The 115,343-nt window shown below is 54.5% G+C and carries 109 protein-coding genes, 6 tRNA genes, 3 pseudogenes and 1 other annotated feature (2 of these 119 only partly in view); of the genes and pseudogenes, 32 read left to right on the forward strand and 86 right to left on the reverse strand.

All coding sequences use genetic code 11. The annotated features are described in order from the left end of the window. On the forward strand, window positions 1–582 hold the 3' portion of the coding sequence (locus KI236_RS05990) for a flavodoxin family protein (RefSeq protein WP_212820188.1). Its footprint begins 36 nt before the window's first position; 582 of the gene's 618 nt are visible here — the last part of the coding sequence; the start codon falls outside the window, past its left edge; the stop codon is at window positions 580–582. Between the two features lie 98 nt (window positions 583–680). On the opposite strand, the gene KI236_RS05995 is transcribed toward KI236_RS05990, so the two are convergent. Next, complete coding sequence (locus tag KI236_RS05995) at window positions 681–1,535, reverse strand: GH25 family lysozyme (protein WP_212820190.1); 855 nt, start codon at window positions 1,533–1,535, stop codon at window positions 681–683. Further along, complete coding sequence (locus KI236_RS12130) at window positions 1,510–1,674, reverse strand: hypothetical protein (protein ID WP_228738094.1); 165 nt, start codon at window positions 1,672–1,674, stop codon at window positions 1,510–1,512. The genes KI236_RS05995 and KI236_RS12130 overlap by 26 nt, the downstream gene beginning before the upstream one ends. A 469-nt stretch (window positions 1,675–2,143) precedes the next feature. Here KI236_RS12130 and KI236_RS06005 point away from each other — a divergent pair, with 469 nt between their 5' ends. Then, window positions 2,144–3,064, forward strand: coding sequence for an AAA family ATPase (locus tag KI236_RS06005; protein WP_212820192.1), 921 nt, complete (start codon window positions 2,144–2,146; stop codon window positions 3,062–3,064). 2 nt (window positions 3,065–3,066) lie between these two features. Next, on the forward strand, window positions 3,067–4,785 hold the full coding sequence (locus KI236_RS06010; protein WP_212820193.1) for a vWA domain-containing protein: 1,719 nt from the start codon (window positions 3,067–3,069) through the stop codon (window positions 4,783–4,785). Window positions 4,786–4,900: 115 nt separating this feature from the next. Here the strand turns inward: KI236_RS06010 and KI236_RS06015 are convergent, their stop codons facing one another. The 19 genes from KI236_RS06015 to KI236_RS06105 form a co-directional block, all read right to left on the reverse strand. Then, entirely contained in the window at window positions 4,901–6,349 is a 1,449-nt protein-coding gene (locus KI236_RS06015) for a tryptophanase (RefSeq protein WP_212820195.1), read from the reverse strand. Window positions 6,350–6,430: 81 nt separating this feature from the next. Beyond that, window positions 6,431–6,670, reverse strand: a binding site (T-box leader). Window positions 6,671–6,903: 233 nt separating this feature from the next. Continuing rightward, the gene (locus tag KI236_RS06020; protein ID WP_212820197.1) at window positions 6,904–7,464 is read right to left on the reverse strand and encodes a phosphatase PAP2 family protein; all 561 of its coding nucleotides are present in this window, start codon (window positions 7,462–7,464) and stop codon (window positions 6,904–6,906) included. A 12-nt stretch (window positions 7,465–7,476) separates the two neighbouring features. Next, on the reverse strand, window positions 7,477–9,210 hold the full coding sequence (locus tag KI236_RS06025) for a CvpA family protein (protein WP_228738095.1): 1,734 nt from the start codon (window positions 9,208–9,210) through the stop codon (window positions 7,477–7,479). Between the two features lie 160 nt (window positions 9,211–9,370). After that, on the reverse strand, window positions 9,371–10,282 hold the full coding sequence (locus KI236_RS06030; protein ID WP_212820200.1) for a DMT family transporter: 912 nt from the start codon (window positions 10,280–10,282) through the stop codon (window positions 9,371–9,373). An 86-nt stretch (window positions 10,283–10,368) separates the two neighbouring features. Continuing rightward, window positions 10,369–11,895, reverse strand: coding sequence for an LCP family protein (locus KI236_RS06035; RefSeq protein WP_212820202.1), 1,527 nt, complete (start codon window positions 11,893–11,895; stop codon window positions 10,369–10,371). A gap of 146 nt (window positions 11,896–12,041) precedes the next feature. Next, window positions 12,042–13,418 carry a lipopolysaccharide biosynthesis protein gene (locus KI236_RS06040; protein ID WP_212820204.1) on the reverse strand — a complete coding sequence of 459 codons (1,377 nt, stop codon included), beginning with the start codon at window positions 13,416–13,418 and terminating at the stop codon, window positions 12,042–12,044. Beyond that, on the reverse strand, window positions 13,405–14,739 hold the full coding sequence (locus KI236_RS06045) for a hypothetical protein (protein WP_212820206.1): 1,335 nt from the start codon (window positions 14,737–14,739) through the stop codon (window positions 13,405–13,407). Before KI236_RS06045 ends, KI236_RS06040 begins: the two co-directional genes overlap by 14 nt. Next, complete coding sequence (locus KI236_RS06050) at window positions 14,736–15,899, reverse strand: glycosyltransferase (protein ID WP_212820208.1); 1,164 nt, start codon at window positions 15,897–15,899, stop codon at window positions 14,736–14,738. The genes KI236_RS06045 and KI236_RS06050 overlap by 4 nt, the downstream gene beginning before the upstream one ends. Before the next feature lie 32 nt (window positions 15,900–15,931). Next, the gene (locus tag KI236_RS06055; RefSeq protein WP_212820210.1) at window positions 15,932–17,251 is read right to left on the reverse strand and encodes a hypothetical protein; all 1,320 of its coding nucleotides are present in this window, start codon (window positions 17,249–17,251) and stop codon (window positions 15,932–15,934) included. Between the two features lie 39 nt (window positions 17,252–17,290). Then, window positions 17,291–18,370, reverse strand: a complete 1,080-nt coding sequence (locus tag KI236_RS06060) for a Gfo/Idh/MocA family protein (RefSeq protein ID WP_212820212.1) — start codon at window positions 18,368–18,370, stop codon at window positions 17,291–17,293. Between the two features lie 17 nt (window positions 18,371–18,387). After that, entirely contained in the window at window positions 18,388–19,506 is a 1,119-nt protein-coding gene (locus tag KI236_RS06065; RefSeq protein ID WP_212820214.1) for a glycosyltransferase, read from the reverse strand. Between the two features lie 61 nt (window positions 19,507–19,567). Beyond that, window positions 19,568–20,896, reverse strand: a complete 1,329-nt coding sequence (locus KI236_RS06070) for a nucleotide sugar dehydrogenase (RefSeq protein ID WP_212820216.1) — start codon at window positions 20,894–20,896, stop codon at window positions 19,568–19,570. A gap of 1 nt (window position 20,897) precedes the next feature. Next, window positions 20,898–21,479 carry an acyltransferase gene (locus KI236_RS06075; protein ID WP_212820218.1) on the reverse strand — a complete coding sequence of 194 codons (582 nt, stop codon included), beginning with the start codon at window positions 21,477–21,479 and terminating at the stop codon, window positions 20,898–20,900. Then, complete coding sequence (locus KI236_RS06080) at window positions 21,479–22,606, reverse strand: DegT/DnrJ/EryC1/StrS family aminotransferase (protein WP_212820220.1); 1,128 nt, start codon at window positions 22,604–22,606, stop codon at window positions 21,479–21,481. Before KI236_RS06080 ends, KI236_RS06075 begins: the two co-directional genes overlap by 1 nt. A 4-nt stretch (window positions 22,607–22,610) precedes the next feature. Further along, window positions 22,611–23,537 (reverse strand): UDP-3-O-(3-hydroxymyristoyl)glucosamine N-acyltransferase, encoded by a 927-nt coding sequence (locus KI236_RS06085; RefSeq protein WP_212820222.1) that lies wholly within the window; start codon window positions 23,535–23,537, stop codon window positions 22,611–22,613. A 45-nt stretch (window positions 23,538–23,582) separates the two neighbouring features. Next, window positions 23,583–24,818, reverse strand: a complete 1,236-nt coding sequence (locus KI236_RS06090) for a glycosyltransferase family 4 protein (RefSeq protein WP_212820224.1) — start codon at window positions 24,816–24,818, stop codon at window positions 23,583–23,585. 11 nt (window positions 24,819–24,829) lie between these two features. Beyond that, a complete protein-coding gene (locus tag KI236_RS06095) occupies window positions 24,830–25,420 on the reverse strand; it encodes a sugar transferase (protein WP_212820678.1) in 591 nt (196 codons plus the stop codon). Window positions 25,421–25,505: 85 nt separating this feature from the next. Further along, on the reverse strand, window positions 25,506–26,708 hold the full coding sequence (locus KI236_RS06100; protein ID WP_212820226.1) for a DegT/DnrJ/EryC1/StrS family aminotransferase: 1,203 nt from the start codon (window positions 26,706–26,708) through the stop codon (window positions 25,506–25,508). A 61-nt stretch (window positions 26,709–26,769) separates the two neighbouring features. After that, the gene (locus tag KI236_RS06105) at window positions 26,770–27,957 is read right to left on the reverse strand and encodes a DegT/DnrJ/EryC1/StrS family aminotransferase (RefSeq protein WP_408059057.1); all 1,188 of its coding nucleotides are present in this window, start codon (window positions 27,955–27,957) and stop codon (window positions 26,770–26,772) included. Window positions 27,958–28,265: 308 nt separating this feature from the next. Here KI236_RS06105 and KI236_RS06110 point away from each other — a divergent pair, with 308 nt between their 5' ends. Both KI236_RS06110 and KI236_RS06115 read left to right on the forward strand, forming a co-directional pair. After that, window positions 28,266–29,099 carry an undecaprenyl-diphosphate phosphatase gene (locus KI236_RS06110; RefSeq protein WP_212820228.1) on the forward strand — a complete coding sequence of 278 codons (834 nt, stop codon included), beginning with the start codon at window positions 28,266–28,268 and terminating at the stop codon, window positions 29,097–29,099. A 54-nt stretch (window positions 29,100–29,153) separates the two neighbouring features. After that, a complete protein-coding gene (locus KI236_RS06115; protein ID WP_212820229.1) occupies window positions 29,154–31,664 on the forward strand; it encodes a DNA translocase FtsK in 2,511 nt (836 codons plus the stop codon). Between the two features lie 344 nt (window positions 31,665–32,008). Here KI236_RS06115 and KI236_RS06120 read toward each other — a convergent pair whose 3' ends face one another. Further along, window positions 32,009–32,866, reverse strand: coding sequence for a DegV family protein (locus KI236_RS06120; RefSeq protein WP_212820232.1), 858 nt, complete (start codon window positions 32,864–32,866; stop codon window positions 32,009–32,011). Window positions 32,867–32,880: 14 nt separating this feature from the next. Continuing rightward, window positions 32,881–33,561, reverse strand: a complete 681-nt coding sequence (locus KI236_RS06125; protein WP_212820234.1) for an SGNH/GDSL hydrolase family protein — start codon at window positions 33,559–33,561, stop codon at window positions 32,881–32,883. A 171-nt stretch (window positions 33,562–33,732) separates the two neighbouring features. On the opposite strand from KI236_RS06125, the gene KI236_RS06130 reads away from it, so the two are divergent. After that, window positions 33,733–34,362, forward strand: coding sequence for a DUF1836 domain-containing protein (locus KI236_RS06130; RefSeq protein ID WP_212820236.1), 630 nt, complete (start codon window positions 33,733–33,735; stop codon window positions 34,360–34,362). Window positions 34,363–34,416: 54 nt separating this feature from the next. Here KI236_RS06130 and KI236_RS06135 read toward each other — a convergent pair whose 3' ends face one another. Further along, a complete protein-coding gene (locus KI236_RS06135; protein WP_212820238.1) occupies window positions 34,417–34,881 on the reverse strand; it encodes a pyridoxamine 5'-phosphate oxidase family protein in 465 nt (154 codons plus the stop codon). Between the two features lie 139 nt (window positions 34,882–35,020). On the opposite strand from KI236_RS06135, the gene KI236_RS06140 reads away from it, so the two are divergent. Continuing rightward, window positions 35,021–35,659: a superoxide dismutase gene (locus KI236_RS06140; RefSeq protein WP_212820240.1), complete on the forward strand. Its 639-nt coding sequence runs from the start codon at window positions 35,021–35,023 to the stop codon at window positions 35,657–35,659. A 385-nt stretch (window positions 35,660–36,044) separates the two neighbouring features. On the opposite strand, the gene KI236_RS06145 is transcribed toward KI236_RS06140, so the two are convergent. Together KI236_RS06145 and KI236_RS06150 are read right to left on the reverse strand one after the other, a co-directional pair. After that, complete coding sequence (locus tag KI236_RS06145; protein ID WP_212820242.1) at window positions 36,045–36,560, reverse strand: DUF6548 family protein; 516 nt, start codon at window positions 36,558–36,560, stop codon at window positions 36,045–36,047. Window positions 36,561–36,578: 18 nt separating this feature from the next. After that, window positions 36,579–37,808, reverse strand: coding sequence for a serine hydroxymethyltransferase (locus KI236_RS06150; protein ID WP_212820682.1), 1,230 nt, complete (start codon window positions 37,806–37,808; stop codon window positions 36,579–36,581). Between the two features lie 358 nt (window positions 37,809–38,166). Here KI236_RS06150 and KI236_RS12135 point away from each other — a divergent pair, with 358 nt between their 5' ends. Continuing rightward, a complete protein-coding gene (locus tag KI236_RS12135; protein ID WP_228738096.1) occupies window positions 38,167–38,271 on the forward strand; it encodes a small, acid-soluble spore protein, alpha/beta type in 105 nt (34 codons plus the stop codon). Window positions 38,272–38,393: 122 nt separating this feature from the next. Here KI236_RS12135 and KI236_RS06160 read toward each other — a convergent pair whose 3' ends face one another. Both KI236_RS06160 and KI236_RS06165 read right to left on the reverse strand, forming a co-directional pair. Then, window positions 38,394–40,091, reverse strand: a complete 1,698-nt coding sequence (locus KI236_RS06160; RefSeq protein WP_212820244.1) for a recombinase family protein — start codon at window positions 40,089–40,091, stop codon at window positions 38,394–38,396. Between the two features lie 37 nt (window positions 40,092–40,128). Continuing rightward, on the reverse strand, window positions 40,129–40,287 hold the full coding sequence (locus KI236_RS06165) for a hypothetical protein (RefSeq protein WP_212820246.1): 159 nt from the start codon (window positions 40,285–40,287) through the stop codon (window positions 40,129–40,131). A gap of 865 nt (window positions 40,288–41,152) precedes the next feature. On the opposite strand from KI236_RS06165, the gene KI236_RS12355 reads away from it, so the two are divergent. Together KI236_RS12355 and KI236_RS06175 are read left to right on the forward strand one after the other, a co-directional pair. After that, entirely contained in the window at window positions 41,153–41,302 is a 150-nt protein-coding gene (locus tag KI236_RS12355) for an antitoxin VbhA family protein (RefSeq protein WP_408059058.1), read from the forward strand. A gap of 5 nt (window positions 41,303–41,307) precedes the next feature. Beyond that, window positions 41,308–41,931, forward strand: coding sequence for a Fic/DOC family protein (locus KI236_RS06175; RefSeq protein WP_212820250.1), 624 nt, complete (start codon window positions 41,308–41,310; stop codon window positions 41,929–41,931). A 171-nt stretch (window positions 41,932–42,102) separates the two neighbouring features. On the opposite strand, the gene KI236_RS06180 is transcribed toward KI236_RS06175, so the two are convergent. The 25 genes from KI236_RS06180 to KI236_RS06300 form a co-directional block, all read right to left on the reverse strand. Then, a complete protein-coding gene (locus KI236_RS06180) occupies window positions 42,103–42,471 on the reverse strand; it encodes a sporulation initiation factor Spo0A C-terminal domain-containing protein (protein WP_212820251.1) in 369 nt (122 codons plus the stop codon). 329 nt (window positions 42,472–42,800) lie between these two features. Further along, window positions 42,801–47,282 (reverse strand): bacterial Ig-like domain-containing protein, encoded by a 4,482-nt coding sequence (locus KI236_RS06185; protein ID WP_212820254.1) that lies wholly within the window; start codon window positions 47,280–47,282, stop codon window positions 42,801–42,803. 657 nt (window positions 47,283–47,939) lie between these two features. Further along, entirely contained in the window at window positions 47,940–48,953 is a 1,014-nt protein-coding gene (locus KI236_RS06190; protein ID WP_212820256.1) for an NlpC/P60 family protein, read from the reverse strand. After that, window positions 48,946–51,300 carry a VirB4-like conjugal transfer ATPase, CD1110 family gene (locus tag KI236_RS06195; protein WP_228738097.1) on the reverse strand — a complete coding sequence of 785 codons (2,355 nt, stop codon included), beginning with the start codon at window positions 51,298–51,300 and terminating at the stop codon, window positions 48,946–48,948. Before KI236_RS06195 ends, KI236_RS06190 begins: the two co-directional genes overlap by 8 nt. Next, window positions 51,297–51,632 carry a PrgI family protein gene (locus KI236_RS06200; RefSeq protein ID WP_212820258.1) on the reverse strand — a complete coding sequence of 112 codons (336 nt, stop codon included), beginning with the start codon at window positions 51,630–51,632 and terminating at the stop codon, window positions 51,297–51,299. Before KI236_RS06200 ends, KI236_RS06195 begins: the two co-directional genes overlap by 4 nt. A gap of 127 nt (window positions 51,633–51,759) precedes the next feature. Then, complete coding sequence (locus tag KI236_RS06205; protein ID WP_212820260.1) at window positions 51,760–52,455, reverse strand: hypothetical protein; 696 nt, start codon at window positions 52,453–52,455, stop codon at window positions 51,760–51,762. 92 nt (window positions 52,456–52,547) lie between these two features. Next, window positions 52,548–53,384: a hypothetical protein gene (locus KI236_RS06210; protein ID WP_212820261.1), complete on the reverse strand. Its 837-nt coding sequence runs from the start codon at window positions 53,382–53,384 to the stop codon at window positions 52,548–52,550. Between the two features lie 3 nt (window positions 53,385–53,387). Further along, window positions 53,388–53,696, reverse strand: a complete 309-nt coding sequence (locus KI236_RS06215; protein ID WP_212820263.1) for a glutamyl-tRNA amidotransferase — start codon at window positions 53,694–53,696, stop codon at window positions 53,388–53,390. Next, on the reverse strand, window positions 53,693–55,432 hold the full coding sequence (locus tag KI236_RS06220; RefSeq protein WP_212820265.1) for a VirD4-like conjugal transfer protein, CD1115 family: 1,740 nt from the start codon (window positions 55,430–55,432) through the stop codon (window positions 53,693–53,695). Before KI236_RS06220 ends, KI236_RS06215 begins: the two co-directional genes overlap by 4 nt. 11 nt (window positions 55,433–55,443) lie before the next feature. Beyond that, window positions 55,444–56,157 carry a class C sortase gene (locus KI236_RS06225; RefSeq protein WP_212820267.1) on the reverse strand — a complete coding sequence of 238 codons (714 nt, stop codon included), beginning with the start codon at window positions 56,155–56,157 and terminating at the stop codon, window positions 55,444–55,446. Further along, window positions 56,150–56,968 (reverse strand): class C sortase, encoded by an 819-nt coding sequence (locus KI236_RS06230; RefSeq protein ID WP_329958970.1) that lies wholly within the window; start codon window positions 56,966–56,968, stop codon window positions 56,150–56,152. Before KI236_RS06230 ends, KI236_RS06225 begins: the two co-directional genes overlap by 8 nt. Further along, window positions 56,965–58,791 carry a SpaH/EbpB family LPXTG-anchored major pilin gene (locus KI236_RS06235; protein ID WP_212820269.1) on the reverse strand — a complete coding sequence of 609 codons (1,827 nt, stop codon included), beginning with the start codon at window positions 58,789–58,791 and terminating at the stop codon, window positions 56,965–56,967. The genes KI236_RS06230 and KI236_RS06235 overlap by 4 nt, the downstream gene beginning before the upstream one ends. 3 nt (window positions 58,792–58,794) lie before the next feature. Then, window positions 58,795–60,234 carry a Cys-Gln thioester bond-forming surface protein gene (locus tag KI236_RS06240; protein ID WP_212820271.1) on the reverse strand — a complete coding sequence of 480 codons (1,440 nt, stop codon included), beginning with the start codon at window positions 60,232–60,234 and terminating at the stop codon, window positions 58,795–58,797. A gap of 261 nt (window positions 60,235–60,495) precedes the next feature. Next, window positions 60,496–61,185 (reverse strand): hypothetical protein, encoded by a 690-nt coding sequence (locus KI236_RS06245; protein WP_212820273.1) that lies wholly within the window; start codon window positions 61,183–61,185, stop codon window positions 60,496–60,498. Window positions 61,186–61,529: 344 nt separating this feature from the next. Then, window positions 61,530–62,393: a hypothetical protein gene (locus KI236_RS06250; RefSeq protein WP_212820276.1), complete on the reverse strand. Its 864-nt coding sequence runs from the start codon at window positions 62,391–62,393 to the stop codon at window positions 61,530–61,532. 13 nt (window positions 62,394–62,406) lie between these two features. After that, a complete protein-coding gene (locus KI236_RS06255) occupies window positions 62,407–62,985 on the reverse strand; it encodes a PcfB family protein (protein WP_212820278.1) in 579 nt (192 codons plus the stop codon). After that, window positions 62,960–64,258 (reverse strand): relaxase/mobilization nuclease domain-containing protein, encoded by a 1,299-nt coding sequence (locus KI236_RS06260; RefSeq protein ID WP_212820280.1) that lies wholly within the window; start codon window positions 64,256–64,258, stop codon window positions 62,960–62,962. The genes KI236_RS06255 and KI236_RS06260 overlap by 26 nt, the downstream gene beginning before the upstream one ends. Then, window positions 64,258–64,575 carry a MobC family plasmid mobilization relaxosome protein gene (locus tag KI236_RS06265; protein ID WP_408059046.1) on the reverse strand — a complete coding sequence of 106 codons (318 nt, stop codon included), beginning with the start codon at window positions 64,573–64,575 and terminating at the stop codon, window positions 64,258–64,260. Before KI236_RS06265 ends, KI236_RS06260 begins: the two co-directional genes overlap by 1 nt. Before the next feature lie 136 nt (window positions 64,576–64,711). After that, window positions 64,712–65,077 carry an LPD28 domain-containing protein gene (locus KI236_RS06270; protein ID WP_212820282.1) on the reverse strand — a complete coding sequence of 122 codons (366 nt, stop codon included), beginning with the start codon at window positions 65,075–65,077 and terminating at the stop codon, window positions 64,712–64,714. Window positions 65,078–65,082: 5 nt separating this feature from the next. Continuing rightward, window positions 65,083–65,481 carry a DUF3846 domain-containing protein gene (locus KI236_RS06275; RefSeq protein WP_212820284.1) on the reverse strand — a complete coding sequence of 133 codons (399 nt, stop codon included), beginning with the start codon at window positions 65,479–65,481 and terminating at the stop codon, window positions 65,083–65,085. A gap of 3 nt (window positions 65,482–65,484) precedes the next feature. Further along, a complete protein-coding gene (locus KI236_RS06280) occupies window positions 65,485–66,255 on the reverse strand; it encodes a hypothetical protein (RefSeq protein ID WP_212820286.1) in 771 nt (256 codons plus the stop codon). A 6-nt stretch (window positions 66,256–66,261) separates the two neighbouring features. Continuing rightward, window positions 66,262–67,626 (reverse strand): ParB/RepB/Spo0J family partition protein, encoded by a 1,365-nt coding sequence (locus KI236_RS06285; RefSeq protein WP_212820288.1) that lies wholly within the window; start codon window positions 67,624–67,626, stop codon window positions 66,262–66,264. A 213-nt stretch (window positions 67,627–67,839) separates the two neighbouring features. Beyond that, entirely contained in the window at window positions 67,840–68,739 is a 900-nt protein-coding gene (locus KI236_RS06290) for a replication initiator protein A (protein WP_212820290.1), read from the reverse strand. Window positions 68,740–68,814: 75 nt separating this feature from the next. Further along, a complete protein-coding gene (locus KI236_RS06295) occupies window positions 68,815–69,138 on the reverse strand; it encodes a type II toxin-antitoxin system RelE/ParE family toxin (RefSeq protein WP_212820292.1) in 324 nt (107 codons plus the stop codon). Further along, window positions 69,131–69,457: a type II toxin-antitoxin system RelB/DinJ family antitoxin gene (locus KI236_RS06300; protein WP_212820294.1), complete on the reverse strand. Its 327-nt coding sequence runs from the start codon at window positions 69,455–69,457 to the stop codon at window positions 69,131–69,133. Before KI236_RS06300 ends, KI236_RS06295 begins: the two co-directional genes overlap by 8 nt. 219 nt (window positions 69,458–69,676) lie before the next feature. Here KI236_RS06300 and KI236_RS06305 point away from each other — a divergent pair. Then, a pseudogene (locus KI236_RS06305) lies at window positions 69,677–69,796 on the forward strand (alpha/beta-type small acid-soluble spore protein); the annotation flags it as partial. Here KI236_RS06305 and KI236_RS06310 read toward each other — a convergent pair. Next, window positions 69,759–70,193 carry a hypothetical protein gene (locus KI236_RS06310; RefSeq protein WP_212820296.1) on the reverse strand — a complete coding sequence of 145 codons (435 nt, stop codon included), beginning with the start codon at window positions 70,191–70,193 and terminating at the stop codon, window positions 69,759–69,761. The pseudogene KI236_RS06305 and the gene KI236_RS06310 overlap by 38 nt on opposite strands. A gap of 426 nt (window positions 70,194–70,619) precedes the next feature. On the opposite strand from KI236_RS06310, the gene KI236_RS06315 reads away from it, so the two are divergent. Both KI236_RS06315 and KI236_RS06320 read left to right on the forward strand, forming a co-directional pair. Next, a complete protein-coding gene (locus KI236_RS06315) occupies window positions 70,620–71,567 on the forward strand; it encodes a hypothetical protein (protein ID WP_212820298.1) in 948 nt (315 codons plus the stop codon). Next, window positions 71,557–72,120: a DUF3592 domain-containing protein gene (locus tag KI236_RS06320; RefSeq protein WP_212820299.1), complete on the forward strand. Its 564-nt coding sequence runs from the start codon at window positions 71,557–71,559 to the stop codon at window positions 72,118–72,120. Before KI236_RS06315 ends, KI236_RS06320 begins: the two co-directional genes overlap by 11 nt. 237 nt (window positions 72,121–72,357) lie before the next feature. Here the strand turns inward: KI236_RS06320 and KI236_RS06325 are convergent, their stop codons facing one another. The 15 genes from KI236_RS06325 to KI236_RS06395 form a co-directional block, all read right to left on the reverse strand. Then, window positions 72,358–72,576, reverse strand: a complete 219-nt coding sequence (locus KI236_RS06325) for a helix-turn-helix domain-containing protein (protein WP_212820301.1) — start codon at window positions 72,574–72,576, stop codon at window positions 72,358–72,360. Window positions 72,577–72,653: 77 nt separating this feature from the next. Further along, entirely contained in the window at window positions 72,654–73,091 is a 438-nt protein-coding gene (locus KI236_RS06330; protein ID WP_212820303.1) for a PaaI family thioesterase, read from the reverse strand. Window positions 73,092–73,095: 4 nt separating this feature from the next. Continuing rightward, complete coding sequence (locus tag KI236_RS06335; protein ID WP_212820305.1) at window positions 73,096–74,571, reverse strand: 4-hydroxyphenylacetate 3-hydroxylase family protein; 1,476 nt, start codon at window positions 74,569–74,571, stop codon at window positions 73,096–73,098. Window positions 74,572–74,586: 15 nt separating this feature from the next. Next, the gene (locus KI236_RS06340; RefSeq protein WP_212820307.1) at window positions 74,587–75,363 is read right to left on the reverse strand and encodes an enoyl-CoA hydratase-related protein; all 777 of its coding nucleotides are present in this window, start codon (window positions 75,361–75,363) and stop codon (window positions 74,587–74,589) included. Window positions 75,364–75,468: 105 nt separating this feature from the next. Next, window positions 75,469–78,996 (reverse strand): pyruvate:ferredoxin (flavodoxin) oxidoreductase, encoded by a 3,528-nt coding sequence (nifJ, locus tag KI236_RS06345; RefSeq protein WP_212820309.1) that lies wholly within the window; start codon window positions 78,994–78,996, stop codon window positions 75,469–75,471. Window positions 78,997–79,013: 17 nt separating this feature from the next. Continuing rightward, the gene (locus tag KI236_RS06350) at window positions 79,014–79,817 is read right to left on the reverse strand and encodes an HpcH/HpaI aldolase family protein (RefSeq protein WP_212820311.1); all 804 of its coding nucleotides are present in this window, start codon (window positions 79,815–79,817) and stop codon (window positions 79,014–79,016) included. Further along, a complete protein-coding gene (locus KI236_RS06355; RefSeq protein ID WP_212820313.1) occupies window positions 79,801–81,360 on the reverse strand; it encodes an L-serine ammonia-lyase, iron-sulfur-dependent, subunit alpha in 1,560 nt (519 codons plus the stop codon). Before KI236_RS06355 ends, KI236_RS06350 begins: the two co-directional genes overlap by 17 nt. A gap of 116 nt (window positions 81,361–81,476) precedes the next feature. Then, window positions 81,477–83,030, reverse strand: coding sequence for an L-serine ammonia-lyase, iron-sulfur-dependent, subunit alpha (locus tag KI236_RS06360; protein ID WP_212820315.1), 1,554 nt, complete (start codon window positions 83,028–83,030; stop codon window positions 81,477–81,479). Between the two features lie 355 nt (window positions 83,031–83,385). Further along, entirely contained in the window at window positions 83,386–84,354 is a 969-nt protein-coding gene (locus KI236_RS06365) for an ABC transporter ATP-binding protein (protein WP_212820317.1), read from the reverse strand. 3 nt (window positions 84,355–84,357) lie between these two features. After that, window positions 84,358–85,347, reverse strand: coding sequence for an ABC transporter ATP-binding protein (locus KI236_RS06370; protein WP_212820318.1), 990 nt, complete (start codon window positions 85,345–85,347; stop codon window positions 84,358–84,360). Window positions 85,348–85,371: 24 nt separating this feature from the next. Then, the gene (locus KI236_RS06375; protein ID WP_212820320.1) at window positions 85,372–86,283 is read right to left on the reverse strand and encodes an ABC transporter permease; all 912 of its coding nucleotides are present in this window, start codon (window positions 86,281–86,283) and stop codon (window positions 85,372–85,374) included. Between the two features lie 5 nt (window positions 86,284–86,288). Then, window positions 86,289–87,227: an ABC transporter permease gene (locus tag KI236_RS06380; RefSeq protein WP_212820321.1), complete on the reverse strand. Its 939-nt coding sequence runs from the start codon at window positions 87,225–87,227 to the stop codon at window positions 86,289–86,291. 182 nt (window positions 87,228–87,409) lie between these two features. Continuing rightward, window positions 87,410–88,972 (reverse strand): ABC transporter substrate-binding protein, encoded by a 1,563-nt coding sequence (locus KI236_RS06385; RefSeq protein WP_212820322.1) that lies wholly within the window; start codon window positions 88,970–88,972, stop codon window positions 87,410–87,412. A 155-nt stretch (window positions 88,973–89,127) separates the two neighbouring features. Then, window positions 89,128–90,153, reverse strand: coding sequence for a sugar kinase (locus tag KI236_RS06390; protein WP_212820323.1), 1,026 nt, complete (start codon window positions 90,151–90,153; stop codon window positions 89,128–89,130). A 2-nt stretch (window positions 90,154–90,155) separates the two neighbouring features. Then, on the reverse strand, window positions 90,156–90,812 hold the full coding sequence (locus KI236_RS06395; RefSeq protein ID WP_212820324.1) for a bifunctional 4-hydroxy-2-oxoglutarate aldolase/2-dehydro-3-deoxy-phosphogluconate aldolase: 657 nt from the start codon (window positions 90,810–90,812) through the stop codon (window positions 90,156–90,158). A gap of 483 nt (window positions 90,813–91,295) precedes the next feature. Here KI236_RS06395 and KI236_RS06400 point away from each other — a divergent pair, with 483 nt between their 5' ends. The 8 genes and pseudogenes from KI236_RS06400 to KI236_RS06435 form a co-directional block, all read left to right on the forward strand. After that, entirely contained in the window at window positions 91,296–92,045 is a 750-nt protein-coding gene (locus KI236_RS06400; protein WP_212820325.1) for an IclR family transcriptional regulator, read from the forward strand. Window positions 92,046–92,220: 175 nt separating this feature from the next. Next, window positions 92,221–93,348 (forward strand): alanine dehydrogenase, encoded by a 1,128-nt coding sequence (locus KI236_RS06405; RefSeq protein ID WP_212820327.1) that lies wholly within the window; start codon window positions 92,221–92,223, stop codon window positions 93,346–93,348. Between the two features lie 106 nt (window positions 93,349–93,454). Further along, a complete protein-coding gene (locus tag KI236_RS06410) occupies window positions 93,455–94,366 on the forward strand; it encodes a DMT family transporter (protein WP_212820329.1) in 912 nt (303 codons plus the stop codon). Between the two features lie 93 nt (window positions 94,367–94,459). Continuing rightward, window positions 94,460–95,182: an aspartate/glutamate racemase family protein gene (locus KI236_RS06415; RefSeq protein ID WP_212820332.1), complete on the forward strand. Its 723-nt coding sequence runs from the start codon at window positions 94,460–94,462 to the stop codon at window positions 95,180–95,182. 151 nt (window positions 95,183–95,333) lie between these two features. After that, window positions 95,334–96,653 (forward strand): aconitase X, encoded by a 1,320-nt coding sequence (locus KI236_RS06420; RefSeq protein WP_212820334.1) that lies wholly within the window; start codon window positions 95,334–95,336, stop codon window positions 96,651–96,653. Next, window positions 96,646–97,080, forward strand: coding sequence for an aconitase X swivel domain-containing protein (locus tag KI236_RS06425; protein WP_212820336.1), 435 nt, complete (start codon window positions 96,646–96,648; stop codon window positions 97,078–97,080). The genes KI236_RS06420 and KI236_RS06425 overlap by 8 nt, the downstream gene beginning before the upstream one ends. A 23-nt stretch (window positions 97,081–97,103) precedes the next feature. After that, complete coding sequence (locus tag KI236_RS06430) at window positions 97,104–97,490, forward strand: RidA family protein (protein WP_212820338.1); 387 nt, start codon at window positions 97,104–97,106, stop codon at window positions 97,488–97,490. A gap of 128 nt (window positions 97,491–97,618) precedes the next feature. After that, window positions 97,619–97,732: pseudogene (locus KI236_RS06435) on the forward strand (alpha/beta-type small acid-soluble spore protein); the annotation flags it as partial. A gap of 135 nt (window positions 97,733–97,867) precedes the next feature. Here the strand turns inward: KI236_RS06435 and rarD are convergent. The 9 genes from rarD to KI236_RS06480 all read right to left on the reverse strand — a co-directional run bounded on the left by rarD (window position 97,868) and on the right by KI236_RS06480 (window position 101,039). Beyond that, the gene (rarD, locus tag KI236_RS06440) at window positions 97,868–98,737 is read right to left on the reverse strand and encodes an EamA family transporter RarD (protein ID WP_212820340.1); all 870 of its coding nucleotides are present in this window, start codon (window positions 98,735–98,737) and stop codon (window positions 97,868–97,870) included. 34 nt (window positions 98,738–98,771) lie between these two features. Next, window positions 98,772–99,185 carry an EamA family transporter gene (locus KI236_RS06445; protein WP_212820690.1) on the reverse strand — a complete coding sequence of 138 codons (414 nt, stop codon included), beginning with the start codon at window positions 99,183–99,185 and terminating at the stop codon, window positions 98,772–98,774. Window positions 99,186–99,393: 208 nt separating this feature from the next. Next, a tRNA-Lys gene (locus KI236_RS06450) sits at window positions 99,394–99,469 on the reverse strand. Window positions 99,470–99,505: 36 nt separating this feature from the next. Then, a tRNA-Gln gene (locus KI236_RS06455) sits at window positions 99,506–99,580 on the reverse strand. Window positions 99,581–99,631: 51 nt separating this feature from the next. Further along, window positions 99,632–99,708: transfer RNA gene (locus tag KI236_RS06460), tRNA-His, on the reverse strand. Window positions 99,709–99,751: 43 nt separating this feature from the next. Continuing rightward, window positions 99,752–99,828, reverse strand: a tRNA-Arg gene (locus tag KI236_RS06465). Between the two features lie 14 nt (window positions 99,829–99,842). Next, a tRNA-Gly gene (locus KI236_RS06470) sits at window positions 99,843–99,917 on the reverse strand. 180 nt (window positions 99,918–100,097) lie between these two features. After that, the gene (locus tag KI236_RS06475; RefSeq protein ID WP_212820342.1) at window positions 100,098–100,445 is read right to left on the reverse strand and encodes a Smr/MutS family protein; all 348 of its coding nucleotides are present in this window, start codon (window positions 100,443–100,445) and stop codon (window positions 100,098–100,100) included. A gap of 3 nt (window positions 100,446–100,448) precedes the next feature. Continuing rightward, window positions 100,449–101,039 (reverse strand): gamma-glutamyl-gamma-aminobutyrate hydrolase family protein, encoded by a 591-nt coding sequence (locus KI236_RS06480; RefSeq protein WP_212820344.1) that lies wholly within the window; start codon window positions 101,037–101,039, stop codon window positions 100,449–100,451. Between the two features lie 674 nt (window positions 101,040–101,713). On the opposite strand from KI236_RS06480, the gene KI236_RS06485 reads away from it, so the two are divergent. Beyond that, window positions 101,714–101,805 (forward strand) — tRNA-Ser (locus KI236_RS06485). 114 nt (window positions 101,806–101,919) lie between these two features. On the opposite strand, the gene KI236_RS06490 is transcribed toward KI236_RS06485, so the two are convergent. The 8 genes and pseudogenes from KI236_RS06490 to KI236_RS06525 form a co-directional block, all read right to left on the reverse strand. Continuing rightward, entirely contained in the window at window positions 101,920–103,131 is a 1,212-nt protein-coding gene (locus KI236_RS06490; protein WP_212820346.1) for a site-specific integrase, read from the reverse strand. Window positions 103,132–103,255: 124 nt separating this feature from the next. Continuing rightward, window positions 103,256–104,179, reverse strand: a complete 924-nt coding sequence (locus KI236_RS06495; RefSeq protein ID WP_212820348.1) for a ParB/RepB/Spo0J family partition protein — start codon at window positions 104,177–104,179, stop codon at window positions 103,256–103,258. A gap of 14 nt (window positions 104,180–104,193) precedes the next feature. Beyond that, window positions 104,194–104,532 (reverse strand): plasmid mobilization protein, encoded by a 339-nt coding sequence (locus tag KI236_RS06500; protein WP_408059047.1) that lies wholly within the window; start codon window positions 104,530–104,532, stop codon window positions 104,194–104,196. Between the two features lie 114 nt (window positions 104,533–104,646). After that, entirely contained in the window at window positions 104,647–104,907 is a 261-nt protein-coding gene (locus KI236_RS06505; protein ID WP_212820352.1) for a plasmid mobilization protein, read from the reverse strand. Further along, window positions 104,904–105,125: a hypothetical protein gene (locus KI236_RS06510; protein ID WP_212820354.1), complete on the reverse strand. Its 222-nt coding sequence runs from the start codon at window positions 105,123–105,125 to the stop codon at window positions 104,904–104,906. Before KI236_RS06510 ends, KI236_RS06505 begins: the two co-directional genes overlap by 4 nt. Before the next feature lie 64 nt (window positions 105,126–105,189). After that, on the reverse strand, window positions 105,190–106,206 hold the full coding sequence (locus KI236_RS06515) for an AAA family ATPase (protein WP_212820356.1): 1,017 nt from the start codon (window positions 106,204–106,206) through the stop codon (window positions 105,190–105,192). A gap of 126 nt (window positions 106,207–106,332) precedes the next feature. Continuing rightward, window positions 106,333–106,689 (reverse strand): annotated as a pseudogene (locus KI236_RS06520) (cysteine-rich VLP domain-containing protein). Next, window positions 106,682–106,915 (reverse strand): helix-turn-helix domain-containing protein, encoded by a 234-nt coding sequence (locus KI236_RS06525; RefSeq protein WP_176792201.1) that lies wholly within the window; start codon window positions 106,913–106,915, stop codon window positions 106,682–106,684. Before KI236_RS06525 ends, KI236_RS06520 begins: the two are co-directional and overlap by 8 nt. Before the next feature lie 951 nt (window positions 106,916–107,866). Here KI236_RS06525 and KI236_RS06530 point away from each other — a divergent pair. The 10 genes from KI236_RS06530 to KI236_RS06575 form a co-directional block, all read left to right on the forward strand. Further along, window positions 107,867–108,055, forward strand: a complete 189-nt coding sequence (locus KI236_RS06530; RefSeq protein ID WP_212820358.1) for a helix-turn-helix domain-containing protein — start codon at window positions 107,867–107,869, stop codon at window positions 108,053–108,055. A gap of 11 nt (window positions 108,056–108,066) precedes the next feature. Continuing rightward, complete coding sequence (locus KI236_RS06535) at window positions 108,067–108,291, forward strand: hypothetical protein (RefSeq protein WP_212820360.1); 225 nt, start codon at window positions 108,067–108,069, stop codon at window positions 108,289–108,291. 78 nt (window positions 108,292–108,369) lie between these two features. Next, the gene (locus tag KI236_RS06540; protein WP_212820362.1) at window positions 108,370–109,305 is read left to right on the forward strand and encodes a DNA cytosine methyltransferase; all 936 of its coding nucleotides are present in this window, start codon (window positions 108,370–108,372) and stop codon (window positions 109,303–109,305) included. Beyond that, window positions 109,302–110,234, forward strand: a complete 933-nt coding sequence (locus tag KI236_RS06545; protein ID WP_212820364.1) for a DNA cytosine methyltransferase — start codon at window positions 109,302–109,304, stop codon at window positions 110,232–110,234. Before KI236_RS06540 ends, KI236_RS06545 begins: the two co-directional genes overlap by 4 nt. Continuing rightward, window positions 110,235–111,485 (forward strand): AlwI family type II restriction endonuclease, encoded by a 1,251-nt coding sequence (locus tag KI236_RS06550; RefSeq protein WP_212820366.1) that lies wholly within the window; start codon window positions 110,235–110,237, stop codon window positions 111,483–111,485. 36 nt (window positions 111,486–111,521) lie between these two features. After that, a complete protein-coding gene (locus KI236_RS06555) occupies window positions 111,522–112,436 on the forward strand; it encodes an abortive infection family protein (RefSeq protein ID WP_212820368.1) in 915 nt (304 codons plus the stop codon). Between the two features lie 167 nt (window positions 112,437–112,603). Next, complete coding sequence (locus KI236_RS06560; protein ID WP_212820370.1) at window positions 112,604–113,170, forward strand: type 2 periplasmic-binding domain-containing protein; 567 nt, start codon at window positions 112,604–112,606, stop codon at window positions 113,168–113,170. A gap of 9 nt (window positions 113,171–113,179) precedes the next feature. Beyond that, on the forward strand, window positions 113,180–114,079 hold the full coding sequence (locus tag KI236_RS06565; RefSeq protein WP_212820373.1) for an AbiTii domain-containing protein: 900 nt from the start codon (window positions 113,180–113,182) through the stop codon (window positions 114,077–114,079). Window positions 114,080–114,146: 67 nt separating this feature from the next. Beyond that, a complete protein-coding gene (locus KI236_RS06570; RefSeq protein ID WP_212820375.1) occupies window positions 114,147–115,253 on the forward strand; it encodes an SAVED domain-containing protein in 1,107 nt (368 codons plus the stop codon). 14 nt (window positions 115,254–115,267) lie between these two features. Next, window positions 115,268–115,343: the start of a nucleotide-binding domain-containing protein gene (locus tag KI236_RS06575; protein ID WP_212820377.1), read on the forward strand. The gene runs 1,268 nt beyond the window's last position; the window shows 76 of its 1,344 coding nt (coding positions 1–76); the start codon lies at window positions 115,268–115,270; the stop codon falls past the right edge of the window.

Here is a 115,343-nt window from a genome sequence, read left to right on the forward strand (position 1 = left end):
CAGGGCAACACCGCCCTGGCCCTTGGGGAGCTGGAGCGTACCTTCGCCGACCTGGGCATCGAGTCCGAAACCGTTCAGGTGGGTCAGCAGGCCGTTCGCGGCTGCATTGCCTGTGGTCGCTGCGGGGAGCTGGGCCGCTGCGTTTTCGATGACGCCGTCAATGTCCTGGCCCCCAAATTTGAGGCGGCGGACGGCCTGGTGGTGGCCAGTCCCGTGTACTATGCCTCCGCCAATGCCACCCTCATTGCCGTTCTGGACCGCCTGTTTTACAGCACCCCCTTCGACAAGACCATGAAGGTGGGGGCCAGTGTGGTCTGCGCCCGCCGGGGTGGCTGCTCGGCCACCTTTGACGAGCTGAATAAGTATTTCACCATCAGCAATATGCCCATCGCCTCCAGCCAGTATTGGAACAGCATCCACGGCCGTGCCCCCGGCGAAGCGGCGGCGGATGAGGAGGGCAGGCAGACCATGCGTGTCCTGGCCCGGAATATGGCCTTCCTTATGCGCAGCATCGCCCTGGGCAAGGAGCGCTACGGTCTCCCCGAGACCGAGCCCCACGCCTGGACCCACTTCATCCGCTAAAGGCTGAGGATAAACAAAAGTAAAGGCGCAGGATACCCGAGAAAGGGTGTCCTGCGCCTTTGTCTCTATTTTTTTTACCTGCCCCGGCAGCGCCGCCGTCATCCGGCCTTCTCCGCCGCCTCAAACAGCAAATTCCGGTCCACCGCTCCGGAGATACCCGGCACGGTGCCCCCGTGGTCGTACTGCCACAGCTGCGTCTCGTAGTAAAAGGTAGGGTGCTGCCCCGGCTCACCGAGCCACCAGACCCAGTCCCGGACCTGCTCCAGGCCGTAGGTATGATAGCCCATTTGCAGGTTGAAGTAGACCCCGGCCCGGTAGCCGCCGTCCTGAATGGCCCGGCAAAAGGCTGCCGCGCAGGCGGTGACCGTCTCGCCGTCCAGTCCGTTGGCCCGGCCCTCCTCGGCCTCGACGGTCTCCCAGTCGTAAAATACCGGCAGCTCCAGAGGGCGACCGTTCAGCATTTCCAGCACATAGGCGGCCTCAGCCCGGGCCTCCTCCGGGGTTATGGCCTGGGAGAAGAAGTACACCCCTCGGCGCAGCCCCGCCTCGCCTGCCCCGGCATAGTTGGCCTCAAAGGAGGCGTCCTGCTCCAGATTTCCGCTGACATAGCGGCGAAAACCGCAGCGCAGCACGGCGAAATCGATGCCTCCTGCCGCCACCTCCTGCCACTGAATTTCCTTCTGCCACTCGGACACATCCACCCCCTGGCTGGCGGTGTAGGCCCCGCCGGTATAGGCCGTTCCGGCGTCGTCCTGTACAAAGTCGCTCTGGGCGAAGGAATTCACCGGAAGATCCGCAATGGGCGTAATCCAAATCGTCCCGGTGCCGTCATCCACAGCCACCCGTCTGTCCTGCCGGTCTCCGGACAGCAGCAGAAGGACCGTCAGTGCGGCCAAAAGCAGCCCCACAGCGATCCAAAGCCGCCCCTTATTCTTGCTGGCTGTTCCCGGCAACGCCCTGCACCTCCCCACCGTTTTTGTACTTCTCCGCCAGAGCCTTGATCCCCGTCCCCGTGAGCCCGTTCTCCGCGTAGCAGTCAAAGCATTTCTCCATTATGCCTTCCTTTTTCATCTGGTGCAGCGCACGGTTCATAAGGGCATCTCCTCTGGTCATGTAAGCAATTATTTAAGCAAAATATATCATATTTTTCGCCAAAAAGCAACGCACAATAGGGTAAACCCCCTCTAAGGCCCCTCTCCCGCCGCACGCCGCGCAAAAAAAGCGGAAGCGCCTCATTTCTTGGCGAAAACTTTACGCCTGTCAGGTGTATAATCGCCCTAGCAAAAAGCCCCACATAAAGGCGGCGCAGCGTGTCAAAAAAGCCTCGCAGAGTTTGCCGCCCGCAGGCGGCAAAAAATTGGGATCATTTTCTCTCGCGACCTGTGCGTGAGAGAAAATACCTCTCAGGCTGCCAGTGCATAATTTTGAGCCAAGGGCTCAAAATTATGTGCGCAGCAGACTGCAAGCCTTTTGTCGGAAAAACCCGGAGGGTTTTTCGACAGTCTCAGCCGCCTCTTTTTTCTTACATTTTATACCAATCCATCTCTCGGAGGTATCTACCATGAACATCTTTCAAGAACTGCAAGCCGAAGGCATCGATTCTGCTCTGCTGGATGAGATCCGCCATTTCCGTGACACCCATCCTGCGCCCTCCGAGGCGTCGGACCGTGTCCCCCACCCCCGCTATCTCTACTATGGCCAGGAGATCTGGGAGAGTGCCGCCGCGGCCCTCCTGTGCGGGGAGCATCTGCTCCTGGCCGGCCCCAAGGCCACGGGCAAAAATGTCCTGGCTGAAAATCTGGCGGCGGTCTTTGGACGCCCGGTGTGGGATGTGTCCATGTATGTGAATGTGGATGCCGCCGCCCTTATCGGCGCCGACACCCTCCAGGACGGCCGGGTGGCATTCCGGGAAGGCCCCGTCTGCAAATGTGCCCGCCTGGGCGGCTTCGGCGTGCTGGACGAGGTGAACATGGCCAAAAACGAGGCTCTGGCCGTTCTCCACGCCACACTGGACCACCGCCGGGTCATTGATGTCCCCGGCTACGAGCGCATCCACCTGGACGAGTCCACCCGGTTCATCGGCACCATGAACTACGGCTATGCCGGCACCCGGGAGCTCAACGAGGCCCTGGTCTCCCGCTTCGTGGTCCTGGATATGCCCATCATCTCCGATGAAAATCTGAAAAAGCTCCTGCGCCGCAGCTTCCCCACGCTGAAGGACCAGTGGGCCGAGCAGTTCGCCGCCCTCTTCCGTGACCTGCGGCAAAAGTGCGACAGCGGTGAAATTTCCACCAAGGCCCTGGACCTGCGGGGCCTCCTCTCCGCCCTGCACCTGATGGAAAAGGGCATCAGCGCCGGCCAGGCCCTGCGCCTGGGCGTTATCAACAAGGCCTTTGAGCCCTTTGAGCAGCAGCTGGCGGCGGACACGGTCTGGGCCCGCATCCCCGAAAAGACCGACCGCTCCCAGCTCTTTGGTGACTGAGTATGGATCGGGAAGAAGTACAAAGCCGTCGGGCCTATAACCAAATTTGGAACGGCGCCGGGCGCTACGACATCCGCCCGGAGCAGGCGGCCTTTGACACCGAGGGCGATGCCGACCTCTATATGAACACGGTCATGGGGCTGGCCTATGGGCAGTACGATTTTGCCCGCTTCCAGCCCATGCTCCACAGCTTTCAGCAGCAGATCAAGGGCGGCCTGTACACCGATGTATTTTGGCTGGGTCTGGAGCACGCCGTTTTTACCCGGGCCGAAAAGGATCGCCCGGCTCTCCCGGTCCTGCGCCGGGCCTATGCCCAGCGCATCCTGTCCCAGCCCCACCCCCAGGACCCCCGGGAGAGTGCCCAGGGCCTGCAGGCCGCCTGGGCTCAGCGTCTTATCACGGAAAAAGCCCCGGAGGACCCGTGGCTGTCCGGGCTCCTTACCGCCCTGGACTATGACCCGGAATGGAAGGAGCAGAGGGTCATCAATCGCACCGAGGAGCTTCTATTCAAATTTTACAACCGACCCCGCCGCAGTGTCACCGACCGCCAGTGGGCGGCCTTTGCCGGGCGTAATATCGTCGGCAAGGGCGGCGGCATCCGTCTCATCCGGCCCAACGCCCTCCGGGCTCTGGGCCGAACCGACCCCGGCGAGGGCACCGGTGGAGGGGGAGAGGGAAAGCCCCTGCGCCTTCTGAGCTTTCTTCAGGGCAGGACCCCGGAGCCCATCCTCCGCCGGTATGTGGAGAGCTGCTTCGGCGCATCCATGCTCACCCCCTCTGAACTCCACGCGGCAGAGCAGGAGCTGTGTACGGATGTTCACCGAAACTGCTACCTGCACTTCACCAAAGGTACACCGATTTCGCACCAAATGGCACCGGAAGCGGCCTGGGATGTGCAGAATTTTAAGCGTCAGCGAGAGAAAAATCGGGCCTATTATCAGGCAAACCTCACCCAAAACCGCCTGACCATTGCCCAGCTCACCCAAAAATTGCAGAATACGCTTTTGCTGACCCAGGACGAGGATCCCACCCCCAGCCGGGTGGGGCAATTGTGCGGAAAAGTGGCCTGGCGCGCGGTTTTGCTGGGAGATGGCCGGGTCTTTTCCCGCCGAAGCGATGCCCAGCCCGGAGAGCTCTCCGTGGACATTTTGCTGGACGGCTCCGCCTCCCAAAACCGCCAGCAGGAGAAGCTGGCCACCCAGGCCTACATCATTGTGGAAAGTCTCACCCGCTGCGCCATCCCCGTCCGGGTCATTTCCTTCTGCTCGGTCAGCGGCTGCACGGTTTTACAGATCCTCCGGGACTATGATAAGCCCGAGGAAAACCAACGGGTTTTTGACTATGTGTCCGCCGGGTGGAACCGGGACGGACTGGCTCTGCGGGCCACCTCCTGGCTTATGCGGCGGGAACGCAGCAGCCCCAACCGGCTGCTGCTGATCCTGTCCGATGCCAGCCCCAACGACGACCAGCGCATCCCCATAGGCGCCCTGCCCCTGGGGGGCTATAACTACAGCGGCAAGCGGGGCGTGGACGACACCGCCGCCGAGGCCGCCATCCTGCGCCGTCAGGGCATCCGCCCGGTGTGCATCTTCACCGGCAGCGACCGAGAGCTGCCCGCCGCCCGGAAGATTTACGGGCAGGCCATGGAGCGCATCCCCTCGGTGGGCTGGTTCGCCGATGCGGTAAGCCGTCTCCTTTGCCGCCAGCTCCGACAGCTATAATTTGACCGGAATGCCTCGCTGCCTTGGGCAGCAAGCGCCGGGATACCTCTAGAAACAATGTCCGCCGCAGACCCTGTGTGATGGGTCTGCGGCGGTGTTGTTTTTGAAAAGAGGATTACTGCTCGTCACCGAAGTCGGCCCGATAAGCGGCGGCCAGCTTCTCCGGCCAGTCTGAGGTGGGCTCCAGCACACCGGTGAAAAAGCGCAGAGTGGCCGGCTCGTGGACAAAGCGCAGGCCGCCCACCAGGTCCCGGTGGTCAAAGAGCCACTTCACCCGGTCGATAACATACTCTGTCTGAGACAGGGTGAATACACGCCGGGGGAAGGCCAGGCGCAGCAGCTCCATGGACGCAATGCGCTCGCTGCCGTCCCGCTCCCGCTCCTCGGAAAGGGTGCCGCGCTCCATGCCCCGGATGCCGCCGCAGATGTACAGGGCGCAGGCCAGGGCGCAGGCAGAGTACTCCGTCTGGGGCACATGGGGCAAAAATTCCTTTACATCAATATGCGCGCCCAGGCCGCCGCCGGGAGTAATGACGGGTATGCCGTACTCCGAAAGCCTGTCCACGCAGTAGTCGATAAACTGGGGGCCCTGGGAGATAACATCCATGTCCATGCTCTCCTCGAAGCCCACGGTCATGGCCTCCATCTCCTTCACGGACATACCGCCGTAGGTGAGGAAGCCCTCGAACATGGGCACCAGGTCCTCCATGGAATGAAACAGCGCCTCATCCCGCACCAGGATGGCTCCGCCCCGGGCAAAGCCGAATTTCCGGGCCGAGAAGTAAATGATGTCGAAAAGGTCCGCGATTTTCCTTGTGATCTCCCGAACGGACAGGCTCTGCATCTCCTTCTCCCGGGTCTTGATGAAGTACAGATTATCCTGCAGCAGGGACGCATCCAGCACCGTCAGCACGCCGTGGCGGCGGCAGATGTCCGTGGCGGCCTGCATATTGGCAAAGGAAATGGGCTGGCCGCCGATGAGGTTGGTGCCCGCCTCCAGGCGCACAAAGGGTACATTGGCCGGCGTCTCCCGGAGAATGCAGGTCTCCAGGGCCTCCAGGTCGATATTGCCCTTAAAGGGCAGGTCGCTCTTGCTCACCAGGCCCTCGGCCCGCACCAGCTCCTCCACCCGGCCTCCCAGGCGGGTGATGTGGGCCTTGGCGGTGGTGAAGTGGTAGTTCATTATGACACAGCTATCGGGCTTTACGAAGCGGGTAGCCAGAATATTCTCGCAGGCACGGCCCTGGTGGGCAGGCAGGCAGAAGGGCATACCGAACAGCTCCTCCAGCTTATCGCGCATACGGAAGAAGGTCTCGGAGCCTGCATAGGCATCGTCGGCCCGCAGCATGGCGGACTGCTGAAGATCGGACATGGCGTTGACACCGGAATCCGTGAGCATATCCAGGAAAATATCTCCGTTGTGGAGCTGGAAGGTGTTGAACCCCGCCCGCTGCATCTTCTCCAGCCGCCGGGCCGTGGGAAGCAGATGAAGCTGCTGCACGATCTTCACCTTGTGCATCTCCATAGGGATGGGTTCATGTTTGTAAAAAGTAATAGCAGGCATGGTAAGCTCCTCCTTCATATAGTTCAAATTTTACCGCTAAATGACACGGGCAACAAAAACGCCCTCCGTGTCCCAAAGGACACAGAGGACGAGAAAACCCGTGGTACCACCTCAGTTTGCCGCCGCAGCGGCCTCATGGGGCACTATCATGCCCGCAGCGCTGTATCGGGCGCACCCGGCGCTGCCTACCACCTCAGAGGGCTTCGGAGCGCTGCTCAGGACGGTAATTGGGATGCCGCTTCCTATCTGCCTTGCACCGACCGGCAGCTCTCTGCATAGGAACGCCGCAGCATCTTACTGGGAGTCCATCATCGCGTTGCAGTGTTATTAAAATTGTTATTGTTACTTTAGCACTTTTAATAGCTGATGTAAAGAAAGAAATTGCACAATATTTTACGGATATAGAGTCGATTTTTAAGAGGGTATCCATAAACAGGGGTCAAAGACTCGCTTCAGCCCGCCACAACCGGCTTCCCCTCCGGCGCAGGCCGGAGGGGAAGTGATGTTCTTGTCCCCTGCAGGCGGCAAGCTCTGCGGGACTTTTTAACAGGCGGTCAGCTTCTCTTTTTCGTATAAACGCGGCGGATTTTGTCCGGCAGCTTGCGGCTCAGGCCCACGGCGGCAAGCCCCAGTGCCGCGCCGATAAGGGCGCCGGATAAAATATCCGATGGGAAATGCACGAACAGATACAGCCGGGAAAAGGCCAGGGCTGCGGCCAGGGGGATGGCCCACCAGCCGAATTTACGGTTGGCGGCGGTGATGACCCAGGCCCCGGTCACGGCGGACCAGGTGTGGCCCGAGGGGAAGGAGTAATCCCTGGGATTCTTCACCAGCAGATCCACGGCCTCCTGCCAGCAGGGCCGGGGGCGGGCCACGATGTTTTTAAGGCCGATATTGCAGATCAGCAAGCCCGCCAGCAGCGCCAACAGCAGGCAAATGCCGTGCTTGCGGTACTTTTTGCTGGCCGTGAGGGCAAGGCCTGCCACGATCCAGACAGCGCCGCCCTCCCCCAGAAGGGTGAGCTTGGGCATAAGAAAGTCTAAGGCTCCGCAGTGCAGGTTCTCCCGGATCCAGTGCAGAATCGCCCAGTCCGCCGCTTGAATAAAGTCAGGCATAGCTTCCTCCTCTTACTGAGCCGCTGTGACGGTGTAAGCCGAGAGTATCTTCTCCTCCCCCTCAGCGAAGGTGATGGTAACCTGGTCGCCTACGGAGAGTATAACGGCGTTTTTATCGTCGGCGGCGGAGATGGCGTAATACACCGAGCCGTCCTGCAGACGCAGGTAGTACCAGGTGTTGCCCTCCACCACGGCGGAGCGGATCTCAGCGATGGCGCCGGTGACCTGGCTCTGTCCGGAGGGAGTGATCTCAGTATCGCTCTGGTCAATGAGACCGTTGCGGGCCAGCATAAGGCGATAGTTGCTCTCGCAGTCGGCCACGGTGGAGCCGGTGGCCACAATCTGGTACTGGCTCACATTGACCATGGCATACATTTTCACCAGACCCGCCGCATCCTTCAGGGCCATGAAATAGCTGGGCTGGTCGGCGATGTTCAGCAGCAGGGGGAAGGTGGCGGTGTAGTTCATCTGCTGCACCTGGCCCCGGGCAGAATCCATGGCGGAATACTCCTCGGCGCCGGCCACGGAGTAGAAGCGGGTCTCCTTGGTGCGCTGGTTGGAGAGGATGAAGCCGATGTTGGATTCATCGGACACCACGGAGGTGATGCCGGTATACATATACACATCATCGTTCAGAGCGATATAGTTATAGCCCGCTGTGGTGACGGTGACATCCCGCTGGCCGAAGAGGGAGTTGATGAAGCCGTTTATATAAGTGCCGTGATCGTCGTACTGGCTGATGATCAGGTCGGCGTTATACACATGATCCACCCAGGTGGGGATGTCCCCCACCTCATAGTAGCTCGTATCGCCGGTGACGGCATTCACCAGCACCGCCCCCAGCACATCCGTACCGCCGAAGAGACCGATGGTGTTGGTGATGCGGGGGCAGACCCAGTAGGGGTTGCCGTCCTCGTCGATCTCAAAGGCGGGGGTGTCAAAAATATAGGTGGGATAGTGGAAGCGCAGGTAGCGCTGAAGATTGCGGCCAAAATGCTCGGCGGTGGTGTAGCGGATGCCGTTATCCAGGCGCACCACCTCCACATTCTGGGTCACCATGTCGATGATGAGATAGGCAGGCAGGCCATCCGCACGGTTATTCAGCCACTTGATCCAGTCGCCATAGCGCAGGGCCGTGACACGAACGGGACGGCCCTTATAGTTTATTTGGGTGTAATCGTCGTCCACCTCGAACTGGGAGACCATGTCCGCCAGTTCACCCAGCTTGCGGTTGCCCAGCTTGGTGGCGGAGTCCCGGTCCAGCATGGGGATCTGGTCGAAGGAGATCTCCTGGACCTCGCTGGCAAAGTCACCGGTCTCTACGGTGAGCAGATCCCGGTAATCCGCGGCCCGGAACAGGCGCAAGCCGATAACGCTGCCCACCACGGCGGTGAGCACCAGGGCCAGGGCCAGGAAAAAGGGGATCTTGCACTGTTTTTTCACAAAGCCGAAGTACCCCTTGGGTCCCTCCCCCTGGAAGCCGGAGGTGAGAATGGCCATAACGCAGTACACCGCGCACAGCAGCAGGGCAAACACATAGAAGGACTGGCTGTGCAGGTTCAGCGCCGGCAGGCAAACATAGTAATACACCGCGCCCACCAGCAGCGTGACCGCCAGGTTCAGCACCGTGCGGCCTACCGGGGTGCCTACAGCCTTGCGGGGTTTTTTCTCCCGCTTAGGTCTCCCGACAAAGGGATTCTTGTGGGCAAAGCCCTGAAAATCGGGGTCGTTCCAGTTGGTATTCATAGAGCAGCTCCTCTCGTGATTTTTTAGAAAAGTAAAAACATTGTACCATACGGGCGGGGAAATGTCTATACGCCCGGGGCGCCTACCCCAAATTGTTCCGCCAAAGGGGTGGGAGTATACAAAAAGAGGAGAAGCTTTGCCTTCTCCCCTTTCGAATTTTTTATTCGCCGGTCTTTGCCGTCTGCTTATTGGCGAAAATCACGCCCAGGGTGATCAGTACGGCGCCGAGGATGCTCATGAGGGAAATTTTTTCGCCCAGCAGCAGCCAGCCTACCACCACGGTGACGAAGGGGGTGGCGTACAGATAGTTGTTGGTAATGACCACGCCCAGGTTCTTAAAAGCAATATTCCACAGAGCAAAGCACACGGCGTTGCCGAACACGCCCAAAAACAGCCAACTCAGCAGGATACCCGGCTGGGTAAACAGCGGGGTCAGGCTGGGCATACCGTCGGTGATGAGCATCAGCGGCACCGCCGTCAAAAATGCCCACAGGAACACCCGGCGGGTCACCAGGAAATTATCATACCGCTCGGTATACTTCTTAATGAGGATGGAGTATACCGCCCACATCAGGGCCGCCGCCAGGGCCAGCAGGTCTCCCAGAGGGCTCAAATGGAAGGTCAGTGTGCCGTTCAGCACCACCATGATAACGCCGGCGATGGCCACCACTGCGCCCATATACACCCATTTACCCAGCTTCTCCCCCCGCTGGGAGAAAAACTGCGCCAGGATCACCGTGATGATGGGGGACATGGACACGAGAATGCTCACATTGGCGGCAGAGGTATGGGCCGCAGCGGTATTTTGCAGGAAAAAGTAGACGCTGCCGCCGGTGATGCCGATGAGAATGAACATCAGCTCATCCTTCCAGGGGAGCTTCAGCGTCTTAGGACGCAGTGCCCACAAAGCCAGGTAGGCAAGACCCATACGCAGGGGGATGATCTGGATGGGGGTAAAGGCATTGAGCATCACCTTGGTCAGCACAAAGCAGCTGCCCCATACCAGGGTGGTAAACAGGGCAAACAGGTGCCCCGTGATCTTTTGGTTTCTGGTCGCTCCGATTTCCGACATAGTCGTTCTCTCTCTTCCTCATAGGGCGGCATTGCCCGCTTTTACCGCAGGCAATGCCGCTTTTATAGTATTATCTTTTGTTCGGTTTACTCCGCGGGCAGAACGATCTCCTCGCCGTTCATCACCTGGTCGATAACCTCACGAATACGGTTCACGGAGTCATAATCCGGCGGCATTACATACAGCAGCTCGCCGTAGGAGGAGTAGCAGGGCTGCATGGTATCGCCGGAGCCCTGGGTGGCGGACATGGTCTGGATGTTCCAGGATGCGCCGTCCTTCTGCATCATCTGCACCAGGGAGGAGATCTGGTCGTAGGAAATGTTGGTAATGAAGTTGTCGGACACCGCCTTCAGCAGATCCTGATATTTCGCCAAAACGCTGGGGGAAGTGGCCTTTTCGATAATGGCCTGGATGACCTTCATCTGGTTCTTACCCCGCTGGTTGTCACCGTCGGAGAAGGAGTAGCGCTCCCGGCTGAAGGTCAGGGCCTCGATGCCGTTCATGTGGTTCCAGCCTTCCGTGTAGCTATACTCCCGGTCTCCGTATCCTGCAACATCTCCTGCAGCCGTTGTAAACGAGTAGTCTGAATACACATCAATGCCGCCCAGGGCGTCCACGATGTCGATAAGGCCCCAGAAATTGATGCGACCATAATAGGAGGTCTTGGTTCCGTAGAGATTATCCAGCACAGCCATGCTCTCCTGCACGCCATACATACCGGCGTGGGTCAGCTTATCCAGCTCACCGTTGAAGGCCAAAGGCAGGTAGTAGTCCCGGGGGGTATTGATGAGAAGGATCTGACGGGTCTTGGGGTTCACCACCGCCAGAATATTCACATCGCTGCGGCTCTTGGCGTTGATGTCGGAGTCCCGCTCGTCGCTGCCGCTGCAATAGATCACAAAGGGCTGCTTGGTGATGGAGCCAGAGGGCTTGATGGAGGTGATCTCATGCTCCGTGACATACTCATAGATGATCTTGGTATGGCTGGAGAAGTCACTGTAATCCTCCTGCTCCGTCAGCAGGGAAATGTAGCCCTCGTTGAGAATCATAGCCTGGATTTCGTCATCGTACAGGGCATCTGCCATAGCGGCTGGTGTCTCGTATTCCCTCGTGTCGATCTGGCCCATGCTCTCCTGCATGGCACTGAGGAGCTTCCGGGTGTTCTCCTGGTCACGGTTGGCCAGGATACCGAATTTATAGCCTCGGGTATCTCCCAGATCTGTGGCGTCGTCCTCTTTCATGACGATCACCGCCGTCACCTGCTTTTCCACCATGATGCCGGAGATCTTATTTAGGGCGGACTGCACCGCCCCGGCGGCCACGGTGCCGTAGATCATCGCCACGGACAACACCACAGCCAAAGCGCCGCAGATCAGCTTGCCCAGCTTATTGCGCCGCAAGGGCAGCTGCACGAAAATGTGCAGCCCGTTCACCACCAGCAGCGCTACCATAATCAGCACCATATTGGTGGTTGTGAGCATTTTGGTGGCCATAAGCCGGGCAAAAATAGCCAGGCTACATACCAGCAGCACAAACATCATAATAATGCCAAACCAGTCGACCTTGGTGCGGCGGATGCGTCTGGCCCGGGAGCTTCCTCTTTGTTTGTCCATATTATATCTCCTTTGGTTTCACCTCTACAGGGTCAATCATCTGTTTTCCTGCTATCATGCACAGTGCACACTGTGCGGCATTTAATATAAATTATTTTACCATTGGCCGGCACAGATTACAATGCCGAGGCCGGCAGATATCGCTATCACACTATATAGGCGTGGAACAGCACACGAATACCCCACACAAGTGCCAGTGGGATGATGACATATCCAAGATTAAACAGCAAATATCTTCGTGTCGAAACGCCCGTGATCTTCAAGAAAATTCCCTGCAGCAGCATCACGCGTATGATATTCAAAATGGAGATGATCCAAACCCACACATATACATCAGGCAAATGCCAAAACATAAATCCGGCCAAGCCGGCATTATACAGCAGTGTAAACAGCGCATCCGCCAAATTCAACTGATTCCTATTTACAATGACAAAGCATCCTGACAAACAGCTTGCGCAAAAAGCAAAAAGCTGTGAAACGCCTAAAATTGCCGCATAGGTTCCCGCCTCTGTCCACTGTTCGCCCAAAAACAAAGCGAAAATCCACTCGCCGAAAACAATCAAAACAGCAATGGGAATCATGGCGATCTTGATATTCGCCTTGAGGATGTTAAAGGAAAATTCTCCTATATCCTCCCCGCGGTTATAGCGCTGGCTGGCCTCCTGAAAATACACGCGATTTACCGGCGTGGCCAGCAGCGTGGTGGGTAGAGACAAAACCTTTAACGCCATAGAATACATTCCCAGTGCGGTAGAGGAGTAAAAACGCTCCATCATCTGCACAGGAATCTGCGTTCCTAACGAGGATATCAAATTTGCAGGCATTTGGTATATGGGAAAGCGCCGATATTTGCGCAGCAGGGGTAGAGGACGGCAATCCGATTCCGAAACCCGCTTAAAAGCATTTCCGTGGAGCATCAAGTGCGCGATATTGACCACAAACGCTAATATGGAGGCTAGTGTGTAACCCAAAAATCCCCAATTCAATACGCCAAAAAGGATGCTGAGTACCACATTTGAGCCGGCATACAGTACTGGATTCCAAAAAAGAACGCGGTAAAGGCTTTGTCGGTTGGCATAGGCATAGCATATATTGCTGACAGTGTTGCAGACAATATAAAGCCACAATACACCCAAGGCAAGGGTATAAGGCGTTTCTTCCGTGGAGAAAATGCGCCAAAACGGAGCCACGAGCCAAAGACCCAGCGCCGCTACTGTTGTAATCAGGAGCGTAGCAAACAGCACAAGGCGGCTTAGCCCCCTGGCTTCCTCATCTCGCTCCGGCAGCAAGAATACCGTCATCATGCCCAGGCAGGCAAGCGAGCTGATTACACCGGCATTGGTTGTAATGACCGTATAATCGCCCATGGCTGCCGGTGTATAGACCCGGCCCACTATCGGCATCCCGAAAAAGTTGATAGCCTGCCCCACCACAGCGCCGGATGAGAGCGTAAGAACGCTTTTTAGAAAGCCGCTGGAACGGACGCGGTCAACCAGCTTCCGCAATGTTTCACGAAGTTTCAAGGATGTACTCCTTTCGCTTTATAGCTCCCTGATAAAAAAGCATGAAAATTACCAGAATCATCCACGGGCCAAGGATAAGGCTGTCGAAAAGGTGTCCGTCTGCCAATACAAATATGGGATATAGAAAAACTCCGACCGTCATTGCATACCCAGCCCGCAGTCGAAAACCATCTACCATACGCAAAAGCACGGCCAAAAGTTGAAGCAGCAGGAAAATGCCAATATAGCCAAAGCGCATATATCCCTCAGCCAAAAAGCCGGTATTGGAATTCATATTTGGACGGTTATAATAAATAGCAGAAATATCATATCCGTAGTCAACTCCCTGCAGTGGGTCAGGAATACTTACCAACCACTGGGGGAAGGCTCCATAGAGCCCCAGCTTAGGACGGGTGCTGAAGTAATCGTAGTATACAAATTTATTCTGTGCAGGAAGAAGCATACTGCGACGACACAGCAGGTCATAGGCCGCAGAAAGTACGGATTGTAAAACCGGTGAGATCCATCGTAAAAGGATCAGCATGGAAAAGCCTATGCAGAAGCAAGCAAAAAACTCATAATAGAAATTTTCTCGCTTACTCCATGGAACAAATACAATAAGTAGGGGAATAACAAAGAGAAATGTTTTTTGTCCGGTGTAAAGATAAATAAGAAGCAAAACACCGCACATAAGTAGTGCGCTGAACCAGCGATTTTTCAAAAGAGCTAAGGTGATAAGGATCGGTAAAAAAACATTTGTTGCCCAAGTCAGCAAATAATTTGCGTATTTGCTAAGATGAAATGCCCCCGAAGCGCGCATTTCATAGACCTTATAAATGTTCAGCGCAGTCAAGGATGGCAGTCCATTCTCCCGAATTAGGATTAGTAGCAGAAGTACTACTGCCGCCGCAAAGCAACTCACCATTATGCCCGAAAAAATACGATTGCGTCGGAAGCGAATAGTAGCCGGTGAACTGCGCACCATCATCTCGCACAGGAAAAAGGCGATGCACACGCTATGATAATATATATGACTGCCGCCTTCCAAGCTGTAAATCGTTGTAATGGGAATGATCTCCAGCAAATAAAGCATTGCCAGCAGAAATGTAGACGGTTTTTTTGCCGAATGGTCAATGCTCCAGAATAGAACCGTACACCACCCTAATCCCAAGGCATAGCGCAGAGGATCAAAATGGAAAGAAAAACGATATGCATACCCTGCACCTACCAGGAATTTATTAAAGCTGAAATCCAGTGCCAGCTTAAATAATAATGCGCAGGCAAACAATATTACCGGAGATCTTAACGCAATTTTCCGCTCAAATGTGGCCTGCTGCATCATAATATCTCCCTGTAAGCATTCATAAGTGTCTGTTTTTCCCGCTCCCAGCAGAGCTCTTCCTTGGCAACTTTCAAATGCTCCTTACACTCGGCATAAAATGCCCGGTCATCCCGCATACGCAGGATTGCATCAGCAATAGCCTTCGGATCTGTGGGGTCCACCTTCAGGCCAATCCCATACTGATCTACAATTTTGCCAATCGTGGGAAAATCGCTGACTATAACGGGGTTCATGCTTTGAATGTTCTCAAAGAATTTGTTGGGAAGCATCATGTAATAGCTCTGATAGGTCGCCAGCACGGTTACCAGGCCAACATCGGAAGCGCTGACATAATGACGCAGTTCCTCATAGGGAACAGCCTGATGAAACAGGACACGGTCTTCAATGTTCAGCTTTTTGCACAGGGTGTGCAACTGATCCGGGTAGGAGGTTTGGGCGTTTCCAAGAATAATCGCCGCGACATCCTGCGGCAACTGAGCTACAGCCTCTAACATTTGCTCGATGCCGCGATCTTCCATGACGCCGCCATGGTACATAACAAGAAAGGCAGAATCCGAAAGGCCCAGCTGCGAAAGAAATTCCTGACGCACCTGCGCTGTATGTGCAGTATCCAGCTGCCAATACTGGGGAATATTCCGTGCCACAATAGGGCGTTTTTTCAGGTGATGGATCCGCTGCACCTCATCGGCAATATCGTCATTGACCATAATGGAGAATGCGCATCTCTTCATTAAAAAACGCTCCAGATGGCAGATAAACCAGGTGGTCACTGCGCTGCGCTGTCTGGCGCGGCCCAGTTCAAACTCATGAGAATCATAGACCAGTTTGGCCTTGTTCCGCTTACCGATATTGGACAGCCAAGCGATGAAAAGGGCAATCAGATCATAGGCGGAAATCACATCAATATCATTCTGCTTGCGCATATAAGAGGCCCAAGTAAACAAGGAGACCACACGGTTGAGACCGTTGGGAACCTTTTCGCCCAAGGGTCGCGTGGAAATGCGAGTGACAGGAAACCCGTCTACGACTTCTTCTGTGCCTGTATGTTCTCCCTTGGCAAAAACCTCAACCTCTGCGCCCAATTCCTGACAGGCAGCTAACTCGCGCTTGTCTCGGCTGGCGTAAGCCCATGTATTGATACACAACTTTGCGATCTTCATATTTGTTTATCTCCATCTACCTCTTTTACCATTCAGAAAAAGAACGTACCATTTGCTTTTCGGGAAAAAGAATGCATCAGCGTATGTACTGCCTTCAGCCGCTCCATACGGGTCATACCGCGGCGTTCAGCTAACAGGATAAGGCCGTTCTTCTTTAGGCAGGCAAATGCCGCTGGGTCAGAAGCTACATTCATAATGACGGAAACGCTGTAGTCCCGGTCCTTCAGTGCAGCAACGAAATCGTCCAATTCCTCCGGCTGATCAGACAGCGAGGATATAATCGCGATCCCCGCGGAAGCGGAATCGCAGGCAGCGACCCGATCTGCCAGGTGCGCAGCAGCTGCATTCCGGTCTGCCCAAAGAGTTTCTCCCAAAATAGCGTCAGCCCATCGGTCTGATTTTCGTTTTGCCACTGCCAATGTGCCCCAATAGGGAGCACCGCCCATCGCCTCCAGCTGTCCGGCTGTTTCAATACGACCGGAAAACACAGCCTTTACAAGAATCCACAGACAGGCCAATATAATACCTACAGCAAACCCGAGAACTGCATATTTCACCCCGCTCTTTACAGGAGAGGGAGTCTCGTCATCATGAGGAAGTGCCAACTCCTGAGATTGCACCTTGGAGGTCAGTGTTGTCAGGCTTTCCTTTGCGGTGGTCAGTTCCTTGAAAATCTTGTCCTGTTTATCTGCGATTTCCGTATTCGTTTCACACAGCGTAGCAGAGGACAAAACCGCATTTACCGTAGGTGTTGAGCTATTTTCGCCGGAGAACTGCCGGTGCAGGCCCTGATAGAGCATATCTGCCAACTCCTCAGCCCGCTCCCGGGATGTCCCGTATGTACGAAGGCTCAATACTCCACCAGACAATGGCTTGGCGGAAAACAAATCCTGTAAATACAGATTCCCTATTTCGGCAAAGGAAGTATCCGCCGCTAACTTCTGTATATCGGTTCCCGCAAGCCACGCCGCACAGACTGCTCCGTCGGAGTATTCTTGGGAAGCGGAAGCCACCGGTGCATTCTCCGCAGGGGTCAATCCAATAAGCATCGTTGTGGTATACACACGGTACGGATCGATCTCCATCAGCGGTGCCTGAACAACATATTCCTGTAAGGATGCCACCTTTGCTTTAGTGGTAGTCAGCTGCTGCTTCAGGGCTGCAAGATCGGCATACTGCGATGCAATTTGTTCCTCAGCAGACACATCGCTTTCATCCGAATTGCTCCGGGATGTGCGGAAGGCCTGCATGCCACCCAGCAGCACCGCAAAAATCAGTGCGGTGAGCAAAACTGCACGGCAACGGCGAACCAGCAGTGCAAAGAGCTCCTTCATGTTCATAGTTTCCGCCATGTATTCTCTCCTTAACTCCTTGGATATTATTTCTATTCTTTACTTATCAAACCGACCGGTAAAGTCCGTGCTGGCCACATGAGAAAGGGGCAGCTTTACGGGCTTGCCGGTGGCGGCGGACTGATAGATGGCCAGGATCATCTCCAGGGCATTGCGTCCGGCCACGGCGTCCACATAGGGCTTGCGGTCGTGCTCGATGGCGTCCATCATGTCGGCAAAGAGGCTGGTATGGCCGTTGCCGTAGACATTGCTGGTGGCCTCCTGGAGGCCCTTATTCTTTTGGTCGTCCTCGGTCTCATCGGCAAAGTTCCACACATCAATGTTATTGGTGGAGGTGCCGCCGATCTTCACGGTGCCGGTCTCGCCGAAGAGGTAGAGAGTCTCCTCCAGGTTCTTGGGGTAGACATTGGTGGTGCCCTCGATGGTGCCCACGGCGCCGTTCTTGAACTTCACCACGGCCATGCCGATGTCCTCGCACTCCAGATAATCGTGGAACTGCTGCTTGGTAACGCCGTAGACTTCTTCCACCTCGTCACCCATCATCCAGCGCAGCAGGTCGATGCCGTGGATGCACTGATTCATCAGGCAGCCGCCGTCCTGGGCCCAGGTGCCGCGCCAGGAGGCCTGGTCATAGTAGCTGTGGTCCCGGTTCCAGCGGACATGGATGGAGCCGTGGGAAATCTTGCCGAAACGGCCAGCCTCCAGGGCCTTACGCATCTGCTGAATGGCCACATTGAAGCGGTTCTGGTGGCAGGCGGCCACCTTCACGCCCTTCTCCTCGCTGCGGCGGACGATCTCCTCGGCGTCGTCCATGTTCATAGCCATGGGCTTTTCGATGATGACATTGACACCGTGGTCGATGCAGTAGAGGGCGATCTCGGCGTGGATGCCGCTCTCGGTGGCGATGGACGCCAGGGTTATGTCGTTTTCCGCCAGCATCTGCTTATAGTCGGTGTAGCGCTTGATGGAGGTGTCGTTTTGCAGGTCGTATTTGGCCAGCAGCGCCTCCATTTTCTCCGGCAGAACATCGCACACGGCGACGATCTCCAGCTTGTTGTTGATGGCGGCCTTCATGTGGTTCACGGCAATGCGGCCGCAGCCGATGAGAGCGTATTTCATAATTGCAGCACTTCCTTTTATTTATCGTTCAAAATATCATTATATAGGGCAAGGAGCTTTTTCTCCTCCACCCCCCAATTGAATTGCTGTTCTACGGCACGGCGTCCGTTTTCGCCCATCTGACGGGCTTCGTCGGGATGGTCCAGCAAATAGCGGATGGCCTGGGCCAGCTCGTCAACATTATCCGGCTCTACACACAGGCCGAAGTGATACTGGTTCATCACCCGCTCATTATAAGCAGAGCGCGACAAAAGCACAGGAATGCCCAGCGACATGTACTCGTAGACCTTGGTGGCCAAATTATCATCCTGATTGTACTGGCCTATATTTAAGAGCGTAGCTGCGCCGACACAGCAGCGCTGCAGCAAGGCGACAACCTGCTCTCTGCCAAGCAGCCCTAAATACTGCACACAGGAATACCCGGGCAGGGCCTCAACGGTATGGCGATATTCCTCTGAATCGAACATACCGGCCAGATAAAGCGTACAGTCAGCTTTTGCAGCGGCGGTGATCAAATGCGTGATTCCCCGGGCATAGGATAGGCCGCCCACATATACCACGCTGCCTGCCTCTTTCTTCGCCGCAGGGTCGTAGCGATCATACAGCTCCCAAAGCATAGGCGTATTGTCGATGGTTGTGATATGCCGGCACTTTCCGGCAAATGGGTGGACGCCGTCCTTCAGACAGGTGTAGACCAATCCGTCAATGCGGCTGAGAACATGGCTTTCGTACTTTCCATAGGCATGAGAAAGCAGCCTTGCGAACCAGTGGGGAAGATATGGCTTCTCCCGAATCTGCTCTGTGTACATTTCGTGGCTGTCGAAAATGACTTTCTTGCCCGCCTTTTTCAGCTTCAGCCCATAAGGGAGAAGCTCCGGGTCGTGGAAATGGTAAATATCCGCGTCCAGGGCGCGGGCAGCCTGATAGACCATTTTCGCCCCCTCTGTCATACGCTTGAGACGGCTCGTGGGGATCTCGCCCACTCCCACAATGTGTACACCGTTTTTGTCATAGCTGTCTCCCCGCTCTACCAGATATACATCATATCCGGCCTCAGCCAGAGAAACACATTCCTTGCGGAAGATCCGGATATCCTCCTCCTCGTGGGCACTGGTCATATGACATACTTTTATCATGCGATAAACTCCTTATGCTTGCAGCTATCCTTGCCGTGTTTGCCGCAGGTGCCGCAGGGTATTACAGTCTCCAGAACCGAATGCCCGAGGCCTTCAGCTCGTCCATGCGATACAGGCTCTTTACATCGATGAGCACTTTTTCGCTGTCGGGCAGGTCCTTCTTGAACAGCTCCTTCAGCTGCATCATGGACAGAGAGCGGAACTCGTTGTGGCCCACAGCCACAATGACGCAGTCGGCCTTGGGAATCTTATCAAAATCCGTCAGAGTCACGCCGTACTCATGCTGGGCCACGGCAGCGTCGGCCCAGGGATCGGTGACCACAGGGTGGATGTCGTACTCCTTCAGGCGGTTGATGATGTCCACCACCTTGCTGTTGCGGGTGTCGGGGCAGTTCTCCTTGAAGGTGATGCCCAGGATGACCACAGTGGCCTTCTTGGGGGCCATACCCGCCTCGATCATCTGCTTGATGGCGGCGTCGGCTACGAACCCACCCATACTGTCGTTGACCTTGCGGCCGTTTAGAATGATCTGGCTGTGATAGCCCAGAGCCTCGGCGGCATTGGTCAGGTAGTAGGGGTCCACACCGATGCAGTGGCCGCCTACGAGACCGGGCTTGAAGCCCAGGGCGTTCCACTTGGTGTTCATGCCCGCCAGAACCTCGTCGGTGTCAATGCCCATACGGTCGCAGATCATAGCCACCTCGTTCATAAAGGCGATGTTGATATCCCGCTGGCTGTTCTCCACCACCTTCACGGCCTCGGCGGTCTTGATGGTGGACACGGGGAAGGTGCCGGCGGCGATGACGATGTCATATACTTTCTTGATCTCCCGGGCGGACTCCTCGTCCATGCCGGAGACGATCTTGCGGATGTTAGTGAGGGTGTGGACCCGGTCACCGGGGTTGATGCGCTCGGGGCTGTAGCCGATCTTCCAGTCCACACCGCACTTCAGGCCGGACTCCTTCTCAATAATGGGAATGCAGATGTCCTCGGTGACGCCGGGGTACACCGTGGACTCAAAGACCACGATGGTGCCGGGGGTCAGATTCTGGCCCACGGTGCGGGAGGCCCCCTCCACCGGGCGCAGGTCCGGGGTGGTGTCGGGGTTTACCGGCGTAGGCACGGCCACCACGATGAACTTAGCCTCCTTCAGCCGGGTGGGGTCGGAGGTGAAGTCCACGGTGGTGTTCTTGATGGCCTCACCCACCTCGTTGGTGGCGTCGATTCCATTGGCGTACTCCTGCACACGCTTTTCATTGATATCAAAGCCGATGACGGAGATGTGCTTGGCAAACTCCACGGCAATGGGCATACCCACATAGCCCAGGCCCACCAGGGCCAGCTTTTCCGTACCCTTGATAAGACCGTCGTAAATGGTATCGAATTTCATTTTATTTGCACTCCTCTACTTTATTTTCTACTTTCATCTCATAGCTTCTGCCGCAGTCGGCACAGGTAGCCTTGCCGCCATCAAAGTGCAGCAGTGCGCCGCACTCGCAGGCCCAGCCAATGATCCGGGCCGGCACGCCCAGCATCAGGGCATAGTCGGGTACATCATCCGTCACCACCGCGCCTGCGCCTATAAGGGCCCAGCGTCCGACGGTATGGCCGCAGACGATGGTGGCGTTGGCGCCGATGGATGCCCCTTCACGCAAATAGGTTTTTTTATACCCGGCGCTGCCCTTGGGGTACTTGGCCCGAGGGGTCAGGTCGTTGGTAAATACGCAGGAGGGGCCGCAGAACACATAGTCCTCCAGCTCCACACCCTCATACAGAGAGACATTGTTTTGCAGCTTGCAGCCGTCGCCTACCTTCACATGGTTGCTGACATTCACATTCTGCCCCAGGGAACAATGCTTTCCGATGCGGGCGCCCTTTTGAATGTGGCAGAAATACCAGATCTTGGTGCCCTCACCGATCTCTACATCGTCATCCACGAAGCTGGAGGGATGTACAAAATATTTCTCCTCCATCACAGCGCCTCCAAAACCGCGTCAATGACCTGCTGCTGCTCCGCCGCATCCATATACGGGTGCATGGGCAGCGACAGGGTCCGGGCGCAGTAGTCGTCGGCATTTGCATAGGTCTCGCCGTAGTGAGGCTCGGCCTTAAACACGGGCAGGGCGTGCTGGGGGGTGGGATAGTAAACCATATTGGGAATATTCTTTTCCTTCAGATGGGCGATAACCTTGTCCCGGGTCTGGGTATCCTTGGCCAGGATGGCATACTGGGCCCAGGCAGACACGCAGCCCTCTGCCACAAAGGGAGTGGTGAAATCCTTGCTGAACGCGGCGTTATACCGCCCGGCTACCTCCTGGCGGCGGTCAATTTCATAGTCTTTCAGTGCCTTCAGCTTGGGCAGCAGAATAGCCGCCTGGACGGTGTCCAGCCGGGAGTTCATGCCCACACGGATATTGTCGTACTTGCCGCCGGGGCCCTTGCCATGGACGCACAGGGAGCGGATGATGTCCGCCGCGGTATCGTCATCAGTGAAAATGGCACCGCCGTCGCCGTAACAGCCCAGGGGCTTGGCCGGGAAGAACGAGGTGGTGGCGATGTAACCGAAGGAGCAGCACTTGCGGCCCTTATTAGACGCGCCGAAGGCCTGGGCGGCGTCCTCGATGAGAATGAGGCCGTACTTCTCGCAGATGGGGGCGATGGTGTCGTAGTCGCAGGGGTTACCCAGAATATCCACGGCCACCACGGCCTTGGGCGTGAGCTTGCCTTCAGCCAGGACGGCCTTTATCTGCTTTTCCAGGCTCTCGGGGCAGAGGGTATAGGTATCCTTGGTAATGTCACAAAACACGGAGGTAGCACCGAACATCTTAGCCGGCTCCGTGGAGGAGATGAAGGTCATGTCCGGGCAGAACACGGCATCCCCCTCCCCTACGCCCGCCACCATGTAGGCAATCTGCAGGGCATCGGTGCCGTTGGCGCAGGTGATGCAGTGCTTGCGGCCTACAAAGTCCGCCAGCTCCTGCTCCAGCTCCTTTACCTGGGGCCCGCCGATGAACTGGGCAGAGTCCAGCACCGCCTGGATATTTGCATTGATCTCGTCCTTCAGGGCCGCATACTGGGCTTTCAGGTCAATAAATTGCATAGGATCACTCATTCCTTTCTTTCGTCGGCTTTGCCGCGCGTTTCAAATTCTCCATAAAAATGTCATGGTCAATGGCGAAGTTGCCGGTAACGGCTTGTCCGTCCGCCACATCCCGAGAAACAACGGCGCCCATATTCGCTCTGGCATTATTGCCGACATGCACGCCGTTGCGGATGATACAGCCATACCCGATCCAGCTATTCTCGCCGATCTCCGTGCGGCCACCGATTCCGGAAAGGCCCACGATCATAGTATCTCTGCCGACCTTAACGCCGTGAGAGACCTGCACCAGCATATCTATCTTGCAGCGATCACCGATAACCGTATTATCCCAAGGATAGAGAGCTTTATTAACGCAGGTATTGGGATGCAGCTCCACCTCCTCGCCCAGGATCACACCGCCGTAATGGGCCACGGTAAAGAGCTTTCCGTTCTCTTTTTTATATTCAAAGTCGTTAAATCCGATTTTTACGCCGGCATGGATCACGCAGTTGTCTCCGATGGTCACATTGTCCCGGATTACAGCGAATTCTTCGATAACCACATTGTCACCGATGATGACATTTTCCTTGGCTACCACAGCCAGGGGGCTGATGGAGCAGTTTTTCCCGATCCTGGTAGCATGACGGGCTCTGGCATACCCTCCATGTTGACCCAAGGCGTTGTGCAGCCGGAAAAACACGACCCGGGGCTGCTCCGTAATGCACACCCCCCGTCCCTGCTTCACCAGCTTCGGAGCGATCTCCGGCGTTGTGATGACCATGGTGATACCGTCGTGCAGGTCCTTCAGTGCGTGCTCTGTATCCACAAAGGTGCAGAAGGGTTCCTTAACTTCCGCCACCACCAGTCCCAGCGTGGAGAATTCCTGTTCATTTTCCAGCTTGAAATCATACTGCGGCAGCAGTTCGGGCAGCAATGTGCTCAGCTTCATCAAAATCGACCTCATTTCCTTATGCGTTTGATTTTTAGTGCAATCTTATTCTTTTTCCGGAATCGATTGAATCACTTCCAACAGCTCCGATGTCAGATTTTTGAAATCATATTTGTGGGCGGCAGCCCGGCTGTTTTCCTCGAACCGACGGCGCTCCTCCTCCGGCAAAGACGCCAGTTTGTCCACGGCCGCAGCAATATTGGCGGGGGACACATCATTCACCGTGATGCCGGCGCCGCACTGCACGGCCGGATTATACTGCGTTGGAAAGTCCGACAGGACGATCCTTCCGGCGGCAAAATATTCAAACATCTTATTGAAGCTGATGCCGTATCGGTCCACCGGTGTACTGATGCAGTGTGCAATATTCACATCTGCCCGGCTGACGATGGAGGGCACGAACTTCTTCTCCACCCGGCCCTTGAACACCACATTACCGATGTTTTCATCTTTTACGCGCTGCTCCAGCATGGGCCGCTCATCCCCGTCGCCCCAGATAAGAAAGCGCACCCGGGGATCCCGGACAGCCTTGGCCGCATCCAGCAGCAGACCCAATCCGTTTACCCTGCGGATAGACCCTGTATAGACCACCTTGAAAATTTCGGGGTCGTCCAGGTCCTTGTCCTCTACCCGGAAATGCTCCTTGTTATAATCAAACAGCTCCAGGTCTACACCATTATTTATATAAAATACTTTACTCCGGGGAACTTCCTTTTCCCAATGCTGCTCTTTGATGTAGTCGTAGGCGCCCTCTACGGTAAACACCACGGCGTCAGCCTTGGTATAGATCCACTTTTCCAGCCGCCGCAGCCACAGGACCGCCGGGTTATGGGGCCCGGCGATGCCATAGGCAATGATGCTCTCCGGCCAAAGGTCGGCGATCTCCGCGATGCCCCGACAGCCGTATTTCCGGGCCAGCTTGATGCCCGCCGCGCAGGACATGGGGGGCATGGAGGTGGCCACAATAGCATCGGGCCGGGGGTATTTGTCACACACACCCGGTAGTTTTCGGGCAAACTCCAGCATATTGAGAATGCGGGAAGCGCCGTTGCCGTGATAGCCCTTGCAGCGGATGAGCACATAGTGGACCCCGTCCACCACATCCTCCCGGTAAGGGGTGTCGTCCTCAATGAGGTTTTTATCGGAGTTATGCACCGTGCTGGCGGCAAAGATGGTCACTTCATGGCCCAGGCGCATAAGATTCTTCGCAAAATAATTCTGCCGGGCCAAAGGATAATACTGGGGCGGCACCGCATAATGGTTGATAAGCCAAATTCTCATAAAGCTCCTCTTTACTCCTTTATTACCACCGCAAAGGTTTGGAAAATCAGCTTGATATCATAGAAAACCGAAGCGTGGGGGATATACTCCAGATCCAGGTCGATCTTCCGGGGCATGATCTGCTCGACATAGGTGCGGTTGGGATCGTCGCTGGCGGTGAGCAGATCATTTTCATTGCGGAAACGGATAGACGCCAGCCCCGTGATGCCCGGGCGCACCAGCAGCACCTGCCGCTGGTAGGGGGTATACAGGTTCACATAGTCCGCCACCTCCGGCCGGGGACCCACGAAGCTCATGTCCCCCACCAGCACATTGATGAGCTGGGGCAGCTCGTCTATCTTACTCTTGCGCAAAAATCGGCCCACAGGGGTAATGCGGCTGTCATTGCCGGTGGTGATCTTCAGCCCCGCGTTATCCTTACGCATGGAGCGAAACTTGAAAATACGGAAGGGCCTTCCGTCCTTTCCGATGCGCTCCTGACGGAAAAATACCCCGCCGGGAGAGGTGACCGCCACCAACACCGACACCACCAGCAGCACCGGACTCAGCACCGCCAGTCCCAAAAAAGAGCATAGGATGTCAAAGGCCCGCTTGCAGGCCATGGTGGCCGCTGAGGGAGGGGTAACGATCCGGTATGGCTGTCGGGCGCCTGCTTGGTTATCCATAAATTTGCTGTCCTTTTCCTTTTTATCCGTCCTGCAGGCACATCTTCAGCGTCTGGCAGATGTACCGTACATCCTCCTCCGTGAGGGTGGAGTACAGGGGCAGGGTAATCTCGTTTTCAAACTGAGCCAGGGCGCAGGGATAGTCCGCAATGTCAAAGCCCAGGTCCTTATAGGCCGTCAGCAGCGGCAGGGGCTTATAGTGTACATTGGTAGCCACGCCCTGCTCCGCCATTTTCTCAATGATGGCGTTGCGCTGGGCCATGGTCTTGCCCGTAAGCCGGGTCAGATACAAATGGCAGCTGGAAACCTCGTCCTCCCGGAAATGGGGTGCATGCTCCACGCCGCAGCCAGCAAGCAGCTCATTATAAAGCCGCACCAGCTTATAGCGCTTTTCCAGCAGTCCCGGGTAGCGCCTGAGCTGGGCAAGGCCGATGCCCGCCATAATGTCCGTCATGTTGCATTTATAAAGCGGCGCCACGATGTCATATTCCCACGCGCCGGGCTTGGTCTTGGCCAGGGCGTCCTTGCTCTGGCCGTGGAGGCTCAGGAGCATATACTGCTTATAAATAGCCTCGTCATCCAGGGCCAGCGCCGGATTCCAGGTGGCGGCTCCGCCCTCGGCGGTGGTGAGATTCTTCACTGCGTGGAAGGAGAAGGTGGTAAAGTCCGCAAAGCAGCCGGAGCGCTTGCCGTGGCGCTGGGCGCCGAAGCTGTGGGCCCCGTCAGCCACCACCGCTACCCGGCCGATCTTCTTCTGCAGGTCATTGGCCGGAGTGAACAGCCCCTTCTTGCTCTCCACGATAGAATAAATGGTGTCGTAGTCTGCCAGGATGCCGGCAATGTCCACGGGGATCACCGCCTTGGTACGCTCCGTGATCGCCGCAGCCAGCTTCTCCGGGTCCATCTCGTAAGAGCCGGGAAGGGTGTCCACCAGCACCAGCTTGGCTCCCACATGGCACACGGGGCTGGCGGAAGCGGTGTAGGTATAGGCTGAGGTGATGACCTCGTCTCCGGGGCCGATGCCCAGGATGCGCAGGGTCATCTCCAGGCAGGCGGTGGCGGAGTTGAGGCACACGGCCCGGTCTGTTCCGCAGAAAGCGGCCACCTGCCGCTCAAATTCCTTGGTCTTGGGTCCGGTGGTGATCCAGCCGGAGCGCAGGGCCTGGCAAACCTCTTGAATTTCCTCCTCCGTAATGTCAGGAGGGCTGAATGGTATTTTACGCATAAAAACGACCTCTTTTTCAATATAAAAACATATATAATATTATTATGTGTGAAAAAACAAATCAGGCAAAGCAGGCCCGGACAATCTCCATAATCCGCTCCTGCCTGTCCGCCGTGAGCTTATTGTCGCTGGGCAGACACAGGCCCCTGCGGAAAATATCCGCTCCCACATCTTCGCCGGGCCCAGCAGAGACAAATGCCTTGTCCCTAAAAAACGGCTGCAGGTGCATGGGCTTCCAGATAGGCCGGGCCTCGGCGTTATACCGCGCCAGGGCCTCGATGATCTCCGTGGGGCAGCTTTTGCCGCTTTGACCTTCATAGCGGGCCTCCAGGTCTCCCCGCTCCTGGGGACACATGGCTTTCTCGTCAATAAGCAGGCAGGAGAGCCAGAAATTCGGCTCCGCCTTGGCCGCTTCGTAGGGATTCATGGTCACGGGCAAGCCGCGCAGGCCCTCTCGGTAGCGCTCATAAATAGCCCGCTTTTGGGCCATATGCTCCTCCAGATACGGCAGCTGGCCCCGGACCACCCCTGCTACCACATTACTCATGCGGTAGTTGTAGCCCAGCTCCTCGTGCTGGTACCAGGCGGCGTCCTCCCTTGCCTGGGTGGACCACTTGCGCGCCCGGTGGGCGGCCTCCTTACTATTGGTCAGCAGGGCGCCGCCGCAGGAGCCGGTGATGATCTTATTGCCGTTGAAGCTGATGGCGGCTATGTCGCCGAAGGTGCCGGTCTGGCGGCCCTCATAGGTGGCGCCCAGAGACTCCGCCGCGTCCTCAATGACCACTGCGCCGTGGCGGTGGGCAATCTCACACAGCTCCGTCATCTTGCCGGGGGTGCCGTAGAGGTTGGCGATGACCACAGTCTTCACCGCAGGGTACAGTTCAAAGGCTCTTTCCAGGGCCGCCGGGTCCATATTCCAGGTGTCCCTATCGGCATCGATGAATACCGGCTCTCCACCCTCGTACATGATGGCGTTGGCAGTGGCAGAAAAGGTCATGTCGCTGACAAACACCCTGTTGCCGCTCTTCACTCCCGCCAGCTTCACCGCCAGGTGCAGCGCTGCCGTACCGGAGCAAAGGGCCACCGCATAGCCGCAGCCGATCCTCTGGGTGATCAGACTCTCTACCACGCCTATATTCTCGCCCACGGTGCTCATCCAGTTACTCTCGAAGGCCTCCGTCATATATTGCAGCTCCGGGCCGTGCATGGTAGGCGAAGAAAGCCAGGCCCGTTTTTCCAGAGGCTTCAGTCCGTTTTGCTTGCGAAAAGCCACGAAATATTCCTCTTTCCCGACCACATACCTCAAATAGGCATAGTAAGGTATGTTATTAAATATACAAAATTATAGCACTCTCCCCTATTCAAATCAAGACCTTTTTGTGAACAACCATGCCCCCGGCCTCGGCGTGACATTTTTGTTCTGCGAGAGAAAGTGTGGTAATCTACGGTGAAATGTGATATAATGAATACCCGACGGAGAAAAATCGAATACGATTCGTAATATTTCGACGCGATTATACGAATTATTATCACATTTTTGATAGGAGATGCCTGCTTATGTCATTTTTTTCTTCCTTTTTGCTGGGCCTGATCCAGGGTCTTGCCGAGTTTTTGCCCATTTCCAGCAGCGGACATTTGGCCATTGCCCAGAACCTGCTGGGTATGCAGGATGCCGGTGTGGTGCCGGAGTTTTTCGATGTGCTGCTGCACCTGGGCACCCTGGTGGCCGTATTCGTGGCCTACTGGGGAGAGATCAAGGATATGCTCCGGGAGCTGGTCTGCGGCGTGCGGGACCTTGCCCATCACACCACCCCCACCCCGGTGCCCCCGGCTCGCCGGCTGATTTTGCTGATCATTGTGGCCACCCTGCCCCTGTTCGCGGTGCTGCCTGTGAAGGATAAGGTTCAGGGTCTCAGCAGCAACATGCTCTTTATTGGGGCAGCCCTCATCGTTACGGGCTTCTTGCTCTTTGCCAGTGACCGGGTGCCGAAGGGCCGCAAGACCGAGTCCAGCGCCAGTGTCCTCTCCGCCCTGATCGTGGGTGTGGGCCAGGCCATCGCCACCATGCCCGGTATTTCCCGCTCCGGCATGACCATTACCACCGGTTGCTTTGTGGGCTATGAGCGGCGGTTCGCCGTTCGCTTTTCCTTCCTGATGAGCATTCCCGCCATCCTGGGCGCCAATATCCTGTCCCTGAAGGACGCCATCGATGCAGGCATTGACCTTAGCCAGGTGCCGGTGTACCTGGTGGGCGTCGTCACCGCCGCCGTGGTTGGCTACCTGTGCATTCGCCTGCTGAAAATGATCGCCGCCAAGGGCAAGTTCGGCTTTTTCGCCTACTATTGCTGGGCGGTGGGCCTGCTGACTCTGATCCTGACCCTTATTAAATAAGAATCCGAATCCTTTACATCTGTGTGCCGCCGCGGCGGCAGAATGGGAGATACCATGGCTCAAACCACCAAAAAGAAAACCACACAACAAAGCGGCAGGCGCTCTGCCTCCCCGTCCGCCCCGACGCCCCAGGCCCCCAATCCGGCCGTGCGCACGGCGGGCGGTGTGCTGTGCCTGCTGCTGGCGCTATGCGTGGCCGTGAGCTATTTTAACGCCCAGGCGGTGCTGCTGGGCCTGCTGCGCAGCGCCCTCACGGGCCTGTTTGGCTATGGCTACTGGCTGTGGGCGGCGATGCTTCTGGTAAGCGGCCTGTTTCTGCTGCTGCACCGGGAGCGTAAGGCCACAGCTCCAGCCCTCTGCGCCCTGCTGACGCCGGCTCTGTGCGGCAGTCTGCTGCACCTCATTTTTGCCGCGCCGGTAAAATCCCTCACCCTTTCCGCCCTGTGGGCAGAGGGGCAGACCCTTCACGGCGGCGGCGTGATCTGCGGCGGCCTGGCAGAGCTGGGCAAGGCGTACATCAGTGAGGCCGTGTTTGCCATCCTAGCCGCAGTGGGACTGGTGGCATGCGTATTCGTGATGCTGCACACCACCCCGTCTCAGGTAGCGGAAAAAGCCCGCCAGCGGGCCGCCCAACGGGCGGAGGAGGCGGGGAGCGACTCCTCGGAGCCGGAGCAGCCCCCTCAGTCTGTGCAAAAAGCCCCCTCCCGCCGCCGTAAGGCGCAGATCGACATTCCCCTGGACGACCCCGCCGCCCCGGCAGAGGACAGGCCCCTCCAGCCCGGCAAGAAGTCCTTCTTTGCCGGTCGTCAGACTCCCACCCCAGACGAGGTGCTGAGCCCACCCCAGCCGGAGCCCGCCCCGGAGCCGGAGCAGCCCCCTCAGCCCACAGCCCCCGAGCCTGTCACGCCTCCCCAGCCTGCCGCACCAACGCCGAAGGCTGAGCCCGTGGACCTGGAAAAGGCGGCCCAGGAGGTGAGCCGTCAAATCGAGCAGGAGCTATCCGAGCCCGAGGAGCAGTACCAGTACCCCCCCATCACCCTGCTGGAGCAGGGCGGCCCCGGCAATTTTACCGCCGCTGGGGCGGAGATGCGCAGCAATTCCAAGCGCCTGGCGGACACTCTGCGCAGCTTTGGCGTGGATGCTCAGCCCGGCGAGGTGGTCCGGGGTCCCAGCGTCACCCGCTATGAGTTTGCCCAGCCCCAAGGGGTAAAGCTCTCCAAAATCACCAACCTGGCCGATGACATTGCCCTGGCCCTGGGTGTGAGCAGCGTCCGGGTGGCCCCGGTGCCGGGCAAGATTTCCGCGGTGGGCATTGAGGTGCCCAACCGGGCCGTGACCCCGGTGCGCATCCGGGAGGTCATCGAGTCCCGGGAGTTCACCGGCCACAAGTCCGCCGTGGCCTTCGCCGTGGGCAAGGACATCGGCGGCAACCGCATTATCGGTGACATCGCGAAGCTCCCCCATGTACTTATCGCCGGCACCACCGGCTCCGGTAAGTCCGTGTGTACCAACTCCCTCATTGTGAGTCTGCTCTATAAGTCCACCCCGGAGGAGGTCCGCTTCATCATGGTGGACCCAAAAATGGTGGAGCTGGCCCCTTATAACGGCATCCCGCACCTGCTCATCCCCGTGGTTACAGACCCTAAAAAGGCCGCCGGAGCCCTGCAATGGGCGGTGTTTGAAATGATGAAGCGCTATAAGCTCTTCTCGGAAAACGGCGTGAAGGATCTGACCTCTTACAACGCCCTGGCCGCTCAGTCCCAGCCGGACGAAGCCGGCGAGTCCCTGAAAAAGCTGCCCTCGGTGGTGGTGGTCATCGACGAGCTGGCCGACCTGATGCTGGTGGCGGCCAAGGAGGTGGAGGATTCCATCTGCCGGGTGGCCCAGATGGGCCGCGCCGCCGGGATGCACCTGGTCATTGCCACCCAGCGTCCCTCCGCCGATGTTATCACGGGCCTTATGAAGGCCAACATTCCCAGCCGCATTGCCTTTGCCGTGGCCTCCTCCATGGAGTCTCGGATCATACTGGATAACCCCGGCGCAGAGAAGCTGGTGGGTAAAGGCGATATGCTTTACGCCCCCTTGGGCGAGGGCAAGCCCCGGCGCGTCCAGGGCTGCTTCATCGCCCCCGAGGAGATCGAGCGGGTGGTGGACTTTGTGAAGGAAAAGGGGGAGACGGCCTACTCCGAGGATGTCATCCGCCAAATCGAGCAGGTGGTCCAGGAGAAGGACAAGAAGGGCGGCCCCGCCCCGGAGCCTGCCGATGCCGACGATGGCGACGAGCTGCTGCCCGCCGCCGTGGAGGTGGTGCTGGAAACAGGCCAGGCCAGCGTCTCCATGCTCCAGCGGCGGCTGAAGCTGGGCTATTCCCGGGCTGCCCGGCTGGTGGATCAGATGGAGGAGCGGGGTATCGTAGGCCCCTTCGAGGGCTCCAAGCCCCGGCAGCTGCTCATTGACAAGGCCAAGTGGCAGGAGATGCAGATGGGCAAAGCCGAGCCCCAGCCGGAGTTTGACCGGGCCGGCACCATCCGGGATGTATTCGAAAGCCACGACGCGCTTGAGTGATCCCATGGGTGATTCCTTTGGGTTTTCCCGACAGCCTCTGTTTTTATACCCCTGCACCGCAAAAAAGGACGAACCTTCCGGTCCGTCCTTTCAGCGTATCAAAAAAGCCTCGCAGAGTTTGCCGCCCGCAGGCGGCAAAGAAATAAAATCATTTTCTCTCGCGACCTGTGCGTGAGAGAAAATACTTCTCAGGCTGCCAGTGTGGAATTTTTGCGCACGGCGCAAAAATTATGCGCGCAGCAGACTGCAAGCCTGTTGTCGGAAAAACCCGAAGGGTTTTTCGACAGTCTAAAAGGACGGACCTTCCGGTCCGTCCTTTTTTCGTCCGCATTATTCTGTCTGCGTTATCTCCATTCCTCGCTGTAAAAGAAGAGGGCCACCGTCCCCGGCCCCACATGGGCACCGGTGACCGGCTCATAGCACACATGCATGATCTCGCCCTTGGCGCCCTTATCCCGCAGCAGGCTCTGCAAATGCAGTGCATCCGCCGGGGCATCGGCATGGGCAATGCCAATAGGGGCCTCCGGGTCATTCATAGTCTGGGCATAGATGTTCGCCAGGGCCTCCAGAGCCTTTTTCTTGCCCCGAACCTTTTCATACATCACGATCTTGCCCTCCTCGTCGCCCCGGAGGATGAGCTTTACCTGCAGCAGTGTACCGGCCAGCCGCGCGCCGCCGGAAATGCGACCGCCCTTGTGCAGATACTTCAGGTCGTCCACCACGAAGAACTGCTGCATCCGTGCGCAAAGGCCCCGGGCAAAGGTCTCCAGCTCCGGAAGGGACTTCCCCTCCTTGGCCAGCTTCGCCGTCTCAATGACCACCAGCCCCTCGCCCAAGGATGCGCCCCGGGTGTCCAGCACGCGCACGCGCTCGGCCCCGTATTTCTCCGCCAGCTCCTTGCACTGCAGGCCAACGCCCCAGCAGCTGCCGCTAATGCCGCCGGAAATGCCCATATACAGCACATCCTCGCCACTCTCCAGGCACTTTTCAATGGCCTGGGCCGCCGTCTGGGGGTTCACCATAGAGGTTTTTACCTCCGCACCCTTGCGCATGGCCTCGTAAAAGGCCGGGCCGTTAAAGTCGATGCTGTAATCCGGCTCCGCGCCGTCCACCTCATAGGTCAGCGGCACAGCCTTGATGTCCAGCTCCTCCAAAGTTTTCATGGGCAGATTGGCTGCCGTGTCTGTAAAAATTCGTACCATATTCATGCTCCTTATCACGCAATTGCTTGGCGAAGCCACCCGGCCAAGGTGTCAAACATCTTGGTGTAGCCCTCCATCGTCAGGTGAATGCCGTCCGGCGAAATCAGCCCCGGCAAATGCTTTTCACGCAAAAAACTCTCCCGCACCCGGATAATGGGTGTGCCGGTCTCATAAGCCACCTGGGCCACCGTGTCCGAATACAGCTCCTGGTGCCGGTAAATATGCTGAATGTCCCCCAGCCAGGCCATAATGCGCTCCTTGCTGCGCCCGGCCCGGCACAGGAAGTCCAAATACCGCTGCGCGTCAATGGGCGGCAGGGTCATCAGCACCGGCTGCACGCTCTGGTCCCGGAGCTTTTGCAGCATGGAAAACAGGGTGCTTCGAAACTCCGGCAGGGCCGTACGGGGAATGTGCTCCTCCTCCGGACGCTCCTGAATGGCATCCCAGTCGAAGTCGCTGTCGTTTCCGCCGTAGGCAATGAGGGCAAAATCCGCCTGGAGCCCCCGCTGCAGGTCATGGTCCAGCAGCGCCTGACCCTTGCGGATCGTTGCGCCCATTTTAGCCCGGCTCACCACCTCGGTCTGCCGTCCGCTGTACCGCTCCATCACCTCCGGCAGGTGGAAATGATAGTGAAACTGCTCATCCGGCACCGTGGCCTTCAGCAGTGAATCGCCATATACATACGCCCGGGGCATAAATTCCCCTCCTTTGCCGATTTTTACCGTCGGTCAGCAGAGGGCATAGGCCCCTTGCCAATCGTCAATAATAATATAGCATATTACATATGGCGTGTCAATGTTCTTTTTTCCTATTGTAACCCTCCGGAAAACCTGCTATAATAGTCTGTGCAAACAGGAGGTGGCTTTATGCCCTACGACAAACCCCTCATCGCTCACAAGCTGCAGCGGTGGGACCAATATATCACCGACTATCACCTGCCCCAGTGGGACTCTATCCCGGACTTTGGTCTGTATATGGACCAGGTAATTCTGCTTTTGGAGCGGTATCTCAGCTTCATTCCCCCGGTAAATGCGGAGAAGGAACGCATCGTCACCGCCTCCGCCATCAACAACTATGTTCGCCTGAAGCTGATGCCCGCCCCGGTGAAGCGGAAATACTACCGGGTCCACATCTGCTATCTCATCATGATCCTCACCCTGAAGCAGTCCATCGGCATCAGCCAGGTGCAGAAGATCATCCCCTGGGATTTGGCCGATGGGCAGGACGGCCCGGAGACCGTGCGCCATATCTACGAGGATTACAGCGGCAAATTCCGGGGTATCGCCCTGCTCTTTAACCACCAGATCCAGCAGAGCTGGCAAGAGCTGTGCGCCCCGGACGCCGGCACCGACGGCGTGGCCCGGTGCCTGGTGATGGAGTCGGCGCTGCTGGCGGGCTTTTCCAAAATTCTGGCAGAAAAGCTCCTGCGCCTGTGGGACGCAGACCCGGCCCAGGTCCTGGCCACCGAGCAGGCTCATGACTTCACCGACATATAAAATTTGAAAAATATTCCTCCGCACCCTTCTGATTCTCGGGAGGGTGCTTTTTTCTCAGTCGTTGCCCTCCTTGCCCGTGATCTCCTTCACAGACAGGCGCACCACGCAGGTCCGGGCTCCGGAGTTTTTCATGCACGAGACATACTTTTCCCCGGCCTCCGGGTCAAACTGCATACAGAGAATTTTTATGGCCCGCATCCGCTCTTTCTCGTCCGTGACGATCTCCAGCCGCCCCCGGGCCACCGCCGAGGCGTAGGCCACGGTGTATTCGTCCGGGATGATCTCCGCATGGGACACGGCGCTCATGGCCGCCTCACACCCGTCCTTGAAGATCTCGTACTTTTCTCCGGCCAAGGCACAGTGGAAGTAAATGGCCCCCACCTCCTCGTCCGCCGCCTGGGACACGGGCACGGCGTAGGGCCGCCCGGCCCCGTCCGCCAGGGAGAGCGTGGCGTAGGGAGCCTCCCGCATCACCTGCCAGGCAAAGTCTGCGTCCCTCTGCCTGTCTTTTCTACGCATGACGCTGCACCTCACTTTCGTAATTTATCAAATCTTTCTGTCAGGTGTTCTCCTATTCATTTTGACCCGGTGGGCATGATTTGTCAAGACGGTCATATAGTATAAAATGTAAACTTTTATCGGAAAGGATACGCTGCCTATGACCTATCCCTATGTTCTGCCCCGGTTGCCCTACGCCCCGGCTGCCCTGGAGCCGAATTTGAACCGGGCCACCATCATGACCCATCACGACCGCATTTTTGCCGGGCATATCGACGGCCTAAACCGGGCCCTGCAGCCCTATCCGGCTCTCCAGCGCCGTCCCCTCTCCCGACTCCTGCTGCACCCGGACTGTCTCCCTGCCCCGGCCCGACCGGACATCCTGCACCATGGCAGCGGGGTATACAGCCACGCCCTATACTTTTCCTCCCTGGCTCCGGCCCGGACCGGAAATCCCGACGCCGCCTTGGCGGAAGCTCTCCGCTGCAGCTTCGGCTCCATGGAGGATTTTCTCCGAGCCCTGCGCCAGGCCTCCCTGCAGGACACGCAGGAGGGCTGTACCTGGCTGCTCTGCGACCGCTGCGGAAGGCTGCGGCTGCTCTTTACGCCCGGCCTGCAAACGGCTCTGCCTCTTGTACCCATCCTGTGCCTTGACCTTCACCGCCACGCCTACCAGCTCACCTGCGGCGATGACCGCGAGGCCTATGTAAACGCCGCCCTCCCCCTGCTGAACTGGGAAATTCTCTCCCTGCGCTACGCCACTGTATCGGCCGGTCAGCCGCCGTTCCCGAATCCGTAAAACAAACTCTCCCGTAGGGGCCGATGCCCACATCGCCCCGCCTCACCGCATCCGCAATAATGCGTCCGTAAGGGGCGGCGTCCCCGACGCCCCGTTCACCGCACCCCTTGCAGCCCACCCGTAGGGGCGACCCTCGCGGTCGCCCGCAGGCGGGGCAAAGCCCCGCCCCTACGCACCACAACAAAACGCACCACACCCCATGCAAAAAGCTGTCATTGCGAGGTCAGTGCGCACACTGGCCGTGGCAATCCGCAACCCCCGTCCTCAAAGGCTCCCTTATGTAAGGGCAGCTGTAGCGGCTCTGCCGCGACTGAGGGTCGCCCCCCACCCAACGCACAAAAAGCAGGGAAGAAACCCCCACGGGCTTCTTCCCTGTTTTTAATTCTCATGTACGCGCAAAAAGCGCTATCAGCCCGGCAAAGGACGCCAAAAAGATGACCGCAAAAAGCAGAAACGCCAAAACTACCGTCCCCCACTTCCGCCGTGGCGCCTTTTCGATGCTTTCCCGCTTCCGAGGCTCCTGCGGCGGCTTCTTTTCCGCAGGCCGCACCGATTCCGGGCGCGATCTTTGCGCCTGTTCGGCCCGCTGCCGTTTCATTTCCTTTTCATACAGCGCCAGCGGGTCCGTTTGGTCCATAATGCGCCCGTAAAACTGGTCTATCCACGCCGCGTCCCCAGCCCCGCACATGTTCGCCTCCGTGCAGCCCGGCTCATGCGCAATCTGGTTCCTTATCCAGCGATACCGCTTGAGCATCTCCAGGTCGCTCCCCCACCCCGCTACATAATAAGCGCCGTGCGGCGTTGCCTTCATCTCATCGATATACGCCGTCACCGGCCTGTCGCAGCCCATCACATCACCGCACAGCTTTTCGAGCCGTTTGTATGAATCTATAAATCCCATTCTTTCTCTCCAAAAAAATCACATTTCCATGGGATGCCGGCCTGTCAGCTCCGCCACGGCCTCCAAAATAAACGCCCGATCCGCCGCCTCATTCCGGCAGGCCCGGTGAATGCACTGGGCGATAACCACCATATCGGCGGCATCAAATCCCCGGGTGGTGACGCAGGGCGTCCCCATCCGCACGCCGCTGGTGACGGCGGGCTTTTCCGGGTCGCCGGGGATGGCGTTTTTGTTCAGGGTGATGTGCAGCCCGTCCAGCCGCTCCTGCAGATCCCGGCCCGTGATGCCGTGGCTGCGCAGGTCCACCAGCATCAGGTGGTTGTCCGTGCCGCCGGATACCAGGTCAAATCCCTTTGCCAGCATAGCCTCTGCCAGGGCGGCGGCATTTTCCACCGTCCGCCGGGCATAGTCCCGGAATGCAGGCTCCATAGCCTCCCGGAAGCACACCGCCTTCCCGGCGATCACATGCAGCAGCGGTCCGCCCTGCATGCCGGGAAATACGGCGCTGTCTATTCTCCTGCCCCACTCCTCCTTGGCCAGGATCACGCCGCCCCGGGGCCCCCGGAGCGTCTTGTGGGTAGTGGTGGTCACCACATCGGCGTAGGGCATGGGGCTCTCATGCTGTCCTCCCGCCACCAGCCCGGCAATGTGGGCCATATCCACCAGCAGCAGCGCACCATGGCGGTGGGCAATGTCCGCAAAGGCCTTAAAATCCAGCGCTCTGGGATAGGCCGAGGCTCCAGCCACCAGCACCCTGGGCCGCGCCGCCCGCACAATGTCCTCCACCCGGTCATAGTCAATGCGCCCGGTTTTCTCATCCACTCCGTAGCTGACGGCCCGGTAAAGCTTTCCCGACTGGTTCACCGCCGCCCCATGGGTCAGATGTCCGCCCCCGGCCAGATCCATGCCCACCAGGGTGTCTCCCGGCTGCATAAGGGCCGCGTAGGCCGCCAGGTTGGCCTGGGCCCCGGAGTGCGGCTGCACATTGGCATACTCTGCGCCGAAAAGGGCCTTGGCCCGGTCAATAGCAAGGGTCTCTATTTCGTCCACAAACTCACATCCGCCGTAGTATCGCCGGCCGGGATACCCCTCGGCATATTTGTTGGTCAGGCAGCTGCCCACGGCGGCCATCACCGCCGGAGAGGTGATGTTCTCCGAGGCAATAAGCTCAATATTTTCCTGCTGCCGCCGATACTCCCGCCGCAGCCATGCGCCCACCTGCTCGTCCTCCCGAGCCAGATAGTCCATGCTTTCTTTCAAAAAATTTTCCAAGCCTTTTTCTCTCCTACAATCCGTTTTCCCGCCCGTTTTTATTTCGGGTCCTGCTCGCATTTATCGCTCCGCTTTTATTTTCCTCATTATAATATATCCTTCCCCCAAACGCAAGCAAACCATTTAGCATATCTCGGCTTCTCTCCGGGCCGAAACGCGCGGCGGTGCGTCGTTCCGTCCTCCGTCCCCGCGTCTCCTACTCAGGCAAAGCAGTAAAAAAGCGGGCATTTTTTACCAACAAATTTTGCGCATAAACCCGTCCCATCGGCTCAAACTATGCTTGCGATACCCAAACAGGCGAAAGCCGAGTACCCAAAGAAAGGAGATCGTGACTATGTCCAGCAAGAACACCAATAAGCTGAATGTGCCCCAGGCCCGTGCCGCTATGGATAAGTTCAAGATGGAAGCCGCCAACGAGGAGGATGTGTATCCACCTTAAAGAATTTTTGCAAACCCCGATTTTTGGCTTAAACACTGGAAAAATGACTTTTCGTAAAATGTCATTTTTTGAGGTAAAAACACCAAACCTGTAAAGGCTTTTTTCTTCAAGGTAAATATTTTTCACATCCCCGCAGCATGGGCGGCTTCTTCACGATCTCTATTTGCCTGCATCTCACGCAGGTTATCCCCCGAAACTTCCCCGATAAAGCGGTAGAAAATTCGGATGCTTTGCCGGTATGGGGTGCGCGGCCCGGCAATTTTTTTGCCCTCCGGCAATATCTTTTCACCGATCTCTATGCGGTCGATAAAGGCGTGCAGCATGTCCCGGTCCAGCTTTTCTACACAGGTGTACTTTTTGGCCAGGTCGAAGAACAGCCCATAGGCGCTGCGTATCTCCTTGGCCGTGGTCTCGCCCTCCACCAGCTTCTTGCGCCGGGCGGCCAGCTCCTCGATCTCCACGCCGAACTTCTTCACCATCTCCCCGTGGATGTCGTCACTGAGCATCCCGGCGATGTTGTCCCGGTAGGAGCGCTCGATCATCTTCTTCAGGCGCAGGGTCTGCTTGTCGATGTTCTCAATCTGCGTTGCCGGGTCGGCTCCGCCCAGGGAGGCGTTGGCCTGCTCAATGGCGCTCTCCGTGATGGCTCGAATCCCGTCATCGTCAAAAGACAGTAGTTTGTTGAGGTCACGGCGAACCACTTCCATCAGATCATCGTAGCGAATACGCGCCCCATGCGCGCACCGGTGCTGCGCCCGGGAGGTAAGATTGTTGCACACCAGATACCAGTATTTTTCCCGCTCCCCGTTGTAGACGGACCCGCCGGAGCACATGGCCGCGCCGCAGCAGGCGCAGTAGGCAATGCCGCCGAAGATGCTGTGGCGGAAGGCCGGGTTTGCGCCGTTGGCCTTGGTGTTCTCCCCCATGAAATGGGCCGCCAGATCAAACTGCTCCTGGGACACCAGCGCCTGATGGGTGTCCTTGGTGAACACCCATTCGTCCTCCGGCACAAGGATTTTCTTCTTGGACTTCACGCTGACCTTGCGGCTTTTGCCCAGCAGAGTGTGGCCCAGGTAGACCCGGTTGCGTAAAATGCGCTTGACCGTGGTGTAGTTCCACTCGTCGGAGGCCCGACGGGCACCCCGCTCGGTGAAGTTATCCCGACACTCCACCCGGTACTTCAGCGGCGGCATAACGCACGATTCGTTGAGCCGGATGGCAATGCTGCGGCAGGACTGGCCCGAGGCCGCCAGGTCGAAGATCATTTTCACCACTGGGGCGGTGTTCTCGTCCGGCACAAGCTGGTCCGTGGTGCGCTCCGCCTTGCGGTAGCCGTAGGGCGGACAGGCCACATATTTGCCGTTATTGCGCTTGGTGTTCAGCGTCTGCTTGACCTTGCGGGAGGTGTCCCGCAGGTAGACATCGTTCATGGCAAACTGAAACGGCGCCATGAGGTTGTCTTCCTCGGAGTCAAAGTTGCTGCCCGGTGCCAAATAGCGGATGCCGTGCTCGGGGAAATAGCGCTCCGCATAATGGCTGGATTCCGTCATGTCACGGCCCAGGCGGGACAGGTCCTTGGTGATGACCATGTTGGCCTTGCCGGTTTTGAGGTGCTCCAGCATGGTCTGGAAGCCGGGCCGCTCAAAGTTGCCGCCGGAAAATCCGTCGTCTACGAACTCCTCCACCAGGATGATGCCATGCTTTTCGCAGTACTCCCGGACGATGGTACGCTGGTTGGTAATACTGGCCGACTCGCCGTACTTCCGCTCTTCGTCGGAAAGGCGATAGTAGGCGTCTGCTAATTGAATGTGGTTCCTCATGTTTCCTCCTTCCCGGAACCACTCATTTACGGCTCCATTATACCATATCCGGGGCCTGTCCGTCAAAATTTGCGGCCTGCTTCCCGGTGAAAATGATTTCCTCCGTTACCACTTCCTGGATGGTTTTTGTGCCCGTGAATACCCGCTCCACCACATAGGTAGCCGCGCCGATCTGTTGCTCATTTTTGTTATCCAAGTTCTTCCACCTCCGCTATCATTATGAACGCTTCTTTTCCGCTTTAACCAAAAAGCCGCCGAGCATACAGGCAAAACATTTTGTCCGCAAGCTCCACGGCTCTGCATTTTGACTTGTTTTATCACGAGCAGAACAGGCGGCTGGTGGCTGCCAGCCTCACGGGAATCTCACCCCGGCCCATGCTGATGGGTGCGCCGCACGATGCTTTGAGGGCGTCCAATGCGGGAGTATCTTTAAGGGCGCCGGTGGTCGTGGCCCACAGAGTACCGCTCTGTTTTTGAAAAACGCCTGTGTCGCTCCCTCCTGCCCGGAGATCATGGCGGGTGTCCTTCCTCGGCTCGCACCGGCACGAATGTACCTGTCTGCTCTATGCAGCGCCGCCGCAGCAGCGCCCTTTTCAAGGTGCAGTCTCGGCTCTTTATCAGCCTGCACCGGCCACCAACCCCTTGATGGCCGATGCACGCGCATAAAGAAACCCTTGGCCGTTCGCCGTAAATTTGGCCCGTCTTTCTGTAATAATTTTACACGATTTTTGCCCATTTGTGCCCCCCGTTCGTTCTACAATGGCCGACGCAAACAGGGCAGGTGTTGTATAGTCTCGTCGATTTTTTAGGCCATACCCGCTTTTCAAACACGCCCTTATGGCAGTAAACGCCCCCTCGCCCTGCACTGATCAGAACGAGGGGAGCTTTTGTACTTTATAATCCGTCTCAAATTGAGGCAAAATTTTAGTCGGCATAGAAACGCACTGCTTCCTCTTATTTCAAAGCCATAGACTGTTCCTCGCAAGGACAAACTGTTGCAGATAACTGTTGTCTGTGCTATAATATAACTACTTTTAAGTTGAGGTGTTTTTATGAGTGAGATGGAATACTCTGCTTTACAGGACGCATTAGCCTCGGCAAGCATGGAAGGCTACCCGGTCACAAAACAAACGGAGCTAGACTGCGTCCGGCTGCTAAACGGCAGCACCAGTGTGGCTGCACTTGTTCAAGAAATTATAGCACGGGGGTAAATACGATGGCATACAGTATAGACCCGATAGAAAACAACTGCTACCCCGGCACTTCCGTGTTAGTGAACAAATTTGATATTCACGATGAAGCGAAATTGAACGAGGTAGAAACCGTACTGGTCTCTGCTCGCAGTGCAGAATGGACAGCCGAACCGATGGTGAAATCTTTTGACTTTGCCCACTATAAGGCTGTCCATCGTTTTTTGTTCGCTGATTTATACGATTGGGCTGGGCAGGTACGCACCGTCAATATCAGCAAGAAGGGAACAGATTTTTGTCCAGCAAAAGATGTTGAAAAACAAGCCGATTTGATTTTCAAACGGCTGCAAGATTGGAAGTATCTCAGAGGGTTATCCCATGATACATTTGTAGAAGAGATCACTGATTTTTACTGCTCCACTAATTATCTGCATCCTTTTCGTGAAGGAAATGGCCGCACACAGCGAACATTTCTAACGCAACTCATACGCAACGCTGGTTACGAACTTAATTGGTCGGAGGTAGATGGCGATTTACTGATGATTGCCACCATACAATCTGCACAAGGTGTAATGGATCTGCTACAGCAACTGCTTAACGAGGCAATAACCGAGCGTCGTCTTTCATCCCATAGCTCACCCCAAAATTGATCGCACAAAAAGCTCCCCTCGTCCTGCACAGGACGAGGGGAGCTTTTGCACATTGTAATCCGTCTCAAATTGAGACACATTACAGAATGGCGCTGTCACGCGCATAAAAACTGCGGCGGCGATGCGGAAAGGAAAAAAGTACATCACCGCTGCCGAAACAGGGGAAGCGTTTTAGGCACTGCTGCGGAGGTAGGCTGCCAGCATATCAATGAACTGCGTATTTGTCGGCGGCTGTGACAGCGGATGCCCCGCAATGCGTTCCAGCAAGCCGTGGTCTGGCTGCCGCCAGCAAGCCTGCACCAGGGTGCGCAGATTCCGCTCCACGCAGTCGCTTGAGGTGTGGAAGTGCTGCGCTGTCTGACGATACAGACGCTTTGTGATCAGCAAAATACACTCCGGCTTTTCCCGAACCTGCTCCAGCATGTATACTGCATAGTAAAACCCCGACAGTTTCCCGGATAAACCCAAAAGACGCAGCAATCGTTCAGCGTCCAAAGTTCCATTCTTTTCGAGGTCCGAAACATAATAAACTAACGGCACTGATACTCCTCCTGTCCTTGTGTATTTTGGCATCCAAAGAACTGTCCGCCACGGCGGCCCCCTTGCAGTCCGGCGCAGAGTTGCTTGGTCTTTCTGTAATGATTTTACACGATTTTTGGCCATTTGTGTCCTATGTTCGTTCTACAATGGCCGACGCAAATATGACGGGATTCGTATGAAATTGTCGATTTTCAGTTTAAGCAATATCGTCTCCTTTGCAAATGCGTCTTTATGCGGTCAAAAAAACTCCGACCCTTGGTTCCCCAAAGGGTCGGAGTTTTTTTCTATTGTTTTTTCAGCGGATGTTTCCGCCCTCTTTTACAGGGAGCTTACGCCTCCCGCTCCTTACGCTTGAGGACGAAGGCTGCGGCGAGGGCCGCCACAGGCAGGGCGATGACCCAAACCAGCACGCCGGTATCGCCGGTGGCGGGGGTGCCGTTGCCGCCGGTCTGAACGGTCACATCGCTCATGTCATAGAGCCGGGTCTGGGCGTTTACGAAGCGGTAGTAGGCCGCCAGGGCGTAGTAGCCCTGCTCGGTGGCCATGCCGTCCAGCTCGCCGTTAGCGGTGTGGCGGAAGCCGCCGCCGGTGACATAGAACCCGGCCAGGGCATCCAGGACGGTGAGATCGTTCTTCACAAAACGGCTGTCGGCGGTGGGGTCGATGCCCAGAGCGGTCAGCGCCACGATGACCTGAGCGCAGCTTTCGCTATTGACGCTGCCCCAGCTGGCGAAGCCGCCGTCAGGCCGCTGCATGGCGGAAAGGGCCTCCAGGGCCTTATCCACAGCGGCCTTGACCGTCTCGTTGGTCTTATAGTAGGGGGCCAAAGCCTGGATGGCCATAGCCGTCATATCCGGGTCGGCCTTGTCCGCGCTGAGGTCCCAGCCGCCGTCAGTGAGCTGGGCGGCCAGGATGACCTTAATCAGCTTCTCCCGGGTCACATCGCCCATGGTGGGATAGTTGTGGCTATCCAGGGCAATGAGCGTCCAAATGGGGCCGTTGATGCCCTGGGTCTGCACATAATCCATGTTATCCAGGCCCTTCAGCAGGTTATGGCCGCCCACATTGGTGACATCCTTGCCGATGGCGGTGAGGGCCAGGATCACCCGGGCGTTGTCCGTGACTTTTGCCCGGTGCAGGCGCTCATTGGCGTCAGCCTTTTCCTTTACATACTTGACCACATTGTCATAGTACCCAGCGGGCACAGTCCGCCCCGAACGGGCCAGGCCGATGGTCATCCACTCGCCGCCCACGGAGCCGAAACCGGGGGTGCCGAGCTTGCTCATATAGTCGCCGGTGGTCTTGTAGATTTCCTCCAGCTTCTTGCCCATCTCGGCCACCAGCTTAGCGTAGGCGGCCTCGGCGGCGGTGAGCTTGTCGTAGTTGGTGACCTGCTTCTTCTCCGCGTCGGTGAGCGCGTCGTAAGCGGTGCGGGCCTCGGAAATGGCGGTGCCCTTGCTCAGGCTCACGGCTCCGATGGCGTCAATCATCGCCACCACCTCAGCGGGGCTCTTGCGCCCGCCGTCCATGCCGCTCTCCCGGGTGTAGTCGTCGGTGTAGTGGAACACGATCACATCGCCGCCGTTCAGATACTGCTGCGCCACGCCCAGGTTGGGGTGTACGCCGTTGAGGGTATACATCCAGCCGGAGAGATTGCCGTTGGTAAACTCGCCCAGCTCCTTGCCGTCCTTGGGGGTGATGGACTGGATATAGTTCCCGCTCTCGTTCAAGATGGTGTACTTATCGCCCAAAGCGGCCTTCACAACATCCAGCACGGTGGCGTTGTTGCTGACGGTCACGCTCACGCTGTCGATCCACTTCTCCAGGTTGTCGTCCGCCAGGGTGTGGGGTCCGCTCTTGTCGTCATGCACGCTGTCGCCCAGCAGGGAGAAGGTCACGGTGATGTCCGCGCCCACGGGCAGCAGCACGGTGACGGTGATGGTGGTCTTGGCCGCGCCGTAGGTCAGCGTCAGCGTCTGCTGGCCCCGGGTGTTGGTGTCGAAGCCCGTAATAGTAATGTCCTTGACATCTACAATGGTATCTGCCTTGCCCATCGTCCAGTGTGCGATGATAACTGCGCCGCTAAGGTCAAGACTTTCGCCCACCGTGTAAGCGGTCTTGTAGTCGCCGGAGATGTCCAGCTTGTAGCACACAGGCGTAGAAGCATCCTTTACCGCCTTGGTCAGCTTGTCAGCATCCGCGCCCAGAGGATCATCGGTGCGGTTGTGGTTGGTTTTAGTCACACCATAAACATCGGGCAGGCTCTTAGAAGTGTCAAAATAAACCGTACCGCTTTTCGTTTCGTGGCTCTCACAACTGGTGTCCACATATTCCACAGCGCCGATGCCCTGCTTGGCACCGCAATCGGTCTGGTAGAAGTTTCCGGCGATATTATCGCACATATTCAGGCTTCGATAGTAACCGATAATGCCGCCCACATTCTTTGTGCCGCTGACTTTTCCTGTAAAGGTGTTACCTACGAGGGAGTAGTTGTTCCACGCCTGGTTCACCTTCATGTCGCCGCCGGTGATGCCGCCCACATTTTCATTGCCCTTGACAGTGCCGGACGCTGCACAGGCTTCAATGGTCGTTTTGATGCCGTTGGGTGCCGCCGCGCCGGTATACATCGTGCCTGCAATACCGCCAGCAAATTTGCCGGTGGCGATTACTGTGCCATCAAAGCTGCACTTGCTGACCGTGCATTGGCCCATAGCGTTGTCCCGGGAGCCAATGATACCGCCAACATAATCCACACCCTTGACGGTGGCGTGGCTGACGCAGTTTTCAATGATACCCTGGAATCGTCCGGCAAATGCGCCGATCTCGCTCTGAGTGCCGTCATAACCAATAACAACATTCTTTTCAATGGTGCAGTTGCGAATGGTCGTGATAAAGGCGGCGCTGGCTCCGGCAAAGCCGTTTACATCCATATCCACCTCTGCCCCGATCAAGCCGGATTTGAGGGTTTTGGTGCCGGATTTCAGTGCCACATTTTCAATGATGATAGCGAAAGTGTCCTCACTTGTAAAGCCAACGCCGTGGAGCCCATCCACCAGGCCGTAGCCGTTGATCTCCTCGCCGTAGATGTTCAGGTCTTTGACCGTGGCGTTCTTAACATAGGCCAACAGCGGCTTTCCACCCTTGGGAATGGTCAGCAGCTTGTTGTTGCCCAGGATGGTGCCGGAAAAAGCACGGAGGTTATCTTTTTCATTGGGATTCCGGGGGTCAAATTTATTGGTCCCATCCACCGTACAGCCGATAGGCGTCCAACCGTTCGGCAAGGTGATGTCGGAAACAAACTTGAAAAATACTCCCTCAAAAGAAAGGCCGGAATTTACAGAATCCCGCAGGTGCTCAAGATCTGCAACGGTAGCAATCTCGTAGGGGTTTGCAGCGGTTCCATCACCTTTCATGTCGGTTTTCCAAGGATTCGTAGTGACCTGCACACACTCTGTTGCTGTGGTCGGGCTTGTCTTGCCATCAAAAGCCTTGTAAACGACGCAATAATACCACATGGTGCCGACTGCATTTGTAGGCACTACAAAGCTATTCTTCGTCTCACCCTCAAGCAGTTTGCCGTTACTATTGTCGTTGACTGTATTGCTATACCACTGGTAATGGAACTTCACGCCTAATGCAGCATCTTTCAGTTCCACTTTCACAGGGCTTGCCTCTTTGCCGAAATCGCAGGTGATAGTCTGTGGCGTTATGCTAACCTTAGGCGCACTCAAAGTCTCTGCACTTATTTTGATATTGTATCTGTAAGATACCGAGTAGGAAAGGCCGTCTACAATATTGGTGACCTTGCAAGTATACAGAACCGCCCCGGCCACATTGTCGGTATTGACCGGGCAGGTCGCTTTCGTGCTTACTACGGCTTTTGTAGTTAGGAGAGTCCATTCATATTCCGTGTTCTCATTGATGCTCTCCGCATCAATGTATTCGCTTGAATCCAAATAAAAGTCTTTTGCACCCTGTGCCACCGTAAGTTTGATACCGGCAGCCGAAGGCTTTGTGCCGCCTATAAAGGTCGGGAAATGGTCTTTTTCTATGCACTTCACATTGAGAGTGTACTCCCTCGCTTCCACTCCCTCGGCCTTGCTGCTCACCTTGATACTAACGGATTTATCTCCGCTAAATGTTTTGGTAGCAGATGCACCTGCCCCATCTATTGCAGTTGTATCTACATTTTTGATTCCGCCGCCCGCCGTGATTTTCACGGAACTTTTTGCCACAACAGTCGTAGTGTATGTTCCGTCCTCCAACAGTTGCATAGGACGGGTATTTTTCGCGCCAGTCGTTTCCACAACGGTCAGCGTTGTTAAATCGCAAAACGGAACTACATCATACTCGACCGCCTCTCCATCGCAGGATAGCGTAATGGTTTTTGTCCATTTGAATTTATCTGCCGAAATATATCTAAAAAAGCTGTATTGCTCCGCATAGCTTCCTTTAATCGCCACGCTTCCATTTTCAGCTTCTTTGGATGTACGGTTTTCTTTTTCTTTTGCGTCTATGTCAAACTCACTGTACTCCGCTGAAAACTGCTTGCCATCATTTGACTTAATAATAAAATCAAGAACCGCAGTTTTGTTCATCAGAGATACTGGTATATAAACTGTGTTTTTACTGCCTACCTTTTTTGTTGTTAGGCTCACAGTTTGCTTTCCGCTCACAATGGAGAACGAAAACCCCGTAGGCGCATCGTCCTTCCCCCCGCTTCCCGCAGGGTCCGCCGCCAGCACGCTCATGGGCAGCAGCGAAACCGCCATGATAAGCGCCAGCAGCAATGAAATGATCTTTCTTTTCATTGTGTTTTCCTTTCTTTCTTTTTATTTATGTAAACGCCATAGCGATCACACACCATTCAAAGCCTCCCCTGCGCAAGGGGAGGTGGCGCGAAGCGCCGGAAGGGTCGCCCACCGCACTTCTTGCAACCTGTCATTGCGAGCCAGTGACCGATGTCACTGGTGTGGCAATCCGTTCTCCCCCCGTAGGGGCAACCCTCGCGGTCGCCCGCCCCACGCGACCCTATCTTTCCTCTTTCCACTTTCAACTTTCCTCTCTATGGTTTCCCTCCCCCGGGCCGTGTCCTTCACAGCACGGCCCAGGGCCCGGGAACAAGAAAGGATCGAAAAAGAGCAAAAATAATCCTGGAAAGCAGGGCGGGAAAGGTCTGCTGTCCTCCCCCGCCCCGTCGGCTTGAAAGTTTATCGGCAAAAAATCACCCGGCCGCCATAGGCAGCCGGGTGAAGCGTTCGCATAACAGCTTTGGCCCCGGTACTGGCAGCGACCCGGGAGCAGCGTATTGCGTTCCTGACTTAGCCGAATAAACCGGCATCACAGTGACCGTCTCGCGGGGCCTCTCACCCCATTCCGCCGCCGGGATAAACCCGGCTCACGCTGTCCCGTTATTTGGTTTTCTTTATTATACTACGCAATGCACAATATTTCAACAGGAAAAAACATCATTCCTCCCCATACCACCCCGGCCTGGCCGCCTGCGTGAAACCGTTGCTGCAAGAGAGCGTCACCCAGCCCACACCGGCGGCGCAATGCACCACCAGCAGCCGCCCCTGCCCGTCACGCCCTGCGGCAATGCCCACATGGTCATCCTCCGGGTAAAACACCAGGTCCCCCGGCTGCACTTCCTCCCACGGGATGTCCGCGCACTGGCCGTGCTGTGCCGCCGCACCGCCGCCCTGGCCGGGGATATAGCTGCCCCCGCTGGCATTGTAAAACGCCCAGTCCACGAAACCGGAGCAGTCCAGCCCGTAAGGCCGCTCCGTGCCGGTGGTGTCGTCGCCCTCCGCCGTGACCTCCATCATCTCGCCCCAGCGGTCGTCCCAGCCCAGCACCAGCGACTTGCCGCCCCAAAAGTAGTCCACCTTGTCCACCAGCGCCAGCGCGTATGTCACCACCATGCGCCGCTCCACGGAAAGGTCCTCGGGCAGCCGCTCCCACGCCTCCAAAGCCGCCCCGGTAGGCTCCACCGTGCGCCCGTCCGCCACGATCCCCGCCGGGGACAGGCTCACCACCGCAGCCAACAGTGGCAAAGCCAGCAGCAAAACCAGCACCACGCCGCCCCCTGCGGCGGCTATGCCCCCAAAACCTGAACGAACGGTTCTGCCCACCGCCTGGGCCACCCGCTCCAGCTCCTGCCCCGCCTTATGGGCAACGCTTTTCGTCCGCTGAAGCATCCGTCTTTGCGCCATGCGCTGTGTACGCCGCTTCGCGCCCCGCTGAGGTCCGGTCGAAGTGGTGGGCGGCATTTTCTGCGGTGCCCTATGAACGGAAACTGCCATCTGCGCCGCATCCGCCGCCCCCTGCTGCACCTGCTCTGTGGCGTACTCCTCCGGCTTCCGTTCCCGCTTCTCTTGGGCATAACGCCGCTGCAATATCCGCACCGCCGCCCGGGGCATGGCGTTTTGCTGCCGCGTTTTCGGCTGCTCCATGGCGGCACGGGTCTTGACATCACGCATTTTGCTCCCCCGGCTTCGTGGTCATAAGGCGGTATAGCTCCGTGTCCCTGGGCAGTTCATTGATGAAAGGCACCAGGCAGGAGCCCACCTTAATAAGCCCGTGTCCGGCTGGGGCGTCGCTGACATAGTCCATCTGCGCGTCACTGGCCCCCAGCAGCTTGGCCAGCTCCGCCCGGTCCGTGGGCGCCTGGTTCAGCAGCACCAAAAACTCGCTGTTGGCGAACATCAGCCGCGCCGTATCGGACAATAGACACTCCTCCACATTCTGCGTAATGCCCGTGAGGGTGGCGTAATACTTGCGGAACCGCTTCCAGCACTTATACAAAAACTCGCTGGAATAGTTGTTGATGCCGCTCCTGTTCGTGCCGGGGCTGGCAAAGAACAGGTAAATTTCGTCGATGTAAACATGGGTGTACCGTCCCCGCTGCCGGTTGCGGATGACGCGATTCAAGATACTGTCCAGCATCACCAGCAGACCGATGGGCTTCAGATTCTCGCCCAGGTCCTGGATGTCGTAGCAGGTAATGCGGCTGCCGGTGTCGATATTGGTCTGGTGGGCGAATATGTTGAGACTCCCGGTGGTGAACAGCTCCAGCGCCAGGGCGATCTCATGGGCGACAGGCTCCTTCTGCCGCATGAGGTCGTCGTAGAGGTCTTTCAGCGTGGGCGGGTCTCCCTCGTATTTGTGGATGTACTTGCGGTAGATGTTGGCAGTGCAGCGATCGATGATGGACTTCTCCTTTGCGCCCACCTCCTCCGCACCCATGAGCTGCTGACACAGGCTCATAATGAACTCGCTTTTCAGCACCAGCGGGTCCCGCCCGTCGCCGTACTCTGCGGAGATGTCCAGGGCATTGACATAGCTGCCATTGGAGGCAGAGATAGTGATGATCTCACCGCCCAGGGCTCGGATCAGCGGGCCATACTCCCGCTCAGGGTCTACCACAATAATATCGTGGTCGGTGTTCAGTGCCACAAAGCCGATCTCCTGCTTGGCCATCATGGACTTGCCGCTGCCGGACACGCCTAAATACAGACCGTGACCGTTCAGCAGGGCGTCCCGGTTACAGATAATAAGGTTCCGGGACACGGCGTTGACGCCGTAGTACAGGCCGCCGGTGTCCATGATCTCCTGGGTCTTAAAGGGCAGCAGCACAGCGGTACTCTCCGTGGTCAGCGTCCGCATAGCGTCGATACGCCGCAGGCCGTAGGGTAGCACCGTGTTCAGCGCGTCCTCCTGCTGGTGCTTCATAGTAGCAAACTGGCAGCCGTGGGAACGCCCGATGGCGGACAGCGCCTCCGTGTCCTGCTCCAACTGCTCCTCGCTGTCGGCAAGGTGAGTCAGCGTCACCAGCGCGTACATCATCCGTTGGTCGCGGGCGGTGAGGTCGTCTAAGAACTCCCGCGTCTCCTTCCGCATTTGCTCCAGATCATAGGGGATATTGGCGGAGAAATTGTTGTGGTGGTTCTGCCGCTGCTGCCAGCGGGTGATGTCGCTCTCCACCGCCATGATGCGCCGGTGCATCTCCGACACAGCCTCGTCTGTGGCCACCGGCACAATGTCGATGGACAGCATCATGTTCCGGGGATAGTCCATCAGCTCGGTGATCATGGTGTCCTTGATGAAGCTGGCATACTCCCGCAGGAACAGGGTGCGGCCCACACGCTCGTCCACGGCGTAGTGGTCATGGAAGAATTGCAGCGTCTCCGGTGCGATGGCGTCGCGGAAGTCGTGGCCGCGCCGCTGGGCGGTTTGCAGGTCGAAGGCGAAGGCCGATTCCTGCCCTACGCGGAAGAAATCGTGGAACAGCCGCAGGCGCTCATTGAGGGTGATTTCCCGTATACCGGAATCCATGCGACCGAGGCCAGCGGTCAGGTCAGTTCCCACGCGGGCGAAGAAGGTGCGGGCCTCCTCGATGCTGCGCTTGGCCACGGACACAGTGATGTACTTCTCCTGCACCAGATTGTTGCTGCCGCTGGCCTTGTCCAGCAGAATGCCGTTGTACTCGCGGCGCATATAGTCGCGGCTATCCTGCCGGTAGGCCATGAGCAGGTTCCGGCTGAACTCCTGCCGGTTCAGTTGCCGGTTTACCAGCGTCAGCTTAATACCCGCGTCGATGGGCAGGCTGTTGAGAACGCCGCAGTAGCTCAAAAACAGCTCCATTTGCTTTTCCGGCGAGGCCACGGCATAATTGACATCAAAAAAGCGCCAGGTCTTGGAAAACCTGCCGCTTACACGAAAGATACCGTCCTTATAAACGCGCTTGATGGGGATGGACTGCTGCACACTGCGGGGAATACGAAAGGCATCCCGTTCCGTGCTGCGGCCCTTGAATAGTTTTCTCACTTCTTGTCCTCCTTCTCCCAAAGGTCGTATAGGTAATTCTCGCTGTGCCACAGCCGTCGACCGGCCAGCAGGAAATTGGTCTTGCACCATGCCCACAGGAATTGCTCCAGCGTCAGGCCGTTGTAGTGGAAGAAGCCTGCTGCCGCCATGGGCGCAGCGCCCACGATGCACAGCCAGCCCAGCGTCTCGCGCCCCAGCACGCCCCGCAGGGCAAAGTACAGCCCCACCGCCGTACCCACCGCCAGCAGCGAACAAATAAGCTGCCGCGCTGTCAGGCCGAAGTAGACGGTTTCCTTATAGTTGCGTATCTCTTTGTTGATTTTGATTTCCATGTGTTTTCTCCTTTTGGGCAAAAGAAAAGCACCGGAAACCGGTGCTTTTCTTTTATGCGAAGGGATATTACCGAATAATTAGTCCTGAAATTCTTTGGTGGAAGGATATTTTTACACCTTGTCCTTATCAGGATGACAGCTTTCCATCAGCCATAAGTCTTTCCTTTATTTGGTCAATAAATGGTCTCATCCGGCGATATGCCTTTTTACTTAAATCCAATTCATAGGTAATTCCCTTTCTTTGCTCCGCAAGAATATGAATACCATTTCGATAAGAATAGATCTCTATTATTTCTGCGGGCAAATCGATTTCTTCCCCACTTTCATTCGCATATTTATGAATCAGTCCCAACTTTTCTGCCGTTCTACATTTTTCATCAAATCGGACTTTTGCTTTCTCTCTTTTCTTTTTTGCAATATAGTATGGGACAATCGTCTTGCCATCATGTGATAACGCCGATTGTAGTTCGCATTGTTTGTGTTCGGGGATATCTATCCTTATTGGCATCTCGTGATACATTAGCGATTCAAATTCCGGAGTATCTGAATAATATGTATCAATTACATTTTCTATCACAACTTCATAGATTGACGCATATGCAAGTATTTGATTGCGAACCTCAAACATCAAGTTTTCGCCTTCTGCCCCAATTCCCTCATAGAGTTTATATGCAAATCTAATAGACTTGAATTCTGCAATAATTCTCTTTTTCAAATTTGCATCTTGAATGACCGAAAACTCATTTTCATACCATAAATCTGGAGCCAAATGATTGTTACAATACTTTTCTATTTCACTCTTAAATTCTCTTGGTAACGGCATTTGATGATTTCCTCCTTTTAGTCGTTAATGCGCGCAATCTATGATGTAATGTTTTTATTTTTGCATACTCGGCGTTTGATGTCAACACCGTTTTACATCCCAACCATCTCTCTCACTACCCGGTCGGCTCCCTTCACCAGCCCCACCAGCACCAGCATATTGAAGATGACCTCCCCCAGGTAGCCCCATACCTGCGTGACTACCGAGCCGCCGCCCAGGGCCGTGGTGCCGCTGGAGGCAAAGGCCGAGAACACGATACAGGCCAGCACGATCACCGCGCCCTCCAGGCACACGCCCACATAGCTTTTGAGAAAGGCACGGCCCATCTGCGAGGTTCCCTCACCCGCAAAGGACGCCAGGGCCACCGGCGACAGCGCGGCGTATAAGTAGAGCTTGAAAAACCGTGCGTACACCGTGAGGATCATCAAAAAGGCCAGCACCGTGATCAGCAGACACCCCAGCAGCGTCACCAGCCAAAGGGGGATGCTGGCAAGAAAGCCCACCCCCTCAATGGCCGTGACGATCTCCCCAGGCAGCGCCACCGCCGCGCCCTCTATGCCGCCCACGCTCCCAGCCGCCGCCGAGATGATCCCGGCGCAGACGGCAAAAATGTCCATCATCAGGTCGATGCCGTAGGTCACAGCCAGCTTCGCCATGACAAAATACAGAAAGTGCCGCAGCACATATTCAGGCCGTCGAAAGTCCTGAAAGCCCACGCCGCTGCGGAATATGCCAATGGCCAAAAACAGCACCAGCAGTCCGTAGCCAACGCCCTGCATAGCCCCGTTTACGGTCTGGATGGTCTGCCATATTGTCCCGCCCTTAAATGACTGGGGCGACTGGGTCAGCAGCGACCACATCTCCGTCAGCTTGTCGTTCCACAGGGTAAAGGCATAGTTGAGGTTGTCAATGATCCAGTTGTTGTCCATGGCTTACACCGCTCCGATCAGCGTCAGAATTTCCTTGGCAAAGGCAATGAGCAGCCCGCCGAACAGGCACAGCAGGCCCTGGGTCCGCTGGCTGGCGTCGTGGCTCTGTATGCTCATGCCCACCTGCACAACGCCCCAGCCCAGGATGATGATGCCCACAGCCTTGATGATGGAAAAGATGAAGTCCGACAGGTTGTTGACGATAGCCAGCGGGTCGTCCCCGGCGGCGTAGGCGGTGGCCGCCGTCAGTGTGCCGACACACAGGCTCAAAAGAAAAACGCGGCCTACCCGCCGCACCATAGATTTTTTCATTCTGTAAATCCCTCCAATAAGATCAGTTCCTCCAGCGAGACGAACGCCCCACGCATATCCCCGCAGGCGTAGTCCGCCGCCTTATGCACATAGGGCGCGGCCCCGCCGTCCGCCGTGCGCCTCAGATTCGGATGCCGCAGCAAGTCGTATTTTTCGTCCATTACCGGCTTTTCTCCCCGGATGAGCAGCAGTGCGCAGCGGTTATCCATACTCCTTACCTCGTCCGGTGTCATCAGCTCCCGGGCCAACTGCTGGCGGCTGACGGAGTCGGACCCGTTTCGCCCACGGGTGGTGCTCCTGTGCCGCACATCCAAGGTCTCCTTGCCCAGCATCTCCGAGATGTATTTGTGGGTAGACTGCTCGTTGCCGCCCAAATACAGCAGCGTGTCCGCGTTTCCCAGCAATCCCTCCCAATCGTCCTTAAACAGCGCCTTTAGCCCTGAAATATTTTGCAGCACAATGGTGGACATGATGTTCCGGGAGCGCATGGTGCTCTGTATCTTCCCAAAGTCGCTGGGCAAAGCCACATTGCAAAACTCGTCCATCATCAGCCGCACCGGCACAGGCAGCGGTCCTTGATGAACCCTGTCCGCCTGGTAGTAAAGGGACTGAAACGCGCAGGTGTAGAGCATCCCCACCAAATAATTAAAGGTGCTGTCGCTGTCGGGGATCACGGCAAACACCGCCTGCTTCCGCTCTCCCATCCGGGAAAGTTCCATTTCGTCATGGGATGTAATGCTTCTGATTTCCGGAATGATAAAGGCCGACAGCCGTACTGCCGCGGTAATGAGGATGGACCGGGCCGTTTTGCCCGCTGCCTGCTGAAAAATATGGTATTCCCGCACGGCGATGTGGTCCGGCTCCTCGTCCTCCAGCGCCTCAAACAGCAGGTCCAGCGGGGAACGGTACGCCTCGTCCTCCTCGCTGGCCCCGCCGTTCTCCAGCATATACAGCACCGTTTCAAGATTCTGCTCCTCCGGGGGCGCTTCGTACAGCAGATACAGCATCAGCGCCGTGTCCAGGGCCACCTCTGCCCGCTCCCAAAACGGATCACTCTGCTGGGCGTTCTTTGGCGTGGTGTTTTGAATAAGGTTATTCACCAGCTTCATCACATCCTTGGCATCCCGGATATAAGCAAAGGGGTTAAAAGCGTCCGAGTGTCGGGGGTCAATGAGGTCAAACACCCGCAGCACATACCCCTCCTCCAGCAGCAGCGGCGCCAGGTCCCGAAGCATTTCGCCTTTTGGGTCCGTCACCAGGAAGCTGCCGTTTACCTGCATGATATTGGGCTTGCAGAAATACCTCGTCTTACCGGCACCGCTGCCGCCCACGATGATTTGCAGCAAATTCCGCCCGTGTTGCCGCCCGTTGAGACTCATAGCCACATGGCGGGTCAGCAGGGTGTTATTGGCCGGGTCTTTATCCGCGTATTTCCCATTGAGCTGCCGCGCACTGCCCCACCGGGCGGAGCCGTATTCCTCCCCCGGCCTGCGGTTTTCCCTGCCGGAGTAATACAAGACCACCACGCCCCCATAGAGCATAAGAAACACCAATACAAAGCGCGGTGTATACGCTGTCCAGCGAACCGAAAACAGATGCGCCGCCGCAGAAAGCCGTTCCAGCAGCTGGAATAGATTCATCCCGCTTTCATACACCCCCGCCGCCAAAACCGCCGTCCACAGCACCGGGACCGCCAGCGCCGCCCAAACCACTGGCGGCACAGATTTACTCCGCATAGCCATTCCTCCTAATCCGTCTCAAATTGAGACACATTTTGGCACGGCGCCTGCTGCGCCCTTTCGCAATACACCACCAGCCGTTGCCGTCCTCCGCTGGCATAGGGGTGGCAAGTAACGAGCGTCAGCAGGTCACGCCCCGGCTGGATTTTGATTTTGTCCACCCGGTCCGGCTGGATGATCTTCATATCAACCACGGCATAGGTGAGTGTTTCCCATAGATTCGTAATCGTTACCATATCGCCCGCCTGCAAGCGGTCTATGTGCCGAAAATAATCCGCGCCATACCATCCTCTATGCCCGGCAATAACGCAGTTGGTATTTGCGCCGCCAATGGGCGCCGAAGTGTTCCCCAGCACGGCGGCCCCTGCGGCAAGGTGCGAATCCGACGCGCCCAAGTATACCGGCATGACCAGCTCCAGCGTGGGTATCTCCAATACACCTATGATCTCGTCCTCCACGCCGCAGTCTCTCAGCAATACAGCAGGCTCCTCACAGACCAAAGCGTCGGCCAGTCCCGCCTGCCGCTCTGCATAAATGCGTTCGTTATATTCCTGCAAGTCCGTCAGCGGCTCGGAGTATGGCTGTCTCGCCTCCTCCAAAAAGCCCTGTGCCGCCGCGCTCATGTCCGCTTGCAGCCTATGCCCGGAAACCACCGGCCACAGCAGAATACAAAGCCCCGCCACAGCCAGCGCCACCGCCAACAAAGCAGCTTTTTTACCCACGGCGTCGCCTCCTTGCAAAGAGGCAGACCCCGCCGATTGAAGCCAACACACCAAGGCCGATGCCCAAGCCCGTGAGATAGTGCTGCGTCCACGAAGACGCAGCCTTCGGAGTTTTTCCATTTTCTACCACCAGCTCCGGCACATACGGCACCCGATGTCCCCGCACCAGCAGCCGGTGGGTGTTCACCGCAAAGGGCATACAAGTGATTAAAGTTACATAGTCCTTGTCCTCCTCGATTTGCAGCAGCGATGTGTCCGAAGGCAGTACCGTGGCGATCTGGTCCACCTCGTAGGCCAGCACCTCACCCAGCACATGGATATAGAAAACATCGCCTTTCACCAACTGGTCAATGTCTGTAAACAGCTTCGCACTGGCCATCCCACTGTGAGCCGACAGCACCGCATGGGTGCCTGCCCCGCCTACAGGCAGAGAAGTCCCCACCACATGCCCCACGGCCCGCTCCAGCGTCTCCACTCCCGTGCCGTGCCGCACCGGGAGATACACGCCGATCTTCGGGATGTCGATAGTACACATGGCCCCGCCCACGGTGAGTTGCTCTGCATAGTCCACGGGAGGGACAGAAGCCCCTCCCGTACTGACCGCCGCCTCGCCCCGCAGCAAGGCATTATACGCCTCCGCCGCCCGACGCTGCTCGGCCAGCTCCACATTGTCAGTGTCCGCAATAGCGGCGGTGTACACCGCCTCCACATCCGAGTGATACTTTTCACTTACCAGTTCACCCATAAGCGGGTAGAGCAGCAATCCCAGCGCCAGAAGCACACAGGCCACCGCCAGCAGTCGCCACTTCACTGGTCGTTCCTATTGTGCTTCCGCCCCCGGACCACAATAAACGCCGCCACGCCCAGCAGCATACAGCCGCCCACGGTGAACATCCAAGTGCCGTAGCCGCCTGTCTTAGGCAGGTCAAAGCCGGGGTTGTTGATGACCGTCAGCGGCACGATGGCATTGCCGTCCTCCATGTCCACCGCGTCGCCGTTGACGCTGCCGCTGGCCGTCAGGAGCTTCACGCCGCAGGTCTCGCAGGCGCTCTCGCCCTCCGCAGCGGTAATGATAATTTCAATGCCATCCTTCAGCAGCACATACCCCTTGTCTGTGTCTGTCTCCGTCAGCGTGTAAGTGTCATCCTCCAGACCCATGACCCGGATATGCCCCTCCCCGTTGGGCACGAACACCGTGGCCTTGCTCTCCTTCACCTCATGGCCGGTAACATAGTACACGCCGTCCACCAGCATTGCCGTCACAAAATAGCCGTCCGTGTCGTTGTGCAGCAGGAAATGAACATTGGCCAGGTCGCCCTTGCCGTCCGAAAACTGTTTCAGCACATCCACGCCGTAGGTGTAAACATGGCAGCAGTCCTGGAGCGTATCAAAGTAACCGGTATTGGTGCGCTTCCAGGTCAGCACCACCTCGTTGGGGTTGTCGGTATCACCCAGCTGTGCGTCAGCGGTAAGGGTAGCGGCATAGGTGATCCGCATAGTACAGTCGCTGTAACCACGCTTCACGCTATCGGTGTAGACACTTGCGGATTCATTGATGTCCGCCAGCCCGGTCTCTGTCATACCAATGGTCATGGTGTTCTGTGCGTCATCATAGCTGACGGCGAACTTGCCGGAATCCTCGTCCCATGCCGTAATCTGATCTGTGCATCCGGCATCCCGGAAGAACTCAATGACCACATCGCTTCTGTTGTAGCGGATGCCCTCGCTCAGCGTGTCCGCAAAGGTATAAGTAGTCAAACTGGTAGCCTTGGAGGTAATAGTGGGCAGTGTGCTGATGATCTGATACTCCACCACATCGCCCACGGAAGCGGTGGCGGTATGTGCATAGCCATCCGCAATGTCGGTCAGACTGCCGGTATTCTTGCCGGTGCTGTTTTTATCCTCCCGAACGGTCTTTTCCAGTGTGGGTTTGCCGGTCTGATTCTTCGGGTACACAGTCACATCGTAGTTCCAGTTTTTGCCGTCCATGGTGGTCATGGGCAGGGAAACAAAAAACGGGTTGCAGGTGCTGGTGACATTCTCCGGCACACGGGTCTCCACCGCCAGATACAGCCCCTGCTCCAGACCGCTGACCTTGCTATGTCCGTTTGCATCCGTCTCGGGCATGGCCCCGCCGTTCCGGACGGCAATCTCCAGCGCATTTTTGACGGTGGTAGCATTGTCGGCCAAAGCGTCCGCCAGGGCTTTGTTCAGCTTGTCGGAGGTAAAGTAGGACACGCCGTTCCCTCTCTTGTAAGCGTCCGCCTTAGTCAGTCCAATGGCCTGGAGCACTGCGTCGTCCGCAAAGCCATACAGCACACCCACCTTGTACTGACCGCTCTCCCGCTGACTGTAAGTGGAGATGGACGCTACCCGCAGATAGCTAAACTCCACGCCCTGAATGGCGTACTTTTCCAGCTTGTCACTAACAGCATCGTCCTGCACACCGGTGCTGACATAGGACGCCGCATCCCACGCTCCGTCTGCGCTGGCTGCCGTGATGTCGTACTTGTAAAGGGAAAGGGATGCCTTTCGCCCAGAGTCAATGGTCGGCGCCGCGAACGCCGTGGTGATAAGCCCCAAGGCCATGACCACAGCCAGGAGCAGCGCCCAAAGTCGTTTCGTTTTCTTCATGGTTCAGTTCTCCTTTTTCATCGTGGTTTTTTTGCAAAAATAAACACCCGTGCCGGCACCCATGCCGAGCATGAGTGCCGCAAACAGAATATAAATTGTGAATCCCGCCCCGCCCGTAAAGGGCAGCGCAAAGCCCGCATTGTTGCAGGCGGTAATGGTAATGTCCCGGTCGTTTGCGTCCAGCGTCCCCACGAACAGCGGCTCCGCCAGCAGCGTCATTCCCTCCGCCGCCTGCACCTCCGTCACCCGGTAGTAGGTGCCGCCGTCTGCTGTCAAATCTTCCCAGCAAACCGAGCCGCCCGCACCCGTTTCCGCTGTGCTCACATCCTGCCAGTTCACCTGGTCCGCAGAGGATTCCAGCAGAAACCGAATCCCCTGCAAAGGCGCACCCTCGGCGTCCACTTTCTTTACCGTGATCCTGCCGGGGATGGCAGCGGTCTTGATTTTGAGATAAGCCGTCACCGGGTCCCGAACGCTGGCGGAATAGGTGACCACATCCTGAATACCGGTAGCCGATCCCCACACGCCGTCGCCCCAGACTACCACGCCCGCATGGGTAGTGCCATTTTTGCTGCCCACCACGGTGACAGCCTCCGGGACAGGCTTCTCCGTGGAAACCGTCAGCACATTCCCGCTCTTGCTGAAAGCCAAGTCCGCGTCCTCACAGCTGAAGCTGTACCTTTCCAGCATCCCATTTGCATCCGTGACGCTGCCCACAAACTCGCTTCCGTCCCAACTCAGCTCCAGCGTCCCCGCATTGGAAGGCAAAGACCCGCAGAAGCTGGGCCGCTTACTGTGGGTCTGCACCGAAGTCACAATGGAGTTGTAGTAACTGAGAATTTTGCTCCGCAGGGGATGGGTGGTATCCACCCGTTCCAAGGCTTCGTTATAACCCATAGACTTCACATCCATGTGGCGGAAGCTGCTGTCCCGTTCGCCTACCACCACCTCCCAAATGAGAATCTGCGTGGCATAGGCCCAGGCCATTTTCTCCGCCGTAGCTTCCACATCCGCCCACCAGCCCCCACCGATAGAGCCGTGATAGCCGTAGCTCATAACCCGCCCAATCAGCCTCTGCACCTCACGGGGTGTAAGGGGATGCCCGGCAGGCAGGGTCATGCGGTCCCACCAGGTGTCATCGTGGTCCGTAAGAGAATCATAGTTTTTTTGCGGCACACCCGGCTCAATGCAGTAGGCCACCTCACCCTGCCAGGAATCCAGGCACCGAAACTGCGTGTAGTTGTTGGCTGCCACATGATACCCAAACCGCAGGTTTAACGCCCCATGCCCCCACTTGCCGCTGGTTCTCAAGGTGTCATCTGACAGCGGAAAATTCCAAATATACACCTGCTTAGATGCCGCAAAAGCTGTGGTAGGCAGCAGGCATAAACACAGCACCAGCGCCAGCAGAAACGCCGCTACGCACTTGATAATTCGTTTCAAAACAAACCTCCCATTCTCAAATTTGAATATAAGAAAAAGGCTCTCCACGAGAGCCTTTCAGCGGGTCGAAAAAATCTTTTCGACCCGCTGCCTAAGTTTTTGAAACTTTTTCAAAGTTTCAAAAACTACTGATTTCAATGGTGAGGGACACCCTTCTTGGGTTTCCCTCACACTCCCTTCCTTACCGTTATCACAAATTCCACCACTTTATCTACAGGCCGAAAGGCTCTCCATGAGAGCCTTTCTCCTATAATTTTTGCGTTACCCGCGACCGATGAACAGTTCGTACTGCCCATCTCCCACCTGTTCCGCCCATATCCACACAGCCGTGCAGCCTTCCTCGTTCTTATAATATGTCAGATCATCCCGGATATAGGCGGCCAGAACATCCTCCGTCTTACTGCTGCATCGGATGGGCGTGTCCCAGCTATCCGCCGCATTTTCATCCAGCCGCAGACCAATGCCCACGGCGTAGTCCTTGGCATAGCCCAGCCAGTAGTCCATGTCAAAAACTTTCTCCTCCGGCTGCGGCGCAGGTGTTTCCACCGCATCCGTCCCACTCCCCGCAGGTACGGATGGACTATTCCCCGCAGGCTTGGAAGAACTACTCCCTGCCGAATCGGATGATTCACCCCCAGCAGGCCCCGCCTTAGACGGCGCACTCGCTCCATTTTCCCGCGCAGGAGTTTTCCCCACCGCAGGCTTTTCATCTCCAGCAGAGGAGCCCGTGTCCGCTTTCGCCGCTCCGCCCTGCTGGGTCGGTGTGTCTTTCTCCGCGCCGGAATCTGTCTCCGCCTCCGAAGCCGTTCCGGGGGCCGCTTCCTCTTTCACATCCGTTGCAGCTTGCGTCTTGCTCTGCGCCCCGCCATCCACCGTTTCCTTTTGTCCGCCACAGCCCACAAGCAGCGCCGCCAGGCAGACAAGCAGCAAAAATACAGTTACTTTCTTCATAAGATCGCCCCCTTGTTTTTGTTCACCTCCATTGTACCGCACCGCATTTTTTATGTCAAAAAATCGAAGAAAAAAACTTTTCAGCAAAAATTGCGTCTCAATTTGAGACGCAATTCCCGTTCTGTACGCCGCCCCCGCTGCGCTCTAATCCATATTGGCTCTATCCGCGCTCTGCGCGGATAGGAATGGTTTCCCCCTTCCCTGCCACAAAAGCCGCTGGGCGGCTCCGGTCAAGGCCCGTCCAGTGCGCACACTGGGCGGCTCGTAGGCGGCTGACGCAAGGCAGCCGCCCAGCCTTGACGGGTGCAGCGCGGCGGCTTACACTCCCGCAGACAGGGGAAACCTTACCGTCCGCTGTGCTGCATCGGGACCCGGCTCCGCTGGGGCGTGATGCTTTTCTCCACAGACGCGCCGATCTGCTTGCTCATTTTTTGTATCTGGTCCAATGCCTGCCGCCGCTCCTGGGTGTCCCAGCCCTCATACAGGGCGGGCATCTCCGCCAGGTCCGGCAATTCACGCTTCACCCCAAACCGGCGGCACAGCAGGTACGACACGCTCTGCGCGTCCAAGTCGCACTCGGCATATTCATACTGCGTGTTGTACCCCTTCCCGTGAAGCCGCGAATGAGCCACCGCTGTGGCGATGGCAGCGAACATCCCACCGTCCGGGTAGTCCGGGTTGATGGCTACCTCCATCCGCTGAGGATCATAGACGGCGGGAGTGTGCAGTTCCTTGTCAATGACCACCTGACAGGCAGCATAGTTCAGCAGCGTCGCCATGGCCGACTCCATCTCCCTGGTGTCATTTTCCAGCTTCACCTCCTTCATAGGCCGCCCCTGGGTCTGTCGCACATCGTAGGCATCCGCCAGCGTGTAGCCCTTGCCGAAGGTAGACCGGGCGAAGATATGTATGCCATTCCCATTCTCGCTGACCGGCACGAACCGCCCCAGCATTTTCCATTTCTCCTTGGTGCCGAACACCGTCACATCCCCATCCTGCACCATAGCCAGGGCGATGTTCCCCGCGCTGTACGCCGGGTTGTCCCCCTGCAAGTCCAGGTAGTGGCTGTACGCCTCCGGACTGCTGGTAATCTCCATGACCGCCGCGTCCTGCAAGGCCATGAGATTTTCCCGGTCCGCCTGCTGCCGCGCCTTCCACTGGCTGTCGTTCTCCGTTTTCCTTGAAACGATCTCCTCCAAATTTGCCATTTCGCATAACCTCCTATTCCCGAATCTTTGACGGCATCCGTCCACCCGGCAAATGCGGCTCCGTCTCTCCCGCCGCACGCCGTAGCGCCGCCAGTCGCCCCTTTACCGAGGACTTCCCCTCAGTAGTCATCTCCTCTTGCGTCAAGCCATTCCCGCGCTGTGGTGAGGAGCTGCCTTGTGCTGCGCGGGCATCTGCTTTTTTTGCTTTGCTGTCCTCCCGCTGGGGTGCGGCATAGCCGTGGCGCTCCAAAAACAGATTCACCTGTGCCGCAAAGTCCACATTGGTGATCAGATCCACCAGCCCATCCCGAGCGTTCTTGTCCTTGACCACCGCGTAGAGAACGCCCTTTTTGGCGTAGGCGTGGAACGCCGCCAGGTCGCTCTCCCGTAGCTGAAACACCCGCAGCTCCTTGCCCTCCCGCAGCAGGCGGCCCATGTTGGTCCTGCCGGACACCCGCTTGTTGTCTTTCGCCAGGGCGTAGATAAATGCCGCTAAATTTTTACTGCCTGCTGCCAGCAGCTTGATGCTTGCCTCTGTAATTTGCAAGCCCTCCCGCACCATCAGGTCAACGGCTTCGCTGCCTGCATCCATGTTCCGGTCCTCCTTGGTCTAAAATTTCCTGTTCCCGCTGTTGTTTGAATTGCTGCTCGATCCGCCGGGCATCCGCTTCAATGGCGCAGCACTGCCTCCACTCCTTCCGCAGCCGATGCAGCCGCTCCGTGTGCGCCGCGATCTCCGCGTCCAGCCCCTCCACGCCCCTACGCCGTGCCAAATAAAGCTGTCGCCGCTGCTCTGTGTGCGCATCCATCTCCCCTTGCAGCGCATCCCGCAACATGGTAAGCTGCTGCCTCGTCTCAATGCGGTTTTCCCGCAGATACCGAAACTGCACCTGGTATCGCTCCAGCTTCAGCATCTCCCGCCGTAGAGCCGGAGAAATGTTCCGCGCCCGCCGCGGCCCCCGCAGCAGGTACATATAATATAGGCACAGCCGCTGGAAATAGGGCAGCGGCTTCCTCTGCATTGGCATCCGCCGCACGCGATACATCTTGCGCTTAGCGGACTGCAAGGGTCTCTGCCATGCGCCTTTGATACGCGCCCGAATGTCCGCCTCTCCGTAGCCGTCCCCCAGGCTGTCCAGCCGGATAAACCGCCGCCCGCCCGACGGGCGTACAGCGGTGTGCTTCACATTGTCCCCGCTTTTCACCTGGTAGCCCATACGCCGCAGCTCCCGCAGGAACTCTCCATAGCTAAGCGCCCTGCGGATAGCCTCGTCCATGTCCCGGCGCACCACATCCCGCAGCGTAGTCTGACCCCGCTGCTGCGCCCGGTACTGCCCTTGGGGTGCGGCGTCCTCGCCCGGCTCAATGACGGAGAGCCCCTTCTCCCGGCATAGGGCATCCGACATACCCCGGATGCCCTCATAGTAATCCCGAAAGCTATCCCGGTACATCTTCCCATCCACAAAGGACACCGCGTTAAACACCACATGGTTGTGCAGATGCGTCCGATCCAAATGGGTGGCAACCACCACCTCATACTGTCCGCCCAAGGCCCTCTGGGCCAGCTCCGCACCTATGGCATGGGCCTGCTCCGGCGTCACCTCCCCGGGTCGGAAGGACTGGATCACATGATACCCCTTGCGCACACGATTCTGCTTGCCCCAGCGCCGTGCCGTCTGGGCCATGTCCTCATAGGCCGTGTCCCGTCCGCAGTTGATGGCCGTCTCAAAGCACACCCGCTCCGTCTTGTCCCGGTCCAGTGCGTAGTCCACCGCCGTCTCCAAATAGGTCTTTTCCTCGTTGGCCGCATAGCGCAGGCACTTATCCAGCCGCCCGCGGATCACAATGATCTTCGTATACGCCATTAAAAGCTGTCCTTCACCAGCCGCCACGCCCTTTGCACAAGGGCCACGGCCCGGTCCACCTGGCTGTCCGCCGCATACTTTTGTGCGTTGACGGTGTGGGCGATCTGATTGATGTTGTTGCCGATGGCCGACAGCTCCCGCAGCAGGGCGGCGTAGGTGTCGGGTGGCCGTGGCCGCAGCTCTACACCCAGGATGAGGCTGCGCAGAAATGGATCCATGCCCAGCCCCGCAGCCACCGCCTGCCTGCGCAGATGATCCAGCTCCGCGTCGTTCAGCCACACGCTCACATGCCGGTTTCGTTTTCTCGTGTCTCTCACCTCCTACAAAAAATGCGTCTCAATTTGAGACGCAATACGCGCTTTCGGGGTCTTAGGGGCCGCGCCCCTAACAAGCGGCATTTGTGCTACCAAATGCCATGCTTGCGTGGACAGTGCCGACCGGCGCTGTCCATCCCTACCGTGTCGGTGCCGACTTTCCATGGCAGCGGGGCTTAATTGGCAGCCCATGCCGCCTGGCAAATTCCGCAATGGTAGGTCTGTCTTTAGAGCACGGCCAGTTGAAGTCGCCCGGTGCCAGGTCCCGGTATCCGTTTTCCGGCAGGTCTATACGCTGGCCGGTCAGCACGGTCCCGTAGTGCTCCACCGTGATATGGCAGGCCAGTAAACATGGCTGCGACCAATCCTCCGGGGAGGTCTGCATATCGTAGGCGTAGATGCCATTCGGCAATGCAGACCGGCGCACGCGCTCCACGGTGAAAAGCCCCTGCACACCGCATATCTCCACCGCCTCAAATCGGGTCTTCTGCATATCCACCGTCATACCTTCTACCTCTCCAAACCATCATCCTTCTTAGGCCCGTCCCGTTTCTTAAACGGCTCCACCCGCAGCGTCACCGGCGTATTGTCCATAACGCCCAGCAGCAGCTCTGCCTGGTGAAACTGCTTCTTATAGACCTGCATCTGCTCCGGCGTCAGCGAAACGAAGTCGTCTGCGCCCAACCCGCACACAAAGAACGGCCCGAACACCCCGCCGTAGCCACCCGGCATACTGCGGTTAAACTCATTGGGCTTCAGCATCCCTTCGTCGTCGCACACCACGGCCACCTTATCCTCAAAGGGATAGATGGCCTGGATCAGCCCGCCCACAGCCTGCTGCATTTCCTTCAGCCCGTTCAGCTCCTTTTCGTAAGGCTCCGTGCCCGGCTCTACCATTAACACTTTCATTGCTTACCTCTCCCTATCTCGGTTTCGTTTTTTCGGTTTGGCTTCTTTTGTGTCCCCGTCCTCCACAAACGCCAAAAGCTCCTGCGGCGTAGGCTGGTGCGGCTGCACCGTGTACCCCGGCAGCAGCTTCCCATTCACCGAGAACAGGTGCACATGATTTTCCGGCAGCGGCGGCGACAGTTCCCTAAACAAATGCGCATAAGCCGCAATGCGCCCCTGCACATACCGCTCCGCCGCCGACTTATCCGCATAGCGTTTGTTGTCCTGCCCGGCCAGCGGGGACGGTCTGCTGTAATAGGGGTCCTTCCTGGGTGGGAGGTTATATTCCACGCTCCAGGACACATACCACGCCACCGGGACCTGCTTTTTTAATTTGTGGTCATAGGCGGTGTCCTCCCGGATGCGGTAGGTCATTTGGTAGACCCGGTTGCTGATCCTGCGCCAACCGTACTCCGTGTCCTCCCAGCGGTTTCCACTGTTCTTCACCTCCGGGGTCTTCACATATTCCATGGCTTTTTCCAGCACCATGGTCTGGGCCGCCTGCGCCTCCCAAAGCTGGGCCCGCTCCTGCAATTCGCTAAAAATTTTCCGCTCCTCCGCCACGCTTTTCTCCCGCATGACTTGCAGATTGCCCAGGGTCATCTCCGTCAGTGAGGACAGATCTGCCCGGTAGGGGTTAAAGCTGATGTGGTGCTCCAGGGTCATCTTCTGTCCCGGCTCCAGCTTGTCGCCGTAGGAATAGGCGTTATAAAACAGCTCCTCCCGCTGCGGCATGGTCCATCACCTCTCTTTACCCGACGCCGCTTTTTTTGCGGTCTTTTCCTGCTCCGCCTTGGCCTTTTGCCGGTTCAGCGCCCTTTGCCGCAGGTCCAGCGCCTCAAATACCACCCGCTTAGCATCCGCAATGGTGGTGTCCTTCTTGGGGAAGTAGGGCCGCAGCTCCTCCTCGGTGAATGTGACCTTCAGCGGCAAAAACATCTCCCGCTTGCTGGGTGCCACGGTCTGCTCGATCTTCTCCGCCGTCAGCTTGCCCGCCTGGCTCTCCTTTTTCAGCTCGGCGGCCTTGGCCCCGGTGGGGACCTTATCCTCCCGCTTGATGGCATCCGCCAGGGCTTTCTGCTCCTGAGGCTTCAAGTAGGAGATGTCCGCAGCGGAGTTCACAGGCAATTTCTTCTCCTCCACCATGTCCTGCAATTCCGGCTCCAGCTTGGTCAGCCGGGTCAGCCGCTGGATGGTGGCCCGGCTCTCCCCGGTCTGCTGGGCCAGCTGCTCGTCTGCCCGCATGGGCTTGTAGCCCGCCTCCGCCTGTGCCTTGGTGGGCCGCCCCGCCTTGCGCTTCATGGCCTCCAGCTTCATGGTGTAGGCCCGCGCCTTGACCATAGGGGAGATATTTTCCCGCTTGAGGTTGGAATCCACCATGTAAATGATGGCGCTGTCCCGGTCCATATCCCGGACGATGGCGGGGATCTGCGCCACCCCCGCCAGGGCGCAGCCGTGCTTGCGGCGGTGGCCCGCCACCATCTCGTAGCGCTCCGGGTCCTTACCACTGCGGATCACCGTCACCGGCTCCAGCACGCCGAACTTCTTGATGCTCTCCACCAGGTCCAGCATATCCTTATCGTCCTGCACCGGGAAGGGATGTCCCTCAAAGTCGTCGATCTTCTCCACTGGCAGCATGACCACCGATCCCAGCGTACCCTCGCCCACGATGTTCAGCCGAAAGTCCTCCGGGATGCCGTCTGCGTCGGTCTGATCTTTCTTCTCCGTCTCCTTTTTGGACTCATGCATACCCTCGGCGCCCTTGTCCTCCGCAGGCTTCTTTTCCTCCGCCTTTGCAGACGCAGCGGCTTTCTTATCCTCCGGCTTTGCAGGTGCGGCGGATGGCTTTTCTTCGGGCTTTTTCTCGTCCCTCTTTTCAGCAGGCGCAGCCACCGGCTTCTCCTCCGCCTTGCCCGGTTTTACCGCATATGCCGGTGCAGGCTTCTCCGCCTTTTTCTCCACTGGCTTCTCAGCGGGCTTTGCTTTTTCCTTGGACAGCACCACCGCCTTCTCCGGCTCCGCCGCCTTGCTGCCGGGCGGCTCCTGGTCCTTCGCGGGCGCACTGCGAAACGCCCCGATCAGCGGATTTTTCTTCTCTTCTGCCATACTTTTTTGCCTCCTCCTTGCACTATATCAAAATCCGTCTCAATTTGAGACGGGTTTTGTTTCGGTCCCAGGTGCTCCTTTCTGCACCCTTGTGTGGCTGCCGTAAGCGTCACCGGCCCCTGCACGGTCACATCTACGGTCAGCAAATAATACTCCGTGTGCATAAAATCCTCCTTCTTTTTTGCCAGCACAACGCCCGCCTCCCTGGGCGGGCTACCCACCAGCCAGGTCGTGCTGGACCTCCGCCTGGTAATAGTGATAAATGGTGACCGGCGCGTTATACAGCGTGGTCATTAAGTACGCCCGCACATTGACCACCTGCGCCGTGGTGCGCTGCAAGCTCTCGATGACATACTCCAGGTGGTCCCGCTCCAGCAGCCGAAACCGCTTCTGCACCTGCCAGGCAGGCAGCAGCTCGCCGCCCACCCGAAGCGTTGGGCGGGTGCTGCACAGCACATCGGTGATGACGGCCACCAGCTCGTCTATGAGCTCCACCTCATAGCGCTCACAGAGCCGACTATACTCCACCTGGCTGCGCACTTTCTCTGTCATCCTCTCCCTCTCCCATCGCCCGCCGCCGGGCGGCGAAGAGGAGGATCTGTAAAGCTGATTCACATCCGTCTGCTTTCTATCTGTATAGTTTCCGTCCCCCTTTGGGAAGTCTGCCCTTCCGCTTTGGGGAACTCTTGACTTCCCGTTTTCGGAAGTCTTGACTTCCTCCCCGGGGAAGTCAGCCGGAGGCGGCACCGCCCGGGTGGTGTAGCGCTTCACATAAATGCGCGTGGGCTTCCCCTGGCCCTGCTTTTTCCGCTCAATGAGCCCGATGCCCTTCTCCGTGTCCAGCTCCGCCAGCAGCCGCACAGCCTTTCCATGCCCGCACCGCAGGCTCTCCTGTATCTCCTCCAGCGTGTAGTAAATGTAGACCCGTCCAGCCCCATCATACCACCCGTTCCGCGCCGAAAGATTCATCCTGTCCAACATCAACCCATACAGCAGCTTGGCGTCCGTAGACAGCCCCGAAAACCGCGTCCCTAAAATCAGCAGCCGCGGGATTCGATAAAAAGAGCAGCTTTCGCTCTCCTCGCCGTAGTAATAATCAAACTTCTCAGGCACGAAAACCCCTCCTCAAATTCCTAAAATAAAAGCACCTCCCGCCTTTACAGATGGGAAGTGCTTTATTTGCTAAATTCACTTTTCTTCCTCAGTTCTAAACAAGACCCGCAGATAATCCTGCCGTCCGTCCAAAATGCGGGAAATCTGTATCGTCTCATTCTCAACGCAGTAGAACAGGAAATAGTTTCCGCTGAGCAGCGCCCGCAGGTTAGTCTCTCTTCCGATTTTGGAAGAAACGGAAAAACCTAAATGCGGATTCTGCTGTAGAAGTCGCAAATCATGTGTGATGTTCTTCGCAATGCGTCGCGCTGCCTGTGGGTTATGCAGCTGCATCGAAATATACGCACTGATCTCTGCTAAATCACCGGCTGCTGCCGGTGTAATTTTCAGTTTATACATCCGTCAGCCCAAGCTGAGACTCCACTTCCTCCAGCGTGAGCCAGCCCCCTTCTTCCGCAGATTTCCATCCCTTGTCGATTTCCGCCATAAGCTGAGCCGCAGCCTTTGACTTCATATACTCTGCGTTTTCGGGAGACAGCAGAAACGGAAAGCCGTTACTGTTCAGCGATTGCTGTAAAAAAATATTAAACGCATCCGTCAAGCTCAGTCCATAGGCAGAAAAAACATCCTCAGCCTCTCGCTTGATCTCCGGGTTAATGCGCATCTGAAACATCGCCGTTTTGGGCGCAGAAGCTACATTGATACTTGAACCTTGCATAGCTCAGACCTCCTTTTTCTTTAGTATACCCACAGTAGTGGAAAATGTCAACACATTGTCAGTACAAAACACTATATAGAGACATTAACTTTTGATTGTTCTCGATGTAAATGAGTGATTCCGACCAAATATCCGTTTTATCTCGTATTTCGCCTCTTTTTTGCACTTTGCATTTTTAAGTAGTGAAAAAATTCGATTCTTTGAGGTGAATACACACCGCAAGAGGTTGGCGTCAACCTGAAGGACGGCTACAACGGCGACCTGACCTCTCGTGAGGCCGGCAGCGTGGGCGGCCAGATGGTCAAGAAGATGATCGAGTCCTACGAGAAGAACCTGTAACGGAAGCTCTCGTAAGAAGACCCAAGAGCGCTTTGGAGTTTTTCTCCAAAGCGCTCTTCAGCTTGTCAAAGCCCTCCCGGGGCTTGCCGCCTCCGAGGGCGAGTCCCGGGAGGTCAGATTGTTGCACACCAGATACCAGTATTTTTCCCGCTCTCCGTTGTAGACGGACCCGCCGGAACACATAGCTGCGCCGCAGCAGGCGCAGTAGGCGATGCCGCCGAAGATGCTGTGGCGGAAGACCGGGTTTACGCCGTTGGCCTTGGTGTTCTCCCCCCATGAAATGGGCCGCCAGGTCGAACTGCTCCTGGGACACCAGCGCCTGGTGGGTGTCCTTGGTGAATACCCGCTCCACCACATAGGTGGCCGAGCCGATCTGCTGCTCATTTTTGTTATCCAAGTTCTTCCACCTCCGCTATCATTATGAACGCTTCTTTTCCGCTTTAACCAAAAAGCCGCCGAGCATACAGGCAAAATATTTTGTCTGCAAGCTCCACGGCTCTGCATTTTTGACTTGTTTTATCACGAGCAAAACAGGCGGCTGGTGGCTGCCAGCCTCACGGGAATCTCACCCCGGCCCATGCTGATGGGTGCGCCGTACGATGCTTTGAGGGCGTCCAATGCGGGAGTATCTTTAAGGGTGCCAGTGGTCGTGGCCCACAGAGTGCCGCTCTGTTTCGGCGCAGCTTCTCCGTAACCGCCAAGCCCACCCGAACATGGGAGCGCATAAGGAAAAGAAATGTCTGAATGTTCATGAAAATATTTGCTTTTTTCGGATTTTGAGATATACTATTTCTATATAAGCTCCGCAGGGGAAAGGGGATTCATGATGGAGAATAAAATGGAAGAAAGAAACTGGAAGTATAAAATCAACGGTGGATGGCCTACGCTCATCATGGCTTCGGTCATGCTGGCAATCTTTGGCGGGATCACGGTTTGGCTCTACACCACACGGAATGGTGCCTTCATCGGCGGCCTGATTGTGACGGCCTGTATGGCGATTGGCTTCATTTTATCCGTATGCAGCGTTCTATTTTTTAAGGTGTTCGTGGATAAGGACGGCTTTTTTTGTCAAACCGCACCGGGCAACGGGCGGTACTATCGCTACAGCGAGATCCGCAATATGTGGCTCAGTTCCGGCAGGGAGACAAACGCACGCCAGCCGACCTACTGCAACTTTGAAACGGTAGAAGGAAAGCGGATGAGATTCCTCGTACTTGGCTCCCAAATCGATGCAGTTGATTATATGATCGAGCGGGTCGAGTCTATGGGGAACAAAAGCGGGGAAGATGATCTTGACTGGGAGATCGTCATCACCGGCAAGAAGGAGGCTGGATTTGTGGTAATTCCCACGATTCTCTCCTTGATTATGCTTGCCGTAATGGTGATGTTGTTTTTGGCGTGGAATCTGCCGCCGATAGTCATTGCAGTTCCCGTTATTCTTGAGCTGATGTCACTGTCACAGATTCTTTCTCTTGGGTTGTTTTACAAAGTAATCATTCAGAAGGACGGTTTTTATTGCCGCACCAATCCCTTCGACGGGCGGTACTACCGCTACAGCGACATTCTGGACTGGCGTCTTGTCGAGTCGCAGCGGAAGATCGGCTCCCGGTACAACAGAGGAAGAATCCGCAAAATGTACTACTTTTACGACCTGAAATTCATCGACCGTGCGCACCAGACACACCGGCTCCCTTATAACAAATCACTGTACGAGGGAGAGATTGGCGAGTTGGTCGCCAGAATTGAGAGGACACATGACAATGAAGCATAACTCCCCCCGATTGACAGATGGCATTTCCCGGTTTTTGATAACCGTTATGGGAATTGTCATGATGATTGCCGGTATCCGTCTGCTCATTATGGGGGTGGATAACTTTATCCAGCCAATCCGCCATGCCGGCTGGGTAACCACCAGCGCAAATGTTACCGACATATCTGAAACGGTCATAAAGAACAATTTTTTTAGAAACAAGCGGACAAGAATCCACTATAAGTGGACTTATGAGTATGTGGTGGACGGTACGCACTATACAGGCGAGTTTGGCCCCTTGGCGAACTCAGTCACGGTGGGTAAGTCCATCCAGATCAAATTTGACCCGGATGCACCGGAAAACTCGACCGGCTTTATAGAACCGAGCTTCAGCGACATTGTTCTCGCTGTGATTGGCTTGGTTGTCGCTGTGCTCGGGTTCTTCATATCGGGCATCTGCCCCCTGATCCGCAGGCTGACCGGGAGGGATCGATTCGATGAGGAGGAAAAACTGCCGCCGGAAGAGAAATACGACCTGTCCGCTGAGGACGCCCCGCATACGAGAGAAAAGTGAGGGTAGGCAATACCCCCCCCCCGAGTTCTTTTCCCGATACTTGCATTTGTGCTTTTCGGGGTGCTCATCATGCTTCTCCAGGGCGGAAGATTCTGATCATAGGAGCTATTGTTTGTTCTTTCTCTGTCTTAATACCTCCGATAGAGTGAGTCCTTCTGGATGCGCCATGATGACGCTACCCTCGTGACAACTCGAGAGCGCACCTTCCCCTTGGTGGGAGGTGCGCTCTGTCTGCGTTCATTTGATGCGATACAGGCTGCTGGTCAGGCTGCCATTGGGACGACGGCGGTGGGTGCGCTCTAAGAATCCGTGTCGCTCCAAGTCCGCCAAGGCCCGCTGCACGGTGCGGCGGGACAGCTTTAAGTCCTCCGCGATCCTGCGGACGCTGGGCCAGCAGGTGCCGTCGGTCTCCGCCGTGATGGGCTTGACTTCCTTTTCCGTAAGCTCCGCCATCATTTTGCGGATCAGCTGATGTTCACGACTGAGATTAAATCCATAGCCGTTTTCCTATTTTGTTCCTTAAAAGTGTTCGGTCACAGGGGCATCCAGCTGCCGCTGGCGGTGGCCAGCAGCTTGCCGGTGGCGGCGTCGGTCAGCTCCGCTCGCTGGCGGATGAGGCTGCGGCCCGCCTTGACGATGAACACCTTCAGATAAAGCTCCATGCCGTAGTCCACGCCCCGGAGGAAGGACACCGACATATCCACGGTGGTAGCCTCGTTTTCCCCGGCGGTAAAGTTGGCTACTACACCGAAGGCCGCGTCAAACATTCCGGCGATGGCGCCGCCATGGATGCCGCCCTTTTCGTTGATCTGCCAATCTTGGGTGGGGAAGGCATAGGTGACGGTCTGGCCTTCGTAGTCGCAATCCACCAGGTGGGCCCGCATCCGCTCGTCAAAGCCGCCGTCACCCAGGTTCAGATAATGGGCTGATTTCTCCTGCACCAGCCGGAGCCACGTTTGCTTCTTTTCCATTCTTTTACTCCTTAATCCCGGCGATGTTCTTCGCCAGCTTCTTCTTGCCCTGAATATTGCCCTGCCGGGCGATCATCACCCGCTGCGCCTGAGGCGAGCCGGCCCCATGCATGGACTCCGTGCGGTAGCCCACGGCGGCCGCGCCCAGGCACATATTCTCCAGGAACCGCATGATCCGCTGTCGATCCTCGGTGCTGACGCCCTCGTGGGCGCCGAAATACTTGTTGCAGATCTCGCCGATGGTCTCGCCCTCGCGGCCCACCACAGTGTCGGACAGGAAATCCTTCTCGCTGGGCATGGTGACCATCAGGCCGCCTGCGATGTCCTCCGCCAGACGCACGATCTCATAGGGGAAGCGGGTGACGTTCTGCTTGCAGACGTTGGCCAGCAGCAGGTCGATCTGGTAGTTGCCCGCCTTGGTGGGGCAGCCCTCGCAGGAGCAGGCGATGCCGCAGGAGTACAGCGTCTCGTTGAGATGGGTCATCTCAATGAGCTTGTCCTTGATGTGGCTGGCCTTCTCCACGCCGTTATACTCGGCGGCCAGTGCCGCCGCGCCGATGACCACATCGCCTACGCCCACCTTGCAGCCGCCGTAGCTCTGGCGGTGGTAGCCGGCGAAACGCTCCACCATCATGCCGGCGAACTCATACTCGCCGTTGAGGAAGATATACTCATTGGGGATAAACACGTGGTCGAGGACCACCAGTGCCTCCTGTCCGCCGAATTTGGCGTTGCCCACGTCGATGCAGCCGTCCTCCATCTTGCGGGTATCGCAGGACTGGCGGCCGTAGATCATGTACAGTCCATCGGCGTCGGTGGGGCAGGCGAAGGACACGGCATAGTCCCTGTCCGCCTCACCCATGGCGATGGTGGGCATGAAGATATGCCAGTGGCTGTTGATGGAGCCGGTCTGGTGGCATTTCGCACCGCAGACCACAATGCCGTCATCGCGGCGTTCCACCACGTGGACGTACATATCCGGGTCGGTCTGCTCATGGGGAGCCTTGCTGCGGTCACCCTTGGGGTCGGTCATAGCGCCGTCCACCGTCAGATCGTTGTCCTGCACGTAGACAAGGAATTTCTTGAAATTCTCGTGATAGCTTGTGCCGCACTTCTCGTCGATCTCGTAGGTGGTGGAGTACACGGCGTTGAACGCGTCCATGCCCACGCAGCGTTGGAAGCAGCTGGCGGTCTTCTGCCCCAGCAGACGCTGCATTTTCACCTTCTTCACCAGATCGTCGGCGGACTGGTGGAGGTGGGTGAATCGGTTGATCCTCCGCCCCGTCAGGCTGGAGGTGGCGGTCATGAGATCCTCGTACTGGGGATCCTGGGCCAGAGCGTAGGTCATCGCCACGCAGTTGATGGAGGGCCGGATCATGGGGTGATCCACCCAGTTGTCAAGCTTCTCGCCGAACATATACACGCGGGTGTTCAGCTTACGCAGAGAGTCGATATATTCTTTCGCGGTCATCAGTGCCATTGTCGTTTCCTCCTGTCAGGTATTTGTAAACTGCGCGGAACGTTTCTCCAGGAATGCGCCCATTCCCTCCTTCTGGTCGGCGGTGGCGAAGCACATGGCGAACAGCTCGTTTTCGCAGGCGATACCGCTGTCTATGTCCGTCTGCATCCCCCGGTCAATGCACGCCTTGGCGTATTTCACGGCGATGGGTGCGTTCTTGGTGAAGGACTTGGCCATCTCCAGCGCACCGTCCAGCAGGGCTTCGGGGGCGTAGACGGCGTTGACAAGGCCAATCCGCTCTGCCTCGTCGGCCTTGATCATCTTGCCGGAGAAGATCAGCTCCTTGGCCTTGGCCACGCCCACGCGGCGGGGCAGGCGCTGGGTGCCGGAGAAGCCGGGGGTGATGCCCAGGCCCACCTCGGGCTGGCCGAACTTCGCCTTCTCGGAGGCGAGAATAATGTCGCAGCTCATCGCCAGCTCACAGCCGCCGCCCAGGGCGAAGCCGTTCACAGCGGCGATGGTGGGGAACTCCAGCTTTTCGATGCGGCGCATAAGGGCGCTGCCCCGCTGACCCCAGCGGCGGCCGCCGTCCAGATCCAGCGGGTACTGCTCCCCGATGTCGGCACCCGCCACAAAGGAGCGTCCCTCACCGGTGAGAATCATGCAGCGGACGTCGCGGTCGTTCTCCAGTGCCGCCACCACCAGCTCCAGCTCCGTGATGACGGTGCCATTCAGGGCGTTCAGAGCCTCGGGCCGGTCAATGGTCACGATGGCGATTTGATCTTGCTTTTCATAACGGATAGTCTGATACATGAGAGTCGTCTCCTTGCGGCAATTATCAAATGGTTTGAAAAAAGGGGGAATCGCTTGGTTGGAGCGATTCCCCCGCTGTGATCGCTCAGTATACGGAAGCAGGCTTCAGTTTTCCTCCGCCATCCTCTTATACTTGGCGTAGCGCGCCTTTACATCGGCGATCTCCTTGGCGTAGAGCGCGTCCGCCTTCTCCGGGAAGTTGTTCTTCAGGGAGGCGAAGCGGTTCTCGCCCATGAGGAAGTCCATGAGCTTGTCGGTGTCGGGTTCCTTGGAATCCAGCTGGAAGGGGTTCTTGCCCTCGGCGATGCGGCGGGGATCGTAGCGGTACAGGTGCCAGTAGCCGCACTCCACTGCCTTCTTCATCTCCTCCTGCGTACAGCCCATGCCCGCCTTGATATGCTGCTCCAGGCACGGGCAGTAGCAGATGACGATGGAGGGGCCGTCATAGGCTTCCGCCTCGCGGAATGCGCGGAGCGTCTGCGCCTGATCCGCGCCCATGGCCACCTGGGCCACATATACATAGCCGTACTGCATCAGGATGCCGCCCAGATCCTTCTTGGACACCTGCTTGCCGCCGGCGGCGAATTTCGCCGTGGCACTGGTGGGCGTTGCCTTGGACGCCTGCCCGCCGGTGTTGGAGTACACCTCGGTATCCAGCACCATCAGATTCACGTTGCGGTTCTGCGCCATCACGTGGTCGATACCGCCGAAGCCAATGTCATACGCCCAGCCGTCGCCGCCGATCGCCCAGACGGATTTCCGCGCCAGATACTCGCGGTTTTCCAGAATGTACGCGGTGTCGTCGTTCTGGGGAGCCGCCTCCACGGCGGCGAGCAGCGCATCGGTCACGGCGCGGGACTTGGTGCTGTCGTTCCAATCCTTCAGATAGGCGGCGATGGCGTCCACCGCCACACCCTGCGATTGCAGCTTCTCCAGATGCACCATCAGCTCCTTGCGGATGATGTCCTGCGCGTGGAAGAATCCGTAGGCAAACTCAGCGTTGTCTTCAAACAGGGAGTGCTCCCATGCGGGGCCATAGCCGTGGCAGTCCTTGCAGTAGGGCAGGATCGGCGCGCCGCCGCTGATGGCGGAGGAGCAGCCGGCGGCGTTGCCGGCGTACATGTGGTCGCCGAACAGCTGGCTCAGGAGCTTGATGTATGTCGTCTCCGCGCAGCCAGCGCAGGCAGCGGAGAACTGGAAGTAGGGCTTGGCGAACTGGATGCTCTTCACGGACTTGTCGCTGATAACGTCCGGCTTCAGATACTTCTCGTCCATGGCCACCTGATCGAATAGGGGCTGCTCTGCCTTCATGTCCTCGAAGGGCACCATGGTCAGGGCACCCTCGGCGGGGCACGCCGTCAGGCACACGCCGCAGCCCAGACAATCGTAGGGCGATACCTGCATACGGAAGCTGTAAGCGGGTGCGTCCTTCCCCAGGCCCTTGGCGGGGGCGGTGACGAAAGCGGCGGGCACCTGTGCCTGCTCCTCCCCGGTCAGCAGCACCGGACGGATGGCGGCGTGGGGACAGCTCATGGCGCAGCGGTTGCACTGGATGCAGGCCGTCTCATCCCATTTGGGAACGAGGGTAGCCACGCCGCGCTTGGAGAAGGCGGAGGTGCCGTTCTCCCACGTGCCGTCCAGCACGCCGTGCTTTTGGAACACGGACACGGGCAGCTTGTCGCCCTGCTGGCGATCCATGGGGAGGACGATGTCCTTGACGAAGGGCGTGGCGTTGATCTCGGCGGCAGGCGCGTCCTGCGCGTAGGCCCACGCGGCGGGGATCTCCACCTTCACGGCGGCGTGGATACCCACGTCCACCGCCTTGTCGTTCAGATCCACGATCTTCTGTCCCGCCTTCTTAAAGTAGGTGGCGTAGTTGTTCTTCTTCATATCCGCCACGGCAACGTCCATGGGGATGACCTTGGTCAGGGCAAAGAATGCGCCCTGAAGGATATTATTGGTGTGCTTACCCAGCCCCACCTCCGCCGCCAGCTTGGCAGCGTCGATGATATAGAACTGCGCGTGCTTCGCGGCCAGATCCCGCTTCATCTTGGCGGGCAGACGTTCCTCCAGCTCCTCTACCTGCCAGGGGCAGTTCAGCAGAAACGTGCCGCCGTCCTTCAGGTCCTCGGTCAAATCATATTTCTTGACATAGGTAGGTGCGTGGCAGGCTACGAAATCGGCAGAGGACACCAAATAGGTGCTGCGGATGGGCGCATCGCCGAAGCGCAGATGGCTCTGGGTCAGACCGCCGGATTTCATGGAGTCATAGGAGAAGTATGCCTGGGCATACTTGTCGGCCACAAGACCGATGGTGGAGATGGCGTTCTTGTTGGCACCCACGGTGCCGTCGCCGCCCAAACCCCAGATTTTGCAGGAAATTTCGCCGGGATGGGAGAACTCCACATTCTCATAGTCCAGGGAGGTGTGGGTCACATCGTCGCAAATGCCGATGGTAAAGCTGTTCTTAGGAATCTCTTGGCGCAGGTTATCGTACACAGCGATGAGCTGGCCGGGGGTGGTGTCCTTGCTGCTAAGACCATAGCGGCCACCCACCACGCGGATGTCGCCCCGGCCCGCCTGGTTCAGCGCCGTGACCACATCCAGGTACACGGGCTCGCCTACGGAGCCGGTCTCCTTGCTGCGGTCCAGCACGGCGATGCGCTTGCAGGCGGCGGGGATAGCGGCAGAGAAATCCGGCACGGAGAAGGGGCGGTACAGGTGGATCTGCACCATGCCCACCCTGCGGCCCTGCGCGTTGAGATAGTCCACGGTCTCCCGCAGAGCCTCGGTGACGGAGCACATGGCCACCACCACTTCCTCGGCATCGGGGGCGCCGTAGTAGTTAAAGAGCTTGTAGTCGCGGCCCGTCAATTTGTTGATCTCGTCCATGTAGTGCTGCACCGTTCCGGGCACGATGGCGGACTTAACGTTGGCACCCTCCTTGCACTGGAAGTACACGTCGGGGTTGACGTTGTTGCCGCGGTTGGTGGGGTGCTCCGGGTTCAGGGACTGGCGGCGGAAATCCCGCAGTGCGTCCTGATCCAGCAGGGGCCGCAGCTCCTCGTAGTCCAGCGCTTCGATACGCTGCATCTCGTGAGAGGTGCGGAAACCGTCGAAGCAGTGCATAAAGGCGTACTTTGCCTTGATAGCGGACAGGTGCGCCACCGCCGCCAGATCCATGGCCTCCTGAGGGGAGGAGGACATCAGCATGGCGTAGCCGGTGGTACGGCAGGTCATAAAGTCCGTATGATCGCCGAAAATGGAGTGGTGGTTAGAGGTCACAACGCGGGAGGCGATGTGCATGACGCTGGGGAGGAACTGACCGCCCATGGCATACATGGCAGGGATCATCAGCATCAGACCCTGAGAGGAAGTAAAGGTAGTGGTCAGGGCGCCGGCCTGAAGAGAGCCGTGGCAGGTGCCGGCGGCACCCGCCTCGGACTGCATCTGGATCACGTCCACCGGTGTGCCGAAGAGGTTCTTTTTCCCCTTGGCGGACCACTCGTCCACCTTCTCAGCCATGGGGGACGACGGCGTGATGGGGTAAATGGCCGCCACCTCGGTAAAGGCATAGGCGGAATGGGCTGCGGCGGTATTGCCGTCCATGACCACATAATTCTTTTTGCTCATATTATTTTTCCCAACTTTCACTTTTCACCGTGGAAGGCTGCGATGTCTGCCTTCGCCATGTTCATAAAGATCGCGGTATCGCAGGAATATCCCACAAAGCGGACACCCATTTCCAGCAGCCTTCTGCCGGACTCCGCAGAATCGGCGAAGCAGCCCACCTGCACGCCCTTTGCCGCCGCCTTGCGGCAGATCTCGCCGATCAGCTCCATGACTTTGGGGTGGTTGATCTGCCCGATGATGCCCAGAGAGGCAGACAGATCGTAAGGCCCTACAAACACGATATCCACACCTTCAACGCTGAGGATGTCATCCAGATTGTCAATGGCCTTCTGGCCCTCTGCCTGAAGGATCACCATGGTGTCCTGTGCCTTGGCAAAGTAATCCGCACCGGGGATCGCACCATAGGCGGCGGAGCGGACAAAGCGGCAGGTCCCACGGGTGCCGCGGGGGGAGAACTTTGCCGCGGAGACGGCGATCCTCGCCTGCTCTGCGGTGTCGATCTGGGGGATCATCACCGCACCGGCACCCACGTCCAGGGCTTGGTCGATCCAAATGTCCGTTCCCCGGGGAACGCGGACTACGGGGCAGACACCGGACACATTGGCAGCGCGGATCAGGTTTTGCAGGTTCTCAAAGGTGCCGGGACCGTGCTCCATGTCCAGCAGCACGAAATCGTAACCGGCGTAGCCCGCCGCCTCCACGAAGGCGGGGTCGGAGGTGATCATAAAGGGTCCGAAAGCACCCTGCTCGGAGTGCAGCGCCTTTCGGAAAACTTCAACATCACGCAAGCTCGGAAAGGGATAATTATTCACGATCTTCACCTACTCTCTCTTTTGCAGCAATAGCGGCATCACGCTGAACTTTGCAATAGCACACGCCCAAATCATTGATACCGTACTCCTTCAGTTTCAATCCCACTCGCAGCACCGTCTCTGACATTTTATCCAACCCCAGCAGGGTCTCACAGCCTGCCAAGGCGGCATTTGCACAGATGATCGCAGTGGGTACGGCGGTCATATTGCGAATAAAACAAGGAACCTGGGAGCAACCGTCTACCGGGTCGCATATTTGTCCCAAAACGCTTTGCGCCCCAAGCACAGCAGCACGCTCGATCACATCAGGGTCATCCGTAAGCAGAGAAGCTAATGCTCCGGCCGTCATGGAGATGGATACGCCAATCTCAGCCTGGCACCCCCATGCACCGTGGTAATGCGTGGGATAGTAGAAGATACCTACAATGCCGGCTACCAAAAGGGCCTTCAGGCAATCCTCTTTGGATTTTTTCAGCGCCTCGGCGGAGTATCGGATGGATGGTACGGGGATGCCAGAAGATCCGCCGGTAGGCATACAGGCAATTACGCCATGAGCTGCGGCATATTCCATGATGGAAAGCGCATCAGCGGAAGCCTTGTCGGCAACGCCCAAAGAGACAATGGGCCCATTTTCATAACGGTTTTTGGTCTGGAGGGCATGAGGACTGGTGTTGCCGTCGAAAGAGGTCACTGCATAGCCCTGCTCGGCAGAATATACAGACAAATCCCACAGGCTCTCGGCAATTTTCATCAAGTCCGAATCACTGCAGCCGCTGATAGCACGTTCATAGTCCAAGGCCGCCTGCCACACCGGGATATTCTTTTCTTTCACATAGTCAAACATTTCTTTCGCCGTGGTAAATGGCATCTGGGGGTTGTCCACGGGGATAATGTCATAAACGGGGTTTATGCATCTGGCATAGACCACACCCTCTTTATGGCGCAATTCCGCCACAAGTTTAGAATTCAGCGGTTCTCTGCTGCGGGCTGTGATCAAGCTTTCTCCGTTGCCGCCGTCAACCGTGGTGAACGAGCAAGAGAGCATCGTATGGACTTCGGATACCTTCTCTGTGGCAGCACGCACCAGCAGATAGTAAAATTTCCCGTCAATATAAGTCTCGATACCGTCCATCTCGCTGATGATGATCTCTCCGCCGCCCAAAGAAGCTGTCTTGACAAAGATTTTGTCACCGTTATCGGAGCGCAGTGTCAGCCATGCGGATTCGGAAGGCTTGACAGGTACACTGTCGGTAAATTCAAAGGTATAGGAAAAATCGTTGGACTCGGCATCCGTATAGATCTGGTCAAAGTCGTAGGTGCGGATATCCTTTTTCAAGATACCGGCCAGAAAGGCTTTATCACTATGCATACCATAAAAAGTTGCAAAATATCCCCCTTCCTTAGCCATCTCGATATATAGATGGGACGGTTTACCCTCCAAGAGGTCAACAGCCATAGAGCCTAAACGATACGGGCCGGCAGTATTAGAACTGGAAGGACCGGGAGAGACGGGAGAGAGGCAGTCGTTAAAAATACTGGGATATGTTTTCATGGGTTTTTCTCCTGTTATTCTCTGTTCATCACCCGCTTCAAAAAGCAGGCAGAAAATTCGTAATCATCTGTGTGCAAAAGCGCATAGTCTTTGTCTGATAAACGTTCTCTGTTGCATTAATGTCCGCAAGTGCAGGCGCAGTTTGCCTTATTGGTGCATTGCATGTCGTAATAGCATACGCCCATGTCGTTAAGTCCCATCGTCTTGAGCTTTATGCCAACTCGCAATAAGGTCTCTGCCATTTCATCCAGACTGGTCAATGTTTCGCATCCGCCGAGTGCAGCATTGGCGCAGGCAATGGCAGTCGGAACGGCCGTAATGTTGCGGAGGAAGCAGGGAACTTGGCCTGCGCCCTCGATAGGATCACAAATCTGTCCCAGAATGCTCTGCGCGCCTAATACGGCAGCACGTTCGATTACATCTAAGTCGTCAGAAATAAGAGACGCCACCGCTCCGGCAGTCATTGAAATGGAAATGCCGACCTCGGCTTGGCATCCCCATGCGCCATGATAGTGAGTGGGATAATAGAAGATACCTATGATCGCTGCTGTCATCAGTGCTTTTATGCCGTCTTCCTTAGTCATTCCCAGATGCTTTATGGCATGATGAATAGTGGAAACGGGGACACCTGCGGCACCACCGGCCGGCATACCGGCAATAACGCCATGGACTGCACCGTATTCCTTAACGGCGAATGCATCAGCTGTGGCCATATCGCCCACGCCCAGAGGAATGGTGCGTCCCTGTTCAATAAGCGCCTTCATTTGAGCAGAATGGGGCTCAATAATTGCTCCGTCAAATTTCGTGACCTTGTAGCCTTCTTCCGCAGCATGCACGGTCAAGTCCCACAAGTTCTCGGCAAAGCCCATCAGTTTCTCGTCATCTAAGCCGCTGATAGCCCGTTCATAGTCCAAAGCCGCCTGCCACACCGGGATTTTCTTCTGGGCGGCATAGTCGAACATCTCCTTTGCCGTAGTAAAGGGCATATCCGGCTCTTCGATCGGAAGAATGTCGTAAACCGGATTGACACAACGCGCGTATACAACGCCCGTTGCTGCGCGCAAATCAGACAGCAATTCGCGGCTGTATGCCTCACGACTCCGAACGGTGATCAAACTCATACCTCTGCCATCTTCAGCACAGGTATAGGGCAGATCGATCCTATTTTCTATATCAGACGCATTCTTTGTGGAAACTCGTACAAGCAAATAGTAGTACTTTCCATCAATATAAGTCTTAATGCCGTCCAGATTATCAATATAGATTTCTCCACCGCCGAGTGAAACGGTTTTGACGAACAGCTTGTCCCCTGTATTGGAGGTCAGAGACATCCACGCAGCTTCAGAAGGCATCGCCGGCACATTGTCTGTAAAATCAAATTCGTAGGTCAGGCCCTCCGATTCAGCATCCGCATAAGCACGTTCATAGTCATATGTGAGCATATCCTTTCTCAGGACACCAACCAGGAAGCCCTTATCACTATGGAGTCCGTAAAAGGTAGCAAAGTATCCGCCGCTTTTGGACATTTCACAGTACATGTGTGCAGGTTTACCGTCTAGCATATCCGTAGCCATTATTCCCAATCGATATGGCGCGGCGGTATTAGAGCTGGAGGGGCCTGGATATATGGGAGAAAGGCAATCGTTGAATATACTGGGGTAAAACTTCATGAAACGTTCCTCCTAATTTAAAATGCGACGATTTCCAGCATTTGAGCATTTGGATGGATTCGTCTGACATGGTATAGCATATTAAATGAGACATACGGCAGCTATGCCGTAAATCTGATTCCAACAAAATAAATAACCATTCAATATTCTTCGTGCCATACGGTCAACTAGTTTCCGTATGGCACGAAGAAATACTTATCTGCTAAGAAGCACCGAAACACGAGTGTCTGCATCGCAGCATACACGCACAGGCGCGTCAGAGAAGTCATAAGAGCAGATGCAGAACCAGCATATACCTGCTGGGATCGGAGCACCCGATAAGATAATCAGCTTATTGTGCGTCTCTTATACAAAATCAGTTTTCACAAAGGTGGCAGGCAACAAAGTGACCGGGTGAAACCTCCTTCAGCGTGGGGGCTTCCTGCATGCACCTTTCCTGACAATACTCGCAACGAGCGGCAAAGCGGCAACCGGGCTTGGGGTTCACGGGGCTGACTACTTCCCCCTTAATAACCTTAATCTCCTTGTTGCGCATGGAGATATCCGGCTCAGGAATGGCGGATAGCAACGCCTTTGTATAAGGGTGGAGAGGGCTTGCAAATAACTCATCCGAGGATGCAAACTCCAAACACTGGCCCAGGTACATGACGACAATATTATTGGATATATGCTTCACAACGCTTAAGTCGTGTGTGACAAACATATATGTCAATCCCATTTCATCCTGCAAGTCCATAAGCAGATTAAGAATCTGCGCCTGAATGGAAACATCCAGAGCGGAAACAGGTTCATCGCAGACGATAAACTTCGGGTTAACAGAAAGAGCGCGGGCAATACCGATACGTTGACGACGACCACCGTCCAACTCATGGGGATATGCCGTAGCATAGCGGCGAGCCAACCCAACCACATCCATCAAATGTGCCGCCCGGTTATAAATCTCCCGCTTGGTAGGCAGCGTTTTATTGATGATCATGTATTCGGCAATGATTTCGATGACAGACTTGCGCGGATCAAGGCTTGCATACGGATCTTGGAAAATGATCTGCATTTCTTGACGCATCCGCTTCATTTGGCGGGCATTAAGCTTGGTAATGTCCTCGCCGTTATACAGGATCTGCCCGGAGGTCGGCTCAATCAAGCGCAGGATGGTGCGACCCAAAGTGCTCTTTCCGCAACCTGATTCACCAACCACGCCGATAGTCTCCCCAGGATACACTTTCATGTTGATACCATCGACTGCATGAAGATAAGACTTGTCGCCTACCTTAAAATACTTTTTCAAGTCAACAGTTTCGATTAGAGGGATTCGCTCTTCTGCCATGGCTTAGTCCTCCTTTTTCTGGCAATAAAGATGGCAGCGGATGGAGTGGGTACCGTCAACATAGACTTCCGGAGGTACTTCCTTGCAGATTTCCATACACTTATCGCACCGCGGTGCAAACTTACAGCCCTTGGGCAGATTGGTCGGATCCGGCATTAGCCCTGCAATAGGATGAAGGCGATCCGTTTTTTCCTTGAGGTTAGGGAGTGATCCGAATAGGCCATCTGTATAGGGGTGATGAATCGGGCAGGTAAAGATATCCTCAGCGGATCCCATCTCGATAATCTCACCGGCATACATAACAGCCACGTTATCGCACGTTTGCGCCACAATACCCAAATCATGGGTAATCATAATCATAGAGGTCCCTAACCGGTCACGCAAATCACGGATCATCATCAGTACCTGCGCCTGAATGGTCACATCCAGAGCGGTAGTAGGCTCATCTGCAATCAGCAGATCAGGTTCGCAGGACAAGGCAATCGCTATCACAACGCGCTGGCGCATACCGCCAGAGAACTGATGGGGATACTCGTGCTTTCTGGCGGGGGGAATACCCACCAGCGTCAGCGTCTCATCAACGCGGGCTTCAATTTCTTCCTTGCTGCGGCCGCTATCGTTGTGAACATAAAGCGCCTCAGCGATCTGTTCCCCCACAGTCAGCACCGGGTTCAAGGAAGTCATGGGGTCCTGGAAGATCATGGCGATCTTATCGCCACGGATCTTGCGCATATTCGCTTCAGGCAACTCCACGACGTTCTCGCCCTCAAAGGTGATGCTGCCGGAGGTAACTTTACCGGTACGCTCAGGCAAAAGGCGCATAAGTGTCAGTGCGAGTGTGGTTTTACCGGCACCAGTCTCGCCTACCAAGCCCAAGGTAGCGCCCTTTTCCAGAGACAAAGTAACACCGTTAACGGCATACACTGTCTCCAGATCGGTTTCATAAATTACACTCAGGTCCTTAATCTCTAACATTTTTTCTGTGTTGCTCATGAAGACAATTCCTTTCTCTCGGCATCAACTCTTCAGACGAGGATCCATAGCATCGCGCAGTCCGTCACCCAACAGGTTCACAGAAAACGCGGTCAGAACAATGGCCAAGGCGGGGAAGAGCACTAGCGTGGGTGCACGTAGCATATCAACACGGGCACTGGACAGCATGGAGCCCCATTCGGGCGCAGGTGCAGGTAGAGAAAGTCCAATAAAGCTCAGGGTGGACTGATAGATGACCAGGCTGGAAACATTCAAGGTCACGTTAACCAAAATGATGCCCAAGGTGTTGGGGATGATATGACTGAGAATAATGCGTGCAGGACTGGCTCCACCTGCGCGAGCAGCCTCCACATATTCCTGATCTACTAGATTCAGGACGCCGGAACGAACAAGACGTACATAGTTCGTAAAGTAAGCCAGCGTCATTGCGATGATCAAAACGGGAATGCTGGAGCCCAATGCGGCCACAACCACCATGGTGAACAGAAGATCGGGGATGGACATGAAGATGTCCAGTGAGCGCATAATGATTTGGTCAACCTTGCCGCCGAAGTAGCCGGCAATAGAGCCCAATGTGCAGCCGACCAGGCAAGAGGTGATCGAGGCGATAATTGCCACTTTCAGCGAGTTACGGGCACCGTGTACCAGACGCGATAAGACATCGCGGCCATAGCTATCGCAGCCCAACGGATGTCCCGGGGTCCCTGGACCAGCCAGCTTATTTTCAGCAACCTGAATAACGCCGGCGTCATAGGGGGCAATCACGTCTGCAAAAATGACGACCAGAATGATAAGAATAAGCAAAATCAGACCGACCATTGCGCCCTTATTCTTTTTCAGTCGGCGGATAATCTCTTTGGCCTGACTGGGACGCTTAAAATTGATGTCACCGCCCTCAAACGCATCGACGCTGGGGCGCGTATTGATCTTAGCCATCAAGATTACCTCCTTTTACTATACTTGGCTCGGATACGCGGATCAATGAAAGCATAAATTAAGTCCACGCCAATCATCAGCAAAGTAAAGCAGACAGATACCATTATGGCGCAGCCGATAATCATAGGCTCATCTTTCAAACTAATGGAATCAACGATTAGAGAACCAACACCCGGGATGGAAAACAATTTTTCTGTGGTAACCATGCCGGCCAGCAGGCAGCCGAAACGCATACCAATCGAAGTAACCACGGGCAGCAGCGCATTCTTCAATGCGTGCTTCCAAATAACCGTACGTTCTGCAACGCCTTTAGCGCGGGCAGTACGAACATAGTCCTGGCGAATAGACTCCAGCATAGAGGACTTTGTGAAGCGCAGATACGCAGACAATTCGCAAATCGTGGCCGCAATAACGGGCAAAACATAATGCTTCGCCGACGTCAGGCCAAAGGATGGGAACCAGTTAAGCTTCAGGGCAAATATATACATAAGTACAATGCCGACAACAAAGCTTGGTACGGCTGCTAAGAAGAAAGCTATCATCGTTGGTATGGTATCCATTAGCGAGTTTTGTTTAACTGCCGACAGGATACCTAATGGAACACCTATGCTGACTGATAACACAAGGACCAAGACAGCAAGACGTAGCGTAATCATAAAACGAGGCCAAAGCTCATCAAAAACATCGAGTTTTGTTGAATAAGACTGACCAAAGTCACCCTTGGTAAAAACATTTTCCAAATAACGGGCCCAACGAACGAGGACCGGATCATAAAAGCCCAATTCCTGGTTCACCGCCTCAACCTCCGCCGCGTTTGCGTTGGCGCCTAAGATCATGCGGCCAGGGTTACCGGGCGTAATGTTCATAACGGCAAAGATAATAAGGGTCACACCAAGCACGGTGGGGATCAGGAACAATAGGCGTTTGAGAATATATCGATACATATTTCCCTACTTTCTTACGGACTGACGGAAAACTTTCGGCAAAATGTGCTTTGTGCACGGAGAGATCATACCCGCGGGGATTGAAATAGAAGTTGTGTGCAGGAAGCCCTTTCCTGCCGCCTGCACACAACTTTCACAAATAACGGCTAATAACGGCTGTTGTTATGCGTTCAATCCGTTAATTAGCTATTCCAGCTCCAATCATAGACACGGTAGTCGGTGGGAACTGCGATGGCGTTCAGATCCTTGCTATAAGCAACGCAGGAAGGCAGATTGATCAGCGGAACCTGAGTGTGCGTGTCATAATAGGCATTGTACATCTCAGTATAGATCTCAAGCCGCTTAGCTTCATCAGCAGTGGAGGAACCTTCCTTCAGCCATTCATCGAACTTAGCGGACAGGTCGTTGAACTTGCCGGAGGGTCCGTTGAACAAAACATTGGTGAGGCCAATAGCAGCGGAAGAAGACTGCTGCTCAAAGTTGTTGAAGTCATAGTTGCCGCAGTCGTAAGCGATGCAGATATCGTACTCCTGAGCAACATTGCGATCACCGGCAACATTGTAGTCGCTGACAACCAGAGTGGACTTAATGCCGGCAGCCTCGAGCTGAGCCTGGACAGCGACACCGAAGTTTTCATTACGACCGGCAGCGACATTGAACTCACCGATATCAATGCCATCGGGATAGCCTTCCTGAGCAAGCAGCTCTTTAGCCTTCTGCAGATTGTAGGGGATGGGGTTCTTCAGAGAATCAGCAGCGGGAGCGGCAGCGGCGTAATTGGGGTTGATGTACATATAGGTAGGAGTGCCGTAGCCGTCGCAAACCAGCTTGTTGATACCGTCACGATCCAGAGCATACATCATAGCCAGGCGGATATTATCATTGCGAAGGAGCTCGCCGTGCGTCTTGGATTCAACGTTGATGCAGAAGAGCATTACCTCATTGGACTCTTTCTCCACGCAGTTGAACTTGTTGGAAGCCTTGATATCCTCCCAATAGGAAATGGGAACGACCATATAGTCAAGCTCACCGTTCTGCAGGGCAGTGATAGCGGAGGTATCATCCGCGATCACATTCCAGGTGATCTTCTCAATCTTGGCCTTGCCGCGATAATAGTCTTCAAAAGCGACGGCGGACCAAGAAGACAGGGGGTTATAATTGTTCTCATCCCACATGTAAGGACCGGTACCGACCTTGTTGGGAACCTTACCGAAGTCGTTACCCAATTCCTCGACGCCCTTCTTGGACATGATTTTCACCTTGTGCAGCATATGGCCAATAGGAGAGAAGGGCTGGTTCATAACGATTTTAACGGTATAATCATCAACCTTCTCAACATGATCCAGAGGACGGCAGTAGGAACCCATGTGCGCATCCTTCTGAGCATGAGCATAGCTGAACACAACGTCATCAGCGGTCATAGTCTCACCATTGTGGAACTTGACGCCCTGCTTCAGAGTGACAGTATACTCAGTGGCATCGTCATTGGCCTCGACCTTCTCAGCCAGACGCAGGTCATAGCCGCCGGTGGCCTCGTTCAAATCATAGAGGCCCTCATAGATGTTCTCGAAGACGGTATAATCGTGGGTGTTGGTAGTAGCGTGCGGATCGTTGGTGGACAGACCAGCGGTATTGCGAAGAACGAGGGTCCGGGTTCCGTCCCCACCGTCAGACTTCTTGCCGCAGCCAGCCAAGAGGGAGAGCAGCATCAAAGCGGCTAGAAATAGCGAAATGTACTTTTTCATTGTGTCCTCCTATTGATTTTTAATATATTCCGCACGATGTGTGTAAAACACATCGTTAAGGACGGCCTTGGGTTTTGAATACAGATGTCCTTATGATCTTGGGGCTGTATTCCTCATAATAATGGATAATAGTGGGATGATATTGGATTTCAACATCATCTCTGAACACGACCCGTGCTGTTACCGGCGACCAAAGCATTTACTTCCTCCACGGTAACAAGGTTCACATCGTGTTCGATGGTATGCTTCAAGCAAGAAGCGGCTGTGGCGAAATTGATAGCATCCTGAGGTGCCTTCTCTTCCAGAACACCGTAGATCAGGCCTGCACCGAAGCTATCTCCACCACCCACGCGGTCTACAATGTGAATACGATAGGTGGGAGAGAAATACGCCTGACCATCACAATAAAGCATGGCTCCCCAGTTGTTATCGTTGGCCGAAAGGGATTCCCGTAGTGTAATGGCAACCATCTTTGTGCCGAAACGCGCCTGCAGCTGCTGCGCTACAGAAATGTATCCCTGTCTGTTGAGATTGCCGCCTTCCACATTGTTGTTGGCAGCCTCGATGTTGAAAACATCTTTTGCATCTTCCTCATTAGAGATGCACACATCCACATAGGGCATCAGCTCTGCCATAACGCGCCCGGCGTCCTCGCGGGACCACAGCTTCTTGCGGTAATTCAAATCGCAGGAAACAGTAAGTCCCCTTTTCTTTGCAGCCTTGCAGGCATCCAGACAAATCTTCGGTAAATCACCTCCCAGCGCAGGGGTAATGCCTGTGAAATGGAACCAGTCCGCATCGCGGAAAATCTCATCCCACTGGAACTCCTCCGGCTTTGCTGTAGTGATGGATGAACCGGCCCGGTCATAAATGACCTTCGAGGGACGCTGAGAGGCGCCCTTTTCTGCGTAATAGACACCCAACCGGCTTCCACCACGGTACATGTAGGTCGTATCGACCCCGTACTGCCGCATGGCATTGACGGCACACTGACCGATCTCATGCTCGGGAACTTTTGTGACAAATGCGGCGCTCATCCCATAATTAGCAAGTGAAACAGCAACATTGGCTTCTCCACCGGCATAAGAGGATTCAAATTGGGACGCCTGAACAAACCGGTAATAGCCTACAGGATTCAGGCGAAGCATGATTTCTCCAAATGTAATTACTCTCTTTTTCATCATTAAATCTCTAAAGCAGCAACAAACTTCTTTGCGGTTGCAGTAATCTCGTCATAGCGTCCTTCAGCGAGGAGCTTTTTGCTACAAAGATTACCGCCCACACCAACACCTACCATACCCAGCTTCAGGAACATACCGATGTTGTCGAGGTTTACGCCTCCGGTAGCCAGAAGCTTCACCTGGTTGATAGGCGCACGAATGGACTTGATGTAATCAAATCCCAGTTGAGCCGAGGGGAACAGTTTTACAAAATCCGCACCCCAACGACTTGCAGCCAAAATTTCAGTGGGGGTCGCGGCACCGGGGATAGACACCACTCCTCGCTTGATAGTTTCGGCGATTACACTCTCATCGGTATTGGGAGAGATAATAAACTTTGCACCTGCATCCGCCGCAACATCGACCTGCTGAGCGGAGATCACGGTACCGGCGCCAAACATCATTTTATCACCCAGAGCAGAATTCAGTGCTTGAATTGTATCTGCCGTTTCTTGAACAGACTGGCTATTGCTCTGATCGTAAGTGATTTCCAGCAGTGAAATGCCGCCATCATACAGGGCCTTCGCAAGATTGATACACTGTTCGCCGTAAATCCCTCTGGCAATTGCAATGATTTTTTCGCTTGAAATCTTGCAAATGACCTGTTCTTTGTTAATCATTGCGGTAACTCCTTGTTGGTAAAAGTGAGGCAACAGAATGTTTAGGCAAACTCGATCCTGCTATTCTAAATGTGTCTAAATGTGATAGATACGAGAGATAAGCTCTCGAAAAACACGTTGGGATAGGGCATCACCTCAACATTCCGTTAAGTCCATTAACATTAAGACGGAAAACGTACGGTTGGACGTATATAAGAACTCGTCCGCAATCTCGTCTTGGTGTAACTATAGGGGATTTGTCGGCCTTTGTCAAGATATTTTAATTTCAAGATGGGGAAACGAGGCTTTTTTGTTGTGTTGCACAAAATAGTTCGTTCATTTTTATCTTGAATTCCAAAGCCCAATGTGTTAGTATGCATATGCGAACTGTGTACGTATATGCGAAAAAGGAAGTTTTGGCGCCTGTTCTGTGTAATTTCAAGTTACATCCGCGCTTATTCCGGCATAAGGCATAAATATTTTTTATTATTATAAGGAGGCATTATGGCACAGCAGCATCGTTCTACCCAGCGAGCATTGGATATTCTCTCCCTTCTGGCATTATGTGGTGACACCAAGGGCTACACGTTAACGGAAATTGCAACCGCGTTAGATGTTCCCAAAAGCAGTGTATCTCCTATCATTCACACACTGGAAGCAAACCACTACCTGAAGTACTCTTCTCCTGAGGCAAAATACAGCATCGGACGCAAAGCGTTTGAGGTTGGCAGCGCGTACGTCAAAAACGACATTTTTTATTCACAGGCGATCTCCATCATGCAGAGCATTGTGGATGCATGTTCCGAAACCTGTCACATGGGTGAGCTTCAGGGGATAAACGTGCAATACCTGATGAAAGTTGAATCACCGGAACCCATAAGCATGTTCTCTGCGGTAGGCAAGCAGATTCCTGCAAACTGTACAGCTCTGGGAAAGGCTCTCCTGTGCGAGCATACCTTGGATGAGATAAAGGCCTTGTTCAAGGACGGGCTTCCCAAGATGACAGAATACTCCGTAGCAGATGCAGAGCAGCTATATCAGCAGACCAAAATGGTCAGGAAAACACAGATTGCACGCGAGAAGGAGGAAAACTATCAGTTTATCCAGTGCCTTGCCACGCCCATCTACAAAAATGAGAAACCCATTTTTGCGATGAGTGTTTCTGTACCCACTTTCCGCTACACAGAAGAAAAGGGTCAGCAAATTGAGAAACTTCTATTGGAGGCAAAGAAAAATCTGGAGCTGATTCTCTGAGATTCCTTATGTTTTTTTCGCGGCCAGGATTTCTTAAGTTTTTTTTCGCGGCATACTTGACAAATCATAAGCGGGGCAATATAATGCAATTGGACGTATATAAGACTCTGTTCGCAATCCCGCACAACAAGAATAGGCTAAGTTTAGCCAAATGTTTTTTTGGGAGGTAACACTTATGATTTTTGGTATTCCCCGTGAACTCAAGGACCACGAGACTCGTGTGGGGGCTGGTCTGATTCCTCGTAATGTTGCGACTCTGATTGCTCAGGGACATACGGTTTATTTCCAGAAGGGCGTTATGGAGCCCGCTGGTGTTTCCGATGAGGAATTCCTCAAGGTTGGCGCCAAGTGCGTTGACACCATGGAAGAGATTTATGAGAAGTGCGACTTCATCGGCAAGTTCAAGGACATGACTGACGGTGACATGAAGATGCCCTTCAAAAAGGGTCAGATCATCATGACTGCTTTCCACATGGCCGAAGGTACTGCCAAGCCCGAGCAGGTCAAGATCCTGGCTGACGCTGGCGTGACCTGCATTTCCATCGAAACCTCTCGTTATCCCGACGGTTCCCGCGCAATGACCCGTCCCATGGGCGAGATTGCTGGCCGTACGGCTCCTCTGCTGGGTGGCCAGTATCTGCAGCGTCAGTACGGCGGCAGCGGTGTCTCCATCGTTCCCGTTACCGGCGCAAGAAGAGCTCGCGTTTGCATTCTCGGCGGCGGTCATGCCGGTATGTGCGCAGCACAGACTGCTGAGGGCCTCGGTGCCGAAGTGGTCGTCTTCGATGTAAACATTCAGCGCCTGGAGTATCTGCGCACAGTGCTGAAGAACACGGATCTCCGCTTTATGAGCAAGACCGCTTTCGCCGAGGAAGTGGCTAAGGCCGACGTACTGATCAACTGCATCTATGCCTATCCCGGCATGGAAGTTCCCATCGTGACCCGCGATATGGTTCGCAGCATGCGTAAGGGTTCTGTCATCGTTGACCTGGAGGGTGAAGGCATCATCGAGACCTCCCAGTATACTACCATCAGCAATCCTTACTTCGTCGAAGAAGGCATCGTCCATGTTGGTATTACCAACATCCCCGCAATGGTTCCTACGGCCGCCAACGAGAGCTATGGCGCATACGTTTTCCCGCTGGTACAGGATATTGCCAAGTACGGCATCAAAGAGGCCTGCAAAAAGAACTATGTCCTCAGAAGCTGCGTAGCGATGGTAAATGGCAAGATCACCCAGAAAGAGGTTGCTGATAGCCAGCATTGCGAGTATACTCCCCTGGATCCCGATACCATGTTTTAACAACTGATAGCTTAACCGGTTATCTGTTAATTCTGTAAGTACGAACCGCAACATAGGCTTTCTCTGTTGCGGTTCGTAACTTATATAAGAGGGCTATATTGGTTTCATGAATAAGCTTTTTTTCTCTTGGCCACAAAAAAATCGGGCTCTCCCCGTAATCTGCGTCTGTGTGGGGCAGGTTATTTGGGGATTCAGCTACCTTTTTACTCGCATTGCGCAGAGCTCGGCAAGCCCGACCGTTGTTCTTTCCATGCGTTTCCTGGCCTCCTGGGTTATCATGACCGCGTTGATTTGGAGCGGGAAAAAGTCTTTTTCCCTGAAAGGCAAAAACTTTCGCCCACTTCTGGCACTTGCACTGCTCGAACCGCCGTATTATTTTTTTGAGAGTTACGGCGTTTATTACAGCAACGCAACCTTCGCTGGCACCGTCATGGCCTTTGCGCCGGTTGTCGGTATTTTGGCAGCAATGCTGTTCTTGGGAGAAAAGCCTACTCGCAGGCAAAAGATTTTTTCCCTTTTACCCACTGCCGGCGTTATCATCATAACGTCGGTGGGCAGTTCCATGGGAATCGTCAAGCCCTTGGGTGCCATCTTTTTATTTGCATCCCAAATCGTAGCTGCCGGTATGAAGCTCTACAATAAGAAGTCCAGCGAGGAGTTCTCTTCGTTTGAGCGAACCTATGCGATCGTAGTAGCTAACGCCATTATCTTTACTATCAAATCTATGATAGACCTACACGGTGATGTGCGAGCCTATGCGGCGCCGTTAGGAAATCCGGAATACGTGTTTGCGCTGGTGGTACTGTGCCTATTCTGTAGTATTGCAGCCAATCTTCTGGTGAATTATGCCTGCGGTATGATGAGCGTTACCAGAATATCCACTTTCAGTACCATTGCCACGATCTGCTCTGCTTTTGGCGGTGTGATCTTTTTGGGTGAGCCCATTACTTGGATGACATTTTTTGGCTCAACGATCATCATCATTGGCATATGGCAGGTAACGAGGGATGCCTCATGAGCAGCCTTCCCACAATTTAATAACAAAAGAACCATTCCGCATTACACATTATTTATAAAGAGTGAAACAAAATAATTAAAGGAGTTATTTGTTATGGAAAAGATGCCCAAAATCGCCTTGCTGCGCTGGGACGCCGATCAGATAAGCGATGTTCTGATGAAGCTGGAAACTCTTCCCGGAAACAGCACCAACCCTGAGTCCTATCCCTTTGATGTTGCGCTGGTACACGTTAAGGGTGCAAACATGGACACAGTTGAAGTCAATCCTTGCCAGGAGCTGCTGGATGAGTATATCAGAGTATGTAAGGAACTGGCCGCTCAGGGTGTAAAGGCTATCACCACCAGCTGCGGTTTCAATGCATATTATCAGGAGGCTTTGGCTGCCGCAGTGCCCGAGGTGGTTTTCACCAGCTCCTTGCTGCAGGTACCGTTCGCTCAGACCATCGTGGGCAAAAACGGTAAGGTTGCTATTTTGACCGCCAACTCTAACGACTTGACTGAGGAGCACCTTGCCCGTGCCAATATCACTAACCGCGAAAATGTGCTTATTTACAGCATGCACGAGCAGCCCGAGTGGAGCCGCGTATACAGTGATCCTAACGGCCCCTTTGATTTGGACGCTGTTGCTAGTGAGGTAGTGGACGTCCTGCGCAAAGGTCTGGAGGAGCATCCCGACATCGGCGCCGTAGTCTTTGAATGCACCGATCTTCCTCCCTTCGCCTCTCGCGTGCGCGAGGAATTGGGTCTGCCTGTGTTTGATTTTAACTCTATGGTGGGCCATATCGCCATGGCGCTGAATGTTCACAAGCTGTATTGATTCTACAAGCAAATCTCCGCAGATTGTAGATTTCCTATCATAATGATACCGGTTGCTGTAGATTATTTACGTGGTTTGTGTACGTGCGGTCACTACAACTCACAGATAGATACAGCCTTTGAAAAACAATGGTAAGAGGAGATTGCATGATATGATTCGGTTGACACCCTACGAGCAGGAAATGCTTGATGGTAAATACGGTGCTGCCAAGCAGGTCGCATTGCAGAAGATCATCGACTATGCGCGGATTCTGGGCGCGGAGGAGCTGGTACCCATTACCAAGGCTCATCTGTGCTGCGGTTCCACCTGTGAACCGTCCGACTTCCCCGATGGGAATCTGGACCGCCCCGATATTCTGGCCATGGGCTACCACGACTGGCAGACCAAGCTGAAATGCCCCGGGATGGACCCCACCACCTTTAACAGCTTTAACGAGAGCACCTTCGTCATCGATGACGTACACTGCTGTGACACATTTCAGTGGCAGTGGACGCAACAGACCCGCGAGTTTTACGAGAATAACCAGCATATCCTCGCTGATGCGGCGGCGCACGGCGTGGTAATCGGTTCCACCTGCGCCCCCTATCTGGCCGGATGGCTGCCCGTCATGGGTGAGTATTTCGTTACCACCGAATCCAGCAACGTGCTGTACTGCAACTCCGTTTTGGGCGCACGGGGCTATGGCGGCGGCGGTAACACCACCTTCTGCGCAGCGATCTGCGGCCGCGCACCCAAGTGGGGCCTGCACCTGCCGGAAAACCGCCACGGCACCCATGTGTTCCATCTGGCCTGCGATACCAAGGACAAGACAGACTGGGATCTGCTGGGTGCCGCCGTGGGGCGTCGTCTGACTCCCAACGCCGTCCCCGTGATCTGCGGCGATTTTGAACGGCCCGATCTCATCAAGCTGAAGTCCTTCTTCACTGCACTGGCGGTGACCAGCGGCTGTGAGCTGTGCCTGATCGTGGGAGTGTCCCCCGAGGCCCAGACATATGAGATGGCTATGGGAGGCCATGAGCCCGTCGCGGAATTCACCATTACCAATGAGATACTACAGTCCTATTGGGATGAGATTTGCTGCAAAGTGTCCGGCCCGGCTGACTATTTGCAGATCGGTTGCCCCAACTGTTCCGCCGAGGAGCTTGTCCGCATCTGGCGGTACATGAACGGGCGGAAGGTTAAGGAAGGCGTCCGCTTCTGCGTGTTCACCAACATCGCGCAGTATGCCATGGCGGAGCAGTCCCACATTATTCAGGATCTGAAGGATTGGGGCGCGGAGGTTCTGACCAGTGGCTGCATCCTGCGTACCATCAACGTAGCCAAGGGTGCCAAGTCCATTGGTCTGTCCTCCTTCAAGCTGTGCAACGGCAGCAAGGATGAGCGGGACTGTCCCATCTATTACGGCTCCGATGAGCAGGTCATCGATGCTGCCATCAGCGGTTATTGGAAGGTTAAAAGGAGATATGAGTAAGAATAAGATCATCAAAGGCCGTCCCGCATGGGGGCCCGTGGTCGAGGGTTACGCCTTTGTCTGCCCCAACAGCATCGTGGGCTGGAATGGTGCGGATGTAAAGACCGGTATTGTGACGGAAAAGGGCAATGTCCATTATGGAGATAGCTTTGCCGGTAAGATCATCGTAATGCCTTGCAGCCGCGGTTCTTTGGGGTGGTCCGATATGTTCCGTAACAGCGAGTATAATGGTGTTGGGCCCATTGGCTATGTTTTCACCACGATGGACTCCAAGTGCGGCACCGCGATCTTCAACACCAGACGCCCCTGTGTTGCGGATTTTCCGGCTAACTGCGATCCCTGCAAGGAGATCCATGACGGCGACTACATCAGGCTCGACGGCATTAACGGTACGGTGGAAATACTGACTCCCGTCGAAGGTGAATAACAAATTTGAAAGGAAATACTGTGATGGAATTCAAGAAAGAAAAAGTTTATACTCCTTTGGTTGCTACCCCTACTCACAACGTCTCCCAAGCTATCAAATATGGTAACCTGGTGTTTATCTCCGGTATGGTTGGCGAGGATGAGAATGAAGTTCTTATGGATGGTCTGGAAGCGCAATGTGAGCGTGCTTTCCTCAACATGAAGAATGTCCTGGAAGCCGCCGGCTCCAGTCTTGAGAAGGTTCTTTTCTGCCAAATCTTTATCGGCAAACGTGAAGATCGCACCATTGCCAACAAGGTGTGGGATCGTTATTTCCTGAACATGGATGTAGCCCCTGCCCGTTATACCGTTGTGGCTCCCACAGTTGCTGAGCCGTATTTGTTTGAGATTACTTGTGTCGCAGGCGTATAACAAGCGCCTCCTCAACGTAATCGTTTGTAAAAGAGTAACTGATATCCTATCAGCCTAAGAACAAGAGACATCTCCCGTGTTTACACGTTGAGATGTCTCTTGTTCCGTCTATATTATAATAATGAGTGGTTGGCGTCAACCTGAAGGACGGCTACAACGGCGACCTGACCTCTCGTGAGGCCGGCAGCGTGGGCGGTCAGATGGTCAAGAAGATGATCGAGTCCTACGAGAAGAACCTGTAACGGAAGCTCTCGTAAGAAGACCCAAGAGCGCTTTGGAGTTTTTCTCCAAAGCGCTCTTCAGCTTGTCAAAGCCCTCCCGGGGCTTGCCGCCTCCAGGGGCGAGTCCCGGAAGGCTCCTGGTTTATTTTTTCCGATTTAAGCGTGCCTGCGGTGGCGAAGCGTGTCGGCCACGAAGAGGATCACGGCAAGCCAAACAAAGGCGAAGGTGACGGCGTTGGCTTTGGTAAAGGCTTCCCCGTAGACAAACACACCCAGTAAGAGCTGGAGCGTGGGATTTACATACATGAGGATGCCTGCGGCGGTGATGCTGGTCTGCTTGATGCCGCTGGCAAAAAGCATCAGGGGAACGGAGGTCACCGCCCCGCTGAGGACCAAAAAGGCAATTTCCGAGCCGGTCAGGGAGGAAAAAGTGGTGAGCCCCGAGAACTGTGCGTACAGGATAAAGCCCAGGGCCAAGGGCAGCACCGACAGGGTCTCCATGCAGATGGAGACCTCGCTCCGGGCCCGGATACCCTTCTTCAGCGCCCCATACAGGGCGAAGCTCAGGGCGATGATAATGGCCAAATACGGCACATTGCCATAGAGCACCACGGAATACATGACCCCAATGAAAGCCAAAGCCGAGGACACCCACTGCACGGCGGTAAGTCGCTCCCGGAAGATCAGTGCGCCGATGAGGATGGAGAACAGGGGATTCATGTAATAGGCCAGGCTCGCCTCCAGTATGCGCCCGGTAGTAACCGTGAGGATATAAACGCCCCAGTTTACGGAAATAAGCAGGCCGCAGCACAGGTACAGCCGGCGCTGCTTTTTATCCCGCAGAATGGCCCGAACGGCGGGGCCGTCCTTTTTTACCCATATAAACGCATAGCAGAACAGGCAGGAGAAAACTACCCGCTGGGCCAGCACATAAGCTGCGTTGACCCCGGCCAGCAGCTTCCAAAACACCGGCAGCAGGCCCCAGAGAATGTAGCAGCCTAAAACTTGTAAGGTAGAACGGTTCATGGACAACACTCACTTTTAAAAGAATGGCTCTGCGTCACAGGACCATGACCAGGGTGCCTATGGTGATGAGGACACAGCCGACGAGGGATTTTGGGGTAAATTTTTCATGCAAGAAAACAAAGGCCAGCACCAGGGTGATGACCACGCTCAGCTTGTCGATGGGCACCACCTTGGACGCCTCGCCCATTTGCAAAGCCTTGTAGTAGCACAGCCAGGAGGCGCCGGTGGCCAGGCCCGAGAGGATAAGGAAAAGCCAGCTCTTCCGGCTGATCCCCGAGATGCCGCCCTGGCCGCCGGTGAGAAATACCATGCCCCAGGCCATAAGCACAACCACCACAGTGCGGATGGCCGTGGCCAGGTTGGAATTTACACCGTCAATGCCGATCTTCGCCAAAATAGAGGTGAGTGCCGCGAACACGGCGGACAGCAACGCGAACATAAACCACATCATAATCATCCCCTCTTGTATTTTGCGTATTATGAAATAGGAAATAGGAGCGGCCCCTGCTGCTTCTCGGGCAGTATAGCACAGCCATTTGACATTTTCCACCCCCGGGGAAAAGTTTCTTCGCAAATTAAAGAGCGGTGTACGGCCCCGTTTTGCAGAAAAACGCCAAACGCCAAAATAGAGCCACCCGAAATGGGTGGCTCTATTTTGGTGCCCCGTCGGGGATTCGAACCCCGGACACCCTGCTTAAAAGGCAGGTGCTCTACCTACTGAGCTAACGGAGCGAATATTCTCGCGGCGCGGCGCGCCGAGGAAAGGCTTGGCAGGGATGGCTGGACTCGAACCAGCGGATGAGGGAGTCAAAGTCCCTTGCCTTACCACTTGGCTACACCCCTGTGTGGAAAATCGATCAGGGATTGGGATCGCTCCCAATCCCTGATTATCAGTGGGGTGGGTAAAGGGACTCGAACCCTCGACACCCGGAACCACAATCCGGTGCTCTAACCAACTGAGCTACACCCACCACATATCATGCACACGGGAACTGGCGACATACTCCAAAAAAGTGGCACGCCAGAAGGGACTCGAACCCCTGGCCCACTGCTTAGAAGGCAGTTGCTCTATCCAACTGAGCTACTGGCGCATAGGAAAAGAAGTTGGAGCGGGTGACGGGAATCGAACCCGCATCCCCAGCTTGGAAGGCTGGTGCCCTGGCCATTGTGCTACACCCGCGTCTGCCCTCCGAAGAAATCGTCAGCTTGGTTATCATACCATTTTGGAGAAACTTTGTCAATATAAATTCTAAAAAAACTGTGATATTTTTGAGGTCCTCGATAAAGCGGTTGGATTTGCGATAACGGCAAGGAAAGGCGTGTGAGGGAAACCCAAAAAGGATGTCCCGCCCCATTGAAATCACAGAATCACAAAGGTCACACCCCGATTTTCCCGGTCCAGATCCCGGTCTCCCCGCAGCTGGGCACAGAGGGTGAAGCTGCGGCGGGTCTCCTCGCTGAAAATGGAGAAATCCTCTCCCCGGATCACAAGACGCACCCGGCCCGCTTTGGCCTGCTCCCGCAGATATTTGCGGCAGGCGGTGCGTATCTTACCGCCGGTGCCGGAGGAGCCGTACCCGTGGATCAGCTTCAGTCCGGGGCGGCCCATTTTCCGGGCGGCGTGCAGCTCGGCCTCCAGCCAGCGCAGGGCTGTGTCCACCGGAGGCATCCCCGCTTCCAAATTCAGTTCTTTCATACCTGCGGCCATAGGCTATCCCCTCATTTTTGATAAAAAGAATGTAAAAATAGGCGCAGCGTCCACTGCATCGGAGCGGCGCCGAAGGAAGCTCTGCCGCTCCGGGTGCCACTGGACACCCCACACAGGAAGCGCCCCGTGAGCCACTGCCTCAATAACGCCATCGGGGGTCACCTGCACCGCTTGCAGGCCTTGGCCCAAATGGCGAAGGGCCTGGTGATGGTTGCTTGTCACCGCCGGTCGGCGGCCCAGAAGGCGGGCCAGCTGCCCCACGGCCAGGGTCCCGTGAACCAGGTCGCCCCGGGGCTGTTGGTGGCCCGGGATATGGCTGTACAGGTCGCCGCCGAAGTACACATTCAGCGCCTGCATCCCCCGACAGATGCCCAGGATCGGGCGTCCGCTCTGTACAAAGGATTGTATCAGCTTTCGCTCGGGTTCGTCAAGTCTTTCCCCGATGTCGCCGCCGCCGGGGAGCAGCAGACCGCCGCACAGAGCGGAGTCAGCAGCGCTGAGACTGCAAATAGGAACGCCCCCGGCGGAATAAATGGCCTCCCGGTAGCTGCGCAGAGCCTCCTGCCGGCCGGGGATGAAAATGGTAGGGATCATGGGCTTCACCTCTTCTTTCACCTTATGCCGCCAATAGGAAAAAAATCCTTACAAATCAGTTGCACCCGGGCGAAAACTGTGGTAGTATAAAAAAGCACTTGTGCAGAGGTATCGAAGTGGTCATAACAGGGCTGACTCGAAATTTTTGGAAGCTCCGGCCGTTTCGTCCGCTGAAAATGTCCGCCGCACAGGGCTTTGCGCGGGTTCGGATTTCACAATTTCATATCGTTCTTGCGTGTTTTTCTTGCATTCTTCCGGAGCAAGGATTACACTTGAGATATACGGAGAGTTGTCCGAGAGGTCGAAGGTGCGACACTCGAAATCTCCCTCGGCAAACGGAAGTAAAACTTCCGAAAAGCCTTTAACCGTGCGGGTTTCGGGCATTCGCCCGCCGCAGGCACACCGTGAGTTCTAACAGGAATTCTAATACAACCGAATATTTGCGTTAATCTCGGTTTCCCGAGTTAACATACATGGAGAGGTATCGAAGTGGTCATAACGGGGCTGACTCGAAATTTTTAAAATCAGTGTCAGTTTTGTCCACTGAAAATCCAGTAACCATGCGGGGTCACGCAGTTCGAAAAACGGAATATTTTGTTGTTCTTTCCGTCAGTTCTTTCCAAAGCCCTTTTTCACCGAAAAAAGGCAGGAAAAAACGGCGGGCTGACATATACGGAGACGTATCGAAGTGGTCATAACGAGAACGACTCGAAATCGTTTTGGCGTGATGAGCGCCACGTGGGTTCGAATCCCACCGTCTCCGCCACAAAAATCCAGTAACCATGCGGGTTTCTGGATTTTTTCTTTTTTGTGCCCGCTCCAAAAATCACCCGATTTTGGGCTGTTCTTTCCATAAATTTGGAAAGAACAGCTTTTTGTTTTATTCCCCGCTTTTTTCTGCGTTTTGCTCCCATCTGCTGCCGAAATCGCCCGCTTCGGGAAGCGGCATACCGCACACCATCGCCTGCGCCGAGGAGAGTTTCGAACTGTAATCCAGATGGGCGTAGATGTTCGCCGTGGTGGAAAAATCCGAATGCCCCAGCCAATCCTGAATCTGCTTGAGGGGTACGCCGTTGGCAAGCAAGAGAGATGCGCAGCTATGCCTGAGATCGTGGAAGCGCATCTTTTTCATGCCGTGCCGCTGAATAAAGGCGGGAAATTGTGAGGTCAGATAATCGGGCCTCATCCGCTCGCCCAACTCGTCCACGAATACAAATCCGTCGTATTCGTAGTTGTAGCAGTTGCCGCAGACCTGCTTGTTCAGCTCCTGCGCCGCCTTGACCTCTGCAAAGTATTCCTTGAATCTTCCCACCAGCGGCAAAGTGCGCATACTGGATTTTGTTTTTGCCGACTCCTGCTCGATGATCTGCGTTTTTCCACCCACATTGACGGAGGTCACCGTCCGTTTGATGGTCAGCGTTCCCCGCTCAAAGTCGATAGCGTCCCACTTGAGCCCCAGCACCTCTCCACGGCGCAGACCGTAAAAGGCGGCGACCAGCACCGGCAGCTCAAGCTTTGTACCCTTGACCACTTCAAATAAGTGCTGAAGCTCCGCCGCATCCAGAAATACCGGCTGGAAATCATTCTTCTTTGGGCGGTCTACCTTCATCGCCACGTTCTGCGCTACCAGATCGGTTTTCATGGCGTATTTCAGCGCCTGATGGATCACGGCGTGATAGTGGATGACGGAATTGGGCTTGACGGTTTTCAGCTTTTCGGAATAGAACTGTTGGATGTGTCTTGCTTCCAAGTCCTTTAGGGTAATCGGCTTGTTTCGGAAATACGGCTCGATGGTCTGCTTCACCATGCTCTCATAGGAGCCGAAGGTGGTGGGCTTCACCCTGACCTTGACAATTTCCAGCCAGCCGAGCAGATAGTCGGCGAAGAGCATATTGGAGCAAAGCTCGCCGATCTCTGCTGGTGGTTCAAAGGCGTTACGGATTTTCACAAGCTCCGCTTCAGCCTTACGTTTGTTTCCCTTTTCGGGAAGTCCGGTGGATACGTACTTGACGTGCCGCTTGTTTTTGCTGTCGTAATAACTCAGCACAGCGTAGTAGTATCCCTTTTTAACCTGTAAATGTCCTGATACCAATTTGTAAAACTCCTTTCTTTGCTTTTACACAGGACAGTTCGGCACCGACAAGGCCATTATACCCTGCCGGTGCCGTTCTTTCCATTGTGTGAAGGTCGTGCTCCGCACACATTTTCGGTTCGAATTAGCGGCTGTCCCTGTCACGTTCCCGTCTGCGCTGCCATTGTTCCAACAGCTTAATGACCGTATCACAGACTTGCTTGTCCGTGTAGCTTTTGGGGAAGTATTTGCGGATATCCTCCCGCTTGAATTTAAACTGCTCCTGCTGGTTGGGCTTCTGCTCGGCGAGGATGTCGTAGATTGTCTGTTCGTTCAGTACGCCATCCTGTGAGAGCTTTTTCAGTCGTATGCTCTGTGCGTGGGACGGAGTGCAGTCGTTGAGCTCCATTGCGTTTAACAATACCCGTTGTTCCGACTGCTCTAAGTACGAGATTTCCACCGCAGGGTTGAAAGCGATTTTTCCGTCATCCACCATTGAAAGTAATTCGGGGATTAAGTAAGTTAAGCGGATATATCTGTGCACTTGATTTCGACTATCTCCACTATCTTCTCCGACTTTTTCAATGCTCAGTAACTTCTTCCCAACTTGGGAAGAAGCAATACCTTGATGTTTAATCGCTTCCAGTTTCATCTTGTATGCAAATGCTTTTTCGCTGGGCAAAATATGTTCCCGTTGCAGGTTAGCGTCCACCATCGCAATGACTGCTTCATCGTTGCTCATCTCTCGAATAATTACGGGCATTGTCTCGATACCCAGCACCTGACACGCCGCCAGCCTCCTGTGCCCGGAGATCAGCTCGTACCCGCCATCTTGCATCGGTCGTGCAAGCGCCGGTGTAAGTGTACCGAACTTTTGGATACTCTCGATCAAGAGTTTCATCTCGCCATTGTTTTGGATTTTGAACGGATGATTCTTGAATGGGTACAGCTCAGTAAGCGGAATCTCTTTGACTCGCTCCAGCTTTGCATCGTCCCGCTCCTCTTGTGAGGAAAACAACTCATCTAATGAATTCATTGGTAAAGTAAAATCAGATTTTCGTTTTGTCATGATGTTTGCCTCCTTTATTGCCATTTCAGATTGCTTTCACCGGGACGGAGAAACACTGCCTCGATGTCCGCCTGAAATTTGTGCCAGCGTAACGCTTCCGCTTTCAGCATCGATGCGTCGATAAAGCCGAGGGCGTTTGCTTTCACGGCAAGCTGGTTGATATTGTTGCCGATGGCGGAAAGCTGACGCATGGCTTCATAAAATCTTGCGTCCGGCTTTTCCTTCGGCTCGTAGCCGTGAAGCAGGATTCGGATCACCGCTGTTTCTGTAATGCCGCAAAGCTTTGCCTTGCGTTTTAACTCTCTGGCGTCCTGCGGAGAAAGCCAGAACTGTTTTTTGATTCTTCGATTCATCATGTTCTTCCTTTCGTTGAGGGGTATTAGGGTGCGCCCTAACGAGATTTACCGTTTTACGACCTTTGGGAGTACAAACGGTCTGCTCGCTACGATAGCGCAGCCATTTTCTGCCTAACGTAATTCTTTCAAAATCGCATCTATACAGCGGATAATTTCATCCTTTTCAATCTGCGGAATGGCTGCTCTCAGTTGCTTTAACTGCCGGAAAAGCCGGTAATCTTTTTCTCGGACTGTTGCTTCAACATTCATTCCAAGCCCCAGCCTCCGCAGATATTCTGAAAGAGATAGCGCACAGTAATCGGCATTCTTCAAAAGCTTTTCTTTCTCCGCCGGCGTTACCCGCACGTTGATTCCAAGTGTTTTGCTTCTCATGCTTCCGTCTCCCCAAATACGATTTTCAAAGCCTCCAACAGCTTCTGCGCTTCCTCCCGCTTCAGTGAAATTCCCTTTGAGGCGATGCCTCCCTGCCAGCGGCGGATGTCGATCATCGGATCATAAACGCCCCATTTTACGATATTGATTTCCTTGGTTACGCCGTCCGGCTTTCCGCCGAGCACGGCGATTTTCTTTACAATTTCATAGTTTGCCATTGCTTTTTTCTCCTTTGCGTATTTTCTGTTTGTGACGGTAATGACGCTTGTGACGCACTTTTCGCTATATACCGTTTGCCCCGTCATTTGCGTCACCGCCGTCATGCCGTATGAACTTGATCAGCCTGCTCTGTCCTGTCCTTTTGGTTCGGTACTCGATCCCAGCAGGCTCCAGTACCTCGCATGAAAACTGCCCCAAATACTTTGTTACCACATTGGGCGTGGTTTCGGTTTCCGCCATATCGGCGATCAATTCAGTGGCGGTTCCCACCCATTCGGTGCGGGTTTTCATGAATTCCACTACCCGAAAAAGGAACTGCGGAATTTCTGCTTTGCGGATTTCTTCTGTGTTTTTGTGCTCCACAAGCTCCCATTTCAGATCTTGAAACCGCAGGGTCAACTCCTGATATTCCACATCCCGCCCACAGGCAAGAAGCGTGGCATCCCTGCTGCTTCGCTTGCGCTTGAGCACATAATTGGTGTCCGCCGCTCCGGTGATACCGGTAGAGCCTGACACCTCATTGAACGGATCGTCCCCGTCCTTCAGTTTGCGCAGATGGTGAACGAGGATAATGGAAATATCGTGCTCATCTGCGATCCGCTTGATGGCGGAAATATCATCGTAATCGTTGCCGTACATTCCCGTTTTCCCGATGCTTCCCTTGGAATCCCGCACCTTTTGGAGCGTGTCAATAATCACCAGCTTTGTTTTCGGGAAGTCCTCCAAGAAGTTAATGATTTCTTCTTCCAGCCCGTTCCCAATCAAGCCGCAGGTTACGGCCAAGTGGAAGCTTCGGGTTGAATCGTCCGTCAAATCGAAAAGCCGGTCTTTGATTCGTTTGAGCGTATCCTCCAAGCAGAGATACAGCACATCGCAGTGCATGGTCGGGATTCCCCAAACGGAGAACCCCTGCGATACTTGCAAGCCAAGCCACAGCATCAGCCAGCTTTTGCCGATTTTGGCGGCTCCACTCAGGACATTCACCCCTTGCGGAATCAGCCCATCGACGATGAACATTGTCTTGCTCATCGGTGTGGACAGCAGGGTTTCTGCGTCCACGGTCACTAATTTTCTTTTCATAACTACATCCTTTCATTTTTGTGATTCGGACAATTAGAACGCCGAAATCGAGGGGGTTGGTATGATTCCTTTATGCACCCCGGTTCGGCACCTAAAAGTCCTTGAAAACAGGGCTTTTTCAAGCCTCTAATTGTCCGTTTTGCGCTTTCTCGCACTCTCGTTTTTCTGCCTGCGGTGCACTTTTTTGCTGCACGACGGGCAGTATTTTTGCCGGTTGGAGTTCGGCACAAAAGCCTCCCCGCACTCGGCACAGTGATATGTACGCTGCTTGAAAATCTACGCATACAGTTCCTTTTCGGCTGGTAAAACCGCATTGCGGAAATACCGGCACAGCAGAGAATAGGAGATGGTCTGCGGGCAGACGCAGGGCTCGCCGTCGTCCAGCAGCAGGCAGTTACCGTCATCATAATTGGCGCAGAGCCTTTTTATCAGGCGGTTGCACCGCCTGCGCTGGGACGGCGTGAGTTCGATTCGTTCAGGCACTGGATTTCACCTCCTTTTTCTCTTCAGTCACGAAGTTAATCACGCTGACTTTCGGGATTTTGAAACTGTTGCCGATTTTGATTGCCTGCAATTCACCATCGTTGATGAGATCGTAGGCAAGCTGACGACTGATGCCCAGCATTTCCCGAAGCTGCTGGACGGTCACGATGTCCGGATATTCCGGAAACATCATCTGATAAAGCTCTTTGAGCTCCGATTTTTTCATAGCGCTTCAATCCTCCTTTTTTATGGCTATGTAAGGCAGATACCGGCGTGAGGATCATAGTGCCTTCCGATATCTGTTGCGTTTTTCCAAATGTCGTTTTCTATCCCTGCCCCGTCAAGCGGCGTCGCCGTGCTCGCTTCTTTCGGAAGGTCGTGGCACAGTCATATCCCGCTCGGATTAATATTCAATTTTCAAGGTACAGTAAGAAGGGTTTCACTTATTCCCACTGAGAAGCGGCAAGTGGCAAGTCTAAATCAGAAATTATTTGAGAATTTGAAAAGTCCTTTCACCTGTTCCCACTGGGAAGAGCAAAATTATCGGGTGTTTTCGAAAAAATTTTTTGTTTTGCAAAAGACCCCTTCACTCATTTGGACAAAGGGGGCCGAAATGCACACCCATTTTCGGGCTTTTTCTCGAAAATTTTTTGAGAAAAAATTTTACCCTTCACTTATTTGGAATTACAAAGCCAAATGACACCCTATTTCACAGGAAAAATGAGAAAATATTTTTTCGGTTGCAGGTGCTTTATTTTGCTTGCCAAAAAAAGTCCCTTCACTTATTTGGAATTAGGAGGCTAAAACGCACCCTATTTTTAAGAAATATTTGAAAAGTTTTTTCAAAAGGATTTTCTGTCTCAAAAAACACCTCTCACTTATTCCCACCGAGAGAAGGCAAATGCACACCCTTAATCCGAAAAAAATTTTTACCCCTTCACTTATTTGGAATTGAAACGCCAAAACACAACCTGTTTTTAAGAAAAAATTTGAAAATAGGCAAAAAATATGCCCGCCAGAAGTGGCGGGCAAGGGAATATTGCTTTTCTCCTCTTTGAATATCAGAGAAAATTCCTTTAATTCTACATAAATCCATAAAAATCATTGATATACGCGAGGTTTTGTGATATACTTTAACATGTATTTTTATATCTACCCGAAAGTGAGGGCAACAAAAATGGATTTGAATGTTGAACGCTGGTGCTCCATGAAAGAAATCTGCGAATATCTCGGCGTCAGCCGTGATACCGTACTCGCTTGGATAGACAAAAGAGAAATGCCCGCCACGAAGATCGGCAGGCTTTGGAAATTCAAAATCAGCGAAGTGGACGCTTGGATGAAATCCGGCGTTGCGGCGGAAAAGTAACGAGGCTCACGATGGATGAAAAAAGACTAAAAGCCTTTGAAGATATGCTTGCCGCCATCTTAAAGCAGTATGACAATACGACGGAAAAGATGGTAAAGCTCAAAGCCGAAGGCAAAGAGAAAACCGTCACATACCGCCAGCTTTTCGCCAATAAACTGCAACTTCAGGCGATGCTAAGTTATTATCGGACTTATGAGTTGTTGAATGAGGAAAACGACCTATCAACAAGACAGTGATATTCCGTTTTCTGAACTATATTTGAAATATGCACTGCATTTGAAAATGCTAATTGACCAAACATAGGAGAAGCCATTATGAAAATCATTTCGCTATTTAGTGGGGCTGGTGGATTGGACTTGGGTTTGATTCAAGCTGGCAACACTGTTATCTGGGCTAATGATATTGATAAGGATGCTGTAGCAACCTACAAAGAAAATATCGGAGACCATATTGTATGTGACGATATTAAGAACATTGATATTTCCACATTACCTGATGCTGATGTTGTTGTAGGTGGATTTCCTTGTCAGGGATTCTCACAGGCTAACAGGCTTAGAACTCTCGAAGATGATAGAAACCAACTTTACCGCTTTTTCTACAACACCATCAAAATCAAGCAACCTAAATTTTTCATTGCCGAGAATGTAAAAGGTATTCTTAGCCTTGGTAAAGGAGAAGCAATTAAGCAAATCGTGGCTGACTTTGAAGCTGCTGGTTATATCACTTCTGTTAATCTTGTGAATATGGCAAACTATGGTGTGCCGCAGACAAGACAAAGAGTTATTATCATTGGACAGAGAGTAGACTTGGGCAAGGAGTTGCGTTTTATATTTCCGCAGCCTACCCATTCTAAATCCGGTGAATTGCCCAAATGGGTGTCGATCAAAGAAGCAATCGACCACTTCCCTGACCCTGACAAAGAAAACAATATCCTAAATCATATCTACTCAGCTTACAAAGTGGAGTATCGTAATTTCACAGGACATAGAAAAACTGATCCCGATAAGCCGTCTCCTACTGTTCTTGCACGAGGGAATGGAAAAGGCGGCGTTTGTGCTATCCCGCATTACAACGGAAAGCGTAGATTAACAATCCGTGAGAGCGCAAGTGTTCAGACTTTCCCAGAAGATTTTCATTTTGTTGGAACTATGAATTCATGTTATCGACAGATTGGAAATGCTGTTCCGGTTTTGTTTGCCCGAAAACTTGGAGACGAACTGATGAGACTTGAAAAGGAAGAAAATGTATGAAGGTAGTATCACTTTTTAGTGGAGCAGGAGGGCTTGATTTAGGTTTCAAGATGGCTGGCCATGAAATCATTTGGGCAAATGATTTATATGAGGATGCCGTAGAAACATACAGGCATAATTTAGGAGATCATATTGTTTGCGAAGATATATCCAAAATTGATGCGGAAGAAATTCCAGAATGTGATATTGTCATCGGAGGCTTTCCTTGCCAGGGGTTTTCTGTCGCTAATATGAAGCGCCACGAAGCAGATGAACGCAATGCGTTATATAAACAATTGATCAGAGTGATTGAAGCTAAAAAGCCGAAGTTTTTCTTGGCGGAAAATGTCAAGGGGCTTACAAATTTGGCTAAAGGTGCTGTATTCAAAATGATTCTTAGCGATTTTGCTTCGCTGGGATACAAAGTAAGTTATCGCGTGCTTAATGCCGCTGACTACGGGATCCCGCAAACACGACAAAGAGTCATTATAATTGGAGTCCGTAACGATATTGACTTTGAGTATATATTCCCCTTACCGACTCATAGCAAAGATGGCGGAGATGGGCTGCCACGGTGGGTAAGTGTCGGTGAAGCATTGTCAAATATACCAGACCCTGATCTCCCTAATGACTTACCCAATCATGATTATTCAAAATACAAATTGCAATTTAACGGTTATCTTGGGCATAGAGCTTTAGACCCCGAAAAGCCTGCTCCAACTGTTACCGCCCGTGGCGATAACAGAGGCGGTGTTGTTATTTTACCTCATCCGAATGCCCAACGAAGAATGTCTTGCCGTGAATTAGCAGCGGTACAGAGCTTTCCGTTGGATTATAAGTTTTTCGGCAATCGTTCATCAGTGTATCGTCAGATTGGAAACGCCGTCCCGCCATTGCTGGGTTATGCCGTTGCAAATGTTTTCAATCAATACAAAGGGAGTGACAAGTAGATGTTCTCAAAAGATTTTGTCCCGACAAAACCATTCCCTGATTTTAAGTGGAAGTGGGCTTGTTTACAATGCACCGAGGGTATCAACGACCCCGTTATCTTATTGGGCGTTCTTTTCCGCATGAAAAAGCTGGAGGGGCGTGGATTGAAATATAGTTCGCAGGAATTTGCGGATGAGCTTGTTGAGCTGTCGAATGATATAAGTGACTCCATTGGTGTTGATCTGGCACGACGAACAGGTGAACGAAACATTATTCGTAACTCCGGTCAATATTGGAAAGCTGTCGGGCTAATCCCTGATGACAGTCGAGGGATAATTCGCCTTACTGATTTTGGACGCCGAGTTGCTGAGCATGATATTTCTCAGACAGAGTTTTCTGCAATAACTATTCAGACATTCAAGTTGCCGAACAGTCATATCCAGACTCCCGCTGAATGCATAAATTGGGAAAGCCACAGCCTTATCATTTATCCTCTCAGAATAATTTTGTCGGTAATAATGGAACTCAAAAAGAGAGGACAAGGCTACTTAACCACCACGGAACTGACCAAAATCATTATACCGCTTTCCGGCTGTCATGCACAAATCGATGACTATGTGAATTTTCTTCTTTGGTATCGTGCCGATGAGATCACTATTGCTGACTGGCCGAATTGCTGTGAAGGAGCTAATGATTTTCGTATTGCCCGAGAATATCTGTTGTTTCTCGAAAACTATGGCTATTTGGAAAAGGCGGATGGAGTAACAAGGGATGCGGAGCAGTATCACCTTAATGCGCTTATCGAATCTGAGATTGCTGAAATTCTTTCAACTCCGATTACCGATGCTTCTCTGCAAATGATCTTGGATCAGATTCGTACAAGCGAAGTTGCATCGGAAGTAGAGCGTAAACGAGTTCAGAATTCCAGGATCAGTCGCCCCAATCAAGCAAAATTCCGTCACGATGTTCTTGCTGCTTGCCAGCGCTGCATTATTACGAATGTTACCATGCCCGAAGTGCTTGAAGCTGCACACATCAAGCCGTTCAAATATAATGGCGAAGATACCATTGCAAATGGATTTGCAATGAGAACAGATATTCACACTCTGTTTGATGCTGGACATCTTCGCATTTCCGAAACAGGCGTAGTCGAACTGTCTACAAGAGCACGGATGGACTATGGCGCTACTATTCCACCGAAAATTGTTCTCCCCGACTTCACCAATCGTGATTTTATCAGATGGCGCTGGGAGAATTACAACGGTATGTAATATCGCTTCCTATACTTACATGATGGAGGAAATAATTTGCCGCAAGAAAAATCAAAATTTGAACTGCTCCGTGAAAAAAGCATCTTATCTATTTTGGACGGCGATGTAGATTTTGGTACGCTTGAAGTCAATGGCACAGATAGCGGCATTAAAATTTCAATGCCATATTTGAGTGGCCCGACCCTGTGTGATATTTCAAATAAATTTGGGTTACCTGTCACATACGGATGGAACGGTGGTGCTCAAAGCAGATGGGCATACCTTGATGATCTATTGGCACATTGCATTCAGAATAAACGGGAATCCGACTTGCTTGCGTTTCTTTTTTCAAAAGGGCAGTTTGTAGACAAACTGAGAGGACAGACGCCAGAAGTTATTGAATATGCCTATGCTCAGATCGTAAATGTAGTAATCAATCAGATCAATGGCGCTTTGTATTTTGGCGGGAATGAACTTATACGGATTGGAAAAGAGTTTGTTATTCGCAAGCTTGGAGCAACCATTAGTGTAGCAGCTCCTTCCGTCAAAACGATAGACAGAAGTTATATTACTGATTTATCCGAACGAGCCATGAAGGATGTCATAGACGGGAACTATGACAGCGCAATCACCAAAGCACGCACATTGCTTGAAGAAGTGTTTTGCTATGTCATCGAAAAGAAAGGCGAAGATCCATCCGAAAGTGGTGACATCGGGAAACTCTACAACCAAGTTAAGAAGCTATACAATATGAACCAAAGCAAAGACTTGGACAAGCGTATCAATGGATTACTTTCTGGACTCGAAAAGATTCTTTCTGCAATAGCTGAAATGCGAAATAAAGGAAGCGATTCTCATGGCGTTGGTGCGAAAAGAATTAACATTGCAGAGCATCACGCCCGTCTATTTGTAAACTCCGCAATGACGATGGCAGATTTCGTATTAGCTGTTAGCGAAAAAACATCTCGGTAGTCCATGATAATCCCTTTGAAACAAAGGGCGCACTTCTATACAGAAGCAAGCCCTCTATCGCGCGCTCTGCGAGACGGACAGCCCAAACACTTGAATTTTCTGGCTGTTTTGCGTCACTCCGTTCTGTTCAAGGGGATATCCCATTTCGTCGTAGTGTACGAGAGGCGATGGCGGCGGAGCTTGCTCAAATACGTCTGGACTTTCAAAATATATCCAGGGTGAGTTTTCACATTCCGCAAACCTGTATGTTTACGTTTGATTCTTCTGCAAAAACGCAAGCGGTTATGCCGAAGAATGTATATCAAAACTACCTCTCCTCCGCCGAACCGTGTTCTTCGGCAGAACATAAATTTGAAAAATTCTGCGAATGGGCGGAAACAGTGCAGTGGGTATATAAAAACGGAGATAAGGGCAGCGAATTTCTCTCGATCGTTTACGCCGATAATTCCGGAAAACAGAAAAATTTCTTCCCGGATTATATCATCGGTGTAAACGATGAAATCTGGATTGTCGAAACGAAAGGCGGCTTTGACCGGAGCGGGAGCAGTCAGGATATTGATATTTATTCGCCGAAAAAATTTGAGGTGCTGAAAGACTACCTTACCCGCTATGGCTTAAAAGGCGGAATTGTCCGGCACGATGAAAAAAGCGAGGAACTGTGTATCTGTATGGAGCACTATTCCGAAAACGTCGAAAGCGATGATTGGATTGTATTAAACAGTATTTTAGAATAAGGTGAAAAAATGAGCAGTATTGTTTTAGATTTGCAGCAAGAAGTGTTAAAGCCTGAGTGCGATGTTTTAAATGCGCTAAGAAAAGCACATTTAATTGCTTCAAAACTAAAATTAAAAGAGTTTGATAAGTGGATTATGCATGAACTGAATGGGTATTCCGTGAAAGAACAAGATAAGATACCAGAGTATAGAAAAGTAAATGGAAAATTAAAAGCTTGGAACCCATATCGAGGTTGGACGTCTGTAATTTTTCAAGATAGCAAAATGCAATCTTTATTGTGTACAAAATATTTAGGAAGTTCAATAGGTGAAATTCTCGAACTATATAATAACTCTGATGGACCTGTCCAAATGAGTTATCCAGTAGATATAGAGCGCAAAATTGATGAAATGTGTTCAGCTCCATTTCCAACTAATTATTCATTACATATAAGTACTCATGTTCTAAAATCTATCGTTGACCAAGTACAAAACTGTTTGCTTGAATGGACAATAAAACTTGAGAATGAAGGTATATTAGGCGAAGGTATGCGCTTTAACAAAGATGAAACTAATTTAGCTAAAAAAGTACCGCAGACTATCTATAATTATTATGGTACAGTGGTAAATGGTGATATACAACAATCACAGGTTGTCTCAGGAGATCATAATAACATCTCATTCAACTATCAGCAGACAGAGAATTTGATTCAGAAAATTAAGGAAGCAATTCAAAATGAGCAGATATCTGATGAAGACAGAGAAACTGCCGATGAATTAATTACTGATGCTGAATCAAAAATTATAAACCAGAAGAAACCAGCTATCATTAAAGCAGCACTGAATGGATTAAAAGATTTTCTGATTGGTGCAGGAGCAAATATAGCCGGAGCTTTAATTATGCAATATTTACAACAGCAGGGAATTTAATTTAGCATTTGGCTCTTGCCCCTTGCTGATGAATAGACGGGCACGGGTAGAGTGAGGTGAAGAAATCATGACTGAAAATATCATTATTGCGATTATTTTCATTGCCATAATTGTCGTCATTTATTTTATAAATTGGATTAAAGGAAAAGAGGAAAACAGTGTTTCGAATACACTGATTTCCACGGGTTGTTTATTGATTGCATCAGGTATTCCAGCTATATCTGATGCTATAGTAGACGGTATTTTTCAACTTTTATCGCTTCAGACACCTACGAATGAAGGCGATTTTTTCTTTAGAGCATTAATTGGACTAGTATTAATCATTTTAGGATTAGTATTGAAATTTAATCTAAAAAAGAGAATCTATGTGTTAAACATGTACGGAATGGCAACACAAAAAGATATAGATGAGCTAAAAGCTATTGCTGATTTAAAGCTTGCTGAGCATAAAGTAAAGGAACAAACCATTGATTTTGTGCAACTTTTTAATGATGATAAAGTAATCAGTAAAAAAACGAATCAAGTTATCTGCAAACAGATAGAGAATACCACTGCAAAATTTTCTGCAAAAGCAGCTGATCAGGAAAAGACATATTTTACAGGAATGGCTCCAATCCCCTATACAGTTTATGCTGGTACTTTTCTCGAATCGGCAAAAATATCACGCTATTTTGAATATGACGCGCATAACGGAGGACACTATTACTCTTTAAAAAAGGCTTCACATAAAGAAATGAAAAAAGGCTGGGATAAACTCAACATAACCCTGCCGCAAAATATTGATAAGAATGCCAATGAAGTTGTCTTAGCAATTTCTATTACTCATAAAATTACTGATGTTGATTTATCCCAATTTTCAACTGATATCATTCATCTTGCTCTTGATGTTCCTCAAGATAACGCAATCAGATATTTGCAGCAATTGCATGAATACAAGAAAAAAATTGATGATGTTATCCAAAATAATCTTACTACTAATTATCCGAAACTTGAAATAATACATATTGCTGCATCTATTCCTAGCTGTGTATCAGTAGAAATAGGAAAAATTATCGGATTAAGAACAAATAGAATGGTGAATATAGTAGTTCACCATTACAATGAGAGCATTATGCCACCCTATATATTTGGATTGTATGTAAATGGTTCAAATAAAGGTAAATTATGGGAATGATCAGGAGATTGATTATGTTTGACTTGTCAAAAGAATTTAACAAATTTTATAGTGAATGTACTGTTCTTCCACAAAGCACACAAAACGACC

It is taken from the genome of Vescimonas fastidiosa, from assembly GCF_018326305.1.
Classification (GTDB): domain Bacteria; phylum Bacillota; class Clostridia; order Oscillospirales; family Oscillospiraceae; genus Vescimonas; species Vescimonas fastidiosa.

Bases quoted from the DNA above. Each gene is read 5' to 3' on its own strand.
- KI236_RS12130 (WP_228738094.1), bottom strand. From the start codon at position 1,674: ATGAACCGTGCGCTGCACCAGATGAAAAAGGAAGGCATAATGGAGAAA.
- KI236_RS06005 (WP_212820192.1), top strand. From the start codon at position 2,144: ATGAACATCTTTCAAGAACTGCAAGCCGAAGGCATCGATTCTGCTCTG.
- KI236_RS06010 (WP_212820193.1), top strand. From the start codon at position 3,067: ATGGATCGGGAAGAAGTACAAAGCCGTCGGGCCTATAACCAAATTTGG.
- KI236_RS06015 (WP_212820195.1), bottom strand. From the start codon at position 6,349: ATGCCTGCTATTACTTTTTACAAACATGAACCCATCCCTATGGAGATG.
- KI236_RS06020 (WP_212820197.1), bottom strand. From the start codon at position 7,464: ATGCCTGACTTTATTCAAGCGGCGGACTGGGCGATTCTGCACTGGATC.
- KI236_RS06025 (WP_228738095.1), bottom strand. From the start codon at position 9,210: ATGAATACCAACTGGAACGACCCCGATTTTCAGGGCTTTGCCCACAAG.
- KI236_RS06030 (WP_212820200.1), bottom strand. From the start codon at position 10,282: ATGTCGGAAATCGGAGCGACCAGAAACCAAAAGATCACGGGGCACCTG.
- KI236_RS06035 (WP_212820202.1), bottom strand. From the start codon at position 11,895: ATGGACAAACAAAGAGGAAGCTCCCGGGCCAGACGCATCCGCCGCACC.
- KI236_RS06045 (WP_212820206.1), bottom strand. From the start codon at position 14,739: ATGATGCAGCAGGCCACATTTGAGCGGAAAATTGCGTTAAGATCTCCG.
- KI236_RS06050 (WP_212820208.1), bottom strand. From the start codon at position 15,899: ATGAAGATCGCAAAGTTGTGTATCAATACATGGGCTTACGCCAGCCGA.
- KI236_RS06055 (WP_212820210.1), bottom strand. From the start codon at position 17,251: ATGGCGGAAACTATGAACATGAAGGAGCTCTTTGCACTGCTGGTTCGC.
- KI236_RS06060 (WP_212820212.1), bottom strand. From the start codon at position 18,370: ATGAAATACGCTCTCATCGGCTGCGGCCGCATTGCCGTGAACCACATG.
- KI236_RS06065 (WP_212820214.1), bottom strand. From the start codon at position 19,506: ATGATAAAAGTATGTCATATGACCAGTGCCCACGAGGAGGAGGATATC.
- KI236_RS06070 (WP_212820216.1), bottom strand. From the start codon at position 20,896: ATGAAATTCGATACCATTTACGACGGTCTTATCAAGGGTACGGAAAAG.
- KI236_RS06075 (WP_212820218.1), bottom strand. From the start codon at position 21,479: ATGGAGGAGAAATATTTTGTACATCCCTCCAGCTTCGTGGATGACGAT.
- KI236_RS06080 (WP_212820220.1), bottom strand. From the start codon at position 22,606: ATGCAATTTATTGACCTGAAAGCCCAGTATGCGGCCCTGAAGGACGAG.
- KI236_RS06085 (WP_212820222.1), bottom strand. From the start codon at position 23,537: ATGAAGCTGAGCACATTGCTGCCCGAACTGCTGCCGCAGTATGATTTC.
- KI236_RS06090 (WP_212820224.1), bottom strand. From the start codon at position 24,818: ATGAGAATTTGGCTTATCAACCATTATGCGGTGCCGCCCCAGTATTAT.
- KI236_RS06095 (WP_212820678.1), bottom strand. From the start codon at position 25,420: ATGGCCTGCAAGCGGGCCTTTGACATCCTATGCTCTTTTTTGGGACTG.
- KI236_RS06100 (WP_212820226.1), bottom strand. From the start codon at position 26,708: ATGCGTAAAATACCATTCAGCCCTCCTGACATTACGGAGGAGGAAATT.
- KI236_RS06110 (WP_212820228.1), top strand. From the start codon at position 28,266: ATGTCATTTTTTTCTTCCTTTTTGCTGGGCCTGATCCAGGGTCTTGCC.
- KI236_RS06115 (WP_212820229.1), top strand. From the start codon at position 29,154: ATGGCTCAAACCACCAAAAAGAAAACCACACAACAAAGCGGCAGGCGC.
- KI236_RS06120 (WP_212820232.1), bottom strand. From the start codon at position 32,866: ATGGTACGAATTTTTACAGACACGGCAGCCAATCTGCCCATGAAAACT.
- KI236_RS06125 (WP_212820234.1), bottom strand. From the start codon at position 33,561: ATGCCCCGGGCGTATGTATATGGCGATTCACTGCTGAAGGCCACGGTG.
- KI236_RS06130 (WP_212820236.1), top strand. From the start codon at position 33,733: ATGCCCTACGACAAACCCCTCATCGCTCACAAGCTGCAGCGGTGGGAC.
- KI236_RS06135 (WP_212820238.1), bottom strand. From the start codon at position 34,881: ATGCGTAGAAAAGACAGGCAGAGGGACGCAGACTTTGCCTGGCAGGTG.
- KI236_RS06140 (WP_212820240.1), top strand. From the start codon at position 35,021: ATGACCTATCCCTATGTTCTGCCCCGGTTGCCCTACGCCCCGGCTGCC.
- KI236_RS06145 (WP_212820242.1), bottom strand. From the start codon at position 36,560: ATGGGATTTATAGATTCATACAAACGGCTCGAAAAGCTGTGCGGTGAT.
- KI236_RS06150 (WP_212820682.1), bottom strand. From the start codon at position 37,808: ATGGACTATCTGGCTCGGGAGGACGAGCAGGTGGGCGCATGGCTGCGG.
- KI236_RS12135 (WP_228738096.1), top strand. From the start codon at position 38,167: ATGTCCAGCAAGAACACCAATAAGCTGAATGTGCCCCAGGCCCGTGCC.
- KI236_RS06160 (WP_212820244.1), bottom strand. From the start codon at position 40,091: ATGAGGAACCACATTCAATTAGCAGACGCCTACTATCGCCTTTCCGAC.
- KI236_RS12355 (WP_408059058.1), top strand. From the start codon at position 41,153: ATGGAATACTCTGCTTTACAGGACGCATTAGCCTCGGCAAGCATGGAA.
- KI236_RS06175 (WP_212820250.1), top strand. From the start codon at position 41,308: ATGGCATACAGTATAGACCCGATAGAAAACAACTGCTACCCCGGCACT.
- KI236_RS06185 (WP_212820254.1), bottom strand. From the start codon at position 47,282: ATGAAAAGAAAGATCATTTCATTGCTGCTGGCGCTTATCATGGCGGTT.
- KI236_RS06190 (WP_212820256.1), bottom strand. From the start codon at position 48,953: ATGCGTGATGTCAAGACCCGTGCCGCCATGGAGCAGCCGAAAACGCGG.
- KI236_RS06200 (WP_212820258.1), bottom strand. From the start codon at position 51,632: ATGGAAATCAAAATCAACAAAGAGATACGCAACTATAAGGAAACCGTC.
- KI236_RS06205 (WP_212820260.1), bottom strand. From the start codon at position 52,455: ATGCCGTTACCAAGAGAATTTAAGAGTGAAATAGAAAAGTATTGTAAC.
- KI236_RS06210 (WP_212820261.1), bottom strand. From the start codon at position 53,384: ATGGACAACAACTGGATCATTGACAACCTCAACTATGCCTTTACCCTG.
- KI236_RS06215 (WP_212820263.1), bottom strand. From the start codon at position 53,696: ATGAAAAAATCTATGGTGCGGCGGGTAGGCCGCGTTTTTCTTTTGAGC.
- KI236_RS06220 (WP_212820265.1), bottom strand. From the start codon at position 55,432: ATGCGGAGTAAATCTGTGCCGCCAGTGGTTTGGGCGGCGCTGGCGGTC.
- KI236_RS06235 (WP_212820269.1), bottom strand. From the start codon at position 58,791: ATGAAGAAAACGAAACGACTTTGGGCGCTGCTCCTGGCTGTGGTCATG.
- KI236_RS06245 (WP_212820273.1), bottom strand. From the start codon at position 61,185: ATGAAGAAAGTAACTGTATTTTTGCTGCTTGTCTGCCTGGCGGCGCTG.
- KI236_RS06250 (WP_212820276.1), bottom strand. From the start codon at position 62,393: ATGGCAAATTTGGAGGAGATCGTTTCAAGGAAAACGGAGAACGACAGC.
- KI236_RS06255 (WP_212820278.1), bottom strand. From the start codon at position 62,985: ATGGATGCAGGCAGCGAAGCCGTTGACCTGATGGTGCGGGAGGGCTTG.
- KI236_RS06260 (WP_212820280.1), bottom strand. From the start codon at position 64,258: ATGGCGTATACGAAGATCATTGTGATCCGCGGGCGGCTGGATAAGTGC.
- KI236_RS06270 (WP_212820282.1), bottom strand. From the start codon at position 65,077: ATGACGGTGGATATGCAGAAGACCCGATTTGAGGCGGTGGAGATATGC.
- KI236_RS06275 (WP_212820284.1), bottom strand. From the start codon at position 65,481: ATGAAAGTGTTAATGGTAGAGCCGGGCACGGAGCCTTACGAAAAGGAG.
- KI236_RS06280 (WP_212820286.1), bottom strand. From the start codon at position 66,255: ATGCCGCAGCGGGAGGAGCTGTTTTATAACGCCTATTCCTACGGCGAC.
- KI236_RS06285 (WP_212820288.1), bottom strand. From the start codon at position 67,626: ATGGCAGAAGAGAAGAAAAATCCGCTGATCGGGGCGTTTCGCAGTGCG.
- KI236_RS06295 (WP_212820292.1), bottom strand. From the start codon at position 69,138: ATGTATAAACTGAAAATTACACCGGCAGCAGCCGGTGATTTAGCAGAG.
- KI236_RS06300 (WP_212820294.1), bottom strand. From the start codon at position 69,457: ATGCAAGGTTCAAGTATCAATGTAGCTTCTGCGCCCAAAACGGCGATG.
- KI236_RS06315 (WP_212820298.1), top strand. From the start codon at position 70,620: ATGATGGAGAATAAAATGGAAGAAAGAAACTGGAAGTATAAAATCAAC.
- KI236_RS06320 (WP_212820299.1), top strand. From the start codon at position 71,557: ATGAAGCATAACTCCCCCCGATTGACAGATGGCATTTCCCGGTTTTTG.
- KI236_RS06325 (WP_212820301.1), bottom strand. From the start codon at position 72,576: ATGATGGCGGAGCTTACGGAAAAGGAAGTCAAGCCCATCACGGCGGAG.
- KI236_RS06330 (WP_212820303.1), bottom strand. From the start codon at position 73,091: ATGGAAAAGAAGCAAACGTGGCTCCGGCTGGTGCAGGAGAAATCAGCC.
- KI236_RS06335 (WP_212820305.1), bottom strand. From the start codon at position 74,571: ATGGCACTGATGACCGCGAAAGAATATATCGACTCTCTGCGTAAGCTG.
- KI236_RS06340 (WP_212820307.1), bottom strand. From the start codon at position 75,363: ATGTATCAGACTATCCGTTATGAAAAGCAAGATCAAATCGCCATCGTG.
- nifJ (WP_212820309.1), bottom strand. From the start codon at position 78,996: ATGAGCAAAAAGAATTATGTGGTCATGGACGGCAATACCGCCGCAGCC.
- KI236_RS06355 (WP_212820313.1), bottom strand. From the start codon at position 81,360: ATGAAAACATATCCCAGTATTTTTAACGACTGCCTCTCTCCCGTCTCT.
- KI236_RS06360 (WP_212820315.1), bottom strand. From the start codon at position 83,030: ATGAAGTTTTACCCCAGTATATTCAACGATTGCCTTTCTCCCATATAT.
- KI236_RS06365 (WP_212820317.1), bottom strand. From the start codon at position 84,354: ATGGCAGAAGAGCGAATCCCTCTAATCGAAACTGTTGACTTGAAAAAG.
- KI236_RS06370 (WP_212820318.1), bottom strand. From the start codon at position 85,347: ATGAGCAACACAGAAAAAATGTTAGAGATTAAGGACCTGAGTGTAATT.
- KI236_RS06375 (WP_212820320.1), bottom strand. From the start codon at position 86,283: ATGGCTAAGATCAATACGCGCCCCAGCGTCGATGCGTTTGAGGGCGGT.
- KI236_RS06380 (WP_212820321.1), bottom strand. From the start codon at position 87,227: ATGTATCGATATATTCTCAAACGCCTATTGTTCCTGATCCCCACCGTG.
- KI236_RS06385 (WP_212820322.1), bottom strand. From the start codon at position 88,972: ATGAAAAAGTACATTTCGCTATTTCTAGCCGCTTTGATGCTGCTCTCC.
- KI236_RS06390 (WP_212820323.1), bottom strand. From the start codon at position 90,153: ATGAAAAAGAGAGTAATTACATTTGGAGAAATCATGCTTCGCCTGAAT.
- KI236_RS06395 (WP_212820324.1), bottom strand. From the start codon at position 90,812: ATGATTAACAAAGAACAGGTCATTTGCAAGATTTCAAGCGAAAAAATC.
- KI236_RS06400 (WP_212820325.1), top strand. From the start codon at position 91,296: ATGGCACAGCAGCATCGTTCTACCCAGCGAGCATTGGATATTCTCTCC.
- KI236_RS06405 (WP_212820327.1), top strand. From the start codon at position 92,221: ATGATTTTTGGTATTCCCCGTGAACTCAAGGACCACGAGACTCGTGTG.
- KI236_RS06410 (WP_212820329.1), top strand. From the start codon at position 93,455: ATGAATAAGCTTTTTTTCTCTTGGCCACAAAAAAATCGGGCTCTCCCC.
- KI236_RS06415 (WP_212820332.1), top strand. From the start codon at position 94,460: ATGGAAAAGATGCCCAAAATCGCCTTGCTGCGCTGGGACGCCGATCAG.
- KI236_RS06420 (WP_212820334.1), top strand. From the start codon at position 95,334: ATGATTCGGTTGACACCCTACGAGCAGGAAATGCTTGATGGTAAATAC.
- KI236_RS06425 (WP_212820336.1), top strand. From the start codon at position 96,646: ATGAGTAAGAATAAGATCATCAAAGGCCGTCCCGCATGGGGGCCCGTG.
- KI236_RS06430 (WP_212820338.1), top strand. From the start codon at position 97,104: ATGGAATTCAAGAAAGAAAAAGTTTATACTCCTTTGGTTGCTACCCCT.
- rarD (WP_212820340.1), bottom strand. From the start codon at position 98,737: ATGAACCGTTCTACCTTACAAGTTTTAGGCTGCTACATTCTCTGGGGC.
- KI236_RS06445 (WP_212820690.1), bottom strand. From the start codon at position 99,185: ATGTGGTTTATGTTCGCGTTGCTGTCCGCCGTGTTCGCGGCACTCACC.
- KI236_RS06475 (WP_212820342.1), bottom strand. From the start codon at position 100,445: ATGGCCGCAGGTATGAAAGAACTGAATTTGGAAGCGGGGATGCCTCCG.
- KI236_RS06480 (WP_212820344.1), bottom strand. From the start codon at position 101,039: ATGATCCCTACCATTTTCATCCCCGGCCGGCAGGAGGCTCTGCGCAGC.
- KI236_RS06495 (WP_212820348.1), bottom strand. From the start codon at position 104,179: ATGACAAAACGAAAATCTGATTTTACTTTACCAATGAATTCATTAGAT.
- KI236_RS06500 (WP_408059047.1), bottom strand. From the start codon at position 104,532: ATGAATCGAAGAATCAAAAAACAGTTCTGGCTTTCTCCGCAGGACGCC.
- KI236_RS06505 (WP_212820352.1), bottom strand. From the start codon at position 104,907: ATGAGAAGCAAAACACTTGGAATCAACGTGCGGGTAACGCCGGCGGAG.
- KI236_RS06510 (WP_212820354.1), bottom strand. From the start codon at position 105,125: ATGGCAAACTATGAAATTGTAAAGAAAATCGCCGTGCTCGGCGGAAAG.
- KI236_RS06515 (WP_212820356.1), bottom strand. From the start codon at position 106,206: ATGAAAAGAAAATTAGTGACCGTGGACGCAGAAACCCTGCTGTCCACA.
- KI236_RS06525 (WP_176792201.1), bottom strand. From the start codon at position 106,915: ATGAAAAAATCGGAGCTCAAAGAGCTTTATCAGATGATGTTTCCGGAA.
- KI236_RS06530 (WP_212820358.1), top strand. From the start codon at position 107,867: ATGGATTTGAATGTTGAACGCTGGTGCTCCATGAAAGAAATCTGCGAA.
- KI236_RS06535 (WP_212820360.1), top strand. From the start codon at position 108,067: ATGGATGAAAAAAGACTAAAAGCCTTTGAAGATATGCTTGCCGCCATC.
- KI236_RS06540 (WP_212820362.1), top strand. From the start codon at position 108,370: ATGAAAATCATTTCGCTATTTAGTGGGGCTGGTGGATTGGACTTGGGT.
- KI236_RS06545 (WP_212820364.1), top strand. From the start codon at position 109,302: ATGAAGGTAGTATCACTTTTTAGTGGAGCAGGAGGGCTTGATTTAGGT.
- KI236_RS06550 (WP_212820366.1), top strand. From the start codon at position 110,235: ATGTTCTCAAAAGATTTTGTCCCGACAAAACCATTCCCTGATTTTAAG.
- KI236_RS06560 (WP_212820370.1), top strand. From the start codon at position 112,604: ATGGCGGCGGAGCTTGCTCAAATACGTCTGGACTTTCAAAATATATCC.
- KI236_RS06565 (WP_212820373.1), top strand. From the start codon at position 113,180: ATGAGCAGTATTGTTTTAGATTTGCAGCAAGAAGTGTTAAAGCCTGAG.
- KI236_RS06570 (WP_212820375.1), top strand. From the start codon at position 114,147: ATGACTGAAAATATCATTATTGCGATTATTTTCATTGCCATAATTGTC.